Source organism: Streptomyces sp. NPDC012510, from assembly GCF_042955065.1.
In the GTDB taxonomy this organism is placed as follows: Bacteria; Actinomycetota; Actinomycetes; order Streptomycetales; family Streptomycetaceae; genus Streptomyces.
The window spans coordinates 112613-227955 of record NZ_JBIBEN010000008.1 but is presented as its reverse complement, the minus strand read 5'-3'; the positions used below and the strand labels follow the sequence as shown (position 1 = coordinate 227955).

Here is a 115343-nt window from a genome sequence, read left to right as displayed (position 1 = left end):
CGTGAGGAAACCCGGTACGCCGACGAGATCTTGCTCTCCCAGCTCTCCCGGGGCACCCAGCTCTGCGTGCACAGCTCCGGCCACATCGCGCTGGTCACTTTCCGGGGCACCGGCCCGGAGAACGACCCCAGTGACTACGTCACCGTGGACGTCACGATCTGGCGCAACGCGGAGGAGCCGGACAGCGACAACTGAGCCGTCTCACTCGGCCAGTTCCCAGACCAGCACCTCGACCGGCGCCGAGACGGCAACCAGATCCAGCGCCTTCTCCCCCTCGGCCCGCACAGAGTCCCCCGGCCCCAGCTCATGCGGCCCGACCCGCACCGCACCCCGCACGACGTGCAGATACGCCCGCGCCGCGTCCGGCACGGCCGTCCGCTCCCCCGCCGTCCCCAGCCGCCGCACATGCAGCATGGCGCCGGCTTCGGGGACGGCGTACGGGGTGGGGTCGGCGATGCCGCGGACGATGTCGTACGCGGGGTCGCCGCCCGGATCCCGCGGGGCCAGCCACATCTGGACGAAGGTCAGCGGCTCGGAGCCGTCGTTGCGCTCCACGTGCCGCACGCCGCCCGCCGAGCTCAGCCGCTGGACGTCACCGGGGCGGACGACCGTCTCGTGGCCGGTGGTGTCACGGTGGGTCAGCTCGCCCTCGACGACCCAGGTGACGATCTCGGTGTGACTGTGCGGATGCTCGTCGAAACCGGCGCCCGGCACCAGTCGCTCCTCGTTGCAGGCGATCACCGCGCCGAACCGCAGGTTGTCCGGGTCGTAGTGCGGCCCGAAGGAGAAGGCGTGCCGGGACTCGATGCCGACCGCGGGGTCACCGCCGGGATAGCGCGCGTCGGCGCGCCGTACGTCCATCACGCACCCAAGGTATCCCCGGCCCCCGCCCTCCGGCCCGCGCACCCTCCGGCGCGAGCCGGCGCAGCGATAAGGCAGTCTTGTCCCGTGCCCGAACCCGAAACCAGCAAATCCGAACCCGCACCGTACGTCCACGCGCACGCCGGGACGTTGAGGCGGCTGGAGAAGTCGTCCGGAAGCCTCGCCGCGCAGGCCATCGCGCGGATGGACGAGACGCTGCCCTGGTACCGGGCGATGCCGCCCGAGAACCGGTCGTGGATCGGATTGGTCGCCCAGGCCGGTATCGCCGCGTTCACAGAATGGTTCCGGCACCCGGACGCCCCGCAGGCCATCTCCACGGACGTCTTCGGGACCGCACCGCGTGAACTGACCCGGGCGATCACGCTCCGGCAGACCGTGGAGATGGTGCGCACGACCATCGAGGTCATGGAGTCCGCCATCGACGAGGTGGCCGCGCCCGGCGACGAGAGCGTGCTGCGCGAGGCGCTGCTCGTCTACGCGCGGGAGATCGCCTTCGCCACCGCGCAGGTCTACGCGCAGGCCGCCGAGGCACGCGGCGCCTGGGACGCCCGTCTGGAGTCCCTGGTCGTCAACGCGGTGCTCAGCGGCGAGGCCGACGAGGGGGCCGTGAGCAGGGCCGCCGCGCTCGGCTGGAACTCCCCCGAGCACGTCTGTGTGGTCCTCGGCACCGCCCCCGACGGCGACAGCGAGCTGACCGTGGAGGCCATCCGGCGCGCGGCCCGGCACGCCAAGCTCCAGGTACTCACGGGTGTGCTGGGCGACCGGCTGGTCGTGATCGCCGGTGGCAGCGACGACCCGTTGCAGGTGGCGAAGTCGCTGATCGGGCCGTATGCGGCGGGTCCGGTGGTGGCCGGACCGATCGTGCCCGACCTGCTGGCCGCGACCCGGTCCGCGCAGGCGGCGGCGGCCGGACTCAAGGCCTGCTCGGCGTGGCAGGACGCACCCCGGCCCGTTCTGGCGGACGATCTCCTTCCGGAGCGCGCGATCGCCGGAGACCCCAGCGCGCGTGAGCAACTGGTGGAGGAGATCTACAGACCGCTGGAGGAGGCCGGCTCAGCGCTCCTGGAGACACTCAGCGTCTATCTCGAACAAGCCTCAAGTCTGGAGGGCGCGGCGCGGATGCTGTTCGTCCACCCCAACACCGTGCGCTACCGGCTTCGACGTGTGACTGACGTCACCGGCTGGTCGCCCTCCGACGTACGCTCGGCCTTCACCTTGCGGATCGCGCTGATCCTGGGGCGTCTGGTGGATGGGGATCCGCAGCTCTAGTGTTTTGTCGGAGGGCTACAAAACCCCTCCGTGTTCTTCGTCCCTGTCCTCACGGGCGGCTGGAGCCGTCCCCAAGAGAGAGTGTGAGAGTGCTCGTACTCGTCGCTCCCGGCCAGGGCGCCCAGACGCCCGGCTTCCTGACTCCTTGGCTCGACCTCCCCGGTGCCGCCGACCGCCTCGGCGCGTGGTCGGACGCCATCGGGCTGGACCTCGCCCACTACGGCACCGAGGCCGACGCCGACGCGATCCGTGACACCGCCGTGGCCCAGCCGCTGCTCGTGGCGGCCGGACTGCTGTCCGCCGCCGCCCTGGGAGACGTCGTCCCCGGCGCGGTCGCCGGGCACAGTGTCGGCGAGATCACCGCCGCCGCGTTCGCCGGTGTCCTCGACGACACGGCCGCGCTGACCCTCGTCCGCAAGCGCGGCCTGGCCATGGCCGAGGCCGCCGCGATCACCGGGACCGGGATGTCCGCGCTGCTCGGCGGCGACCCCGAGGTGACGATCCCGCATCTGGAGAAGCTGGGGCTGACCCCGGCGAACGTGAACGGCGCGGGCCAGGTCGTCGCCGCCGGCACCCTGGAGCAGCTGGCCGCCCTGGACGCGGACAAGCCCGAGGGCGTACGGCGCGTCGTCGCCCTGAAGGTCGCCGGCGCCTTCCACACGCATCACATGGCTCCCGCCGTCGACAGCCTCGCCAAGGCCGCCGAGGAACTGGCACCCGGGGACCCGAAGCTCACCTACGTCTCGAACAAGGACGGGCAGGCCGTCGCCACCGGCGCCGAGGTGCTCTCCCGTCTGGTCGGTCAGGTCGCCAACCCGGTCCGCTGGGACCTGTGCATGGAGACCTTCAGGGAGCTGGGGGTGACCGGGCTCGTCGAGGTGTGCCCCGGCGGCACGCTCACCGGTCTCGCCAAGCGCGCGCTGCCGGGCGTGGCCACGGTGGCGCTCAAGACACCCGACGACCTCGACGCCGCTCGCGCGCTCATCGCCGAGCACCAGAACTAGGAGCCCGGGAGCTATGTCGAAGATCAGGCCGAGCAAGGGCGCCCCGTACGCACGCATCCTCGGCGTGGGCGGCTACCGTCCGGTTCGCGTGGTGCCCAACGACGTGATCCTGGAGAAGATCGACTCCTCCGACGAGTGGATCCGCTCCCGTTCCGGTATCGAGACCCGGCACTGGGCGAACGACGAGGAGACCGTCGCCGCCATGTCGATCGAGGCGTCCGGCAAGGCGATCGCCGACGCCGGGATCGCCGCCGAGCAGATCGGCGCCGTCGTCGTCTCGACCGTCTCGCACTTCAGCCAGACCCCGGCCGTCGCCACCGAGATCGCCGACAAGCTGGGCACCGCCAAGGCCGCCGCCTTCGACATCTCGGCCGGCTGCGCGGGCTTCGGCTACGGGCTGACCCTCGCCAAGGGCATGGTGGTCGAGGGCTCGGCGGAGTACGTCCTCGTCATCGGTGTCGAGCGGCTGTCCGACCTGACCGACCTGGAGGACCGGGCCACGGCCTTCCTCTTCGGTGACGGCGCCGGCGCGGTCGTCGTCGGGCCCTCCCAGGAGCCGCACATCGGCCCGACGGTGTGGGGCTCCGAGGGCGACAAGGCCGGAACGATCAAGCAGACGGTGCCGTGGAACGAGTTCCGGATCGGAGACGTCGACCAGCTCCCGCTGGACAGCGAGGGCAACGTCAAGTTCCCCGCGATCACGCAGGAGGGCCAGGCGGTGTTCCGCTGGGCCGTGTTCGAGATGGCGAAGGTCGCTCAGCAGGCGCTGGACGCGGCCGGGATCAGCTCGGACGACCTGGACGTCTTCATTCCCCACCAGGCCAACGAGCGGATCATCGACTCGATGGTGAAGACACTCAAGCTGCCGGAGCACGTCACGGTCGCGCGTGACGTGCGCACCACCGGCAACACCTCGGCCGCCTCGATCCCGCTCGCGATGGAGCGGCTCCTGGCGACCGGCGAGGCGAAGAGCGGCGACACCGCGCTCGTCATCGGCTTCGGGGCGGGTCTCGTGTACGCCGCGACGGTCGTTACCCTCCCCTAGGCACCCGCGTCGGATCTTGCGGTCCGGCGCGGGAACAGCACAACCTGCCGCTGACGCGGCGGGCCGCCAACCCTCTGGAAACTACGAAGGAGCGCCTGACATGGCCGCCACCCAGGAAGAGATCGTCGCCGGTCTCGCCGACATCGTGAACGAGATCGCCGGCATCCCGGTCGAGGACGTCCAGCTGGACAAGTCCTTCACCGACGACCTGGACGTCGACTCGCTGTCCATGGTCGAGGTCGTCGTCGCCGCCGAAGAGCGCTTCGACGTCAAGATCCCGGACGACGATGTCAAGAACCTCAAGACGGTCGGCGACGCGACCGACTACATCCTCAAGCACCAGGCCTGATCCGGCGGATCGGGCCCGGCCCGATCCCAGGACCAGTCCGTTGCCCCGCCACCCGGCGGTGGCGCCGCTGAATCCTCGTAAACGTTGGAGAACATTCCCGTGAGCTCGACCAATCGCACCGTGGTCGTCACCGGTATCGGCGCAACCACACCGCTGGGTGGCGACGCGACTTCCACCTGGGAGGGACTGGTCGCCGGCAAGTCCGGTGTCGGTCCCCTGGAACAGGAGTGGGCCGCCGACCAGGCGGTCCGCATCGCCGCGCAGATCGCCGTGGAACCCACCGAGGTCATCCCCCGGCCGCAGGCCCGCCGCCTCGACCGCTCGGCGCAGTTCGCGCTGATCGCGGCCAAGGAGGCGTGGGCGGACGCCGGTTACACGGAGACCTCCGCCGACGACGGCACCGTCGACGCGGACCGTGTCGGTGCGGTCATCGCCTCCGGCATCGGCGGTGTGACGACCCTGCTCGACCAGTACGACGTGCTGAAGGAGAAGGGCGTACGCCGTGTCTCCCCGCACACCGTGCCGATGCTGATGCCCAACGGGCCGTCGGCGAACGTCGGTCTGTACGTCGGCGCGCGCGCCGGTGTGCACACCCCGGTCTCCGCCTGCGCGTCGGGCGCCGAGGCCATCGGCTACGCCATCGAGATGATCCGTACCGGCCGCGCCGACGTCGTGATCGCCGGTGGCACCGAGGCCGCCATCCACCCGCTGCCGATCGCCGCGTTCGGCAACATGATGGCGATGTCCAAGAACAACGAGGACCCGCAGGGCGCGTCCCGTCCGTACGACACCGGCCGTGACGGCTTCGTCCTCGGCGAGGGTGCCGGTGTCGTCGTCCTGGAGTCGGCGGAGCACGCGGCGGCGCGGGGTGCCCGGGTCTACGCCGAGGCCGTGGGCCAGGGCATCTCCGCCGACGGCCACGACATCGTGCAGCCGGAGCCGGAGGGGCGGGGGATCGCCCACGCCCTGCAGAACCTGATGGACCGCACCGACCTGGACCCGGCGGAGATCGTGCACGTCAACGCGCACGGGACGTCGACGCCGGCCGGTGACATCGCGGAGCTGAAGGCGCTGCGGAAGGTGTTCGGTGACGACACCGACCACTTCGCGGTGTCCGCGACGAAGTCGATGACCGGGCATCTGCTCGGTGGGGCCGGCGGGGTGGAGACCGTGGCGACGGTGCTCGCGCTGTACCACCGGGTGGCTCCGCCGACGATCAATGTGAACGACCTCGATCCCGAGGCGGAGGCCAACGCGGACATCGTCCGCGGGGAGGCTCGCAAGCTGCCGGTCGAGGGCCGCATCGCCGCCCTCAACGACTCCTTCGGGTTCGGTGGGCACAACGTGGTGCTGGCGTTCCGGACGGTTTGATCTCTGCTGCCGTGAACGGCGAGTGGCCCGCACCCCGGGTTGGGGGCGGGCCACTCGCCGTTTGTCGTGCGTTGTCGGCCGGGTGCGGGTCGGCGGGGCTTCTCGCGCCCACGCGGCGGAGCCGCATATCGACACAGCCCCACGCCCCTGAAAGCCAGAACCCGCAGGCCCCGGCGCCTGGAAGGGCGCCGTCACACCACCTGGTGGAGCCAGCGGACCGGGGCGCCCTCCCCCGCGTAGCGGAAGGGTTCCAACTCGTCGTCCCAGGGCTTGCCCAGGAGCTTGGAGAGGTCGGCCTCCAGGTCGGTCTCGCCTCGTTGGCTGCGGAGCAGGGCCGCGCGGAGGCGGTCCTCGGGGATGAGGATGTCGCCGTGAATGCCGGTGACGGCGTGGAAGATGCCCAGTTCGGGGGTGCAGCTGTAGCGCTCGCCCTCGGCGGTGGCGCAGGGCTCGGCGGTGACCTCGAAGCGGAGGAGGTGCCAGCCCCTCAGCGCGGACGCGAGCTTGGAGGCGGTGCCGGCCTGGCCCTGCCAGGAGAACTCGGAGCGCCAGGTGCCCGGTGCGGCCGGCTGCCGGATCCAGTCGAGGTTCACGCGCGTCCCGAGAACCCCGGCTACGGCCCACTCGACGTGCGGGCACAGCGCACGCGGCGCGGAGTGCACGTACAGGACTCCACGTGTCGTCACCGGGGCCTCCACAGAGCAGCGCATCTTGTCATTTGATGGAACGGCAGTGGCAGAGCGGCCACGTGGCGAGGCTACCGTGCGGCGGGACGAGGGGTTGACGTACCGTCGGAGCCGGCGCCAGGAACAACTCGGGTTTCACCCGGTGGGACGCCTGTGCGGACCCAACAGTTGCAACCTCGGTCACATCGGCCCCCTGCATTCCTGATTCGGGAACCCTCGTGCGTTGTCATGGGTGGGAACTTGCACATGACGACCGACGAGGGGAACCGAGGGATGCGGAAGCGACGGCACCGTCCGAGGGCGGTGTTCGGCGGCGCCCTGGCGGCGGTCCTGCTGGCCGTGACCGGCTGTGACGCCACCGGGGGCGACTCCCCCGGCCCCGAGGGGACGGGGAAGCGGGCCGGGGCCTCCGCGTCGCCCTCCCCCACCCCCGCCTGGGACAGCACCCCCGAGTCGCTGGTCGCCGTCGGCGACTCCATCACGCGTGGCTTCGACGCGTGCAAGGTGCTGTCCGACTGCCCCGAGGTGTCCTGGGCGACCGGCGGTGACGCCTCGGTCGACAGTCTCGCCGTACGGCTGCTGGGCGCGTCCGGGGCGGCTCGGCACAGCTGGAACTACGCGGTGACGGGGGCCCGGATGGCCGATCTGCCGAGCCAGGTGGCGCGGGCGGTGAGCCGTAGGCCGGAGCTGGTCACGGTGATGATCGGCGCGAACGACGCGTGCCGGGCGACCACTGCGGCGATGACCCCGGTGGCCGACTTCCGCGCCGACTTCGAGGACGCGATGGAGACGCTGCGGGACACCCTGCCCAAGGCGCAGGTCTTCGTGGCGAGCGTGCCCGATCTGAAGCGGCTGTGGTCCGAGGGTCGTACGAGTCCCGTCGGCAAGCAGGTCTGGAAGCTGGGCATCTGCCCGTCCATGCTGGCCGACCCCGACCTCCTCACCGCGGCGGCCACCGAGCGTCGGGACACCGTGCAGGACCGGGTGAAGGCGTACAACGACGTCCTGCGCGAGGTGTGCGAGAAGGACCGCCACTGCCGTTACGACGGAGACGCCGTCTTCGACTACCGCTTCGGGCAGGCCCAGCTCAGCCAGTGGGACTGGTTCCACCCGAGTGTGAACGGGCAGGCACGGCTGGCGGAGATCGCCTACCGGATCATCAGCGCGAAGGAGTGGAAGGAGTCGTGACCTGGGGTTCTGCCGTGGCCTAGGGTTTCGCTCATGAGCGAACACTTCGGCGCACTTCCCGACGGCACGGCTGTTCATCGTTGGACGCTGGAGCGGGGCGGTACCCGGGTGCGGATCCTGACGTACGGCGGAATCGTGCAGTCGGTCGAGGTGCCCGACCGGGAGGGGCGGGCGGCGGACGTGGTGCTGGGGTTCGCGGACCTCGACGGGTACCTCCGGAATCCGGGGCCGTTCTTCGGGGCCCTCATCGGCCGGTACGCCAACCGGATCGCCAAGGGGCGGTTCACCCTCGACGGGCACGAGTACGAGCTGGAGTGCAACAACCCGCCGAACTCGCTGCACGGGGGCGCCTTCGGCTACGACAAACGGATGTGGGACGCGGAGGCCGTCGGCGGTGGGGCCGGCGTACGGCTGTCGCGGGTGAGTCCGGACGGGGAGGAGGGCTTCCCCGGGCGGCTGGAGGTCTCCGCGACATACACGCTGGAGGGGGACGGGAGCGCGCTGCGGATCGCGTACGAGGCGGTCACGGACGCGCCGACCGTCGTGAACCTCACGAACCACTCCTACTGGAACCTGGCGGGGGCGTCCTCCGGGAGTGCCGGTGGGCATGAGCTGCGGATCGACGCGTCGCGGGTGACGCCGGTGGACGCGGACCTGATCCCGACGGGTGAGCTGGCGGAGGTGGCGGGGACGCGGTTCGACTTCCGGGTGGCGCGGAAGGTGGGGAGTGGGTACGACCACAACTTCGTGCTGGACAAGGGGGTCACGGAGGGAGCCGAGGTGGTGGCCGAGCTGTGGGAGCCGGGGTCGGGGCGGGCGTTGAGCGTGGCGACCACCGAGCCGGGGATGCAGCTGTACACGGCGGATCATCTGGAGGGACCCTTCGGGCCCGGGGACGGCATCGCGTTGGAGACGCAGCGGTTTCCGGATACGCCCAACCGGCCGCGGTTTCCCAGTGCGGTGTTGCGGCCGGGCGGCGTGTACCGGTCGGAGACCGTTTATGGATTCGGGGTGCGTTAGACGTCGACCGCGGGCCCGGTGGCGGGTGGTCGCGCCCACGCGGCGGAGCCGCACATGTCACAGCCCCGCGCCCCCAACCCCTCACGGCAATGCACCTAGGCTTCGATCCTCGCCGTCACGCGGCGGTCCGCGATGGAGCGGCCGGCCTCCACCTCGTACGTACCGTGCTGGTACGTCCAGGCGTCGGTCGCCTCGTCCCAGATCTCGAAGGCCCGGCGCGGGAGTTCGATGACGGCTTCCACCGTCTCCCCGGGAGCCGCCTCCACCGTCGCGAAACCCGCCAGCCAGCGGGTCGGGCGGTTCTCGTCCGGGGTCGTGGGGGCCAGGTAGAGCTGGACGGTCTCGCGGCCCGGGCGGTCGCCCGAGTTGCGGACCCGTACCGTTGCCGTCCTGTCCCTGACCTGGAGGGACTCGTACGTCCAGTCGGTGTAGCCGAGGCCGTGGCCGAAGGCGTACGTGGGGGTCCCGGCGTGCTTGTCCCAGGCCCGGTAGCCGATGAAGACGTCCTCCTCGTAGGGGAGTCGGCCGTCGGTGGGGAGCACGCGGGTGACGGGTGCCTCGGAGAGGGAGCCCCATGTGGTGGGGAGGCGGCCGCCGGGCTCGTGGGTGCCGGTGAGGACGTCTGCCAGGGCGGCGCCGCCCTCCTGGCCGGGGAACCAGGTGAGGAGGACGGCGGCGACGTCGTCGCGCCAGGGCAGTTCGACCGGGGAGCCGGCGTTGACGACCACGATCGTGTCGGGGTTGGCGGCGGCCACGGCGCGGACCATGTCGTCCTGGTGGCCGGGGAGGCGGAGGTCCTCGCGGTCGAAGCCCTCGGACTCGACGCGTTCGGTGGTGGCGACCACGACGACGGCCGTGTCGGCGGCGCGGGCGGCCTCGACGGCCTCGGCGATCAGGTCGTCGGGGTCGCGCTGCGGTTCCTGGTGGCAGAGGGAGAAGGCGATGACCTTCAGGGGGACGCCTTCGGGGATCTCCACGACGTGGGTGAGCGAGACCTCGACCGGTTCGCCGGCGGTCAGTTCGACCTGGGCGCGGGGCACCGGGGCGCCGAAGAACGTGACGAAGGGGTCGTCCGTGTCGGTGCTCTGGACGTCGTCGAAGCGGGTCGTGCCGTCGACGGTGAGGGTGAAGGGGCCCAGGCCCTTGATGCCAAAGGTGTGCGTGCCGGTCTCGCGCGGGGTGAAGGTGCCGGTCAGCTCGACGGTGTGCAGGGTCGCGTGGGTGACGCCGTCGGGGAGGTCCGCGCCCATCCACTGGATCTGGCCGTTCGGCGCGGAGCCGGTGCCGAGGACCGTGCCGGTGGTGTCGCGGCAGACGGCCCGGAGGGTGAAGCCCCTGTCGGCGATCGCCAGTTCCTCGTTGGGGTCGGCGCCGACGGCGTAGGTCAGGGCGTCTTCGGGGAGGGCGGCGGTGAGGCCGTCGAGCGGAGAGACGATCCGGGACGGGAAGACGGTGGCGGAGCCGCCGCCGAGGACGCGGGCGTCGCGGGCCGCCGCGCCGATGAGGGCGACCTTGGCGCCCGGCTTCAGGGGCAGGGCGGGCTGACCGTTGCGTACCTCGTTGCGGACGAGGACGAAAGAGCGGCGGGCGATCTCGCGGGCCAGCGCCTCACCGTCGACGGGGGCGGGCGGCTCGGTGACGACGGGGTCGGCGCCGTCCAGGATGCCCACACGGGCGGCCAGGCGCAGGACCCGGCGGACCGCCTCGTCGACCCGGGTCTCCTCGACCTCGCCGGCGCGGACGGCGGCGGCCAGGGCCTCGCCGTAGACGGTGACCGGGCCGGGCATGGCGACGTCGAGGCCGCCGGTGAGGGCGGCGGTCGTGGAGCGGGCGGCCATCCAGTCGGAGACGTTGAAGCCGTCGAAGCCCCATTCGCCGCGCAGCACCTCGTTCACGAGGCGGTGGTGTTCGGTCATGGTGGTGCCGTTGACCGTGTTGTAGGCGGTCATGATGCCCCACGGGTGGGCGTTGGCGACGATCGCCTCGAAGGGAGCCAGGTAGAGCTCGCGCAGGGCGCGTTCGGAGACCAGGTTGTCCACCGTGAAGCGGTCGGTCTCGGCGTCGTTGGCGACGAAGTGCTTGACCGTGGTGCCGACTCCGCCGGACTGGACGCCGGCGACGTAGCTCGAGCCGATCTCGCCGGTCAGGTACGGGTCCTCGCTGTAGGCCTCGAAATGGCGGCCGCCGAGCGGGGAACGGTGCAGGTTGACGGTGGGGGCGAGGAGGACGTGGACACCTTTGCGGCGTGACTCCTGGGCCAGCGACACCCCTGCCCTGCGGGCGAGTTCGGGATCCCAGGTGGCGGCGAGGGCGGTCGGGGAGGGCAGCGCGACGGACGGGTCGTCGGCAGTCCAGCGCACGCCTCGTACGCCGATCGGGCCGTCGGACATGACGAGGGACTTCAGGCCGATCTCGGGGAGCGCGGGCAGCGTCCACATGTCCTGGCCGGAGAGCAGCCGCGCCTTGGCGTCGAGGTCGAGCTTGGCCAGGGCCGCCTCGACGGCCGCCTCGCGGGCCTCGTCGGCCGGGGTGGGGTGGGTGCCCGCCATGTGGTCCTCCTGTATTCGGGGCCGTGCGGTTCCTCCGTGAACCTTCCTCATCGTGCACCCGTTACCTGTGGAGCGGTAGGTTTCGTTATGTCGCCGTTATGTTCAGTCGGGGTGGATGTCGGCGGATGTCGTACGGTGGCGCCATGAACGCCAGGGCCAGGAGTGTGGAGCGGCGCGCGGAGATCGTCCGGGCCGCTCTGGAGGTGATCGCCGAGCGCGGTTACCGGGGGGCGAGCCTGGCGGCGGTCGCCGAGCGGGTCGGACTCACCCAGCAGGGGCTGCTGCACCACTTCCCGACGAAGGAGGCGCTGCTGGTCGCCGTGCTGGAGGAGCGCGACCAGTGGGACGCGGTGCCGGTCACCGAGTGGCGCGTCGATCTGCTCGCCTCGCTGGTGGAGTACAACGCGATGCGGCCCGGCATCATCCAGACCTTCTCGGCGCTGCTCGGTGAGAGCGTCACCGAGGGGCATCCGGCGGGCGGCTACTTCACCGAGCGCTACGGCCGGGTGCGCGCGTCCATGGCGGCGACCCTGCGCGCCGCGTACGGGGACCGACTGCCGGGCGGGCTCACGCCCGAGCGGGCGGCGCCGCTGCTGGTGGCCGTGATGGACGGGCTGCAGTACCAGTGGCTGCTGGATCCGGCGGCCGTGGACATGCCGGGCGCCTTCCGGGACTTCCTGACCCTGCTGGGCGAGGACGTGGACTGAGGGTCCCCCCATCGGGAGACACCGCGCGCCGCCGCCAGCACGAGGCGCTCGCCGGCGGGCTGCCCGTGCCGGGGGGCATGGCGTGCGTCCCTTCCGTCACGCGATACTGCCGCCGTCCGGTGCGAGACCCCACAGCACGACAGCGACGGAAGGGCCCGACTCCCTTGACTTCCTTACTGACTTATCGACCAGCGGCGTCCGTAGGAGGGCGGCTCGGCAGGCCCCGGATGCGGGCAGCGGTCGGACTGGTCGCCCTGCTGACGGGGCTCGGCGTCCCCGCCCCGGCCGCCGCCTCGACCCTCGACCCGGCGGCCACGGCGTCTTCGACGCCCGCCCCCACGGTCGAGGAGCAGCGGCTCGACCGGGCCGTCCCCCAGGAGATCCTGCGGCGCTCGGGATTCGCCACCGTGGCACCGGAGTTCGAGCGGGCGCTGGACGGGGCGCGGTCGTACGAGCAGGCCGAGCGGGTCGTCCTACGGCAGGGGGCGCGGCTGTGGGAGCGGGCGGTGGACCGGGCGCAGGGGCGGGGCCCGGAGGGCGGCGACCTGAGCCGGGACGACGACCGGCCGCTGTACTGGGCGCGGTTGGGGATGACGCGGGAGGTGCGGGAGTGGGAGCCGGGGTTCGAGCTGAGTGACCGTCGGAGGGCAGCTCTGCTCGGCCAGTTGGAGCGGTCGTCGCGTGGCCAGGACTCCCTTCGGTACCCCGGCCGCGGGAAGGGCGTGAAGCGGATCCTCGTCACCGGGTTCGATCCGTTCACGCTGGACCGGGACGTGCGGATCTCCAACCCGTCCGGGGCCACGGCACTCGCCCTGGACGGGACGGTGATCCGGACCGCCGACGGGCCGGCACGGGTCGAGACCGCAGTCTTCCCGGTCCGCTGGCAGGACTTCGCCGACGGCACGGTCGAGCGCACGCTGCGGCGGCGACTGCCCCACGTGGACCTCTTCGCGACCGTCAGCCAGGGCCGGGTGGGCCGGTTCGACATCGAGCGGACCAACGGGGCCTGGCGTGGCGGCTTCGCCGACAACGACAACGTCGGCCGCACCGGGACCATCCCGGTGACCGACCCGGCCACCCAGCCCCAGTGGACGTCCACGACCCTGCAGTACGCGGACGTCGCCGCCGCGAATACGGGCCGCTTCCCGGTGTACGACAACACCGGCGTGACCGAGATCCCGGCGGGCGGCACGACGGCGGTCGTACGACCGGACGGACCGACCCCGGGCTCGACGGCGCGGGCCGGAGGCGGCGGCGACTACCTCTCCAACGAGATCGCCTACCGGGCGACGCTCCTGCGTGACCGGCTGGGGCTCGGCGCCTCCCTGCCGGGCGGACATGTGCACACGCCGGTGCTGCAGTTCGGGCCGGGCAACACCGACCCGGCGACCGGGGCCGTGACCGACCCCGGCTTCGTACGGAACCGGCTGGACATCGTGGCCCAGGTGCGCGAGATCGTACGGGTGGCCGCCGAGGCCGCGTTCGTCGGGACCGGGCGCACAAGGGGCTGACGCCGGGGCCGGCCGGGACGGCGGCGACGCCCACGCCGACACCGGCGAGGCGGGCCGCCGATCAGTCGGAAGACCGTGAACCGGGGATCCGGTTCACGAACCGGCCCCGGGCTTGCGGAACATGGGGTTCGGGTGGCCGGCGTGGGGGCCCTGGTTCGGGTGGCCGGCGTGGGGGCCGTGGTTCGGGTCGTCCTCGCCGGCCGTCTCCTCGCCGCGCAGGTCGCGGGCCATCAGGGTGGCGCCCGCCACCGCTCCCGGCATCAGGAACACGGCGACAACCGGCACCAGGAAGGCGAGGGCCAGCGGGGTGCCGAAGCCCCAGATCAGCGTCTTACGGGAGCGCAGGAGGCGGAGGCGGTCGCGGAGTTCGACACCCCGGCGCTGGAGGGCCACCGCGGTCAGTTCCTCGGTGAGGAAGAAGCCGGTGACGAAGAAACCGATCACCGGGACGACCGTCTGGCCGAGGAACGGGACGAAGCCGAGCGCGAAGAGCAGCACGGCCCACATCAGCGCCCGTACGAGGACGCGAAGGCTGTCGCGGGCCGAGATCCACAGCTCCCGCGGCAACGGCAGGTCTGACTCCGGTGCGGTGCCGTCGGGTGAGACGTCCCGGTCGACCTTCTCCGAGAGGTTCTCGTAGAAGGGCTGGCCGATGAGGAGGGTCACGGCGGTGAAGGTGATGACCGCGAGGGCGAGGGCCAGGGCGAACAGTACGGCGGTGAGGAAGCCGCGGAAGAGGCCGGGCCAGGGGCTGGACCAGTCTTCCGCGAACGGGGTGGCCCAGGTGACGAAGTCCGGGCCCCAGAGGGCCAGGGCCACGAGTGCGGCTATGTAGAGGACGAGGGTGATCAGGCCGGGGATCAGGCCGAAGCCGTATTGCTTGCCGTGTCGGGCCACCCAGCGTTGGCCACGGACGAGGTACTGGAAACCCACCCCTAGATCGCGCATGGGGCGCACTTTACCCAGCGCGGTCGGCACTGTCCCCGGGGGCTTCGGTGGGAGCGAAGGCACCGCCCGGTGCGAAGGCCAGCTCCGCGAAGCGTTCTCCGATGTGGCGGTGGGTCTCGGCGTCCGGGTGGAGGTCGTCCGGGAGCGGGAGGGTGGTGGCCTCGGGCTCGCCGTAGAGGGCGAGGCCGTCCAGGTGGTGGAGGTGGGGATCGTCCTCGGCGCGTTGGGCGACGATGCGGGAGAGCTCGTCGCGGATGACACGGAGGGTCAGTTTGCCGGGGGTGGGGTCCTCCGGGTCGCCCATCGCCCGGAAGCGCAGGCGGCCTTCGGCGATCCCGGCGATGTCCGGGGCGCAGGGACCGGGGGTGTCCTCCTGGATGGGACAGAGGATCGGGGAGACGACCAGGAGAGGCGTGGTCGGATGGCCCTCGCGAATCGTGTCGAGGAAGCCGTGGACGGCCGGGGTGAAGGCACGCATCCGCATCACGTCGTGGTTGACCAGGTTGATACCGATCTTGACGCTGATCAGGTCGGCGGGGGTGTCACGCATGGCGCGGGCGGTGAAGGGGTCGAGGAGGGCGCTGCCGCCGAAGCCCAGGTTGATCAGTTCGACGCCGCCGAGGGAGGCGGCGACGGCGGGCCAGATCCCGGTGGGGCCGGCGGCGTCGGAGCCGTGGCTGATCGAGCTGCCGTGGTGCAGCCACACCCGACGGTTGCGGTCCTGGTCCGGCTCGACCGGGGCGTCCGTGCGCAGGGCGATGAGTTCGGTGGTCTCGTTGTGCGGGAGCCAGATCTCCACCGTCTTGAGGTCGCCGGGGAGGTCCGTGAAGGTGACGGTGCCGGGCGGGCCCGCGCGGTGCTCCGCCGTTCCGGCCACCATGTCGATGGTCACGGTGTTGCCGTTCGGCACGCTCGCCCGGTCCGTCAGGCGGCCGTCGACGACGAGGTCGTACAGGCCGTCGGGACGCGGCGGGGCGCCCACGTAGGTCCGCTTGGTGCGCAGGGTGTCGAGTTCGACGGCGGTGGCCCGGGTGCGGAAGACCAGCCGTACGCCGGAGGACTGCGACTCCACCACGGCGAGCTGCGGATCGGTGCACTGGGCGCGGGCACGGGCGGGCAGCCGGTGGGGCAGTACGCCGTGCTCGGTGTGCTCCAGCTCCAGGGCGCCGCGCACGAGGTCGGCGGTGAGGGGGGTGGTGATCCGGTCGTGGTTCCGCGCGGGCTTCTTCTGGGGCATGGCTCAACCTGACGATCGGTGGGGGTGGGTGACGGGCCGGTCGGCGTTCAGCGGGGTGGAGTGGTCGGCCAGTTGCGCAGCAGGGCGTCGAGGGCGTCGAGGATCCGCTCCCAGCTCTCCTGGGAGTCGGGGGCGCTGTGGCTGAAGCCACCCGCCGACTCCAGGTCGACGTAGCCGTGGAAGACGCTGCCCAGGAGGCGGACCGCGTGGGTCTGGTCCGGTTCGGTGAGGTCGTAGCCGCGCAGGATCGCCCTCGTCATCCGCGCGTGTCTGACACCGGCACTGGCGGCGGCCGTCCGCGGATCGAGTCTCATCCGGGCGGCGACCGCGCGGCCGGGGTGTTCCCGGGCGTAGTCGCGGTGCACGTTCGCCAGGGCCGTCAGCGCGTCCTTGCCGGCCCGGCCGGCGAGCGCGGTGGCGCCCCGGTCGGCCAGTTCCTCCAGGGCGAGCAGGGCGATCCGGGTCTTCAGGTCCTGGGAGTTGCGCACATGGGAGTACAGGCTCGCGACCTTGACGTCGAAGCGCCGGGCGACCTCCGAGACGGTCACCGCGTCGAAGCCGATCTCGTCGGCCAGCTCCGCGCCCGCCTGGGCCAGGCGTTCCGGGGTGAGCCCTACGCGTGCCATGACCGCCCTTCCGTTCGATGGTGTCGATTATGCGGGCCTGAATCCTCCAGGCACCCCCACTCATCTTTAGGCCTGGTGGGGATCGGGATCCTCAGGTCTGGTGGGGATCGGGATCCTCAGGTCTGGGGGAGATCGAGTCGGCTCGGCTCGTCCTCGGGATACGGCGTCCGCCTGCTCTCGTGGCTGAGGCGGCGGAAGAGGTCCCCCATCACCGTGGCCAGCGGGGCGTGGCCCGGGTGATCAGCGCCGCGGCGGTGCCGGGGATGTCCGTGGGGCGCTCGCCCCGGGCGTACGCGCGTATCCGGGTCGCGCGTTCCTCGCGCTTGTCCGGTCCGCAGTCGTACAGGTCGGCGACCAGCCAGCTCACCAGGTGGTTGAGGGCGTCGCAGCGGTCGTAGGGGCGGTGGCGGTCGAAGAACGCCTTCTCCCCCGGGGACAGGTCGAAGCGGGAGGAGAAGGAGAGGCCGTGGTCGGTGAAGTAGAGGCGCCGGCCGTCGGTCACGATGTTCTGGAAGTGGGCGTCGAAGTGCAGCGGGCCCCGAATCCGAAGGGGGAATTCCCACTGGTGGGGCGGGCGTTGCTGATGGTGTCCTGACCTCGTTCGGTCGATGCAGACGGGAGCGCGATGACGCAGCAGACACGGGAGACCACCGTCCACGGGACGGATACCCACGGGACGGATACCCACGGGACGGACGCACACCGCACGGACGCCCACGGCACCGCGGCCGTCGTCCACGGGACGGTGGCCGATGGCTTCCAGGCGGTGCGCGAGGCGTTCGCCGCGTTCGTGGCCGACGAACGGGCCGACTACGAGGGGCAGTTGACCGCGTACGCGCACGGGCGCCGGGTCGTCGATCTGTGGGCGTGTCCGCAGGCGGAGGGCCCGACCGGCGGGGACACGCTGCACGGCGTGTTCTCCTCCACCAAGGGCGCCGCCCATCTCGTCGTCGCGCTCCTCGTCCAGGACGGTGTGCTGGAGCTGGACCGCGCGGTCGCCCACTACTGGCCGGAGTTCGCAGCCGAGGGAAAGGGATCGGTGACCCTGCGGGAGCTGATCTCGCACCGGGCGGGACTCATCGGCACCGACGCCGGTTTCACCCTGGAGGAGCTGGCGGACGACCGCGTGATCGCCGAACGCCTCGCCGTCCAGCGCCCGTTCTGGCGTCCGGGCGCCGCCTTCGGCTACCACGCCCTCACCATCGGGGCACTCACCGGCGAGGTGGTCCGGCGGGCGACGGGCCGCACGATTCAGGAGGTGTACGAGGAGCGGGTGCGGGTCCCGTACGGCCTCGACTTCTTCCTGGGGCTGCCGGCCGAGCACGAGCCCCGCTTCCGCACCGTCCTGCCGATGACCCCGACGCCCGCGCAGCAGGCCGAGCTGGACGCCGTACCGCGTGGCCCGCACACGCTGACGTCGATCGCGTTCAACGAGCAGGTGCCCGAACCCGGCGAGCTGACGGACTTCCCCAACGCCCGGATCGTGCGCGCGAACGGGCAGTCGTCGGCGGGCGGGGTCGGTTCCGCGCGTGGCCTCGCCAGGATGTACGCGGCTGCCATCAGCGGGGTGGACGGTCGTCCGCCGCTCCTCAAGCCCGACACCATCGGCGAGTTCGGCCAGATCCACTCCCTCGGCCACGACCTCGTGGCCCGCGCCCCCAGGGCGTTCGGCCTCGGCTTCCAGGCCACCGCCGAGAACCTGTACCCCTTCCTCGGTGCCGGTACCTTCGGCCACAGCGGTGCCGGCGGCTCCCAGGCCTTCGCCGACCCCCGCGCCGGCCTGGCATACGGCTACACCCGCCGCCGCACGGCCTTTCCGGGCGGGGCGGCACCGGAGAACGAGGGGTTCGTGCGGGCGGTGCACAGCGCGGCACTGGCGCTCTGACGGCCACACCGCCGTCGCGTACGGCCACACCGCCGTGGCGTACGGCCACACCACCGTGGCATACGACCACACGGCCGTGGCATTCGGCCGCCCGCACACAGCGGAGTCCGCACCCCACGTCCAGGGGTGCGGACTCCGTCATGTGCAACGACCGTGAGCGGCTGTCCGTCACGGGGACGGACTCAGAGCTTGACGATCATCTTGCCCGTGTTGTCGCCGCGCAGGACGCCGAGGAAGGCCTCCAGGTTGTTCTCGATGCCCTCGACGACGGTCTCGCGGTACTTGAGGGCGCCCGAGGCGACCCAGGGGCCGACCTCCTGGACGAACTGGGGCTGGAGGTCGTAGTGGTCGCCGACGAGGAGGCCCTCGATACGGCCGCGGGTCTGGATGAGACGGGCCAGGTTCTTGGGGCCGGGGGCGGGCTCGGTGTTGTTGTAGACGGAGATCATGCCGCAGATGGCGATACGGCCGTGCACGTTGAGGGAGCCGATGGCGGCCTCCAGGTGGTCGCCGCCCACGTTGTCGAAGTAGACGTCGATCCCGTCGGGCGCGGCCTCGCGCAGCTGCTCGGCGACGGGGCCGTTCTTGTAGTTGAAGGCCGCGTCGAAGCCGTACTCCTCGACGAGGAGCTTGACCTTGTCGTCGGAACCGGCGGAGCCGATGACCCGCGAGGCGCCCTTGAGCTTTGCGATCTGGCCGACCTGGCCGCCGACGGCACCGGCGGCGCCGGAGACGAAGACGGAGTCGCCCTCCTTGAAGGAGGCGGTGCGCAGGAGGCCGGCGTAGGCGGTGAGGCCGGTCATACCGAGGACGCCGAGGTAGGTGGAGAGGGGCGCGGCGTCGGGGTCGACCTTGACGGCCTGCTTGGCGTCGAACGTGGCGTACTCGCGCCAGCCGCCGAAGTGCAGCACGTGGTCGCCGACGGCGATGCCCTCGGACCCGGAGGCGACGACCTCGCCGACGGCACCACCCTGCATGGCCTTGCCCAGCTCGAAGGGGGCGACGTACGACTTGGCGGCGCTCATGCGGCCACGCATGTACGGGTCCACGGAGAGGTACTTGTTCCGAACCAGGACCTCACCCGTGCCGGGCTGCCGGATCTCCGCCTCGACCAGGGCGAAGTCCTCGTCCTTGGGCCAGCCGACGGGGCGGCTGAGGAGGTGCCATTCACGGGTCGTGGCGGGGAGGGCGGGGGTGTCGGACATGGGGGCCTTCCTGCGTGTGCGGTGGTACGGGTGGTCGTGTACCGCGTTGCGGTCGGATACATACCAGGCGGTTACTTCATTACCTGAAACAACCATGCTCCTGAATATTTCATGCTGTCAAGTAACGAGGTAGCCTGGAGCGCATGGCCGCACAGAGGACGACCCCCCGCATCGACCCGCTGACCATGGAGGTCATCGAACTCATCGGCACGGTCGTGGCCCGCTACCACGAGGAGTACGAGGACGCCGCCGCCGAGCACACGCTCACCGGCTCCCAGGCCCGCCTCCTCGGTCTCCTGTCCCTCGAACCGCTTCCCATGCGTCGTCTCGCCCAGAAACTGCGGTGCGAGCCGTCGAACGTCACCGGGATCGTGGACCGGCTGGAGGCACGGGGGCTGGTCGAGCGGCGCCCCGACCCCAACGACCGCCGCGTGAAGCTGGCGGCGGCGACGGACGAGGGCCGCGAGGTGGCCCGCGGCCTGCGGGACTCCCTGGGCTTCGCCCGGGAGCCGTTGGCGGCGCTGAGCGCGGCCGAGCGGGAGTCGCTGCGGGATCTGCTGCGGCGGATGCTGGAGGCGTGACGGCCGGCCGGCCGAGAGCGGCGCAGGGCCGCGGCCGGCGAGAGACACGGCGCCGACGGCGGGAGGCTCGGCGCGACGCAGGGCTGGCCGGCGGGAAGCTCCGGCGCGACGCCGACCGGCGAGAGGAACGGTGCCGACCGGCGGGAGGCGCGGCGCAGGGCCGGCCGGCGAGAGGCTCGGTGCAGGGCCGGTGCCTACGCGCGCAACGGCCCTACGCGCACCACCACAGGAACTTCTCGCACGTCTCCGACGGTTCCGGCTTCGGGGTCGGGTCGTCGGCGGGCGGGTCGTCGGTGGGCTCGGGGGCCGGGTCGGTGGCGGCCGGGGGCGAAGGGGAGGCGCCGGGGCGGGTGCCGGAGGTGGCGGACTGGCCTTCGCGCTCCTTCTTGTCCTCCTCGTCCTTGCCCTCGTCCTTGTCCTTGTCCTTGTCGTCCTTCTCCGACTCGGAGGCGGACGGGGAGGCCGAGGGGGAGGCGGAGGTGGAGGTGGAGTCCTTCTCGTCGGAGGTTCCGCTCTCGCCGTCCCGCTCGTCCGCGCCGCCGTCGGGGGAGGCCGAGGAGCCGCCCGCGGGCGCGTCGTCCGCCGCGGTGGACGCGGGGCCCGAGCCGGGGGCCTCCATGCCCAGCTCCGCCAGGCTGAGCGCGCCGGCGGCCAGCAACAGGCCGGAGCCGATCAGCAGGACGCGCTTGCGGCGACGCCGGTGGCTGGCCGCCTTGCGGTCGCGGCGGCTGGAACGTGTCCCCCCGCCTCGCCCCTCACCGTGCCCCTCGCCGTGCCCCTCACGGGCGGCCCGGCGGCGCGACGCGCGGGGACCGAGGTCGGCCTCGGGCGCGGCCGTGGTCTCCTCGACGTCCTCCGGACGCGGATCGACGTCGTCCGCGTACGCGCGTAGCTCTTCGACGGGGGTGCCGCAGCCCGGGCAGGCGAGGGCGCCGTTGAGGTGCCGTCGGCACGGGTGGCAGTAGTCCATGACGCGGGAAGACTAAGTTCCGCACGGGGAGCGTTCCTAGAGGCTCCTGTGAAGGTTGTGTGCGGAACTTGCCTTTCCGGTTTGCCCAGTTGAGGTCAAGCCCGACCATTCGCCGCGATCCTCCGGTGACGGTACCCGCAATGCCGCGCGGTCCGTCGCACGGGGGGTGCGCGACGGACCGCGTGGGGTGGCAGGGACCGTGTCTCGGTCCGGGGGCGTACTCGTCGGGTCGGCTCGTCGGGTCAGCTCTTCTTACGTGCCGTCATGGCGCGCTGGATCAGGATGAACGCGCAGAGCAGCACACCGGTGGCGATCTTCGTCCACCAGGAGCTGAGCGTGCCCTCGAACTGGATGATGCTCTTGATCAGGCCCAGCACGAGGACGCCGAACAGGGTGCCCAGGACGTAACCGGAACCGCCCGTCAGCAGCGTGCCGCCGATGACGACCGCGGCGATCGCGTCAAGCTCCATTCCGACGGCGTGCAGCGGGTCGCCGGACTGGATGTACAGCATGAACAGCAGGCCGGCCAGGGCCGAGCAGAAGCCGCTCACCGTGTACACGGCGATCTTCGTGCCGCCCAGCGGAAGCCCCATCAGCAGCGCCGACTGCTCGTTGCCGCCAATGGCGTACACCCGGCGGCCGAAGCGCGTGTAGTGGAGCACGTAGAAGGCGACGGCGAGGACGACCAGGGCCACGATGGCGCCGATCGACAGGAAGCCGAATCCCAGTTGCGCCTGGGCCTGGGCCAGGCTGCTCACCGAGGAGTCGCTGATGGAGATGGACTCCTTGCTGATGACCAGGCACAGGCCCCGGAAGAGGAAGAGGCCCGCCAGGGTCACGATGAACGGCTGGATCTCGAAGTTGTGGATCACATAGCCCATCAGGAAGCCGCCGAACGCGCCCACCCCGAGGGCGAGCGGGATGACCAGCAACAGTGGCAGGCCCTGACGCTCCACCATCCAGGCCGTGAACATGGTGGTGAAACCGATCACCGAGCCCACGGACAGGTCGATGCCGCCGGACATGATGACGAAGGTGGCACCGACGGCGGCGACCAGCAGATAGCCGTTGTCGATGAACAGGTTGAGGAACACCTGCGGTTCGCCGAACCCGTAGTTCTGGTACCGGCTGAGACCCGTGATGTACATGGCCAGGAACAGGGCGGCCGTGACCAGGACCGGCAGCCGCCGGTCGCCGAGCAGGCGGGTGACCGCGGACGTCTGGGACACCGTACGGCCTTCCGGCACCGTGGGGGTCTTGGTGGTCGCGCTCATCGCGACACCTCCATCTTCGGGGCGGCGTCGGCGGCGGGAGTGGCCGGGGCCGGGGTGGCGGCCGGTCCGCGTCCCTTGGCGCCGAAGACCTTGGCCCGGAACTTCGGGGACTGCAGCAGGCAGACGACGATGACGACGACGGCCTTGAAGACCAGGTTGGTCTGCGTGGGCACGCCGATGGTGTAGATCGTGGTGGTCAGGGTCTGGATGACGAGGGCGCCGACCACCGTGCCGCCGATCGAGAACCGGCCGCCGAGCAGCGAGGTGCCGCCGATGACGACCGCGAGGATCGCGTCCAGCTCGATCCACAGACCGGCGTTGTTGCCGTCCGCGGCCGAGGTGTTGGAGCTGATCATCAGGCCCGCGATGCCCGCGCACAGGGCGCAGAACATATAGACCATGATCTTGATGCGGCGGGACCGGATGCCGACCAGCCGGCTGGCCTCGGCGTTCCCGCCGACGGACTCCACGAGCAGGCCGAGCGCCGTACGGCGGGTCAGGGCCACCGTGACGGCCACGACCGCGGCCACCACGAAGATGGAGAAGGGCAGGGTCAGCCAGTAGCCGCCGCCGATCAGGTTGTACGGCTCGCTGTTGATGGTGATGATCTGGCCGTCGGTGATCAGCTGGGCGACGCCGCGTCCGGCGACCATGATGATCAGGGTCGCGATGATCGGCTGGATGCCCATGCGGGCGACCAGGAAACCGTTCCACAGACCGCAGAGGACCGCCGCCACCAGACCGATGCCTATGGCCAGGAACACTCCGGACAGGGCGTTCTGGTCCGCCTGGTCACTGATGTACGAGCAGGTGAGGGCGCCGGTGATGGCGACCACCGCGCCGACGGAGAGGTCGATGCCGCCGGTGGCGATGACCAGGGTCATGCCGACCGCCACCAGGATCAGGGGCGAGCCGAACAGCACGATCGAGACGAGGCTGCCGTAGAGGTGGCCGTCCGTCATCTTGATCGCGAAGAAGTCGGGGGTGAAGGGGACGTTGACGAGCAGCAGGGCGATCAGGACCGCGACGGGCCAGAACAGGTGGTGGTGCGTCAGCGCTCGCCATCGGGAGGTCGTGGCTGTCGTGGCCGCGGATGGGGTGCTCACTGGTGTTCTCCGCTCGCGATGGTCTCCAGGATCTTGCTGGTGGTGATCTCCGGCCCGTTGGTGAGACGCGCGACCAGCTTGCGGTCGCGCAGCACACCGATGGTGTGGCTGAGGCGGAGGACCTCCTCCAGCTCGGCCGCGATGTAGAGCACGGCCATGCCGTCCTCGGAGAGGGACACCACGAGCTTCTGGATCTCGGCCTTGGCGCCGATGTCGATGCCGCGCGTGGGTTCGTCGAGGATCAGCAGCTGCGGCTGGGTGATCAGCCAGCGGGCGAGCAGCACCTTCTGCTGGTTGCCGCCGCTCAACTGGCCCACCCTGGCCTCGGGGTTGGCGGGGCGGATGTCCAGCGCCTTGATGTACTTGGCGACGAGTTCGTCGCGCTGGGCGGCCGGGATGGGCCGGGTCCAGCCACGGGCCGCCTGGAGGGCGAGGATGATGTTCTCCCGCACCGTCAGATCGGGGACGAGGCCCTCGGTCTTGCGGTTCTCCGAGCAGAACGCCACCCCGGCGCCGATGGCGTCGTTGGGGGCGCTCATCGAGACCTGCTTGCCGCCGATGGTGAGCTTGCCGCTGTCGGGCTGGTCGGCGCCGAAGAGCAGCCGGGCCAGTTCGGTGCGGCCCGAGCCGAGGAGTCCGGCGAGGCCGATCACCTCGCCCTTCTTGATCTCCAGGTCGAAGGGGGCGATGCCGCCGGTGCGGCCCAGGCCCTCGGCCTGCACCAAGGTCTCGCCGACGTCGGCGCGCAGCTGGTGCTCGTGCAGCTCCTCCAGCTGGTCCAGGGCCTTGCCGATCATCAGCTCGATCAGCCCGACCTGGTCGAGGTCGCTGACCATGTGCTCGCCGACCAGGGTGCCGTTGCGCAGCACGGTCATGCGGTCGCAGATCTCGTAGATCTGGTCGAGGAAGTGCGACACGAAGAGGATCGCGACGCCCTCGTCCCGCAGCCGCCGCATCAGGCGGAACAGTTCGAGCACCTCGTCGCGGTCGAGGCTGGACGTGGGCTCGTCCAGGACCAGCACCTTGGTGCCGGAGCCCGAGCCGTCACTGTCGCCGGTGCCCACCGACCGTACGATCGCGACCAGTTGCTGCACGGCCAGCGGGTACGAGGACAGGGGCGCGGTCACGTCGATGTCGAGGCCGAGCCGGTCGACCAGCTCCGCGGCCTCCTTGCGCATCCGCTTCCACTGGATGCGGCCCCCGCGCGTGGGCTCGCGTCCGATGAAGATGTTCTCCGCCACCGACAGGTTGGGGCAGAGGTTGACCTCCTGGTAGACGGTGCTGATGCCGGCCTGCTGCGCCTGCAGCGGGCTGTCGATGTGCACGGTCTTGCCGTCGAGGGTGACGGTGCCGCCGTCCAGGGAGTGAACCCCGGTCAGCACCTTGATCAGCGTGGACTTCCCCGCGCCGTTCTCGCCCATGAGGGCGTGGATCTCGCCGGGGAAGAGCCGGAAGTCGACGCCCGACAGAGCCCGTACCCCCGGAAACTCCTTGACTATGCCCGTCATCTCCAGGACGGGCCGCGGCTCTGCCATACCTCTCCCTAGTGAGGGGATCACCGGCTTTGCCGGTATGGAATTCATTCCGTATTAGCTTGATTACGCCCCGCAAGGGGTCGGTTCGGGCTGGACCGCAGCCTTTCGGCTGGAAGCCCCCACGTGGGGCGGAGTCACAGCAGCGCTCCTCTTGCACGAGCCGCTGCGGGCCCACAGGGCCCGGCCGACCGAGATTCGGTCGGCCGGAGGCCCTGCCGGTGGGTGCGGTCGGTCAGTACTTGCGGGTGGGGAGCGCGTCCTTGGCCTGGTCCTGCATGAAGTCGCTCTCCTCGGTCTTGATCCAGCGCTCGACCTTCTCGCCCGCGTGGACCTTCTTCACGACGTCCATCAGCTGGGGGCCGAGCAGCGGGTTGCACTCGACGATGGCGTTGATCTTGCCTTCGGACATCGCTATGAAGCCGTCCTTCACGCCGTCGACCGTGACGATCAGGATGTCCTTGCCGGGCTTCTTGCCGGCCGCCTCGATGGCCTGGATGGCGCCGAGGCCCATGTCGTCGTTGTGCGCGTAGAGGACGTTGATGTCCGGGTTGGACTGCAGGAAGGCCGCCATGACCTGCTTGCCGCCGGCGCGGGTGAAGTCACCGGTCTGGCTGACGACGATCTCCCAGTCGTCCTTGTGCTCGGCGTCCATGACCTCCTTGAAGCCCTTGGCACGCTCGATCGCGGGGGCGGCACCGGTGGTGCCCTCCAGCTGGGCGATCTTCACCTTGCCCTTGTGGCCGGCCTTCTCCAGGACCTTCTCCAGGATCTTGGCGGCGCGGCGGCCCTCGTCCGTGAAGTCGGAGCCGACCAGGGTGACGAAGAGGGACTCGTCGCTCTCGACGGAGCGGTCGGTCAGGACGACCGGGATCTTCGCGGCCTTGGCCTCCTTGAGGATGGCGTCCCAGCCGGTGACGACCACCGGGGAGAAGGCGATGACGTCCACCTTCTGCTGGATGTAGCTGCGGATCGCGGAGATCTGGTTCTCCTGCTTCTGCTGCGCGTCGGAGAACTGGAGCTTGTAGCCCGCCTCCTTGGCGGCCGACTTCACCGAGTCGGTGTTGGCGCTGCGCCAGCCGCTCTCGGAGCCGACCTGGGAGAAGCCGAGGGTGATCGTCTTGCTGCCGCCGGAGGAGGTACCGGTGGAGGTGCCGTCCTCCTTGGCGCAGGCCGCCAGGGTGCCCGCCGCCGCCACGCCGACCGCCGCGGTGAGGAAGTTTCTTCTGTTGAGCATGTTCTTCTCCTTTGAAGAGCCGGTCCGGGGATGGGCCCCTGGTACTCGGTTGTCACTCGATGGGACCGGCCGCGGTGCGTCCAGCCTGTCGATCATTGTTCGAGATGTCGGCCATATGGGTGTGCATGGGGGGAGCGTGCGTGGGGGGCGTCAGCCGGGCGGGGTGCCCGGTTGGGGGATGTACGGGAACGTACTGGCGCGGACGACCAGTTGGGGCTCGATCGCGACCGTGGAGGTGCCGGACGGAGCCCGCCCCTCGATGAGGTCCAGCAGCAGGGCGATGCTCCGCTGGCCCACCGTCGCGAAGTCCTGCCGGACGGTGGTGAGCGGTGGGGCGAAGAACTCCGACTCCGGGATGTCGTCGAAGCCCACCACCGCCACGTCCTGCGGAGTGCGCATGCCCGCCTCGCGCAGGGCCCGCAACACCCCCAGTGCCATCTGGTCGTTGGCGACGAAGACGGCGGTCAGGCCCCGGCCCACCCAGCCCGCCAGTTCCTGGCCGGCCCGGTAGCCCGACAGCGGACTCCAGTCCCCCCGAAGGGGCAGCGGCGGTTCGACGCCTGCCTCTTCGAGAGTCTCACGCCACCCTACGGTGCGGTCCAGCGCCTCCTGCCAGTCCTCGGGTCCGGCGAGGTGCCAGACCTTGCGGTGGCCGGCGGCGAGCAGATGGCCGGTGGCCAGCCGCGCGCCCAGGTGCTGGTCCACGTTCACGCTGGGGATCTCGGCGCCGGACCCGGTGCCGACGGCCACCACCGGGAAGGGGTGGCGGAGTTCGGCGAGGGCCCGCACGGCCGAGCGCTGCGGGGCGAGGGCGATCACTCCCTCCACCCCGCCCTCACTGAGGCGGTCCAGTGCCTCGGAGAGGGCCTCGACCGTCAGCTCACGCACACTGACCGTCGAGACGAGGTACCCCTGGGCGCGGGCCGCCTCCTCCAGCGCGAAGAGGGTACTGGCCGGGCCGTAGAGCGTGGTGTTGGAGGCGACCACGCCCAGGGTCCGGGTGCGCCTGGTGGCGAGGGCCCGTGCGGAGAAGTTGCGGCGGTAGCCCATCTCCTCGATCGCCCGCAGCACCTTGGCCCGGGTCGCGTCCCGCACATTGGGGTGATCACCCAGTACGCGGGAGACGGTCTGGTGGGACACACCGGCCTGGCGTGCCACGTCGGCCATGGTGGGCGGCCGCAACTGCGAGTGGGTCACGGCCGCACCTCCTTGGCGGTCGTCTGCCGATAAGACCTGTACTGCGGGCGGACGGATCCGCTCGGCCGGCTTCACGCCGGGGTTCCGGTACGCCCCAGGGCACCGGGCGGGAAGGCGAGTTCACGCGGTTCGGGCACGACGCTCGTACCTCCTTGGATGCCGTTGGGCGTCGAATGGTGACTGCGGAGGTCATTGTGAGCGCTAACAATTCATGGCGGTCAAGAGGGCTGCGCAAGGTCGGTCGTCACGGTTGAATAACGCGCCGGTGGCCGAGCGTCGCGGCGGCGGCCGGTTTCCGCGCGTCTCCCGGCCGGGAAGCGCTCCTTGGCCCGAACCCGCCGACGCGGACGGTCCCACGACCGTGAACCGGGGCGCCACAAGGGCGAATCCGCCCGCCAGGGCCGCGTTTCAGCAGTTCGGAGCGTTCGGGGCGTTCAAACCGGCCACGGCCCGCCCCATGCCACCATGGCCGGAAAAGATCGGTCGGAACCCACCTCCCGGAGGACCGTCCGACGCGCCGGAACAGGCCGGCACCCGCTGTGGACAGGACCAACATCGGAATCATCACGCGCACAACGAGCGCCGTTTTTCCGGATCCGAGGACGGGAGATTCCAGCCCATTTGCCACCATTCCGACCATCGACCCGAAACCGTTGGCCGTTCGACCCATTGACACCCCGACCGGGTCGTCCTTACTGTCGCGACCAGCATTTCGAACGCCTGACGAAATATCGAACGGCCAGACTCGAAGAGGACAGGGAGTACCGTGCGCATCACGGGAATCAGCACACACGTAGTAGGAACGCCGTGGCGGAACCTGACCTACGTGCAGGTGCACACCGACGAGGGACTCACCGGAGTCGGCGAGACCCGCATGCTGGGCCACACCGACGCACTGCTCGGCTATCTGCACGAGGCGAAGACCAACCACATTCTCGGCTCCGACCCCTTCGCTGTCGAGGATCTCGTCAAGCGGATGAAGTACGGCGACTACGGCCGGGCCGGCGAGATCGTGATGTCCGGCATCGCCGTCATCGAGATGGCCTGCTGGGACATCAAGGGCAAGGCCCTCGGCGTCCCCGTCTGGCAGCTGCTCGGCGGCAAGGTCACCGACAAGGTCAAGGCGTACGCCAACGGCTGGTACACCACCGAGCGCACGCCCGAGGCGTACCACAAGGCGGCGCGGGGCGTCATGGAGCGCGGGTACCGGGCTCTCAAGATCGACCCCTTCGGCACCGGCCACTTCGAGCTGGACCACCAGCAGAGCCTGTACGCCGTCTCGCTGATCGAGGCCGTACGCGACGCCATCGGGCCGGACGCCGAGCTGATGCTGGAGATGCACGGCCGGTTCTCGCCCTCCACCGCCGTCCGTCTCGCCAAGGACCTGGCGCCCTTCAAGCCCGCGTGGCTGGAGGAGCCGGTGCCGCCGGAGAACCTGAAGGCGCTGGAGAAGGTCGCCGCCAAGGTCGACATGCCGGTCGCCACCGGTGAGCGCATCCACGACCGCATCGAGTTCCGCGAGCTCTTCGAGAGCCAGGCCGTCGACATCATCCAGCCCGACGTCGGCCACATCGGCGGCATCTGGGAGACCCGCAAGCTCGCCGCCACCGCCGAGACCCACTACATGCTGGTCGCCCCGCACAACGTGGGCGGGCCGGTGCTGACCGCCGCCTCGCTGCAGGTCGGTTTCACCGCCCCCAACTTCAAGATCCTCGAGCACTTCAACGACTTCGCGGACGCGGACATCAAGAAGGTCATCAAGGGCGCGCCCCAGGTGAACCCCGAGGACGGCTGCTTCCACCTCTCCCACGAGCCCGGTCTCGGTGTCGAGTTGGACGTGGACGCGGCGGCGGAGTTCCCGCAGCAGCAGGCCCGCTTCGACCTGTGGGCCGAGGGCTGGGAGCAGCGCAAGCCCAAGGGCGCCCAGTGAGGGCCCGCCGCCCCGGCACCCGGGGGGACCAGTGAGCACCGCCGTGGTGATCGAGGCTCCGGGCGAGCACCGGCTGGTGCCGCACGAGCCTCGGCAGCCGGAGGCCGGCGAGGCCCTGGTCCGGGTGCACGCCTCGGGGATCTGCGGCAGCGACCGTGAGGTCTTCCAGGGCAACCGGCCCGAGGGGTACGTCCGTTACCCCCTCACCCCGGGCCACGAGTGGTCCGGGACGGTGACCGCGGTCGGGGACGGTGTTCCTTCAAGTCTCGTAGGTCGCAAGGTAGTTGGTGAGGGATTCCGCAACTGCCAGGTGTGCGACCGCTGCCACGCGGGCGAGACCACGCTGTGCACGGCGGGGTACGAGGAGACCGGCTTCACCCAGCCGGGCGCCATGGCCACCACGCTGACGCTCCCCGCCCGTCTGCTGCACGTTCTCCCGGACGACGCGGATCTGACGGCGGCGGCGCTGCTGGAGCCGGCCGCGTGCATCGCGGCCGCCGCGCTCAAGGCGAGGGCCGTTCCAGGTGAGCGGGTCGCGGTCGTGGGCACCGGGACGCTCGGCATGTTCGCCGTTCAGTTCTTGAAGGCGGCCTCACCGGCCGAGCTGCTCGTGGTGGGCACCCGTCCGGACCGGGCCGAGCTGTCCAAGCGGTTCGGCGCCACGGAGTTCCTGACCAAGGACCAGGAGCTCCCGGGCGACTTCGACGTCGTCATCGAGACCGCCGGTTCCGCGGACGCGGCGCGCACCGCCGCCGCCCTGCTGCGGCGCGGTGGCCGGCTGGTCCTCACGGGCATCCCGGCGCCGGGCGCGGACGGGCTCGACCCGACGGATCTCGTCGTACGCCAGCTGGAGGTGCACACGGTGTTCGGCGCGGCGCCGGACGCCTGGGCGCACACGGTGCGGGTCTTCGGAGCCGGGCTCCTCGATCCGCTGCCACTCGTCACGCACGAGCTTCCGCTGGAGGAGTTCCCGCAGGCCATCGAGCTGGTGGGGTCCGGCGACCCGACGGTCGGAAAGGTCCTGCTGCGGCCATGACACACCCCTAGCCGTACGCCGGTACGGGGTACCTGACGACTCCGTACCGGCGTACACCCACAATCTTGTCGTACCCAGAGCCGCGAACCTCGTCCGAAATTTCGAATGTGAAGGACAACCAGTGACCGACACCACCGCTTCGTCGCCGCGTCGGCCCGGCGAGCAGGCGCTTGCCGCGCTCGGCGTGGGCGCGCCCGCCCTCGATCCTGCCGACGCCTCCCCGCACACCTTCCCGGGCGGTGGCCGCTGGCGCACCGAGGTGCCCTCCGTCGAGGGGCCCGAGGCGCTCGCCGTGGTCCTCAAGGAGTCCTCTCGCCTCGATGTGCCGATCCACCGGATCAGCCAGGGCAGCGGCATCTGGATGCTCACCGACGCCGAGATCACCGAGATGGTGGAGGCGACGGCCGAGCGCGACATCGAGCTCTGCCTGTTCACCGGCCCGCGCGGCACCTGGGACATCGGCGGCTCCACCCGTACCGACTCCAAGGGCGGCGGCCTCAGGGCCCGGGGCCACGACGCGGTCGCCGGCTGTGTGGAGGACGCCGTCCGCGCGACCGAGCTGGGCGTGAAGTGCCTGCTCATCGCCGACGAGGGTGTGCTGTGGACGCTGCACCGGGCCCGTGTCGCCGGGATCCTGCCCGCCGACACGACCTTCAAGGTGTCGGCGCTGATCGGCCCGGTCAACCCGACCGCGTACGCCGTGTACGAGAACCTCGGCGGTGACTCGATCAACGTGCCGAGCGATCTCACCCTCGACCACCTCACCGAGATCCGCCGGGTCTCCGGCGCTCCCATGGACATGTACATCGAGGCCCCCGACGACCTCGGTGGCTATATCCGGATGTACGAGGTCGCCGAGCTGATCCGGCGCGGCGCGCCGCTCTACCTGAAGTTCGGCCTGTCCAAGACCCCTGGGATATACCCCTACGGGAACCACATGCGGGACCTCACCCTGTCCACCGCCAAGGAACGCGTGCGTCGCGGGCGGCTGGCTCTGGACCTGCTCGCACGACACGGGGCGGACGGCGACATGGCGCCGCTCGGCTCGCGACTGCCGGGTGAACTGAAGCGATTCGGAAATCCTGCATAACGAGTCGGACAACTGTCTTCACAGAACACGACGCAGTCACACAGAATCCCCCACATCTACTCTGGCTTCCTTCGGCTCATGAAGTGCCGTCCCGGCCAGAACGTTCAGATCTTCAAGACATCCAAGGATGATGATCATGCGCACTCGCCGAGCCGCACTCGCCGCCATAGCCTCCGCCGCCTCCCTCGCCCTCACCCTGACCGCCTGTGGCCAGAGCGGCCAGGGCGGCAGCGAGGAGAAGGGTGGCAGCACCGAGGGTGCCACCATCGGTATCGCGATGCCCACCAAGTCCTCCGAGCGCTGGATCGCCGACGGCAACAACGTCGTGACCAACCTCGAGAAGCTGGGCTACAAGACCAAGCTGGTCTACGGCGAGGACGACCCCGACCAGCAGGTCGGCCAGATCGAGAACCTGATCACCCAGGGTGTGAAGGCGCTCATCGTCGCGGCGATCGACAACAAGTCGATGAACAACGTACTCCAGCAGGCCGCCGACGCGAACATCCCGGTCATCTCCTACGACCGCCTGATCCTCGGCACGAAGAACGTCGACTACTACGCCTCCTTCGACAACGAGAAGGTCGGCGAGCTGCAGGGCGGCTACATCGTCGAGAAGCTCGGCCTGAAGGACGGCTCCAAGAAGGGCCCCTTCAACGTCGAGCTGTTCGCCGGCTCCAACGACGACAACAACACCCGCTACTTCTTCCAGGGCGCCATGAACGTCCTGCAGCCCTACATCGACAAGAAGCAGCTCGTCGTCAAGTCCGGCCAGACCGAGCTCAACCAGGTCACCACCCTGCGCTGGGACGGCGGCACCGCCCAGAAGCGCATGGACGACATCCTGACCTCGGCGTACAAGAGGGACCGCGTGGACGCCGTCCTCTCCCCGTACGACGGCATCTCCATCGGTATCCTGTCGGCGCTGAAGTCGGACGACTACGGCTCCAAGAGCAAGCCGCTGCCGATCGTCACCGGTCAGGACGCCGAGGTCGCCTCGGTGAAGTCGATCATCGCCGACGAGCAGTCGATGACCGTCTACAAGGACACCCGTGAGCTGGCCAAGGTCGCCTCGAACATGGTCGACGCGCTCCTGAAGGACAAGAAGCCCGAGGTCAACGACACCAAGACCTACGACAACGGCTCGAAGGTCGTCCCCGCCTACCTGCTGGAGCCGGTCAGCGTCGACAAGTCCAACTACAAGGAGACCGTCGTCGACTCCGGCTACATCAAGGAGAGCGACCTCAACTAGTCGACGGATCCCCTGACCGACCACTGATTGGAAGGCACGACCATGGCGGGACCCGTCCTGGAAATGCGCTCGATCGTCAAGACCTTTCCCGGCGTCAAAGCGCTGTCGGACGTCACACTGACCGTCCAACAGGGCGAGGTCCATGCCATCTGCGGTGAGAACGGCGCCGGCAAGTCGACCCTCATGAAGGTCCTCTCCGGCGTCCACCCGCACGGCAGCTACGAGGGCGACATCCTCTTCGAGGGTGAGCCCTGCGAGTTCAAGGACATCAGAGCCAGCGAGCAGCGCGGCATCGTCATCATCCACCAGGAGCTGGCGCTGTCGCCGTACCTCTCCCTCGCGGAGAACATCTTCCTCGGCAACGAGCACGCCAAGGGCGGGTTCATCGACTGGCGGGAAACCCTGCGGCACGCCACCGAGCTGCTGCGCCGGGTCGGGCTCTCCGACCACCCGGACACCCGCGTCGCCGACATCGGCGTGGGCAAGCAGCAGCTCGTCGAGATCGCCAAGGCGCTCTCGAAGAAGGTGAAGCTCCTCATCCTGGACGAGCCGACGGCCGCCCTGAACGACGAGGACAGCGGCAAGCTCCTGGATCTCATCCTTGAGCTGAAGAAGCAGGGCATCACCTCGATCATCATCTCCCACAAGCTGAACGAGATCCGCAAGGTCGCCGACTCGGTGACGATCATCCGCGACGGCCAGACCATCGAGACCCTCGATGTGAAGGCGGCGGAGACCACCGAGGACCGGATCATCAGCGGCATGGTCGGCCGCGACCTGGAGCACCGCTTCCCGGAGCGCACCCCGCACGAGCCCGAGCAGGGTGCCTCGCCCGCCCTGGAGATCCGCAACTGGACCGTGCACCACCCGATCGACCAGCAGCGCAAGGTCGTCGACAACGTGTCCATCCAGGTGCGCCGCGGCGAGATCGTCGGCATCGCGGGCCTCATGGGCGCGGGCCGCACCGAACTGGCGATGAGCGTCTTCGGCCGCACCTACGGCCGCTACAGCGGCGGCAGCGTCCTCAAGGACGGCAAGGAGATCCGTACGAGGACCGTCCCCGAGGCGGTCGACAACGGCATCGCCTACGTCACCGAGGACCGCAAGCACTACGGCCTCAACCTCATCGACACCATCAACCGGAACATCTCGCTCAGCGCACTGGGCAAGGTCGCCAAGGTCGGCGTGGTCGACGAGCACGAGGAGCGGCAGGTCGCCGAAGGCTTCCGCAAGTCCATGAACATCAAGGCGCCGACCGTCTTCGAGCCGGTCGGCAAGCTCTCCGGCGGCAACCAGCAGAAGGTCGTCCTCAGCAAGTGGATCTTCGCGGGTCCCGATGTGCTGATCCTGGACGAGCCGACGCGCGGTATCGACGTCGGTGCCAAGTACGAGATCTACACGGTCATCGACAAGCTGGCGGCCGAGGGCAAGGCGGTCGTCTTCATCTCCTCCGAGCTGCCGGAACTGCTCGGGATGTGCGACCGCATCTACACGATGGCCGCAGGGCGGCTGACAGGCGAGTTCCCGCGTGCCGAGGCCACACAGGAATCGCTGATGCGTCAGATGACGAAGGACAAAGAGGTAACCCGATGAGCACGGATGTGACCGCCAAGAGCCCGGCCCCCGCGCCGCCCGGCAAGAGCGGGACGGCGGGCGGCGGCCTGCTCCAACTGGTGGTGGACGGCATGCGCCGCAACATGCGGCAGTACGGCATGCTGATCGCCCTCGGCCTGATCGTGGCGCTGTTCGCCGTGTGGACCGACGGCGACCTGCTGCTGCCGCGCAACGTCTCCAACCTGGTGCTGCAGAACAGCTACATCCTGATCCTCGCGATCGGCATGATGCTGGTCATCATCGCGGGCCACATCGACCTGTCCGTCGGCTCGCTGACCGCGTTCATCGGCTCGATGGCCGCCGTCTTCATGGTCGACAACGACATAGCGTGGCCGCTGGCCGTGCTGCTGTGTCTGGCCGTGGGCGCCGCCGCGGGCGCCGCGCAGGGGTTCTTCATCGCGTATCTCGGCATACCGTCGTTCATCGTGACGCTGGCGGGCATGCTCGTCTTCCGCGGTCTCACCGAGATCTTCCTCAAGGGCCAGACGCTCGGCCCGTTCCCGGAGGGTCTGCAGAAGGTCGCCAACGGGTTCCTCCCCGAGGTCGGCCCGGAGACCAACTACCACAACCTGACGCTGCTGCTGGGCTTCGCCGTCATCGCGTTCGTGGTGATCCAGGAGTTCCGCGACCGGCGCCGGCAGCAGGAGTTCGCGCTCGACGTGCCGCCGATGAACCTGTTCGTCCTCAAGCTCGTCGCGATCTCCGCCGCCCTGCTCACCGTCACCATGCTGCTCGCCAGCTACAAGGGCGCCCCGATCGTCCTGCTGATCCTCGGCGTGCTGGTGGTGGGCTTCGGTTACGTGATGCGCAACGCCATCGTCGGCCGCCACATCTACGCCATCGGCGGCAACCTGCCGGCCGCCAAGCTGTCCGGTGTGAAGGACAAGAAGGTCACCTTCCTGATCTTCCTCAACATGGGCATGCTGGCCGCCCTGGCCGGTCTGGTCTTCGCCGCCCGCTTCAACGCGGCGTCCCCGAAGGCCGGTCTCAACTTCGAGCTGGAGGCGATCGCGGCGTCGTTCATCGGCGGCGCGTCGATGAGCGGCGGCGTCGGCACCGTCCTCGGCGCGATCATCGGTGGTCTCGTCCTCGGTGTCCTCAACAACGGTATGAACCTCGTCGGCATCGGCACCGACTGGCAGCAGGTCATCAAGGGCATGGTCCTGCTGGCGGCCGTCGGCTTCGACGTGTGGAACAAGCGCAAGGGCGGCAACTGACCGCACCGGAAGGGGGCCTCGCCGACGCGGCGGGGCCCCTTTTCCCATGTGTCCCATGCAACAGGAAAGAGGGGCGTGACCCGTGAAGGAACTCTTCGGCAAGCTCGCCGACGGGACGGAGATCCACCGCTGGTCGCTGGAGAACGGCGGCACCCGTCTGAAGGTCCTGTCGTACGGCGGGATCGTGCAGTCCCTGGAGATCCCGGACCGCGAGGGCCGCTACGCCAATGTCTCCCTGGGCTTCGACACCGTCGAGGACTACGTCGTCGGCTCGCCCTACTTCGGCGCCCTGATCGGCCGGTACGGCAACCGCATCGGCGCGGGCCGCTTCACCCTGGACGGCGAGACGTACGAACTCCCCGTCAACGACGGGGAGAACAGCCTGCACGGCGGGACGGACGGCTTCGACAAGGTCGTGTGGGACGTGGAGCCGTTCACCGACGGCACGGACGTGGGCCTGTACCTGAGCCGTACCAGCGTCGACGGTGAGATGGGTTATCCCGGCACGCTCGCCGTGAAGGTCACCTACACCCTCACCGAGCGGGGCGAGTGGCGTATCGACTACGAGGCCACCACCGACAAGGCCACCGTCGTCAACCTCACCAACCACGTCTACTGGAACCTCGCGGGCGAGGGCAGCGGCACGGTCACCGACCACGAACTGACGCTCGCCGCCTCCCGGTTCACCCCCGTCGACGCGGGCCTGATCCCCACCGGTGAGCCGGCCGAGGTCGCGGGCACCCCCTTCGACTTCCGCACGGCCAAGACGGTCGGCGCGGACCTCCGGGAGGCCGACCCGCAACTGCTGTACGCCAAGGGGTTCGACCACAACTGGGTGCTGGACAAGGGCAGGACGGCCGCCCCGGAGTGGGCCGCCACCCTCACGGACCCGGCGTCCGGCCGCACGATGAGGATCTCTACGACCGAGCCGGGGCTCCAGTTCTACTCCGGGAACTTCCTCGACGGCACACTCGTCGGACCCTCCGGGAAGATCTACCGGCAGGGGGACGCGCTGTGCCTGGAGACCCAGCACTTCCCGGACTCGCCGAACAAGCCGTCGTACCCGTCGACCCTGCTGCGACCTGGGCAGACGTACCGCTCGACGACGGTCCACTCCTTCGGATGACGGCCGTCCGACGGCCGTCTGATGACCGTCTGATGACCGCCTGATGACCGTCTGACGATCACCTGACGGTGATTTTTCACAGATGGTTCACAAGTTCCGACCAAATCCTCGGTGGTTGAACAGCGCCACCCGAGCCTTCGTATGTAGGGGCGGTCCGTGCTCCCCCGCTCGGGCCGCCCTAGTCGTCGGACCCGGCCGTCCCCAGCGGGTCCGCCCCCTACGGAGGTTCCATGGCCGACAACGTCACCTCGTTGTTCCGCAGCACTGCGGCGCACAGCCCCTCGATGGCGGCGCTGACACGTGAGGGCGGCGACGGGGTCGGGCCGGTGGACTTCTGTATCCCCTGCAACCCCTACTTCCCCACCCCCGCCATGTTCGACGACATGGCGAGCAAGCTGCGCGACATCATCACGTACTACCCGAGCAGCGCCGACACCATCACGGCGGAGCTGTGCAACCTGCTCCAACTGCCCCCGCAGTGCGTGGCGATGGGCAACGGCTCGACGGAACTCATCACCTGGATCGACCACTTGCTGGTCCGTGAGTCCCTCGCCGTCCCCGTCCCCACCTTCGGCCGCTGGACCGACCAGCCGATGGAAACCGGCAAGCGCGTCGACATGTACCCGCTCCAGGAGTCCAGCGGCTTCGCCCTGGACCTCGCGCAGTACGCCGAGTTCATCCGCGCCCGCGGCACCAGGGTCGCCGTCATCTGCAACCCCAACAACCCCGACGGCGGCTTCCTGCACCGGCACGCGCTGGTGCAGTTCATGGACGCGATGGCCGACCTGGACCTGATCGTCATCGACGAGTCGTTCCTGGAGTTCGCCGACGCCGAGTCCGAGCCGTCCACCGTCCAGGACGCGGTCATGCGGCCCAACGTGGTCGTGCTGCGCAGCCTCGGCAAGAACTTCGGCCTGCACGGCATCCGCTTCGGCTACTTGGTCGCCAACCCGGCGCTGGCCGGCAAGGTCCGCTCGATGCTGCCGAAGTGGAACCTCAACGCCTTCGCCGAGCACGTGGTGTTCATGCTGAAGAACCACGGCGCCGAGTACATGGAGAGCCTGCACCAGATCCGCCGGGACCGGCTGGACATGGCCCGCCAGCTCTCCGCTCTCCCCGGGCTGACGGTCTACCCGTCGCAGGGCAACTTCCTCTTCGTGCGCCTGCCCGTGGGCGCCGAGGGCACCGTGGTCCGCGACCGGCTCCTCACGGAGCACCGGATCCTGGTCCGCGAGTGCGGCAACAAGGTCGGCTCGTCCAGTCGCTTCCTGCGACTCGTGGTCCGGCCCCAGGTGGACGTGCGTCGCCTGGTGTCAGGCCTGGAGTCGGTTCTCTACGGGTCCAGGAGGGGAGCCGCCGTACCCGAGCTCGGCACCGGGACCAGCTACAGCTCGGGTACGGCGGCCGTGGACCGGCTGATGAGCGAGACCAACGGCACCGGGATGCAGAACCTCGCCGCGCAGGCCATGAGCATGCCCGCCCCGGCTCCCGCCTCCTCCATGCAGTTCGCGTCCCCGGTGCCGGCCCCGGCCCCCGCCCCGGCGCCCACGCCCGCCCCGGCCCCGATGCAGGTCCCGGCCCAGGTCCCGGCCCAGGTCCCGGCCCAGGCCCCGATGCAGGTCCCCACACCGGCCCCCATGCCGGTCCCCATGGCTCCGCCGACTCCGGTGCCGACGCCGGTCCCGACGCCGGCGCCGATGCCGGTTCCCACGCCGATGCCGATGTCACCGCAGGGGCCGATGCCCACGGCACCGGCCGCCTCCATGCCGGCCCCTGGCCTCCAGCCCGTCGCCCAGACCGGTATGCCCGGCCTCGCGGCCGCCGCCCAGGTACGCCGCTCCATGGGCGCGGCCCAGGGCCTGACCGCCGCCCAGGTACGCGGCCGCACCGAGCCGGAGCCGGTGGAGGAGCCCATGGGGTGGCCGGCGGCGGGGGGCGTGTACAACCAGGTGGGGTGACCCCGGACCGTGTGTCACAAGGCCCGGACGATCGTGACGGCGACGGCCGCGCCGGGGCTCGCGGCCGGGCTGTCCGGCCGCGGCGGGAGCACGGACGCGGAGTCGGGGACGGGGACGGATTGGCGATGGGGGACGGGTCGGCGATCGGGGACGGGTCGGCGTTCGAGGAGCTGGTGGCGCGCGCCGTCGCGTGTGGCGACCCGGAGCATCCCGTCTGGGAAGACGTCGCCAGGACGCTCGGTTGGCGCTCGGAAGACGACGAGACCTGGATCGCCGCCGTCGCACTGCGCTCCCACCCTGATCCCGTCCACCGGCTCCTCGCCTTCGACGTGCTGTTCTGGCACACGACGACCCGGTACGTGCCCGAGGACGGGAGCTGGGTGCCCTCGCCGTACGAGCAGCGGGCGTACGAGGTGTTCGCCGAGTGGGCCGGTACGGAGACGCATCCGCGCGTCCTGCCCAAGGTGCTCATCGGGCTCACGCAGTACAGCGAGCCGGCGAACGAGGCCGTGGGGCTGCGGTTCGCCAGGCATCCGGACCCCGAGGTGCGGGGCGTCGTGCCGGGGCTGCTGGACCGGTGGGAGCCGTTCTCCCCGGCGGCACGCGAGGCGCTGTGCGCGCTGTCGCGGGATCCGTCGGTCGAGGTCAGGCGTTCGGCGGTGGTCACGGTCGCCGAGCACCCGGACCCCCACCCCGACCTCGCCGCCGCCCTGGTCGAACGCTTCGGCGACGAGGACGAGAGCGTACGCGTCATGGCCGTCTTCGGACTGGCCGAGCGCGACGACCCGCGGTGCGTGGCCGGCCGGGAGCGGATGGCGCCCATCGCCGACCGGGAGCGGTACGGGTACGGGGTGCTGGACGCGGCGGACCGGTACGAGGCGCGCCGGGACGGCCGGGGCGACGGCTGGCGATGGCGGCGCGCCTGACGCCTGTCTCACAAGGGACTTGACGCTCATCCACTCTGCCGAGCTGACAGCCGGTCAACAGCTTTCGTTCCCAGGGTGCCGTCTCCATGACAGACACTCCAGTGCCCTCAGAGGCAGCAGAGACGACCGGGGCGAGCGCCGGGACGACCGGGGCGAGCGCCGGGACGACCGGGGCGAGCGGGACGACCGGGGCGAGCGGGGCGACCAAGGCGCGCCCGGTCGGCCGCAGAACCGTCCTGATCGCCACCGGTGCCACGGCCGCCGCCCTGGCCGTAGGTGCGGCCGCCACGCCCGGAGCCCCCGCAGCCCGGGTGGCCGGCACCTCCCTCTGCGACGACGGCGGCGCCGCCTCCGGTCTCCTCACGCTGACGGCTCTGGGCAGCTCACCGTCGGCCGGGTACGCCGGGTCGCTGACCGTGCGGGAGGGAGCCGGTGCCGTTCCGCGAGCCGCCGGGCGGTCCGGGCCGATCGGTGGACGCCATCCGATCAGCCGAAGACGGGCGAAACCGATCACGGATCGATCGAATTCAAAGGGTTCCGACCAGGCACGATGCCCTCTCGATCTCCTGGGTACTCATCGGGCGAGCACGGCTAGCGTGGGCCAGGTGCGGCAGTTCACCTTTGACGCCCAGCGCCCCGTGCCCGGATCCATCGACGCGTATCGAGAGGAGGCGGCCGTGATGTCGGGTGGGGAGAGGGACGGCGGAGCCGGTACGTCCGGTGGCCCTGGTGACGCGGGCCCCGGCACCGCCCGCGAAACGCCCTTGCTGAAACGCCACTTCACCGCAGAGAACCTCCCTCTGCTACGTGCCCTGGTCGAGGACGCGGCCGCAGCGGCGGGCCTCGGCGGCGTACGGCTGGGCGAGTTCACCCTCGCGGTCAGCGAGATCGCCGCGAACGCCGTCGAACACGCCGGCGGCCAAGGCCACCTGGAACTCCGCCGCCTCCCGCACGAACTGGAATGCCGCATCACCGACAACGGCCCCGGCTTCACCCCCACCATCCCCGAACTCCTCCCCGGCCTCACGGACGCCTGCCCCGGCCGCGGCCTCTGGCTGGCCCACCTGGTAACCGACCGCCTGACGGTCACGACGGACACGACGGGGGCGGGAACGGGGGCGGAGGTCACGCTGGCCGTGCGGCTGGGATGAGCGGCGGGGGCACCTCGCTCGCGGACACATCTGCCCCGACGCACGCGAAGAGAAGACGTGGCCTGGTCCTCGCCGGCAGTCGCTCTTCAGCAGCGTGCGGACGTTCGTCGCGGTGACGACTCCGACGACCCCCGAGCCCAGAACCCCTGGGCAGGGCGATCCACAACGGCAGAAGCGGCTCGGCCGACCGCGTGTGGGTCAGGTCGGTCGGCCGCTCCTCCCGCACCGGGACGATGGGGGCCGTCGACGGCTCGGATCACATCCGCGACGGTGCCGGCGGACGGGTCGCGTGCCAGTCTTCTGCACGGTCGCGATCACTTCCGCCTTCACCGGACCGCCGTCCTGCCGTACGGCCACTTCCAGAACCGCGCGTACGGCGTAGTCCGCCCGTGCCGAGATCCTCATGCCGACCTTGTCGGCCGCCCGGGCGCTCAGCCGAGCCGGATCACGTTCCATGACAGCGGTTCCAGGACCGCGCTCAGCACACCGTCCCGGAGCACCGTCCCCTCACCCGTGTGCGGAGTGACCCGCTCGGGCTCCTCCAGCGTGTTCCGTGCGTCCGGGTCCGCGTCGGCCAGCACACTGTGCTCCACGACCCGGCTCAACTCCAGGCCGTTCAGGGCCACTTCCAGCGGCAGCGCCGCGTCACGACCGCGGTTGACCGCGAACACGGTCACCGAGCCGTCCTCGGCGCGCACCGCGGTCGCGTGCAGCAGATCCGTCTCCCCGTACTTCTTCGTCTCGTACGTCGGCGAGTCCACCCGTACGTCGAGCACCTCCCCCCGCCCGTACTTCGAGGCCTGGGCGAACGGGAAGAAGGTCGTCTGCCGCCAGGCCGGACCGCCCGGCTCGGTCATGATCGGCGCGATGACGTTGACGAGCTGGGCGAGGCAGGCGACGGTGACCCGGTCGGCGTGGCGGAGCAGCGCGATGAGCAGGGAACCGAAGACGACCGCGTCCATGACGCTGTAGTGGTCCTCAAGGAGGCGAGGGGCCTCCGCCCAGTCCCGCGCGTCGGAGTTCTCGATGTCGTGCCACTCCGAGATGTACCAGACGTTCCACTCGTCGAAGGAGAGGTTGATCTTCTTCTTGGACTTGAGCCTCGCGCCCACGTGGTCGGCGGTGGCGACCACGTTCTCGATGAAGGACTCCATGTCGACGGCCGAGGCCAGGAAGGAGTCGACGTCGCCGTCCTCGGGCTGGTAGTAGGCGTGCAGGGAGATGTAGTCGACGAGGTCGTACGTCTCCTCCAGGACCGTCGCCTCCCAGGAGGCGAACGTCGGCATGGACTGGCTGGAGGAGCCGCAGGCCACGAGTTCGACACCCGGGTCGATCTGGCGCATGGCGCGGGCGGTCTCGGCGGCGATCCGGCCGTACTCCACCGCCGTCTTGTGGCCGGTCTGCCAGGGGCCGTCCATCTCGTTGCCGAGGCACCACAGCTTGATGCCGAAGGGGTCCTTGTCGCCGTGGGCGGCCCGGAGGTCGGAGAGGGCGGTGCCGGAGGGGTGGTTGGCGTACTCCTGGAGTTCGAGGGCTTCCGCAACGCCCCGTGTGCCGAGGTTGAGGGCCATCATCGGCTCGGCCTGGGGGCCGAGCTTCTTCAGGAAGGCGATGTACTCGGAGAGGCCGAAGCGGTTGGTCTCGGTGGAGCGCCAGGCGAGGTCGAGGCGGCGGGGGCGGCCCTCGACGGGGCCGACGGAGTCCTCCCACTTGTAGCCGGAGACGAAGTTGCCGCCGGGGTAGCGGATCGTGGTGACGCCCAACTCCCGCACCAGGTCCAGCACATCGGTGCGCAGACCCGCCTCGTCGGCCGCCGGGTGGCCCGGCTCGTAGACCCCGGTGTAGACGCAGCGTCCGAGGTGCTCGACGAAGGAGCCGAAGAGTCGAGGGTTGACCTCGCCGACCTTGAAAGCGGGGTCGAGGGTGAAGCGGGCGGTGCGGGTCATGTGGGCGGCCCTTCGGTGCTCGTTGTTCGGCATTACGGATGCTGCTCGTTGAGTCGAACGGGACGTTATGGTCGAAGAGGAAGAGAGTCAATGGGGGTTGCTGGGGGTTGTTGGGGATTACTGGGGGGTGATGGGGGTTGCTGGGGGGTGATGGGGGTTGCTGGGGGGGGTGGTGGGGGCGGAGAGCCGGGCGCCTCTTCGTCTGCCAGGTGCGCCGCCGGGCGGATGCGGGCTGGTGTGGGCTTGCGGCGCGGCTCCCCGCGGTGTCCGCGCCCCTGACGGGCCGCGCAGGTGGGCGCGTACCGGGTAACGCAACCATCGTTCGTCGAAATTCAACGATCGCCGGCTTCTCATGGTGTCGGCGCCTCGGGGACACGTAGGGTCGGCGCGTGCCCGCGCTGCCCGACGCCCTTGCCGAGACCCTGGCCCGACTCGACGCCGACGACAAGGAGGCCCGGCGATGAGCCGTGGCGAGGGCACGGGTGACGGCCGCGGCCGACGGGCCCCTCGGAGTGCCGGGATGGCGGGGCTGCGCCGTGCCGTCGGCAGGGTTCGGGCCGCGCTGCTGCCCTCCCGGTCCGCCGCCGAGATGCGGAAGCTGACCGCCGGGCTCAGCAAGGCGGTGCGGGCGAGGCTCGACGGGCCCGTCGAGGTACGGGAGTTGGGGGCGGCGCTGTGCGCGGAGATGAGCGCGCGGCGGGGCGGGCGGCCGGTGAAGCTGCGGTTCGAGCGGTTCCCGGACGGGATAGGGGTGACGGGGCTGTGGATGGAGTTCCCCGACTTCGACCTGGTGATCGTCGAGGAGCGGGCCGAGAGCGTGCAGCAACTGGTCATCCTCGGCCACGAGTTGTGGCACATGCACGCCGGACACTGTCATCACCTTCTGCCCAGCACGGACACCGCCGCACTCGCGCTGCCGGATGAGCGGGAAGAACGTGCGGCCGTGCCGCCGGGTGCCCCGGGAAGGCCCGCGGCCGTGCCGTCGGGGCTGCCGGGTGGTTCGTCGGGCGGGCTGCAGCCGTTCTCGCCGGAGCTCTCGGCCGTGCTCAGGCAGGGCGGGACACCCATCGCGGCACGCAACGGCTCGCACGAGTCGGACGAGCAGGAGGCCGAGGACTTCGGCCATCGGCTCGCCACCGCCTTCCGTTCCTGGGTGGTCACCGAACCGGGCGACGCGCCGGTCGATCCGGCGGACCCGGTCGGGCGGGCCATCCAGGTGTCCCTGGGCTATCGCAGGCACCGGAGATGAAGGGGACCGCCGTGGCCGCGACGACGACCGGGGCCCTCAGTCCCGCCGACTTCTTCGGCGGGCTGTACATCTCGTTCTGGATCCCCACGGCCGTACTGACCGCCGCCCTGGTGCTCAAACTGCCCAGCATCGTGAAGCTGTGGCGGGACCCGTTGCTGCGGGCGGTCGGTGGGCTGCTGCTGCTCGCCTGCAGTGTGTTCGTGTTCGCGGTGCCCTCGGTGATCGCGTGGACCAACCGGGTCGTGGGCGTGCCGAACGTGGCCGCGCCCTGGGTGTACTCCCTCGTCACCGCGTTCTCCGCGTCCTGTCTGCTGCTGATCGTCGCCTGGCGCAACGGCCCGGCCGACCGCTCCCCGACGACCCGCCGCACCATGCGGTGGGTCGTCACCGTCTACTCGGCGGTGATCGTCGGACTGTGGGTGCTGTTCGCACTGGCGGACGTCCCGCGCGAGCGGCTGCGCGACCTGGACACGTACTACGCCACCACGCCCTTCATGCGTGAGGAGATCCTGCTCTATCTCGTCGCGCACACGGCGGCCTGCGCGATCACCTACCAGCTGATCCGCAACTGGGTCCGCGCCGACGGCCTCGACCTGTGGCTGCGCGGCGGACTGCGCGCGCTGGGCATCGGCTGCGCGCTCAACCTGCTCTACGACGCCTCGAAGCTGACGGCGGTGGTCGCCCGCTGGGCGGGGCGCGACCTGGACTGGCTGAGCACCCATGTGGCGCCGCCGGTCGTCGCCGTGGCGGCCATCTTCATCGCGGTCGGCTTCATCCTGCCGCACGGCGGACAGTACCTGCACGACCGCTGGCGAGTGCGGGTGAGCCATCTGCGGCTGCGGCCCCTGTATCTGCTGACCAGGACCGTCGACGACTCCCGCGTGCCCTTCGAGCTGCGCGCCACGCCGGAGCTGCGCCTCACCCGCCGTGAGACGTTCATCCGCGACGCCCTGCTCCGGCTGACCCGCCACCTCGACGAGGAGCTGCGCCGCCGCGCGTACGATGCCGCGCTGGCCCTCGGCCACGAGCGCGGCCGAGCGAAGGCCCTGGCGGCCGCCGTGACCCTCCAGGAGGCGGTGGCCGCACGGAAGCGGTCGCCCTACAGCGGCCCGTCGGCGGCCTCGCTGACGGCCGGGCCCCTCGTCTTCCCGGGCCGGTCGGGCTTCCCCGATCCCGGGGACGACACGGGCTTCCCCGGCCGAGCGAACCACGCAGGCCTCCCGGGCCTCCCCGGTGGCAGGGGCCACACCGGCTTCCCCGAGTTCACGGTCAGCGCCGACCCCACCGATCTGCTCCAGGACATCGAGGCCGTCTCCCTGGTGCTTCGCCGCCCCACAGACATCGAGGCGGTGCGTGCGCTGGCGGCCGCCTCCCCGGCAGAGAGCGGTGTGTCCGCGCACGAGTGAACGTCCCGCCGCCCGGCCACCGCCCTGGCGGTCAGCCCTTGAACGCCGGCTGGGGCAGGCCCTTGCCCGCGCCCGGGACCACCAGCAGGGACCCCGAGAGGGGGTGGGGGGTCTCCGTACCGGTGCGGGCCGTGGTGATGTAGAGATCGGCGAGGTCGGGTCCGCCGAAGGCACAGGCCGTGGGCCGGGGGGTGGGAAGGGGAACGACTCGGTCCAGGTCGCCGGTCGGGGTGTAGCGGCGGACGGCGGCGCCCTCCCACAGGGCGACCCAGACACAACCCTCGGCGTCGACCGTGAGGCCGTCGGGGTAGCCGGCTCCGTCCTCGATCGTCACGAACGGGCGCCTGCCGACCGGCAGTTGTCCGGTCTCGCAGTCGAAGACGTCGATCCGGCGGGTCGGTGAGTCGATGTAGTACATCAACCGTCCGTCCGGGCTCCAGCCGGTGCCGTTGCTGACGGCGACGTCGTCGAGGACCGTCGCCGCGAACCCGTCGGCGGTGAAGTGGGCCAGGGTGCCGCCGCCCGGGGCCTCGTCGTAGCGCATGGTGCCGGCGAAGAGGGAACCGTCGGGGGCCACGGCGGCGTCGTTGGCGCGGCGGCCGGGGACCGGCTCGTGGTGCAGCCACCGGAAGCCCCCGTCGGGGTCGGTCAGCCCGACGCCGTCGCGGAGGTTCAGCACGAGGCCGCCGCCGGAGCGGGGCTTGGCCGCCCCGACGTGCTGCTCGGTGGCGAGAACCGTACGGCGCCCGGAGGCCGGGTCGTAGGTGTGGACGCGGGAGCCGAGGATGTCGATCCAGATCAGCCGCTGGGCGTCGGCGTCCCAGGTGGGGCCCTCACCGAGAGCCGCGTACTCGCGGACGGCCACTTCGTAGGTGCTCATGCCACGCTCCGGTAACCGAGACGCTCGGACAGTTCCGCGGCGCCCTTCGCAGCGAGCTGCTCCAGCTCGCCGCGGCGCTCGTCGCTCCAGCGGATCATGGGCACGGAGATGGAGAGCGCGGCGACGACCTTGCCCGTGCGGTCACGGACCGGGGCGGCGACGCAGGAGACGTCCGGATTGGACTCGCGGTTCTCCACGGCGAGACCTCGCTCACGGATCCGGGCCAGGGCCTCGCGCAGGTCGCCCGGGTCGGTGATGCTGTTGGGGGTCATCGCGACCAGGTCCGCGTCGTTCGGGACCCGGGCGGACAGCTCGGACTCGGGAAGGGAGGCGAGGAGCATCTTGCCGACGGAGGTGCAGTGCGCCGGGAGCCGGCGGCCCGCGGCGGAGACCATGCGGACGGCGTGCGTGGAGTCGACCTTGGCGATGTAGATGACGTCCGTGTACTCCAGGATCGCCACGTGCACCGTCTCGTCGCAGGTCTCGGCGACGGACCGGGCGACCTGCTGGCCCTCGGCGGCTAGGTCGAGCTGCTCGGCGTAGCGGCTGCCGAGCTGGTACGGGCGGACACCGAGGCGATAGCGTCCCGGCTGCCCCTGCACCTGGACGATGTAGCCCCGGGCGGCAAGGGTGGTGACCAACTCGTGCACCGTGGTGCGCGGCAGTTGGAGCCTGCGCACGATGTCGGGGGCGGACAGCGTGCCGTCCCCGTCCAGGAAGAGCTCCAATATGTCGAGCGCCCGGGTCACGGCAGGTACTAGGCGTCCCACGGCCGGCCCCCTCCCTCTGTGTGTCGCGATGAGTGTTCGAGATTTCAACAGCCGATCGGCATAACGAACACAGGCTAATCAACAGAATGTGAGCGGGCAATGGCCGGAGCCACCCGAGAGCGGCGAGATCCGGCTTCGAGCGGCCACGGGTTGCCCGCCGCGGGTCGCGCTCAGGCGGCGGGACACGGCCGCGCGGGGGAACACACCCTCGCGCCGGAACACCGGCGTGGCGATCGCGCGCACGGAAGATACGACCGCGCACCGGCGCACGCCCACACTCCGGAACACGCCCGCACGGCGATCGCGCTCACGGAAGAGTCGACCGCCCGCCGGAACACGACCGCGCGCCGGAACACGCCCGCGCGCCGGAACACGACCTCACGGCGATCGCGAACCCGGGAAGGCGCGACCGCGCCGCAGGTCGCGCGATCACCACGCGGAACTACGCGCCGGACCCGGCTCACGCCCCGAGAGGGGGCTGCGCCCCCGCGAGCGACCCACACGGCTCAGCGTCGGCCGCGCGGGTCCCCCAGCTCCCCCCGGAGGCGTTGCGCCCGCAGGACCAGTTCCAGTTCGAAGCGGCGGTCGGAGTCGTCGATCTCGTCGCCCCACAGTTCTCGGATCTGACGGAGACGGTAGCGCACAGTTTGCGGGTGCACACCCAGACGGGTGGCGATCTCGGGGGCGCCGCCGCGGGTCTCCAGCCAGGCGAGGAGGGTCTCGGCGAGGCGCCGTCCGTGGGTGGGGCCGCAGTGGGCCAGGGGGGCGAGGCAACGCAGGGCGAGGTCGTCGATCAGTTCCTCGGGCTGGAGGAGGACGAGGGCCTCGGTGTGCTCGGTGCAGTACAGCACCTCGCCGGTGGGAAGCAGCCGACGCTCCATGAGCCGTACGGCGGCCTCCGCCCAGCGCAGCGACTTCGCCGCGTCGGCGAGCGGAACCGGCGGCCCGATCGCGCCCGACCAGCCGGTCAGGGCCCGGTGGAGGAGTTCGGGCCGGCCGCCCGCGTCGGGCTCGGGGACGACCATGCGGGGCTGCTCGTACTCCATGTCGAGCAGGACGCCCTGGCCGACGGCGGGCGCCATGGCCTCACGGGCCGGGCGTAACAGGACCCCGACGGCGACCTTCTCCGGGAGGGCCCACCCGATCCGCGCGGCGCGTTCGGTGAGGGCGTCGGCCGGGTCGCCCCTGTGGTGCTCGGCCAGGAGGAGTTCCATCAGCCGGCGTTGCAGTCGCAGCCGTTCGCCCGCCTGCCGGGCGGCCGCCTCCGCGTAGCCGCGCACCGACTGGTCCACCAGACCGTCCAGATACTCGTATCCGGCGTCGACGAGTTCGTACATCGCGGGCGGCGGGATCTCCACCCGCTGACCGATCTCCGCGAAGCGGCGCCAGGCGAGGCGTACGCCCAGACGGTAGATCGCCTGGAGCGAGTCGAGGCTGCGGCCGTTGAGGCCCTCGCCGCGACCGAACTCCTGGAAGACACCGGGAGGAACGCGCGGGCGGCCCTCGGCGGTCTCCAGGTGCTGGACGAAGACCTCGATCGCGCGGCGGATGCCGATGAGGGCCATGGGCTCGCCGGAGTCGTCGAGGACGACGGGCAGGTGCGGGTACTCACGGCGGATCTCGCGCAGGATCTCCTCGGCGAGGGCGGGGGCCTCGGCCATGGCGATCGTGGCGAACTCGCGCACCTGGAGGCGCGGCACGTCGTGCCAGGCCGAGCGGACTGTGACGGTTCCCGGGCGCCCGGTCACCCGTCAGCGCTCCCGGCCGGCGTTCTCGTAGGTGATGAGCGGTGTGTTCGGCTGGTCCGGGGTCGCGTCGAGCAGCGCGACGATGCCGATCGCGGCTCCCACGGCGAGCGCGGCGGCGGCCACCATGGTCAGCGCGGCAGCGAGCGTTCTGGACATCGCAGGGTCAGCCTCTCCGTCGAAAGGTCGGCCCCACCCAGGGCACCCCGCACCTCGACGGGGCCTCCTGACGGCCCCGGCACCTCGTCCACCTCATCGGGACCTCTTGCCGGTCCCGTCGCCGGCGTCCCGTCCGGGGCGCCGACTGCGGCCCAGTGTCAGCGCAGCATTGACACTGCGTCAAGAGTCCGCCTACGGTTCCCGGCCCATACGTGTCGCGCACATTCCCCCCTTGGCGTCGCCGTTGCCGCACGCCTACCCGAGTCGCACCTCCCAACGCCCCTGGAGTGCCCGGATGCGCCGTAAAGCCTCACCGATCTCACTGGTCCTGCTGGGTCTCGGTACCTTCCTGCTGGCCCTCGCGCCCCTGCTCGCGTGGTACGTGGAGCCACGGGCGGCCGTGAACCCGATCGACATCGACACGACCGCCGTCTACACCGGCACGGGCAGCGTCTTCGACGTGGAGCAGGTGAAGACCGTGCCGGACCAGAAGATCACCGTGACCCAGCGGGTACGCGGCGATGTGGCCGAAAGCGAACGCAGCGGGGCCGCGGTGTGGGACGTGATCACTTCGGTCGACACCGACAAGTCGCTGCCGGCGGCCGACCCGCACGACGCGCTGGACTTCACCCCGCACCGCTGGGTCAGCGACCGGAAGACCAACCGGCCGGTGCACTGCTGCGACGAGAAGCCGTACATCGAGGGCGAGGCGTACCTGAAGTTCCCCTTCGACGTGCAGGAACGCTCCTACCGCTGGTGGGACAACACGCTCGGCGCGACGGTGACGCTCCACTACGAGGGCCGCAAGAAGGTCCGAGGCTACGAGGGGCTGCGCTTCACGGCTAAGGTCCCGGCCACGAAGACCGGCACCCGCCTCGTGCCCGGCGCCCTCGTCGACGAGCCGAACCGGCCCCAGGTGCTCGCCGAGGAGTGGTACGCCAACCACGGTCTGGAACTGGTCGTCGACCAGAGCACGGGACGGGTGCTCTACGCGCAGACGGGACCGCGCCGGACCCTGCGGGCACCCGGCGGCGACGAGGACGCGGCCGTACTTCTCGACAGCCGGAAGCTCGCCTTCACCACGGCGACGCAGAAGTTCGCGGTCGACCAGGCGGAGAAGGACAGCGGACTGCTGCGCCTGGTGGGGCGGACGGTGCCGATCGGTGGAGCTGTGCTCGGTTTCGTCCTCGCCGCGACGGGTGCCGGTTTGGTCGCACGCGGCAGGCGGCGCCCCGATACGCCCGAGTCGTCCCAGGCCCCGATCACGATGTGACAGGCCGTCAGCTCAACAAACCCCGGAAATTGTCACGCCGGTGAGTAGCAGCTTCGAACCACGGGGCGAAAACTGTCCACCCCACCTGAGCACAGCCCCACCCACACCTCGCCCACCGGCACCTCGCCCACTCACACCTACGACGAACGAATGATCGCCACGACCCACCCGGACCCCCCGCCGACCGGAACCTCCCCCACAGCGAACGTCCTTCCCCCGCTGAGTTCCGCACCCCGAGACGAGTTGGAGCACCCATGCCCCAGCACGTGCCGTTCTCGCTGGTCGAGGTGTTTCCGCGCCTCGCCCAGCACGCTTCGGCAGGCTCCCCACAGCCCCGCCGGATCGTCTTCCTCGCCCGCCGTGACCTCGGTAATCCGGCGGCGGGGGGCTCCGAGCTCCTCGTCGACCGGCTTGCCGAGGGCCTGACCGGACTGGGCCACCAGGTCACCCTGCTGTGCGGGGGCCCGGCGGCCTGTCGCGACTACCGGGTCGTGTCGGCGGGCGGCGATCTGAGCCACCATCTGCGCGCCAGATCGGCCTTCGCCCGACAGGTCGGCGACTGCGACCTCCTCGTCGAGGTCTGCAACGGCATGCCGTACCTCGCACCGCTCTGGCACCACGGTCCGACGATGTGCCTGGTCAACCATGTGCACACGGATCTGTGGCGGTTGCGGTTCGGCGGCCCGCTGGCGCCGGCCGCGCGGCTCGGCCGAAGACTCGAACACTGGGCGCTGACGGCCGCGCAGCGTCGCAACCTGGTGGTCGCGGTCTCCTCCTCCACGGCCACCGCGCTCCGTGCGATCGGTGTGGAGCGGGAGCGCATACGGGTCGTGCACAACGGTGTCGAGGAGCCGGGGCCGCGTACCGAGCGGTCGCCCGAGCCGCTGTTCGTGGCGGTGGGGCGGCTGGTCGAGTACAAGCGGATCGATCTGCTGCTGCGGCTGTGGGAACGGGTTCGCCCGGTGACCGGCGGGCGGCTCGTGATCGTCGGTGACGGGCCGGAGCGGTCGCGGTTGGAGGCGATGGCCGGGCCGGGTGTCGAGTTCGCCGGGCACGTCTCCGAGGCCGAGAAGCACCGGCTGCTGTGTGCGGCCTGGTTGCTGCTGCATCCGTCGGCCGTGGAGGGGTGGGGTCTGGTCGTCACGGAGGCCGCCGTGCGGGAGACGCCGTCGGTGGCCTTCGATGTGCCGGGGCTGCGGGATTCCGTCGTGGACGGGGAGACGGGTGTGCTGGCCCGGGGGGAGTCCTCCTTCGCCGCGGCGTGGTGTGCGCTGGCGTTGTCCACCGATCGGCGGGTGCTGATGGGGAAGGCGGCGCGGGAGCGGGCCGCGCACTATCGGTGGGGGCATACGGTCCGTCAGTTCCAGGCGGTGGCCGCGGAAGCGGTGCGGGGCTTCGAGCGGTGAGCGCCAAAGGGGGTGCCTCGTCCGTCCGTCGGCGGCTGCGGGTTGTCCGTGGCTGGTCGCGCCCACGCGGCGGAGCCGCAAGTGTCACAGCCTCGCGCCCCTATGGGGACCCCTCCTTCAAACGCTCCGTATCCCTCTTCCGGGCCTTCATGCGGGAGCAGGACGATCCCGAGTACTGCTATGCGTTGCTGGCCCGTGATGCCGTCGACCAGGTCGAGGCGTACGACGGGCCGGTCGACGGGCGGACGGTCCTCGATGTCGGTGGGGGGAGCGGGTACTTCACCGAGGAGTTCCGGCGGCGCGGGGCGCACGCCTATCTGTTCGAACCGGATCCGGCGGAACTGGGGTCCAAGCCGCCTGACGGGGCCGTCGTCGCCGACGGGTATCTGCTGCCCCTGGCCGACGGTGTCGCGGACGTCACCTTCACCTCCAACGTGCTGGAGCACGTGGCCGATCCGCCGACCTTCATCAGTGAGCTCGTACGGGTCACCCGGCCCGGCGGGCTGATCTACGTCTCGTTCACCAACTGGCTGTCCCCGTGGGGCGGTCACGAGTGGGCGCCCTGGCACTACCTGGGGGCGGAGCGGGCGCGGGCCCGCTATCGGCGCCGTACCGGGAAGGACGCCAAGCACACTCTCGGCGAGAACCTCTTCGCCGTGCACATCGGACGCACTCTGCGGCAGGTGCGCGGCCGGGACGACGTGACGGTCGTGTCGGCGCGCTCCCGCTACTGGCCGTTTCTCGCGGAGACCGTCGTCAAGGCGCCGGGTCTGCGTGAGTTCGCCACCTGGAACCTCCTCCTCATCCTCCGGCGGTGTCCACCATGACGAGCACGGTCCAGGCTCCACCTCCCGCGCCGGTACGGCCGGCTGGCACGACCGAGGGTCCCCCGGAGGGTCCTCGGTCGCGGCGCTGGCTGCTGGGGTTCTGGGCCGTGGTGTTCGTACTGCTGGTCGTCGCGCAGCCGGGGCGGCAGACCTTCGACACCAAGCTCGGGGTCACCACCGATCCCTGGCAGTTCGTGTCCGACCTCGGTCAGCTCTGGCACGACCGGGGCGGGTTCGGCGGGATCCAGGACCAGTACGTCGGTTATCTGTGGCCGATGCTGCCGTACTACGGGCTGACCGATCTGGTCGGGCTGCCGGTGTGGCTGGCGGAGCGGCTCTGGCTGTCACTGATCGTGTCGGTGGCCTTCTGGGGTGCGCTGCGGCTGGCGGAGCGGCTGGGCGTGGGAAGTTCCGCGTCACGGCTGGTGGCGGCCGTCGCGTACGCGCTGTGGCCGGTGTTCACCACCGTCGTCGGATCGACCTCGGCCGCCGCGCTGCCGGGGGCCTTCCTGCCGTGGGTGCTGCTGCCGCTGACGGACGAGCGGTACAGCGCGCGGGTGGCCGCCCTCCGGTCGGCGCTCGTCATCCCGTTCATGGGCGGGGTCAACGCGGCCGCCACCCTGGCGTCGTTGTTGCCCGTCGGGCTCTATCTGCTCACCCGGACACCGGGGCCACGACAGCGGCGGATGATCGCCTGGTGGGTGCCGGGGGTCGTCCTGGCGACCGCGTGGTGGGTGATCCCGCTGCTGCTGCTCGGTGTGCACGGGGAGAACTTCCTTCCCTACGTGGAGAGTTCGCAGACCACGACGGCGACCATGTCGGCCACCGAGTCGCTGCGGGGCGCGGGGAACTGGGTGGCCTACCTGAACTTCGGTGAGCCCTGGCTGCCGGCCGGGTGGTCCGTCGCCGCGTCCGTGCTCGTGATCCTGTCGTCGGCGCTGGCGGCGGGGCTGGGCCTCGCCGGGCTCGCGCGGCGGGACCTGCCCGAGCGGCGGTGGCTGGTGCTGACCGTGCTGGTGGTCGCGCTGATCACGCTCGCCGGGTACGGCGGGGCGCTCGGGGCGCCGTTCCACGGGGTGGTCCAGGACTGGCTGAACGCGGGCCTCGCGCCCTTCCGGAACATCTACAAGTTCCAGACGGGCCTGGCGCTCGCGCTCGTCCTCGGGCTCGCGCACCTGGTGGGCGTGGCCACGCAGGCGCGCGGGGCCCGCCAGGTGCGGGGGCGGCGGTTCGCGCCGCTGATCGCGGCCGTGCTCGTCGTCCCCGGGCTGCTGTGGCCGTACCTCAACGGGTCGGTGCTGCAACCCGGTTCGTTCCAGGAGCTGCCCAAGTACTGGCAGGCCACGGCGGACTGGCTGGAGAAGAACTCGCCGGACTCCCGAGCGCTGGTCGTGCCGGCCACCGCGCACGGCATCCACACCTGGGGCACGACGGTGGACCAGCCGCTCGACGTGCTCGCCGAGTCCCGCTGGGCGCAGCGCGACTACGTCCCCTTCGGCACCCCCGGCAACCGGCGCGCGATGGACGCCGTCGAGCAGGCGCTGCTGACGGGCGGCGAGGTCCCGGGCCTGGCCGACTACCTGAGCCGGGCGGGCCTGTACTACGTCGTCGTACGCAACGACCTGGACCCCGACCAGATCGGCTCCGTCCCGACCACGACCGTGAAGCGGACCCTGGAGCAGTCGGGGTACGAGCGGGTGAAGGGGCTCGGGCCGACGATGACCGGCGGGCGGATCGCCGAGGACACCCCGCTCCAGGTGGAGGGGCTGTACGCGCGGCAGCGGGCCGTGGAGATCTACCGGCCGGCCGAGGACGTGCCGCGTCCCGGCCAGGCGGGGCTGAAGGCGATCGCCGACACCGCCGTCGTCTCCGGTGGCCCCGAGTCGCTGCTGCCGCTGGCCGCCGATCCGCAGCTGCGCGAGAGGGCCACCGTGCTGACCGGCGACAACCACCCCGGCCTCGGCACCCCGGCCGTCCAGGTGGTCGGTGACGGGCTGCGCTACGCGGACACCCGCTTCGGACTGGTCAACGCCAACACGTCGTACACGTACACGGCGGACGAGCGGAACCCCGGCGGGAGCGTGCAGGACCCCGGGAGGAAGCCGAAGCAGATCCTGCCGGTGTCGGGGCTCGACCACCAGACGGTCGCCGAGCTGCGCGGCGCCAGGTCGGTGACGGCCTCGACGAGCGGGAACTGGCTGTTCCATCTGCCCCAGTACGACCCGGTGAACGCCTTCGACGGCGACCGGAGCACGGCCTGGGCGGAGGGCTCGGCCGGCTCGGCGGACGGGGAGTGGCTGCGGATCGACTTCGACGGCGGCCAGGACATCCCGGAGACGTTCGAGGTCACACCGTTGCCGCAGGACGGGGTGCGGTCGGCGCCGACGCGGATCAAGGTGGAGACCGAGCGAGGCTCGCGCTCCACGAACCTCCAGGCCGACGGCTCGACCCAGACGGTCAACGCCCGTCCCGGTGAGACGAGTTGGCTGAAGATCACGATCCTCGACTCGGCGGCGCGGCACAGTGGGCTCGTCGGCGCGGGCTTTGCCGAGGTCGACATCCCCGGCGTCAAGGTCACCCGGATGCTGCGGCTGCCGACGGACGCGAAGGAGTCCGACGCCTCCGCCGAGGTGGTCTCCCTTCAGCGGGCCGCCGACCCGACCGGCCTCTCCCCCACGGGCACCGAACCGGGCCTGCACCGCACCTTCGCCACCTCCACGGCGGGGACGTACGCGATGAAGGCGACGGCCGTCCCCGTGCCGGGCGAGGAACTCGACAAACTGCTGTACGAGGTCGCGCCCGAGCAGCAGACCCGGATGACGGCGACCGCCGACTCCACGGCCTCCCTCGGGGCCGGGATCTCGGCGCGCAACCTCACCGACGGTGACCTGACCACGGCGTGGATCGCGGGCGACGAGCCGACGATCCACCTGGACTGGGGCGACAAGTGGCCGGTCGGCTCGCTCGTGCTGGCCCCTGCGGGCGGGCTGTCGACCCGCCCGACGCAGGTCGAGATCAGCTCCCCCGACGGCGCGGTCATCGCCGGTGTCGACGAGAACGGCTGGGTCCGCTTCGAGCCGATCACCACCGACCAGCTCGACATCACCATCACCGAGACGGCCCCCATGACCGTCCACAACCCCGTCGCCGACGACGACCTGCAACTCCCGGTCGGCCTCACGGAGGCGTACGTCCCGGCCCTCGACCAGTACCGCACCCCGCAGCCGGCCCCCACCCGGGACTTCGAGCTCCCGTGCGGCAAGGGTCCGGCCGTCGAGGTGGACGGGACGCTGTACGAGACGAGTGCGCGGGGCACGGTGAGGGACCTGGTCGAGCGTCGGCCGGTCGATCTGACGCTCTGCCGGAACAACGGTGGCGACGCCGGGTTGGAACTCGGCGCGGACGACCGGCACACGTTCGAGTCCGAGGACTCGGGCGCCCTGGCCGTGACCACCGTGACCCTCACCCGCGGCACGGTCTCCGAGCCCGCGGCCACCGGCCGCGACCTGCGCGTACGGGACTGGCTCGGCGACCGTCGCGAGGTCACCGTCCAAGACGGCGCGGCCTCCTACCTGACGACGTACGAGAACTTCAACGACGGCTGGAAGGCCACACTGGGCGGGCGCGAGCTCACGCCCGTACGGCTCGACGGCTGGCAGCAGGGCTGGCGCGTCCCGGGCGGCGCGGGCGGCACGGTCAAGCTGTCGTACGAGCCGTCCACGACGTACGAGGCGGGCCTCATCGGCGCGGGCGTCGGGCTCGCGGCGCTCATCGGCCTGGCCCTCTGGCGTCGCCGGGAGCCCAGCCCCGACGGGCCGCAGCCCACGCCGCCGGGGCCGGGCCTCTGGCTGGGCACCGTCGCCCTCACCCTCGTCGGCGTCGTCATCGCGGGCTTCCTCGCCCTCCTCGTCCCGCTCCTGGCGCTCCTCGCCTGGAAACGGCACACCCTGCTCGTACCGATCGCCTTCCTCGCCCTGGCCGGCGCCGGCGTCGCCGCCGCCTTCGGGGCGGGCGAGCCGGTCGCTGCGGACGAGGGCGCGTTCGGGCCGGTTGCCCAACTCCTGGCACTGACAGGCATGTTCGCCGCGCTGGTGAGTGTGCGGAGGGATGTGGCGACCTCGCCCGACCGGCCGGGTTCGACGCGGCGGTTCGAGGTACCGCCGGGGGCGGAGGAACCGACGGAGCCGTTGCCGCAGCGGCGGCGGGTGGGCAAGAGGCTGAACGGGGGGCCGGGAGGGACCGGCTCGGGTAAGCCGGTGAGCCCTGAGGGCTCCGGTGACTCGGTCGCGAGTCCGACGATCTCCGCGCGTGGGCCCGGCTCGCCGCACGGGGGATCCGGCACCTCGCAGGGGGAGTCCGACACCCCGACCCGGCGGATCCCGTTCACCAAGCCGAAGTCCGGGGCGACGCCACCGCAGGACGAGGGCGGCACGGGAAGGGGTGGAACCTCATGACGGCACTGGACCACTCCGCCCGGGACGACGCCGCCCGGGGCCCCGTCCGCATCCCGTTCCCCGTCGTCGACGAGGTGTCGCGCCACTGTCTGCAGGAGGAGGAACCCGAGACCGTCCACATCGAGGTCCACCTCCCAGGCCGCCTCGACCCCGACCGTCTGCGCGCGGCCTTCACCGCCGCCCTGCGCCACCACCCCCGCATCCTGATGCGGGAGACCCCAAGGCGCTGGTACAGCCGCCGCTACGAGTGGGAGCTGACCCCGGAGCCGGAGACAGAGGTGGTGACCTTCCTGCCACCGGGGCCGCGTGCGCTCCGCGACGCACGCACCCGCGCGCTGATGGAGGCGCCCGCGCTCACCCTTTCCCCGCCGATCCGCCTGGAGGTGGTCGCGGGGGCGGGCCCGGCGGTGGGCAGCGAGGCGTGCGACGACGTGGGACACACGCCCCGTCCCGCTGCCCTGCCCTCGGGCCATCGCCCCGGGGCAGCACAGGGACCGAACACAGCCGACACGGCCGCGGGCAGCCGTCCCGCCGGGTCAGCACAGGCACCCGACACAGCCGACACGGTTGCGGGCGACTGCCCTGGGACGGCACAGGGACCGGCCACAGCCGACAAAGCCGCGCGCAGCCGTGCCACGGAGGCGAGGGGCGTCCCCGCGCTCGAGCGAAGCCGAGAGTGGGGGAGGGCGGGCGCAGCGGCACCTCGTACCGCCGAGCAGCGGAACCGAGCCCCGGCCGACACCACCGCCGGGCGCCAAGCAGGGAACGGCACCGTCCTCTTCCTCACCATCAACCACACCGCCCTCGACGGCCCCGCCTGCCTCCGCATACTCGCCACCGCCGCGGAGCTGTACGGCGGCCAGGACAACGCCCCCGCCGCCCCACCCGTCCGCCCCCTCCCGACCTCCACGTCCACCTCTACACCCACCTCCACTTCCGCCCCGCACGAACCGAACCCACCCGCCCCGGAGCCCCCCTCCCCCTGGGCCCGCCCCGCACGAGTCGCCCCCGGAACCCCCGAGCCCTCCCCCGGCAACGGAATGCTCGTCACCGAACTCCCCGTCCCCCGCCGCCCCAAGTCCGCCCCCTACACCGTGAACGACCAGCTCATGGTCACCACGGCCCTGATGCTCGCCCACTGGAACCGGGAACACGGCGCCCCTCCCCGCCCCCTGCGCATCACCATGCCCGTGGACGACCGCCCGAGGGACACGGACATGCCGATCGGCAACGGCACCCGCCTCGTCGAAGTTCCCTTCTCCCCAGCCGAGTTGAGCCAGTCCCACACCCCCCTGCCCATCCTCCTGCGCCGCACGGCGGATCGCACCCGCGCCCTGAAGTCCCTCCAGAGACCCCAACTCGGCCACGGCGCCTCCCTCTTGACCGCCCCGGTCGTCCCCGTCTCCTGGCGCGCCGCCGCCACCCGGGGCCTGCGCCGGGCGGCGGCACCCTGGACCTCGACCACCCTGCTCAGCAACATCGGCCGCGTCCCGTACGCGCTGGACTTCGGCGAGGAGGCCGGCCGCGCCCACGCCGTGTGGTTCTCCGCCCCCGCCCGTATGCCGCGCGGCCTCACCGTGACGACGGCCTCCACGGCGGGCCGCCTCCACCTGGCCCTGCGCTGGTCCCGCGCGCTGCTCAGCCACGGCGACGGCGCCCACCTCCGCGACCTCTTCGAGCACTACCTGCACACGACGGAAGAGGACACCCGGTGATGCCCACCACCACTCCCACCGACGCCTCGGCCCACGCCCCGGCGGCCGGACTCCGGGACTTCTACGAGAACCCGTCCGTCCCCGTCGCCTCCGGCACCCCCCGCAGCCTCGCCCAGGCCCGCATGCTGGCCGCCGCCCTGGGCCCGGCCGCCCGGGGCCCCCGGACGATCCTCGACATCGGCTGCGGCGACGGCACCGCCGCCGCCACCGCCGCGCCCCTCCTCACCGGCCACCGCCTGATCGGCGTCGACTGGTCCCAGGACGCCCTCAGACGAGCCCGCACCCGCGTCCCGTACGCGGTCCGCGGGGAACTGGCCGACGGCGGGCTGCCGTTCAGGTCGGAGTCCGCCGACGCCGTCCTGTTCAGCGAGGTCATCGAGCACCTGGTCGACCCGGACGCGGCCCTCGACGAGATCCGCCGCGTCCTGCGCCCCGGCGGCCATCTGATGCTGTCGACCCCCAACCTCGCCGCCTGGTACAACCGCGCCCTGCTCCTCGCGGGCGTCCAGCCGGTGTTCTCGGAGGTGAGCATGCGCGGCATCCACGGCCGTCCCGGCACGGAGGTCGTGGGCCATCTGCGGCTCTACACCGCCCGCGCACTACGGGAGTTCGTGGCCGCCTCCGGCTTCGAGGTCGTACGGCTGCGCGGGGCGCCCTTCCACGGCGTACCGCGTCCGCTGCGTCCGCTGGACCGGCTGGTCTGTGCGGCCCCCTCGGCCGCGTCGATCCTGCTGCTGCACGCACGCAGGCCGGCCGGCGCGACCGCTCGAACGAACAGCCGGACATAGGGGGCGACGATGTGGTGGGGAGTGGCCGCGGCCCTGCTGGCGAACGCGCTGTACAGCACCGGATTCGTCCTGGAGAAACGGGCGCTCACCGCGATGCCGCAGGTGACCGTCCGGGAGCCGGTGAGGCTGCTGCGGCTGGTCGTCGGCAGTCCGCTGTGGATCGCGGGCTCACTGTCACTCGCCGCCGGGTTCGCCGCCCAGTTGGCCGTGTACCGGACGCTGCCCATCGCCGCCGCGCAGGGCATCTTCGTCTCGGGACTCGTCCTGCTGGTGCTGCTCTCCGCCCGGCTGCTCGGCGAGGAGACCACGGGCCGGGAGCGGTTGGCCCTCGGGGCCATCCTCGCCGCGCTGCTGATGGTGGTGCTGTCGCTGGACGAGGGCTCCGACACCGTCAGCCGGGAGGCGCCGTACGCGCTGGTCCTGACGATCTGCCTGCCCGCGCTGGCGGCGGGGGTCGGGCTGTACCGGTCCGCCGAGCGGCGCGCCCGGCACCGGCACCGGCTGCCGACCACGGGCGTCGAGTACGGCGTGGCCGTGGGCCTGCTGTACGGCGTCAGCTCGCTCGCGATCAAGGGCGTGTCGAGCTATCTGACGACCAGCGGGCTCGGGGAGGCGGTGGTCGGTCTGCTGCGCTCCCCGTACCCCTATCTCCTGCTGTTCACCGGCGCGTTCGGTCTGGTGATGTCGCAGGCGGCGCTGCAGCGCTGCCGGGCCTCGTTGATCGTGCCGGTCTGTACGACGGTGACCTGTCTGTTCACGGCCGTGCTCGGCACGCTGTCGTTCGGGGAGTCGCTGCCCGACGATCCGCTGCGGCTGGCGCTGCGGCTGTCGGGCACGGTGCTGGCGGTCGCCGTCCTGCTGAGCATGCCCAAGCACGACAGCCCGCCGCCCGCACCCCGGGATTCCGCACCAGCCAAGGAGTTGACCCCTCCATGAAGCCCGACGACCCGTTGCTCCGGATCCTGGCGTGCCCACTGGACAAGGGGCCGCTGCACCTGGTGGTCCACGAGGAGGAGGAAGAGGAGCGACCGGACACCCACCATCCGTCCGTGTCGCTCTACAACCCGCGGCTGCACCGCCGTTACCCGATCGTCGACGGCATTCCGCAGCTGCTGCCCTCCTCGGGCGAGCAGGTGACGGAGGACGAGCACCAGGACCTTCTCGCACTCCTCGAGGGGATGAGCTCATGACCACGCTCGCCGCCCGGCTCGCGCCCGTCCTCCCGGACCGGCTGGTCGCCGCGGCCGCCCGACTCGTCTACCCCCGCTTCGAACCGGAGCTGGCCCGGCTCGACGAGCTGTGCCCGCCTCAGTGCCGCACGGCCGTGGACGTCGGCGGCTGGTACGGCCCCTGGACGCGGCGGCTGTCGCGACGCGCCGAGCACGTGGTGACCGTCGAACCGGTGCCCCGGCTGGCCCGGCTGCTCACCTCGACGGCCCCCGCCAACGTCCGGGTCGTCCAGGCCGCCGCCTCGGACCGTCCGGGCACGGCCCGGCTCTGGCTGCCGCCGGGCGACGACGGCGGGCGAGGAGTGTCCTCCCTGGTCCGCCGGGACATCCACGCCCGCGCGCTCGACGTCCGCTGCGTCACCCTCGACGGGCTCGGCCTCACCGACGTCGACTTCGTCAAGATCGACGTGGACGGCAACGAGCTGGCCGTCCTGCGGGGCGCGTCCGGCCTCCTGGCCCGCGACCGCCCGGCCCTCTTCGTCGAACTGGAGTCTCGTATCCAGCCGATCGCCCCGGTCGTCGACCTCCTCACCGGCCTCGGCTACGCCGGCTGGGTCCTCCCCGCCGGGACCTGGCACCCCCTCCGCCCGGCCGCCCTGGAGGCCCACCAGGCCCGTACCTCGCACGTGGCCTCCCACGGGCTGCTCCGGCGTGTCCTGCCGTTCGCCGGGCCCCGGTACGTCAACTCGGTGCTCTTCCTGCCGGACGGGCGCCGCCCGGGTGAGCCGGCCGGCCGCCGCGGGCCCGCCTCCGGCGCCGTACGCGACCATGGACCGCATGCCCTCCGCGAAGCGCCCCGGCCCTGACAAGCCCTCCGGCCCCTTCACCCCGCTCGACTTCCAGCTCGTCCTGCTGCGCCGTATGGCCGACCACAATCCGGAGCTCGTCGACGACGCCCGGCGTGAACTGGGGGTCTCGCTCGCCGAGATGCGCGAGGCGAACCGCCGGTGGCAGGCGATGGTGCGGTCGCCGAGGGCGCGGGGCCCGGCCTCCCGGTACCGGTCGGTCCTCGGCGCGCCCGAGGCCGTGACCCCGCGCCGCATCGGGGACCTGGAGTGCGAGGCGTGGCTGTGGCCGGTGCCGTTGTGGGCGGACCTGCGGTTCGAGGTGCTGCTCGCACCGAACGGGGCGGTGTGGAACGAGTGGCTCGTGCGGGCGCGTGGGGCCGTCGGCCCCGCTCTCCGCACGGTGGAGGACCTGACGCCGTGGTCCTGCACGGTCGACGAGGTGGCCCGGGCGTTCGCCCCGGCGCGACCGTTGGAGGGAACGGCGCCCACGCGGTGGAGGTTGGCGTTCGTGGCGCCCGACAGAGAGGGGACCCGGCGGGAGTGTGTCGCCGAGTTCACGTGGGGTCTGCTGCAGAGGATCGCCTAGCCGCGTCCCCGAAAGGCCCACATGCGGTCGTACGACGTCAAATCACGGCCACAGTCGGTCAGTTGTTTTTCCCGATCGATCCCAAAAGCCCCTCAAGGGGAAGATTGGCGATCACCGGGCCGCTGGTGGCGTGGAGGGGCCTACTGTCCGTGCAGAGTTTTGATTCTGACGGGAAGGCGCCCCCATGACGACCCAGCACCCCGGGGAGCGAACCGTGCCGGTCGAGCGGCTGCGGCTGGGGGACCACGCGTGCATGGGTCCGACGGATGTGGCCGGGGGCGGAGGCCGGGACGGGGGCGGGGAGTCTCCGTGGAAGGTGTTCACCGCTTACACCCGGACCAGTCTGGCGCGCGGGGAGAAGGTCCTGCTGGTCATGGACCCGGACGACCTGACCGACGACGAGGTCGTCGCGCTGCTGGACCGGGGCAGCGGGCAGGTCGTGGCCGCGCGGGCAGGCGGACAGTTGTCCCTCAAACGCAACACGGAGATCTACGCGCCCGACGGCCGCTTCCTGGAGCAGCGCACGATCGACACGTACGCCGCCGAGGTCGACCGTGCCTGCGACGAGGGCTGGTCGGGACTACGGATCGCCGCGGACATGAGCTGGGCGCCCCGGATCAACCTCGGCCACGACCGGCTGCTGGACTACGAGGCGTCGGTGGCGCCGCTGTTCGCGGACCCGCTGTTCACCGCGATCTGCTGGTACGACCGGCAGCGGTTCGACGACGACTTCACGGCCCGCGTCGGCAAGGTCCACCCGCTGCTGGTCATGGAACAACTGGACTCGCTGGAGGTCACCGAGCCCCCGGACGGCGGCCGGATCTCCGGTACCGCCGAGCTGAGCACACGGACGGAGTTCGTCGAGGCGCTGCGCGAGGCGCTGGAACGCCGTGACGACTCCGGGCCCAGCGATTTCGTCCTCGACCTGCGCGACCTGTGCTTCATGGAGGCCCACTGCGCCTGGCAGTTGATCAGCCTCGCTTCGTCGCTGCAGGCCGGCAGCAAGGTCACCGTGCGCTGCGGCGAGTTGCTGGGGCTGGTGCTGGAGCAGCTGGGCGCCGGTGAGGTGCCCCAACTGGTGGTCAGTGTGGAGGGGGACGAGGAGAAGGGCGCCGGGTGAGCGAGGCCCTGCTGTGGCGGATGGAGTTCGGCGGTGCCGAACTCCCTCTGGCGCCGTGCCCCGGGCCGGCCCCGGCGGCCCCGCCGACATCGGCACCCACCGTGTCCCGGCCCGCCCCGGCGGGCTCCCCGACATCGGCGGCCCCGGCCCCCGCTACGACCCCGACCGCGCGCTGAACCAGGCCGCCACCTGACTGCGGTTGTGGAAGCCCAGCTTGACGAGGATGCGTTCGACATGGCCCTCGGCGGTGCGGCGGGCGATGACAAGATGGTCGGCGATCTGCTTGTTGGTGCGGCCCTGGGCGACGAGGGCCGCGACCTGGAGTTCACGCCGGGTGAGCGGGACCGCGTCGGCGACGGGCTCGGGGGCCCGCACCGAGGCCGGGTCGGCCGGGGCCCCGAGCGACAGGGAGCCCTCCCGCGCGCCGGGCGGCGAGCCCTGGTGCGCGACGGAGGCCTCCCCCGTACGCTCACCGGAAGCCGAACCCTCCCGCCACCCACCGGAAGCGGACCCTTCGGGCCACCCACCGGAAGCCGGGCCCTCCTGCCACCCGGCGGATACCGTGCTCTCCCGCCGCCCAGCGGCCTCCGCACCCTCCCGCCGTCCACCTGACACCGCGCTCTCCCGCCGCGCGGAGCCCTCGCCCCGCTCGTCGAGGGCGTAGGCCACCGCCTGCTCCGCCGTCAGGCAGCCGCCGCGGCGATGGGCCAGGGCGTAGGCGCGGTCGCCGAGGGCGCGGCGGGCGTGGTGTTCGGCGGCGGGGGGACGGCCCGGCTGGAGGAACTCCATGGGGTTGCCGCCGATATCGTGCCAGATCCGGTCGACGGCGCCCCGCAGCACACCGGCCCGCTCGGCGTTGCCCGCCAGGGCCTCGGCGGCGGCGAGCAGGTCGAGGGTGCGGGCGAGGCTCTGGTGCTGCCGCACGGTGTACGGCAGCCGCAGACAGGCACGGGCGTGGTCGGCGGCCCGGTCGTACCGCCCGGTCGACCAGTGCGCGAGGGCGAGCGTGCGCAGCGCCCAGGAGCGGGCCCACTGTTCACCGTGGGCCTCGCAGAGGGCTACGGCCTCGGCGCACAGCGGGATCGCCTCCGCCGCACGGCCCCGGCTGACGAGGGTGCAGGCCAGTTCGACGCGGGTGAGGACGATGAAGGCGGTGCAGGCACGCGCACGGCCGGGGCCGAGGGCCCCGGCCGGTACGGGCGGGGGCGCGGGCACCGGAAGTTCCTCGTCGGCGACGGCCGCGATGTGCACCGGGTCGAGCCCGGCGAGCACGGCGGCGGAGCGGCTGTGGACCAGCGAGGTCAGGGCGCCCGCCCACATGGCCCGGGTGAGTGCCTCGTCGGGCCGGGCCCCGGCTCGCAGCGCGCCGTCCATCCAGTGCCGGCCCTCGCCCCAGATGCCGCCCGCGACCCAGTGGAACCACAGGCCGGCGGCCAGCCGCAGCCCGTGCTGGGCCTCCCCGGGGGTGGTGAGGCAGAAGTCCAGCGCGGCCCGGAAGTTGTCCTGGTCGATGCGGAGCCGTTCGGTGATCTCCACCTGGTCGGGACCGAACCAGGCCTGCTCGTACTCGGCACCCAGCCGCGCGAAGTGGTCCCGGTGGCGCCGCCGGGTCTCGGTCGCCTCGCCCAGGTCGTGCAGCTTCTCCAGCCCGTAGTCGCGCAGGGAGACCAGCAGCCGGTAGCGCACCTGGCCCGCGCGTTCCTCCCGGACGAGCACCGACTTGTCGACGAGCCCGGCGACGGCGTCCAGGACGTCACGCGCGTCGACGCCGTGCCCTGTGCAGACGGCCTCGGCGGCGGCCAGGTCGAAGCCGCCGACGAACACCGACAGCCACGCCCACACCAACTGTTCCTGCGGGGTGCACAGTTCATGACTCCAGTCGACGGCGGAGCGCAGGGTGCGGTGGCGGGGCGCGGAGGTGGGGCTGCCGCCGGTGAGGAGCTGATAGCGGTCGTCGAGGCGTTCGACGAGTTGGTCCACGCCGAGCGCCCGCACCCGTACCGCCGCCAGCTCGATGGCGAGCGGCAGTCCGTCGAGGCGGCGGCAGAGCCGGGCCACGGCCTGCTGGTTGCCCTCGCCGACGGTGAAGCCGGGGACCACGGCCGCCGCCCGGTCGGCGAACAGCCGGAGCGCGGGGAAGGACTCGACCGCCGACGGGCTCAGCTCCTCCGGCGCGGGCGCGGGCAGCGGCGGCACCTCGAAGAGATGCTCCCCGGCCAACCCGAGCCGGTGCCGGCTGGTGGCGAGGATCCGTACGCCCTCGGTGGCCGCCAGCACGGTCCCCGCGAGCACCGCGCAACTGCGCAGCAGGTGTTCGCAGTTGTCGAGGACGATCAATAAGCGCCGTTCGCGCAGGTGGTCCACGAGGATCTCCAGCGGGGGCCGCCCGGTCTCGTTGCGGACCCCGAGCGCGTCGTTCACGGCGTGCGGGACGAACGCCTCGTCGCGCAGCGCGGCCAGCGGTACGAGCCACACGCCGTCCGGGAAGGCCCGTGAGACCTGTCCCGCCACATGTGCGGCGAGCCGGGTCTTGCCCACCCCGCCGGGTCCCGTCAGCGTCAGCAGCCTGCCCACCGACAACAACCGTCTGACATCCGCCGCCTCGTCCCGTCGCCCCACGAAGCTCGTCAGCTCCGCCGGGAAACCGGAAGTGCGTCGCGACTCCGATCCGCCCACGATGCTGGTCACGCCCTCAGTTGTGGTTCCCGTACGCGCTGTTGTAACCCCGAAGGGTAGGCAGCGGGCACGGGCGGGACGCGCGCTTCGTGGAATTGCCGCCTCATCGAGTGAGGCGGGCTCGTGATCGGGGGGCGGCGGGCTCGCGGAGTCAGCCGTCGGCCGCTGCAGCTGCCGCCGCCTCCAGGATCGCCTCGACCACGCGGGGCAGCGAATCCGGGTGCAGCCAGAGGAAGAGGTTGGGCTCGACCAGCTCCAGCTCCATCACCCACGGCTGCCCGTCGTCCCCGGTGACGAGGTCGACGCGCGCGTACAGCGGCTCGGGCCGCCCCGGTACGAGGTCGGGTACGGCGCACAACGCCCGCCCGGCCACGGCGAGTTCGGCCTCGCTCGGGGTCCAGCGCTCCAGGTTCGGGTGGGCGACCTTGTCCGCGTCGTACGCCGTGCCGGGCGACAGCACCGCCCCCTTGCGGCTGGCGTGCAGCAGCCGGCCCCCGAAGAACTGCAGGGCCCGCTCCCCGGCGGTGTCGATGCTCCTCACGAACGGCTGCACCATCGCGGTGAGCCCCTCGGCGTGCATCCGCTCGACATGCCGTACGGCGGTCTCCCGCTGCTCGGGGGCGTACCGGGCGGCGAACCGGGCGCCCGCGCCGGAGGTCGGCTTCACGACGTACTCGTGCGCCGTCGGCAGCTCCACGGGGTCGCCCGGCGCGAGATAGTCCGTCGGCACGACGGGCACCCCGGCCCGCGCGAGATCCCCGATGTACCGCTTGTCGGTGTTCCAGCGGACGATCTCGACCGGGTTGGCGAGCCGGGTGGCCTCGCCGGTCTTCTCAGCCCAGGCCACGAACTCGGCCGCGCGCCAGCTGTAGTCCCAGGTGGACCGGATGACGACGAGGTCGTATCCGGCCCAGTCGGCGGCCGGGTCGTCCCAGTGCACGGCCGCCGCGTCGGCCCCGGCCTCCGTCAGCGCCCCCACCAGCACCGGAAGATCCCGGTCGGCGACGGCCTCCGGACCGGGGTCGTAGGTGGCGACGGCGACACGGGGAGCGGCTGTGCGGGCCACGGAGGCTCCGTTCTCGTACGGGGCGGCTGGGGGGCGAGGACTCTCCGGCGCAGGCTAACAACCACGGGTGCCGGAACGGGACCGGGGGCTCCACGGGGGGGCGCTCCGGTCCGGGAGTGGCAGCGCCCGGCCCGGCTCAGGGGACGGCCGGTCCGGCTCAAGGCACGGCCGGTCCGCTCAGGGCACGGCCGGCCGGTCAGGTTCCGTCCGCGACGGTCTTGGACGTCGACGGGCAGCCCGTGGACAGTAGCGGTACATCGAACAGCGACGACCCAGGAGTACACCACGTGACCCCTCTCTTCCCGGCCCTCACCGGCGAAGCCCCCGCCGAACGACCCGCCCTCCGGTTCGGCGACCGTTCCCTGACCTACGCGGAACTCGCCGCGGTGACCGGCGCGCTCGCCTCCCGGCTCCGCGACGTGGGCCGCGTGGCCGTCTGGGCGACACCCACGCTGGAGACGGCGGTGGGCGTCGTGGCCGCGCTACGGGCCGGCGTCCCGGCCGTACCGCTCAACCCGAAGTCCGGAGAGAGCGAGCTGGGGCACATCCTGAAGGACAGCGCTCCCGCACTGATCCTCACGGCACCCGGCAGCGAACTCCCCGCCGGCCTGAGCCGGTTGCCACGCGTGGACATCGACGTACACGAGCCGCCGACTCCGCACGAGACGGTGGACGAACCCTCCCCCGCCGCGCCCGCCCTCATCGTCTACACCTCCGGCACCACCGGCCCGCCCAAGGGCGCCGTCATCCCGCGCCGCGCCATCGCGACCACCCTGGACGCCCTGGCCGACGCCTGGCGGTGGACCTCCGACGACGTACTGGTCCACGCCCTGCCCCTCTTCCACGTACACGGTCTGATCCTGGGCATCCTGGGCCCGCTGCGCCGCGGCGGCTCGGTCCGGCACCTCGGCAGGTTCGACACGACCGCGGTCGCCCGGGAGCTGTCGGCCGGCGCGACCATGCTGTTCGGCGTCCCGACGATGTATCACCGCATCGCGGAGGCCCTGCCCGTCGACCCGGAGCTGGCGAAAGCGCTCGGCCGCGCCCGCCTCCTCGTCTCCGGCTCGGCCGCGCTGCCGGTGCACGACCACGAACGGATCACGGCGGCGACCGGCTGCCGGGTGATCGAGCGGTACGGCATGACGGAGACCCTCATGAACACCAGCGTCCGCGCCGACGGCGAGCCCCGCGCCGGCACGGTCGGAGTCCCGCTGCCGGGTGTGGAGTTGCGGCTGGTCGAGGACGACGGCACCCCCCTCACCGCGTACGACGGGGAGTCGGTCGGTGAGATCCAGGTACGCGGCCGCAACCTCTTCACCGAGTACCTCAACCGCCCCGACGCCACCGCCGCCGCGTTCACCGCCGACGGCTGGTTCCGCACCGGCGACATGGCGGTCCGCGACCCCGACGGCTATGTACGCATCGTCGGCCGCAAGGCCACCGACCTCATCAAGAGCGGCGGTTACAAGATCGGCGCGGGCGAGATCGAGAACGCCCTCCTCGAACACCCCGGGGTCAGGGAGGCCGCGGTCACGGGAGAGCCGGACCCCGACCTGGGCGAACGCGTCGTCGCCTGGATCGTCCCGGCGGACCCCCAATCGCCGCCCTCCGACTCCGAGTTGGCCACCCATGTCGCGACCCGCCTGGCCCCGCACAAGCGTCCCCGCACCGTCCACCACCTCCTCGCGCTCCCCCGCAACGACATGGGCAAGATCATGAAGCGGGCGCTGACGCCGTACGAGTGAACACCCCCTAAATCCGCATACCACCCCTGAGGCGTCCGCCGGCCCTCCTGGCCGCCCGCGGGGACCGCCTGTCGCGGACAACCACCCGTCCGGACGCACCCCCACCCGGCCCACCCCAACAGGCATCCCGCCCCCGGACCCCCGCACGATGCAAGGGAACCAGGGAACCGCCGACCGGCGGCGGTCCGCAGGCCCGTGCTCTCGGGAGGACCCGCAAATGACCGCGATGACCGCCAGTCTGGAACAGGTGCGCCGCTGCCACTTCGGCGTCGACCTGGGGGCCGCGCGTACCAGGGTGTTCGTCAAGGGCGCGGGTCTGGTGGTCGACCAGCCGAGCGTGGCCGCCGTCAACACCCGGACGGGCGCGCTGATCGCGGTCGGGGAGTTCGCGGAGAGGATGATGGGCCGTACGCCCGACTACATCCGGGTCGTGCGGCCCGTCTCCGGCGGCACGGTGGTCGACATCGAGATGGCCCAGCGCATGCTGCGCCAGCTCCTGGGCGACAAGGTCCGCCGCACCCTGCGCCGCAAGCCCGTCCTGCGCGCCGCCGCCTGCACCCCGCACGACGCCGATCCGCTCGCCCAGCGCGCCACGATCGAGACACTGGTGGGACTCGGGGCCCGGCGGGTGGAACTGGTCGACAATCTCATCGCGGCGGCGGTCGGCTGCGGCCTGCCCGTCGAACGGCCCGAGGCCACCATGATCATGGTGTGCGGGGCGGCGGCCACGCAGTTGGCCGTCCTCTCCCTCGGCTCGGTCGTCAACGCCGTACGCATCCCAGTGGGCGGGGAGGCCATCGACCACGCGATCGTGCAGCACCTGCGTCTGCGCCATGAACTGACCCTTCCCAGCCAGTCCGTACGACCGCTGCAGCTCGCCCTCTCCGGCAACGGCCTCACCCCGCACGGCCCGGAATCCACGGAGATCCACGGCCTGGACGTGGCGACCGGCCTGGCCCGCTCGGTCCAGGTCGACACCGCGGCCGTCCGCGACGCCATCCAGAGGCCCCTCACCGCCGTCGTCGACGGCATCGGCAAGGTACTCCGCGACTGCCCGCCCGATCTGGTGGCCGACCTGGCCGACCGCGGCATCATGATGGTCGGCGGCAGCGCCCTCCTCCCCGGCTTCGATCAGATGCTCCGGCATGCCACGGGCATGCCCGTGGGCATCGCCGAACGCCCCGACGTCTGTGCCGCCCTCGGCGTCGGCGCGATGCTGGAGGGCCGCATCGAGCCCATCACCCTGCACCCGGCGGTCGACCCTGCGGAGGACCCGGCGGAGGACTGACGGACCGCCCGGAAGCGCCCGGCGGGCGCCTCCGCTCCTGTCTCCTCCTACGGACATTCCTCCCGAGCCTTCGGCGACCATGCCTACGAGCGGCAGCACCCGAAGCACGACCGGGGCACGCGGGGGCGGCCGACACCACGACACCCACCCGGCGGTCGCCCCCGTGAGCCCGTGGCGCCCCACCGAACGCCCATACGTGTCGTTCTCGTCGAAGTCCCGCGCCGTTAGGGTTACTTGGAGGAACACGGCCACGGAGGTGAGCGCACGGATGCCAGGGCCCGTGACCCGGATCGGTATCACCGGACACCGGGAGATCCCGGAGGCCGCCTTCTCCGCCGTCCGCGCGGGCATCCGGGCGGAGCTGCGCGACCGCCCCGCCCCCAGCACCCGGGTCCTCAGCAGCCTCGCCGCCGGGGCCGACCAGCTCTTCGCGGAGATCGCCCTGGAGAGCGGCATCCCGCTCACCGCCGTGATCCCCGGCATGGACTACGAGAACCACCTCGGCGGCGACGAGGTCCGGGCCGCCTACCGCCGACTCCTCAAATGCTGCGCCGCACGCGTCGAACTCCCTCAGGAACGCACCCACGACGAGGCGTACCACGCCGCCGGCCGCTACATCGTCGACCACGCCGACCGCATGATCGCCGTCTGGGACGGCGCCCCGGCCCGAGGCCTCGGCGGCACCGCCGACATCGTCGACTACGCCCATCTGACGGGTGTCCCGGTGACGGTGCTGTGGAGCCCGGGAGTACGCCGCGCCTGATCCCACTCACCCCCACCGGCTCACCCACCCCGCCCGTGTCACCCACCCGGCTCTGCCACCCCTCAGGATCCGAACCGTACGAGCCAGTCCGTGTGCTGCGGCGAGACCAGCCGCTCCGCCTCCGCGACGGCGTCCGCCCATCCGTCCTCGTTGACGGTGGTGCTCATGGCGACACGCAGGGTGTCCAGGTCCTGTTCGACGAGCGAGTGGGCGTACGTCAGCGGCCGGTGACGCCGTACCTCCTGCCAGGCCACGCCCGCGGCGGCCGCGGCGCTCAGCACACCGGTCGGGTCCCAACGCCCGCCGATCACCCCGAGCGCCCGGAGCACGGCGGCGAGGAGCGCCATCAGCGTCAGCATGGTCGTCACACCCGACCACCGTACGGAGGCGCGGTGGGCCTGCCCGGCCTTGTTGCCGTACCAGGAGAGCTGTTCCAGGACCCGGTCGCGGAGGTAGTAGTCGCGCCGTGCGGCGAACGCCTTGGCGCGCACCGTCCGCATCATCGGCGTGATCTGCCCGAGTCCCAGTTCGGTGACGCTCTCCCTGGGGTCCTCCCATCCCACCTTCCGCAGCTCGCTGAGCCGTTCCTCCAGCCTTTCCGCGAACAGCGCCTCGGGGTTGACGAGCCGTGAGTGGAACGGGCCGCCGTGCACCATGAACTGCCAGGCCAGCGACTTGACCACCTCGGCCGCGGCCCGATGCGCCTGCCACTGCGCCCGAGCACGGCGGCGGGAGGCGTACAGGCCGATCCCCACCGTCAGTGCGTACATCACGGCCGCGACCGCCGACAGCGCCCGGCTCCCGACCCGTTCGGCCACCGAGGCGGTCGTGGTGGCGAGCAGCAGGACGAGCAGTTGCCTCCGGACGACACGGAACGACTCACCCTGATGGGTCAGCGCCTTCTCGTCACTGACACGGAACAGCGGCGGCAGATCTCGATCACTCACCGTGGTGCTGGGGCCGGGCGTCGCAGCCATGCACACCTCGTACGGATGCCGGGGTCAACGGGACGGTCATGCTCTCGTCAATCTTGAATTTCCGCCAGGCCGCATGGGGAGAACGACGCCGGAGCGGCGCCGAAACCGGCACTCCAGACCAGGCACCCTTTACCGTGGGAGGCGTGCGTGGTATAGGGCGTGCATGATAGAAACATGCCCTGTCGTGTCGTCCGAACCTCAATGACCAGGCCCTTGCCACGGGATCTCGTCGGCCAGGGAGCGATGACGCAAGTTGGTCTCCTGAGGAGGACGAGAAACCCATGAACGTTCCGGGCACGAAGCCGATCCGCCGACCGGCCGCGACTCGACCGGCTCCCCAGCGGACGGCCCCACTCGCGATGATCGACACACGTGAGCTCCGCTTCCAGCGGACCACGGGTCGAGTGACCGAGGTTCGCGAGTCGCGCCCCGCCGGTGCGGGCGAGTTCAACTCGTCCATCTAGAGCCCCAGCATCACACCGAGGCCCCAACCTCCTTGATCAACAAGGGGGTTGGGGCCTCATGGCGTCTCCACGGGGCGGCTCCTGCGCGTACACTCCGGAAAAGTGACGGACTCCCGCGGCCAGCGATCGATCCAGCAGTTGGTCCTCAAGGTGCACAGCCGCTGTGACCTGGCATGCGACCACTGTTATGTGTACGAGCACGCCGATCAGAGCTGGCGTGCGCGGCCTGTCGTCATCGCCGAGGAAACGCTGGGCCAGGTGGCCCTCAGACTCGCCGAATACGCGGCGAACAGTGAGCTGGAATCCGTCGCCGTGATTCTGCACGGTGGAGAACCTCTTCTCGCCGGACCGGCGCGACTGAGAAAAATCTGCTCGGAACTCACCCGTGTACTGTCACCGGTCACGACATTGGACCTCCGCATTCACACGAATGGCGTACAACTGAACAAGCGGCATTTGGACGTCTTCCGGGAATTCGGCGTGAAGGTCGGAATCTCTCTCGACGGTGACCGTGCCGCGAACGACCGCCATCGACTGGACCGCCGGGGCCGCAGCAGCCACGACCGGGTACTGCGAGCGGTCGGGCTGCTCCGCCTCCCCGAGTACCGGCACCTCTTCCAGGGCCTGCTGTGCACGGTGGACGTGGCCAACGACCCGGTCGCGGTGCATGACGCCCTGACCGCCCTCGAGCCGCCCCGGATCGACTACCTGCTGCCGCATTCGACCTGGGACAGCCCCCCGCCGGGACATGGCCGGGGAACCCCCTATGCCGACTGGCTGCTCAAGATCTTCGACCGCTGGGAGGAACAGGGACGGCCCATGCCGGTCAGGACGTTCGACTCGGTGCTCAGCACGCTGCGCGGCGGCCCCAGCCTCACCGAGGCCCTGGGACTCGCTCCGTCCGACCTCGCGGTGATCGAGACCGACGGCAGCTTCGAGCAGGCCGACTCGCTCAAGACGGCGTACGAGGGCGCCCCCGCCACCGGTTACGACGTCTTCCGCCACGGTTTCGCGGAGTTCGCCCAGCATCCGGGCGTCCGGGCCCGTCAGTCGGGCATCGCGGGGGTCAGCGAGACCTGCCGTCGCTGCCCGGTCGTGCGGTCCTGCGGCGGCGGCCTCTACGCCCACCGGTACAGCGCCGAGAAGGGCTTCGACAACCCCTCGGTCTTCTGCGCCGACCTGCGCGGCCTGGTGGAGGGAATCGCCGAGCGGATCACCGACCGCACACTGCACCCCGCGGTCACCGGCACCGACGAACTGGGGCGCGCCCAGGTGGCGTTGGACCGCATGCTGCTGGCCCGGGTGAACGACACCCTGGCGGGCCACCCCGACTGGGACGCGGCCTGGCGGGTACTGCTCCGTCTGGACTCCGAGAGAGACACCGCCGCCCGCCTCGACGCCGTCCTGACCCATCCGTATCTGCGTGCCCTGCTGCTCCGCTGTCTGGAAGGTCCCGCCGACCTCCCCCAGTTGATGGCGACGGTCGTGGCCGCCGCGGTTCTGACGGAGACGGACACCACGCTCGGCTGGCAGCAGCCGGGCCGGGACCTCCACCTCCCGGCCTTCGGCACCCTGGGGCTCTCGGCTCCCGGCCGGGTCGAGTGCGCCGTCACGGAGAACGGTCTCCACGTCACCGGCACACGGCGGGACGGCGGCCGACTCGACGTCGAATGGCGGCCCTTGTGGACGGCCGCGATGACCGACGGTACCCCGCTGCTGGTCGACGACGCCGATCCGTATCGCGCCTGCTACCCGGTGCCGGTCGCTGCTCCGCTGAGCCCCGGCGATCTGGCGCTCTTCGGCGAACGGCTGCGCGCCGCGCTGGAAGCACCGGGCCGGCCACCCGGCTCCGCCGCGTATCTCGGCACCACGATCACCCCCCTCGCGGCGGGCACCGGGTCGCACCTGTCCCCGAACGCACCGGGCGCGCTGGGTGTGGCCGTCGACTTCGAGCCCGAGGACCTGGTCCACGCGCTCCCGCTGCTGGGACGGCGGTCCCGGCTCACCGCCCTGCGCCAGATCACGGACCTCAACGTGCCCGGCACCGGCGCAGGACGGCTGCTCGACGAGGCGAGCGAGGCCCTGGGCCGGGCAGCCGTGTCCGCGGACCGGGCCACCGTCGCCGAGGAGCTGCGCAGCGCCGAACGCGCCCTGGACCGTCTCGGCGCACTTCCGGGTGCGGAGCTGACCGAGACCGGCGCCCACCTGGCTGAGGAACTACGAACGGAATGGGTAACACTCCATGGCTGACGCCACTCGACCCACGGACCTTCCGGCCCGGCTCCCGGACGTTCTCGCCGAGTCGGGTGTCCGCCCCGGCGGCGTCCTGATGGTGCACTCCTCCCTCAGTGGCACCGGCCTCACCCCCACCGCCGTACGCGACGCGCTGCTGGACGCCCTCGGCCCCGAGGGCACGCTCGTCGTTCCTGCCTTCACCCCGGAGAACTCCGACACCTCCCGCGAGTACCACACGTTCACCGAGGGCATGACCGAGCGGGAGAAGGGCGAGTTCAGGGCGGCGATGCCGCCGTTCGAGAAGGACGCCACGCCCTGTTTGACGATGGGCGCGCTCGCCGAGTGCGTACGGACCACGCCGGGAGCGGTGCGCAGCGCCCACCCGCAGACCTCGTTCGCCGGACTCGGTCCCCGCGCGGCGGAGCTGCTCGCCGGCCACGACCCGCACTGCCACCTCGGCGAACGGTCCCCGCTGGCCACGCTGTACGCGGCCGACGCCCGGATACTCCTGCTCCGCGTGGGCTTCGAGGTGTGCACGGCCTTCCACCTCGCCGAGTACCGGACGATCCCGAAACCGCCGACGCGGACGTACCGCTGTGTGCTGGAGGAGAAGGGCAACTGGATCGAGTACGAGGATCTCGCCCTGTTCGACGGTGACTTCGGGGAGATCGGGGCACAGGTGCCGCGTGAGCTTCTCAGGGAGCGGGAATGGGCGGGAAGGCCGGTGTTTCTCCTCGGTATACGCGATGCCGTCGACACCGCTCAGCGGCTGATGTCCGGATATCGCGGAGGATTGACGTGAAACAAGCCACCCCGTACCCGGAACGGTCGGGCACATTGTTGGCTCCGGCCAGATGACTCTCCGGCGGGGGCACGTGGGCGTCGACAGGCGGGGGGCATGTGAACAGTTACGCACGGGGGCGGGTCGAGACGGACAAGCGGCCCTACTTCTTCCTGAGTTACGCCCACACGCCGTCGTCGGGGATCGGCGGCGACCCCGACCACTGGGTGCACACGCTGTTCAAGGACCTGTGGACCGACATCCTCGCCCACACGGCCTTCGAGGGTTCCGAAGTCGGCTTCATGGACCGGGAGATGCGCTCCGGCGAAGGCTGGCAGGAACGGCTCAGCCAGAATCTCGCGCACTGCCGGGTGTTCGTCCCGCTGTACTCTCCGCGCTATTTCAGCAGTGAGAACTGCGGCCGCGAATGGTTCGCCTTCACCGACCGCATACGTCAGGCCCGGGACAGCGGCTCCGGGGACATTCCGGCGATCGTCCCCGTGCTGTGGACCCGGGTCGACATCGACCGGCTCCCCGAGTCCGCCCGGAGCATCCAGCTCGAACGGCCCGCCTACGGGGAGCGCTATCTGACCCAGGGGATCTACGGACTGATCAAGCTGAAGCGCCTGCGGGACGAGTACGACGAGACCGTGCTCATGCTCGCCCAGCGGATCGTGCAGGTCGCCGAGGAGACCCCCCTGCCCTCCAGTGACCCCCGGCCGTGGGAGACCACGCCGAGCGCCTTCCGGCCGCCCGGCGACGGTCCGCGCCGTATCCACCTCAGTGTGGCCGCGCCCACCCGGCACGACGTCCCGGACATCCGGGGCGCCACGCGACCGTACGGCGAGAACGCCCTGCAGTGGAACCCGTACCCCGACGAGTCCACGCGTCCGCTGCCGGTACTGGCCGAGGAGATGATCAAGTCGCTGGACTACCGGATCACCGTGTCCGACTTCGACGACTCGGACCCGGTGACCGGAGACCTCACCACGGGCGGTGCCGACTCCGACATCGGCGCCGACGCCGACGCCGACGCCGACAAGTCCACGTCCGGGCATCCCGCGCTGCTGCTGGTGGACTGCTGGGCGGTCCTCGACGAGGAACGACGGCGTCGGCTCAAGGCGTTGGACGCGACGGCCCGGCCCTGGGTCGCCGCGATGGTCCCCTGGAACCGTGCCGACGGGCCCTGCCAGGGCGAGGAGGGACGGCAGGTCAAGGCGAAGCTGGAGCGCACGCTCCCCCTGATCCTGGAGCGCGGCCGCCGCACTGACTGCCGGATCGCGGTGAACGGCGTACCGACACTGAAGGCGTTCACCGATGTGCTGCCGGCCGTGGTGGCGCACCTGACCCGGCAGTACCTCAAGCACGCCGAGGCACATCCGCCCGAGGGCCCGCAGTACGAACAGCCCCGCCTGACGGGCCCCACGTACCCGCAGACACCCGACGCGGGTGCCGACCATCGAGGAGAAGCATGACGGCCCCGCACAGCGGACGGATCATCACCTTCTACTCGTACAAGGGCGGTACGGGCCGGACGATGGCCCTCGCGAACGCCGCCTGGATACTCGCCGCCAACGGCAGGCGGGTCCTGGCCGTCGACTGGGATCTGGAGGCCCCCGGTCTGCACCGCTTCTTCGAGCCGTTCCTCGACCCCAACGCGCTCGCCGCGACGTCCGGGGTGCTCGACATCATCACCGAGTACTCGTGGGCGGCGACCACGGGCGGTCCCCGCACAGGGCCCTGGCACCGGGACTACGCGCATGTGGAGGAGCACGCCGTCTCCCTCGAACCCGAGCGGTTCGGGCTGTCCTTCCCTGAGGGCGGCTCGCTCGACTTCCTGTCCGCGGGGCGGCAGAACCGGGAGTACTCGGCGACCGTGTCGTCGTTCGAGTGGGACAACTTCTACGAGCGGCTGGGAGGCGGCCTGTTCCTGGACGCGCTGCGCGACGACATGAAGGCGTCGTACGACTACATCTTCATCGACAGCCGGACGGGCCTGTCCGACAACGCGGACATCTGCACCATCCAGATGCCCGACGTCCTCGTCGACTGCTTCACACTCAGCGGCCAGGCTCTGGACGGCGCGGCCGCCGTCGCCCGCAGCGTGGAGGGCGGCTACCGCAAGCGGCGGATACGGGTGCTGCCGGTGCCCATGCGCATCGACGAGGGCGAGAAGGAGAAGGTCGACGCGGGGCGGGCGCTGGCCCGGGCCAAGTTCGACGGACTTCCCAAGCGGGCCGACGGAGCCGCGCTGAGTCCCGAGGAACTGGACGCGTACTGGGGCAAGATCGAGATCCCGTACCGCCCGTACTACGCGTACGAGGAGACCCTCGCCACCGTCGGCGACAAGAGCGGCAACGCGAACTCGCTGCTGTCCGCCTTCGAACGCCTCACGTCGGTGCTCTCCGACGGCGAGGTCACCCAACTGCCACCCGTGCCGGAACAGGTTCGGCTCCGCTGCCTGGAGGCGTTCACCCGGCAGCCGCCGCAGAGCCAGACGGCGGAGGTCCTGGTGGTGCACGCGGCGGAGGACCGTATGTGGGCGGAGTGGGTCGAGGGGGTACTCAAGCGGTCCGGCTGCCGCGTCACCCTGCACGACGTGGCCGGCGGACCACCGGATCCCCCCGCCCCGGACACGCGTGTCCTGCTCCTGCTGTCGCAGGCCTTCGACAAGTCCCGTCACGCGGACGCGGTCCGCCAGGTCCTCACCGCGGGCGGCCGGAACGCCCTGTCGGCCGGGCCGGCCGTGGCCCGGGTCGAAGAGGTCCGGCCGACCGGCGCCTACACCGATGTGGTGGATCTGCACCGGCTCGGCGAAGCGGACGGCGCCGACGGACTGCACGAGGTGTTGCGCCTGCGGGCCGAGCCCGTGACCACCGGTGCGTCGGACCCCCGCTTCCCGGGCCGGGCGCCCGACATCTGGGACGGCCCCCAGCGCAACACCACCTTCACCGGCCGCAGCGTGATCCTCGATCAGCTGCGCGAACAGCTCCGCAGCGGTATCTCCGTCGTACTGCCCCGCCCCCAGGCGCTCTTCGGGCTCGGTGGCGTCGGCAAGACACAGGTGGCACTGGAGTACGTGCACCGCTTCATGGCCGACTACGACCTGGTGTGGTGGATCTCCGCCGAGCACACCGACAACGTCGTGGCCTCGCTCGCCGAGCTCGGCTCCCGGATCGGCGCCCCCGGCGGTGACGACATGGCCCTGGCCTGCCAGGAGGCCGTACGCATGCTGGGCCGCGGGGTACCGACCAAGCGCTGGCTGCTGGTCTTCGACAACGCCGACAACCCCGAGGAACTCACCCGCTACTTCCCGACGGGCGGCGGCGGGCACATCCTCGTCACCTCCCGGAACCAGGCGTGGGCGACCCAGGGCGCCTCCCTGGCCGTCGACGTGTTCCTCCGCCAGGAGAGCGTGGAGCACCTTTCGCTACGGGCGCCCGGCCTGAGCCCCGAGGAGGCCGACCGGGTCGCGGAGGCGGTGGGCGATCTCCCGCTCGCCGTGGAGCAGGCGGCGGCCTGGCTCGCCGAGACGGCCACACCGGTCGAGGAGTACCTCGGCGAACTCGCCGAACAGACCACCCACGTCCTCGACCTCAACCAGCCCGCGGACTACCCGACCACGGTGGCCGCGACCTGGAACATCTCGATCGCCCGGCTGCGGGAACGGTCTCCCGCCTCGGTACGGCTGCTGCAGCTCTGCGCGTTCATGGCACCCGAGCCGATCTCCACCCGTCTGCTCAACGGCAAGGAGATGCGCGACGAACTGCGCAAGGTGGACCCCGCCTTCCAGGAGACCCTGATGGTGGGCCGGGCCGTCAGCGAGATCGCCCGTCTCGCACTCGCCAAGGTCGACCAGGTCACCTACAGCGTCCAGATCCACCGGCTGGTGCAGGCCGTCATCCGCTCCCAGCTCACCGAGGAGGAACAGCGCCAGGCCCGGCACGTCGTCCACACCGTTCTCGCCGGCGCCCGACCCGACGACGACGAACCCACCGACAACCCCGGCGACTGGCCCCGTTTCGAGGTGATCTGGCCTCATCTGCGCGCCTCGGACGTCCGCAACTGCTCGGAGACCGAACCGCGCCGTCTGCTCATCGACCGCGTCCGGTACATGTGGAAGCGCGGCGACTTCCCCGGCGCGCAGCGCCTGGCCGACGATCTGCTGGTGCATTGGAAGCCCATGCTGGGCGAGGACCACCGGCAGTACCTGTATCTGCGCTGTCAGCTCGCCAACGTGCTGCGCTCACAGGGGCGTTACGTGGAGGCGGAGGAGATCGACCGGGACCTGCTGGACCGTCAGCGCCGTGTTCTGGGGCCCTCGGACGCGCACACGTACATCACCACGTCGTCCCTCGCCAGCGACTACGCGGCCCTGGGCGAGTACGGCAAGGCGGAGAAGCTCGCCCGCGAGGCACGCGAGGGGTTCAGCCGCACGTTCTACCCGTCGCACCCCCGCACACTCAGCGCGGCGAACAACCTGGCGCTGGCACTGCGCATGGTCGGCCGCTACGACGACGCCCGGGACATCGACCACGACACCTACAACCGCCGCAGGGACGTGCTGGGGCCCGATCACCCCTACACCCTCTCGTCGGCCTCCAGCCTCGGCCGGGACCTGCGCGAGGTCGGCCACTACACCGACTCGGTGAAGCTGCTGGAGCAGGCGTACGAGGCCCACAAGCGCGTGCTCGGCAAGAAGTTCCCCGGCACCCTCAGCTGCGCCAAGTCGCTGGCCGTGTCACTGCGCCGGGCGGGAGAGTTCAAGGACGCGCACCGCCTCACACAGGCCACCCGTGACCAGTACCACGCCCAGTACGACGCCCACACACCCGACTCGCTCGCGTGCGACCTGAACCTGGCGGCCGACCTGTACGCCGCCGACCGGCGGGAGGAGGCCCGGCGGATCGCGCTGGAGGCGCTGGCGGAGTACCGGAAGGTGCCGGGCGAGGAACACCCCTACACCCAGGCCGCGCTCAACAACCTGGGGATCTACCACTGGGCCTGCGGGGACGCGGAGGAGGCGGAGTCGGTGTTCCTGCGGGTGACGCTCCGCATGGCCGAGGTGCTGGGCGGCCAGCATCCGCACACGCTCTTCTCCCGCGCCAACTACGCGAACGTCCTGGCCGAGCAGGGGCGCCCGGCGGAGGCCTGGGTTCTGGAGGAGCCCGCTCGCGACGCCCTCCGGGAGGTTCTGGGCGAACACCACCCGGAGGCCCTGGCGGTGGTGGCCAACTCCGCGCTGACGCTCCGCTCGCTGGGCCGGGTGGCGGAGGCGGACCGTCTCCGCGAGGAGGTGGTCTCCGAACTCACCAAACAGAGGAGGCAGTTGGGCGAGGGAAGCGGCGTCGCCCACCTGGTGGCCCAGGGCCGGCGGGTGTACCGGGATTTGGAGCCGCTGGCGGTGTGACGGTCGCCCCTTCACCGGGGCCGGGCCGCGGCGCCCTCCCGGGCGGATTCAGACGGGCGGTGTCAGGGGCAGCGGCGTACCTCTCAGCAGCCAGCTCAGGACCCCCGGGAGGGCGCGCAGCGAGGCGAAGTGGGCGGCGGCGGGTTCGAGGACGGCGGTGGCGCGCGGGATGCGCTCGGCCAGCCAGGAGGAGTGGGCGGCCGGGGAGAAGACGTCCTTCGCGCCGTACCAGAACAGCACCGGCACGCGGATCTCACCGGGCTCGAACCCCCAGGGAGAGGTCAGCGCGAGCGCGTCGTCGATCCATCCGTACGGCGAGGTCCGCACCGCCTCCTGGTAGTTCCGCAGCAGCATCGAGCGGATGCCGTTGTCGGAGACGATCAGCCGGTCCTCGTCGGTCAGGTCGTCACGCAGTTGCTCCAGCAGCCGCGCGGGGTCGGAGCGGATCGCCGCGGAGCGCGGGATCAGCCGGGCCGTGAAGCCCTGGGGATCGGTGAGCGCGCAACTGAACTCGCGGACGTTGGAAGGGGCCATCCCCGCGTACCAGTCGAGCCCGGCGGCGTCCCGGGGAGCGAGGGTCACCAGGGCGGCCGCCCGGGTCACCCGGTGGGGCAGCAGCGCGGCACAGGCCAGCGCGTGCGGCGCGCCACCGGACCGGCCCACCACCGCGAAACGGTCGATGCCCAGCGCGTCGGCGACGACGGTCACGTCCCCCACGGCGTCGACGATCCGGCGGCCAGGTCTGCGGTCGGACCCCCCGTACCCCGGCCGGTCGTAACTGATGAGCCGTGTCCCGCGCTGGTAGAGGAACATCGGCCGCGGCCGGGGGCCGACCCGGCTGCCCGGCATCCCGTGGAACAGGAAGACCGGCCGCCCACACGGATCCCCCGAGCAGTCGACCCGTAACAGCCGCCCGTCGGGCGCCCGGACATGGGCCGGCGCCCGCGCCAGGTCATGCACAGCGCTCCCCCTCCCTCGGCCCATACGGACCGGGACCACGCTGCCCGAACATTTCCCTGCCGCCCAGACCACGAAACGGACGGACGGTCGCCCTACGGCGCCCGGGCCATGGCCCGGGCGCAGGCGGCCTCATGGGGAGCGCCCGCCCGGACGTAGGCCTCGGCCGACCGGGTCCAGTAGGCACGGGCGGTGGCGGGATCGTCCACCGTCCGGTGCTGCGACGCCAGGTTGCGAAGGATATGAGCGGTCATCAGCAGCATGCCGGACCTTTCGCACAGATCCAGTGCGATCTCGCTCGCCTCGGCCTCCTCCTGTTCTCTCCCCAACCGTCCGAGGGGTTCGGCGAGATTGGTCCACGCCCATCCTTCCTTCCCAAGGTCCCCCGTGACCTGCTGGAAGATGTCCCGGGCACGGGCGTGCGCCTGCACAGCGCCTCGGGCGCGTCCGCTGCGGGACAAGGTGGTGCCCAGGTTGTTCCAGGCCGCGCCCGCGCCGTTCCAGTCGCCGGCGGTCTGGAAGAGGAAGACGGCGGTCGAGTGCGCACTGATCGCCTCCTCGACACGCAACGCTTCTCCGAACAGGAAGCCGAGGGCGTTCCACGCCACGGCCTCGCGCACGCAGTCACCGCTCGCCCGGTGCGCGGCGATCGCCTGGACGCGGGTACCGATGGCTTCGTTCACCCAGCCCGGCCGATAGGAATGCGCCGCGGTCGTACCGTCTTCGGGTTTCCGTTCGGGGGCCTGAGGACCCGACTCCCGCCGCCAGTCGAGGTAGTGCCACAGTTGGTCGGCGAGAGCAGCGGCCAGGTGACCGCAGCCGTCATGGCCGGTCCACTCCAGGGCCGCCACCAGGTTCTCCTGTTCCATGACCAGCCAGGCGAGAGCGCTGTCACGGTCCTCGAACCCCTCCCGGGGGGACGGCACGACATCCCACAGCCAGTCCGTCGCCGCCGCCGTCCGGGTGCAGTAGAACCGCAACACCCGTACACGCGCCGCGTCGCCCTCCGCACGCAGGTCGGGTTGGTCGGCGGCGACGGTCGCCGCGTACTCCCTCACGAGGTCATGCAGCCGCCAGCGCTCGGGGCCGGCCCGCTCCACCAAGTGGGCCCGCAGCAGTGCGGAGAGGACCGCTGAGGGCGCCGTGTCGTCCAGGAGAGCGGCGACGGCCGCCGTGGCGGAGCGTGCGGTGGGGGCCAGGGCCAGCAGCCGGAGGGCACGGGCCTGGTCGTCGGGCAGCCGCCGGTACGACAGGTCGAAGCTGGCCAGGACGCTGCGTTCACCGTCCTCCAGGAGCTTCAACCGCTGCCGGGATGTGTCGAGTTGCGCGACCAGGTCGTCGACGGACAGCTCCGGGTCGCCCGCCAGCAGCGCGGCCACGATCCGCAGGGCCAGCGGCAGATGGCCGCAGAGGCCGGCCAGGTCCGCGGCTCGCGCGCGGTCGTCGGTGATCCGGGTGTCCGAGGGGTCGGCGATGCGCAGCGCCCGGTCCAGCAGGTCGTGGGCGTCGGCACCGGTGAGTTCGTCCAGCCTCAGCAGCCGGGCGTCCAGTTGGGGAAGGCGTGAGCGGGCGGTGACCAGTACGCGGTGTCCTGAGCCCCCGGGCAGCAGGGGCCGGACCTGGTCCGCCGAGGAGGCGTTGTCGGCGAGGATCAGCGCCGGTCCGTGGGTGCCCTCCCGCTCGGCGAGTGTGGTCCGGTAGAGCGCCGCACGGTCGTCCCCCCGCTCGGGTATGTGTTCCTGGGGCACTCCGAGGGCGACGAGCAGCGACTCCAGGGCCGACTCCGGGGTGCCCGGGACCTCGTCGTAGCCGCGAAGGTCCACGAAGAAGAGCCCGCCGGGGTACCAGCCCCGGTCCCGTGCCGCGTGTCCGGCCACCACCGCCAGGGCGGTCTTGCCGATGCCGCCGAGGCCGGACACTGCGGTCACGAGGACGGGCAGTTCTCCGGCCCGGGACGGATCGAGTGCCTCCCGCAGTTGTTCCAACTCCCGTGTCCGTCCCGCGAATCCGGTGGTGCGCGGCGGCAACGAGTCGTGGGCGGTCGGTGGGGCCTTGGCACCCACGTTGACCTGTACACCGACGACCTCGCGCAGGAACATGCCGCTGAAGTCCACGTGGTCGTGGGCGTACCAGACGGTGCCGCTGCCCGGGACGTGCCGGTCCATGGCCTCGGCCACCCGTTCCGCGAGTTCGGGATCAGCGGCCAGCGAGCGTGCCAGTTCCTCGGCCCAGGTGCGCAGCCGCCCGCGCGCACCGGGATCCAGCACGGCGCGGGCCACGTCGGCGGGAGCGGTGGCCTCCACCATGTCGCCGAGTCCGCCGGGCAGTTCCCGCATCGCCGTCCGCCCGGGTTCTCCGCCCGCACCCTCACGCAGGGCCCTGAGCAACGCCGTCAGAGCCGTGATCCGGTCCTCGTCCACACCCGTCCCCCGTCGGCCTGGCGTACCGTGAACGTATGTCTCGCGTCGAGCCCACGGTGGCGGTTCTGACCGCCCTCCCCGTCGAGTACAAGGCGGTGAAGGCCCTTCTCACGAACATCGAAGAAGTACCGCACGAGGACGGAACATATGCCGATGTGGGGCGGATTCCCGGGCTCCCCTGGCGGATCGCGCTCGTCCGTACGGGCAGGGGAGTCCTCAACGCGTCGACCGGCACCATGCGGGTCAACGACTGGTTCCGTCCGCAGGCGGCGTTCTACGTGGGAATCGCGGGTCGCCTGGACAAGAACCTGGAGGTCGGCACCGTCGTGGTGGCGTCCAAGGTGTACGCGATCCACGGTGGCAAGCTCCAGGACGGCCGTTTCGATGTGCGCCCCGAGTCGTGGCCGGTCTCCTACCGACTGGAGCAGGCCGCGGGCAAAGCTCTGGAGGACACCGCCGAGTTCAAGCCCATCGCCGTGGGTGACGTGGTGCTCGACGACGACCGGGCCGATCTCGTGAGCTTCCTCCAGCACCACTACGGGGACGCCGTGGCCATCGAGATGGAGGGCACGGGGTTCGCCCACGCCGCGCACGTGAGCGACCGGCTGAACGCCATGATCATCCGGGGGATCAGTGACAAGGCGGACGGCACCAAGGGAGACACCGACAAGAAGGGCTCCCAGACACTCGCCGCCGAGCGAGCGGCCGAAGCGTTCGTGGCGGTCCTCCACAAGCTCAGGCCGGTCGACGCCCCCACCACGGCACCCGGCTCCCACGACGGCGGGTCGGACGGCGCGAGGTACGGCGGGGATCACATCAGCTATCGGGGCACTTTCCACGCGCCGGTCACGGGCAAAGTCGTCAACCAATACCCCCGGGACGGCGACCAGCGGTTGCGGTAGCGGTAGCGGTAGCGGTAGCGGTAGCCGGAGGGTGTGCGCGGCTCACGTCCCGGGCGCACCACGGCGACGCATGCCTTGACTTCACCATCCCTTCACGTCAGATTCGATGCTCCGCACCACGTCCGGGACGCGGGGGACCCAATCGCCTCCCGGGGGAACAGCACGGCCACCCGTCCCTTCGCGAGGCTGGAGCGTCCGGCATGTCCAAGAGCGCGGATCCTGAGAGACGTACGGCGACGGACGCGGGTCCCTCGCGGCGGCGGGTGCTCGGCACGGCCGCGGGTGCGGGTGCCGCACTGGCGGTGACCGGTGGGCCGGTGGGGACGGCCTCGGCAGCCGCCCCACCCGTGCTCGGCACCTACGACGTCGTCGTCATCGGCTCCGGGGCCGCCGGGATGACCGCCGCGCTCACGGCGGCGAAGCAGGGCCTCAGTTGCGTCGTCGTGGAGAAGGCGCCGACGTTCGGGGGGTCGGCGGCGCGTTCGGGGGCGGGGATCTGGCTGCCGAACAACACCGTGATCAAGTCGGCGGGGGTACCGGACACGCCTGCCAAGGCGGCCACCTACCTCGCGGCTGTCGTCGGGGACGAGGTGCCCGCCGACCGGCAGAAGGCGTTCCTCGACCACGGGCCCGCCATGCTGTCGTTCGTCATGGCCAACAGCCCGCTGCGGTTCCGGTTCATGGAGGGGTACAGCGACTACTATCCCGAGCTGCCGGGCGGGCTGCCGGGCGGGCGGTCCATCGAGCCGGACCAGTTCGACGGGAACCTGCTGGGCGATGAGCTGGCTCGGCTGAATCCCCCCTATCTGTCCGTGCCGGCCGGGATGGTCGTCTTCAGCGCCGACTACAAGTGGCTGGCGCTGACCGCCGTGAGTGCGAAGGGGCTGGCCGTCGCCACGGAGTGTCTCGCCCGGGGGACGCGGGCCGCGCTGCTGGGGCAGAAGCCGCTCACCATGGGGCAGGCGCTGGCGGGCGGGCTGCGGGCCGGGCTGCTCGGCGCCGGTGTGCCGGTGTGGCTCGACACCCCGCTGACGGACCTGTACTTGGAGAACGGGGCCGTGACGGGCGCGGTCGTCACCAGGAACGGCACCCCCGGGCTGGTCCGCGCTCGCCGGGGTGTCATCGTCGGCTCCGGCGGCTTCGAGCACAACGCGGCCATGCGGGAGCGGTATCAGGAGCAGCCCGTGGGCACGGGGTGGACGGTGGGGGCGAAGGAGAACACCGGGGACGGGATACGGGCGGGCCAGCGGGCCGGTGCGGATGTCGCGCTCATGGACGACGCCTGGTGGGGGCCTGCCGTCGCCACGCCGGGCCAGGCCTGGTTCTGTCTCGCCGAACGTACGCTGCCCGGTGGGCTGATGGTCAACGGGGCAGGGGCTCGGTTCGTCAACGAGGCGGGGCCCTACAGCGATGTCGTCCACACGATGTACGAGAAGGACACGGCGTCCGCCTCGCACATCCCGGCGTGGCTGATCGTCGACCAGAACTACCGCAACCGGTACCTCTTCAAGGACATCGCGCCCACTTTCCCGTTCCCCGACGAGTGGTACGACGCCGGGGCCGTCCACAAGGCGTGGACGCTGGACGCGCTCGCCGCCGCCATCGGTGTCCCGGCCGCCGCCCTCCGCTCCACCGTCGACCGTTTCAACTCCCTCGCCCGGCAGGGGGACGACACCGACTTCGGGCGCGGCGACAGCGCGTACGACCACTACTACACGGACCCGTCCGTGCAGCCCGACTCCTGTCTGGCGCCGCTGTGGCTGCCGCCCTACTACGCCCTGCGCATCGTGCCGGGCGATCTCGGCACCAAGGGCGGCCTGCTCACCGACGCCCGCGCCCGCGTACTGCGGCCGGACGGCTCCGTGATCCCCGGGCTGTACGCGGCGGGCAACGCCAGTGCCGCCGTCATGGGCCGCAGTTACGCGGGGGCCGGGTCGACGATCGGGCCGGCGATGACCTTCGGCTACGTGGCCGCGCTGGACATCGCGGGGAAGCTGTAGGGGGCTTCGGTCACCCCTCCAGCCGCAGGTCGATCCACGGGATCGTGTCGCCGTCCAGCCGGTAGCGCTCGATTTCGACGAAGCCGTGGGCGAGCGCGAACCGCAGTCCGTCCTCGTTCGATTCCAGCACGCACGTCTCGATCACCAGGGCGCCCAGCTCCCGCGCCCGCCGCAGTGCCCGCTCGTACAACTGCTCGCCGTACCCCAGCCGCCGGTGTCCGGCGAGGACGCGGGCGATGACCGTGGCCGTCGCCGAGTCCCCCTCCGGCGGGCGGACCGTGGAGTTGCCGACGAGGACGCCGTCGACGTGGGCGAGTTCGAGGTGGTTGCGTACGGCGCGCTCGCGGACGTCGTCGAGGGTGAGGTGGTGCGTGGGGATGATCGTGTTGTGGACGTACCGCCAAGCTTCGAGTTCCGCGTCGCCCGCGGCGCCGTCCAGGCGCTTGATGTCGAGGTCGGTCACGGCGTCAGCCTAGAAGGGAGAGCCGGCCCGGACATCCGGGTTTCGCGGCGAACGTTCTCCTCAGTCGTCCACCAGCGCGTACGCCCGTACCGGGAACGTGCCCATGCCCTCGACGGCCGGTGGTGCGGCGTGGAAGCGAAAGCCCTGGTCGGGCACTTGCTCCAGGCCTCGCAGGTGTTCCACGACGGGGATGCCGGCGGCGAGCAGGCCGGTGTGGGCGGGGCGGGTGCCGTCGTCGGTGTCGTCGATGTTGAGGGTGTCCATGCCCACGAGGACGGCGCCTCGCTCGACGAGCCAGGCGACGGCGTCGGCAGTGAGGTAGGGGTGGCCGTGTCCGTACCGGTCCGTGCCCCAGTGCCGGTCCCAGCCGGTGTGGATCAGCACGGCCCGGCCCGTCACCTCGTACGGCAGCAGCGCCTCCCGGTCCACGGCCCGGCGTCCGGTGTCCTGGACTCGGACGACGACGCCATCCAGGTCGGTCAGCCTGTCGAGCGGCAGTTCGGCGAGGTCGTGGCCGCCGTCGAAGCGGTGATGAGGGCTGTCGACGTAGGTGCCGGTGTTGGACACCATCGAGATCCGGCCCATCGCGAACTCGGTGCCGGGCGCGTAGATCTCCCGTGAGGCCTCCCGGGTGAGGTGCTCACCGATCTCCGGCCCGGGGAGCCCGGGGTAGGTGATCATCCCGTGCCGGATGGAGTGGCTGAGGTCGACGATCCGGCGTGGCTTGCTGTTCATGCCCCGATTCTCCCTGTAGTGCCACTTCACCACAAACAAGAGTTACTGAAGCAGTACCGCAGTGCGGCTAATGGAACGGGACCGTTTCTAGAGACTGAGCGGACTCGACGGCGAACCGGAGCCGCCCTCCACCGCCCACCACCGAAGCCCGCCTACGGAAGGCACCTGCGCATCAGTCGCGTGGCCACCGCCCCGTATCCCACCCCGAGCACCAGGGAGATCAGCAGGACCAGCGGCGGAGGGGTGTCCGGGAGGTAGGGGTAGACCTGGAAGTGCGTCAGGTAGATGTACAGGGAGCTGCCCGCCAGGACGCCCGCCAGCCGGTTGACCGGGGCGATGCTGGGCAGGACCGGGATCCACAGCAGCAGGATCAGACCGCCGATGACGAGCGATGTCCGCAGGGACTGACCGGCGGGGAACAGCCCAGGCACGGTGGCCACCACGACCGCGGTGAGCAGCAACCGCTGCCCGGCCGTGCGCGCCCGTGCGGCCGCCCAGCCGAGGGCGAAGAGGAAGAAGACGACCGTGGGGCTGAGGTGGTAGCGGATGTGGGCGAGGTGCCACGGGTCGTACCGCCCGACCAGTCCCAGTCCCACCAGAGCCAGTGCGAAGCCGAACGGACTGCGCCGCTCCGCCCGGTCGAGCAGCGGGACGGCCAGCAGTGTCGCCAGCCCGACGAGGAAGTAGACCAGCGCCTCGACGAACCAGTACCGCCACTCCGGGTGGGAGTTGTCCTGTGCGAAGAGGCTGTTGGCCAGCACGATGTTGGCCAGGTCGTACTCGCGGGTCAGCAGCACCGCCAAGGTGATCCACACCATGCTGGGCAGGGCGATGCGCGCGATGCTGCGCCACAGCCTCCGCAGGCGGTCCCGGCGGTCGTGCGCGGAGAGCTGGAACCGGGCGAAGTTGAAGCCGGCCACGCCGAGGAGCACATGCGCACCACCCTGGACGGTGAAGACGGGGATGTGCGAGCCCACGATGAGGACGATCCCGATGGCCCGCAGGGCGATGCCGGTCTCCAGGCCGCGCCGGAGGCCGTGCCGCGGCCCCCGTCCCACGGGCGTCTGTCGAGGGCCGCGCCGCTCGGCGGCACGGCCGCTCAGCTCCCTGATCGGTGTGGTGTGCCAGTCGGCGGGCAACACACCCAGGGCCTGCTCCAGTCGCAGTGACATCTCGACGTAGGAGAGCGAGTCGCCGCCCAGGCTCACGAAGCTGCAGTCCGCGCCGACGTCTGCGCGGTCGAGGATCAGGGCGTACAGGGCGCGGAGGTCGTCGGTCGTGTCACCGTGTCCGGGCTGCTGCGCCACCTGCTCGCGCGCCAGCCGTCGCACGGTCGCGTAGTCGGGCTTTCCCGAGGCCAGCCGCGGCAGTTCGGGCACCGTCCGCACCCGTATCGCGCGGGGTGGCAGGCCGCAGGCCTCGGCCACCAGACGCCGGACGCCAGTCGCGTCGACGCCGTCGGTTTCCAGTGTGAGTACGGCCAGGACGTCGTCGTCGCCCGCGCAGCAGGCGCGTACGCCGTGTCGCTCCAGGATCGCCTCCACGCGCTGCGGGTCTATGCGCAGACCCACGATCTTGGCGAACCGGCCGTGGCGACCCACGATCTCGTACAGGCCGTCGGGGGCGCGCCTGGCGATGTCTCCGGTGCGCAGTTCCTCGACGGTGCGGCCCCGGGCGAGGTCGGCCGGGCTCTCGGCATAGCCGAGCATGACGTTCGGGCCCGAGTAGACCAGTTCGCCGGTGTCGGGTTCGTCGAGGCCGTCCACGGGCCTGAGCCGGAAGGAACCGCCGGGGATCGGCACGCCGACGGCCTGCGGGCGCTCGGCGGTGCGCGCGGGGGGCAGGTAGGCCATGCGGGCGGTCGCCTCGGTCTGCCCGTACATCACGAACAGGTCCCAGCCCGCGCGGCGGCCCGTCTCGGCGTAGCGGGCGACGCGTTCGGGCGCGAGCCGGCCGCCGGCCTGGGTGACGTAGCGCAGGTGGGGCAGCTCCATCTGTGCGAAGCCGACCCGGTCGAGCAGGTCGAAGGTGTACGGCACACCGGCGAGGGTCGTGCCACGGGCGGCGCGGAACAGGTCCCAGAAGCAGGCGTCGGTGACCGAGAGACCGGTGAGGATCAGTGCGGCCCCGCGCAGCAGATGGCTGTTGATGACCGACAGGCCGTAGCAGTAGTGCATGGGCAGCGTCGTCGCGGCGCGGTCGCCGTCCTTGATGTTCAGACAGGTGGCGATGGACGCGGCGTTGGCCTGGAGGTTCTCGTGCGAGAGCCGGACCAGCTTGGGCGATCCGGTCGAACCGGAGGTGCTGAGGAGCAGCGCGAGTTCCGGGTGCAGGGTGTGGACGGTGCCTCTGTGCCGCTCGTCGAAGTGCCAGCGTGTGGCGTCCCCGTCGGGGCCGGGGCGTACGACCACGTCGGGGTCGTAGGCGGCGACGAGTGAGTCCAGGGCGGTGTCGTTGTCCCCGGGGACCAGCAGCAGTGGGTGGCCGGCGGAGAGGGCGGCGAGGTAGACGACGAGGGCGTCCACCCGGTTGGCTCCGGTGAGCAGGACCAGGCGGCGGGTGGTGCCGAGGCGGGCGGCGGTCTCCGTCACACGTGCGGCGAGTTCGCCGTACGACAGCTCGCCGTCCGCGGTGATGAGGGCGACGCGTTCGCCGTGCGCGGCGAGGTCGCGGGCGAACTCCACCACCCGTGGCCGCACGGGCGGTTCACCGTGCGGCCCCACGAACGGGTGCCCGTGCGGCTTCACGGACGGGTTGCTGTGCGCCCCCACGGACGGCTTCGGGAACGTGGTCGGAGCGGCATTCGCGCCCGGTACGACCGACAGTGCCGAGGCGGGACGCCCGGCAGGAGCGGTGGAGGGGACCGGGAGCGGCGTGGTCGAGGGGACCGGGAGCGGCTCGGGCGGGGATATCACGGGCGCGCAACCTTTCTGCGGCAGCGTCCGCAAATGGCACAGATCCCTTGACGCTTAGGCAAGGTTTACCTTATTCATAGCATGTTCACAGTTGGCTGAAAAGCATCACTCCGCCGCTCGCCCATCCCGACGTGACCAGTACGTACGGGCGAGCCACGCAGGAAGGCACCCTCATGCGACGCCCCCCGGCTGACCGGATCACCGCGCTCCTCGCGGCCGGTCTGCTCCTCCCCGCCCTCGCCGCATGCGGCTCCGCCGACGACAAGGGCGGCACGGCGAAGGGCGGCGACTCCGCCCTCGTCATCTACTCCGGGCGCAACGAGAAGCTGGTCAAGCCGATCCTCGACAAGCTGGAGAAGGCCGTCGGCAGCGAGGTCGAGGTGCGCTACGGCGACAGCGCCGAACTGGCGGCGCAGATACTGGAGGAGGGCGACCGCACCAAGGCCGGTCTGTTCTTCTCCCAGGACGCCGGGGCCCTGGGCGCCCTGTCCAAGGAGGGCATGCTGGCGAAGCTGCCGTCCTCCAGCCTCGACGAGGTGGACGAGGCCTACCGCGGCTCGGACGGCGACTGGGTGGGACTGTCGGGACGTGTTCGCGTCATCGCCTACAACCCGGACGAGGTCACCGAGGACGAGGTCCCGGACAGCGTCCACGACGTGGTGAAGCCCGAGTGGAAGGACAAGGTCGGTTTCGCGCCCACCAACGCCTCCTTCCAGGCGTTCGTGACCGGTATGCGCGTCCTGGAGGGCGACGACGCCACCCGCGAGTGGCTGGAGGCCCTGAAGGCCAACGGTGCCAAGACCTACGCCCACAACCTGGCCACCCTGGACGCCGTCGAGGCCGGCGAGGTCTCCCTCGGCCTGGTCAACCACTACTACTGGTACGAGCGGGTCGCGGAGAAGGGCGAGGAGAAGGTCGGTGCCAAGCTGCACTTCCTGCCCGGCAAGGACCCCGGCGCGCTCATCAACGTGGCCGGCGTCGGCATCCTCAAGGACAGCGGCCAGACGGAGACGGCACAGAAGGCCGTCGACTTCCTGCTGTCGAAGGAGGCGCAGACCTACTTCGCCGACACCACGAAGGAGTACCCGCTGGCCGCGGGGGTGACCAGCGAGGTCGAGGGCCTGCCGCCGTTCGACTCCCTCCAGGCCCCCGACATCGACCTCGGCCGACTGGAGTCGCTGCAGGAGACGTTGGCCATGCTCCAGGACATCGGGCTGGTCTGACCGACCGTGCGCGCATCCCATCCCCCGTCGCGCCCGGACGGTGCCTCAGGCTCCGCCGGGCGTGAGCGAGCCGACACGGCCGGGCACGAGCGAGCCGACACGGCCGGCGGTGAAGGCGCCGCCACGGCCCACCGCGTCCGTAGCGGCACGGCCCACCGCGTCCGCGTGTTCGGTCGGCCCTCCTCCGGTCGCAGAACTCCGCTGGTCCTGCTCGTCCCCGCCTGCGTCGCCGCCCTGTTCGCCCTGCTGCCCCTCGGCTACCTCGCCGTCCGCGCCCTCGAACGCGGCCCCGGCTACGCCTGGGACGTCGTGGCCGACGAACGCACCCTCCGACTCCTGGGCCGCAGCCTCGGCCTGACGGTGGTCGTCGTGGTGGCCTGCCTGGTGCTGGGCATCTCCCTGGCCTGGCTGACGGTGCGCACCGCGCTGCCCTGGGCACGGGCCTGGTCGGTGCTGGTCACCCTGCCGCTCGCCGTGCCCAGCTATGTCGCCGCGTTCGTCTGGCTCGCCGCCGCTCCAGGGACCGCGGGGTTCACCGGGGCCGCGCTCGCGCTCACCCTGGTGAGCTTCCCGTACGTCCACCTGCCGGTCACCGCCGCGCTGCGCGGCATCGACCCGGCGCAGGAGGAGGCCGCACGCTCCCTCGGCCACGCACCCCTCGGCACGTTCCTGCGGGTCACGCTCCCGCAACTCCGTCCGGCGGCCGCCGGCGGTGCGCTGCTCGTGGCGTTGTACGTGCTCTCCGACTTCGGCGCGGTCTCGCTGATGCGGTACGACACGTTCACCCGCGCCATCCACACCTCCTACCGCGCCTCCTTCGACCGCACCCCGGCCGCCGCGCTCAGCGTCGTGCTGGTGGTGATGACGGTGGCGCTGGTCGCGGCGGAGACCCGCACCCGGGGCCGGGCGGGCCATGCCCGGACCGGCGGCGGTACCGCGCGCCCGGCCGTCCCGATGCCGCTGGGGCGCCTGCGGATCCCCGCCCTCGCCTGGTGCGCGGCGGTGGTGGCGGTGGCCGTGGCGTTCCCTCTCGGCACCCTCGGCTACTGGCTGTCCGTCGGCACGTCCGCGACCTGGGACCTCGACGACCTCGCCCAGGCCGCCTGGACCACGCTCGGCGTAGCCGCGGCCGGAGCCGCGCTGACCACGCTGCTGGCGCTGCCCGTCGGCGTGATCGCCGCACGCCACCGGGGGCGCGGCGCCCGGCTGTTGGAGCAGGCCGCCTACGCCGGGCACGCGCTGCCCGGCATCACCGTGGCGCTCTCCCTGGTCTTCTTCGCGGTGCGCTACGCCTATCCGCTCTATCAGCGACTCCCCCTGCTGGTCTGCGCCTACGCCGTGCTCTTCCTGCCGGTCGCGGTGGCGTCCACCCGCGCGGCGGTCCTCCAGGCGCCGACCGTCCTGGAGGACGTGGCCCGCTCCCTGGGCCGCTCGCCCCTGCGGGTGCTGCGCGAGGTGACCGTGCCGCTGGCCGCACCGGGGGTGGCGGCCGGCGCCGCCCTCACCTTCGTGGTCTGCATGAAGGAACTGCCCGCCACCCTGCTGCTGCGCCCCACCGGCATGGACACCCTGGCCACCCGGCTGTGGACCGAGACCGGCGCAGGGTCATTCGCCGCCGCCGCGCCCTACGCCGCCGCACTCGTCCTGCTCGCCGCCATCCCCTCCTACCTCCTGGGCAGGCACCGCACTTGACTTCCTCCCCCGCCCAAAGACGGGGGGTTCCAGCGGTCGCCCGCTGGGGTTCCTGCTTCACCGACGACCGCCCCGTCCGGGAGGACTCCCGTTGAGGTCGAGCTGAGGAACCAGCGGTCGATCACGACAAGTACCCCTCCCTGCACCACAGGAGCCTCGTTTCCTCCCAGGCCTGAAGGCCGGGGTATCCACGAAGGAGTCCGGATGAACGATCCCGAGCGCCGCAACGACCTGCGTGTGGAGCGACTGGCCAAGTCCTACGGCCCCGGAGCGCCGGTCCTGCGAGGGCTGGACCTGACCGTGCCGGGCGGCGCCCTGGCCGCCGTGCTCGGGCCCTCCGGCTGCGGCAAGACCACCCTGCTGCGCATCGTCGCCGGATTCCTGCGCGCCGACGCCGGCACGGTCACCCTCGGCGGACGCACCCTGACCGGCCCCGGCGTCCACCTCCCACCGGAGCGCCGCCGCGTCGGCATCGTGCCCCAGGAGGGCGCACTCTTCCCGCACCTGAGCGTGGCCCGCAACGTCGCCTTCGGCCTGGCCGGGCCCGACCGGGGCGAACGCCGCCGCAGGACCGACGAGATGCTCGACCTCGTCGGGCTGGCCGGACACGGCGACCGCATGCCGCACGAACTCTCCGGAGGACAGCAGCAGCGCATCGCCCTGGCCAGGGCGCTCGCCCCACGGCCCGACCTCGTGCTGCTCGACGAACCGTTCAACGCCCTCGACAGCGCCCTGCGCGCCGGCGTCCGGGCGGATGTCCGGGCCGCGTTGCGGGCCACCGGTGCCACGGCCCTGCTGGTCACCCACGACCAGCAGGAGGCCCTGTCCACCGCCGACCTCGTGGCGGTCGTACGGCAGGGCCGCGTCGCCCAGTGCGACACCCCGCAGGAGCTGTACCGGAGCCCCGCCGATCCCTGGGTCGCCGGTTTCGTAGGTGACGCCGTGCTGCTCCCCGGTACGGTGCGCGGCGACAGCGCCACGGCCACCACGGCGCTGGGCACCGTGAAGCTGGCCCCACGACCGCACGGGTGGCGCACCGGCACGGTGGTCCTGCGGCCCGAGCAACTCCGGCTCACCGACCCGGACTCGGATGCGGATGCGGATGCGGCGGAGGCCGTGCGGGGCACGGTCACGGACGTGTGCTTCTACGGGCACGACGCCAAGGTGACCGTCGCCGTGCCGGGCCTCGACGAACCGGTCGAGGTTCGTCTCGCGGGCCCGGTCCGGGTGGGTCCCGGCCAGGAGACCGGCGTCCTCGTGACCGGCGAGGCCACGCTCCACCCCTGAGCGCGTCACGAACCTATGACCGCCGAACGCCGGCCGGATCATCGACCGGGGAGAGTGAACCAGGTCACACTCCGCAGCAGAGTAGGCTGCCTGTTCAAGTTTTCAATCAACTAGTGATCGCGGGGCATCTGGGGTGGGCATGGACAGCTCTCGTGCCTGGCGGCGTCCCACGCTCGGCGCTGTGGCCGCGCGGGCGGGGGTGTCCACGGCCACGGTGTCGAACGCGCTCAACGGCACCGGACGACTGTCCGAGGCGACCAGACAGCGCGTACTGGCCGCGGCACGCGAAGTCGGTTGCGCCCCGGCCAGCACGGCACGGGCCATGGCCCGCGGCGGCACCGGTGTGCTCGGCCTGACGATGACGACGTACGGCGACCTTCCCGTCCCGTACACGGAGATCCCGTACTACGCGCAGCTCGCCCTGGGCGCGATGGCGGCGGCGCACGAGCGCGGCTACATGCTCATGGTGATGCCGAGTTCGCTGTCACCGTGGATGTGGCTCAACACTCCGATGGACGGCGTCATCCACGTCGCACCGCGAGCCGACGACCCGGTGCGTGCCCTCCTGCGGGAGCGGGGCATCCCCATGGTCAGCGATGGCCGGCCGCTCCAGCCGCGCTGGGGCGACGCATGGGTGGACTCCGACTACGAGGCGGGCGTTCGCCTCATGCTCGACCACCTGTCGGAGGCCGGCGCCCGACGGATCGGGCTCTCCCAGCCGCTGTACGACGACGCGTACCCGCGGTCGGTCGGACGCGCCTACGCGTCCTGGTGCGCCGAACGCGACATGCCCGTCCTCGTCGAGGAGTACACCTCGCTGCCCGACTACCTCACGGCCGAACGGATCGCGGTCAGCCGGCTGCTCGACCGTGATCCGCGACCGGACGCCGTCATCGGCGTCTACTCCGACTCCGGTCACAACATCCTCGCCGCCGCCCGGCAGCACGGGCTCCGGGTGCCGCGGGACCTGCTGGTGGCGTGTGTCAGCGAGGACCCGGACTACGCGACGACGGCCCCGCCCGTCACCACGGTGAGCCTCTGCCCGGACCGGGTGAGCGACGAGGCGGTCGACCTGCTGATCGCTCTCATCAACTCCCGCGGCGGCGTGGACCGGCACAGGCGCGTGCAGCCGGTGCTGATCCCTCGCCGGTCCACGCGGCGCGCGGTGCGGCGGGACAGCGGCACACCGTAGTCGCCGCCGTCCGTCGCCCGCACCGCAGCCGCCGGCCGTGCCGACGCCACGGCCGTGCCGACGGCTGGACGGTGCGTTCTCGCCGCCCCGGCGGTGGCGCCGGGACGGCGGTGGTCAGGCCAGGCCGAACCGCTCGGCGTGCACCTGCCGTTGGGGAACCCCCAGCTCGCGCAGGGCGCCGAGCACGGCCGAGGTCATCGTGGGCGGACCGCAGACGTACACGTCGCGTTCGGCGATGTCGGGGACCAGGGCACGGAGACCGTCCGGCTCGAACGGCGGTGTCCCCTCTCCCCTGCGGCCCGTCAGCAGGTGCAGTTGCCCGCCCCGGTCCGCGACCAGGGCGCGTACCTCGTCGACCAGCACGGCGTCGTGCTCACTGCGGACCCGGTAGAGCACGACGACGTCGCCGCCCTGCTCCTCCTCCAGCAGGGATCGAACCGGCGTGATGCCCACTCCACCGGCGATCAGCAGGGCGCCGGGCCGCGTCCGGTGCAACGAGGTGAACGCCCCGTACGGTCCCTCGACGAACGCGCGGCTACCGACGGGGAGGCCGCGCAGGCCCGCACTGGTGCTGCCGGCCGCCTTGGCGGTCAGGCGCAGTGTCCGGCCGTCGGGTGCCGCCGACAGCGAGAACGGATTGGCCAGCCACCAGTGGTTGTGGCCGGGGAACCGCCAGATGCAGAACTGGCCGGCCCGGGCCGGCAGCCTGTCGAGGTGGCGGCCGGTGACGTGCACCGACACCACGTCGTCCGACTCCGGCACCACCGCCACGACCTCGAACCGGTGGTAGGCGTTGCGCCACAGGGGCATCAGGATCCGGCCCGTGACCAGGGCACCGAACGCGAACAGCCACAGGACCCACCAGTAGGCCATCGCGAACGCGGACGAGCTGAAGGTCGTGGTCTCCTGCAACTGGTGGGAGAACGCCAGCCCCAACGCCAGGTACAGCAGCAGGTGCAGGCCGTGCCAGGTCTCGTAGCGCAGTCGCCGCCTCACCTGTCGGGCGGAGACCGCGGCGACCACGACGACGATCGCCGCGGCCAGCATGCCGAGCAGGGAGGCCGGCACTCCGGCCAGTGCGAAGAACGTCTTCGTCATCGACGTGCTGGAGAGCTTGGCGTAGCCCAGCACCACCAGCACGGCGTGGGTGAGCAGGGTCCACAGCAGGGTGAAGCCGACCCACCGGTGCCACACCGTCAGCCGGTCCATGCCGATACGGCGGTCGAGCCACGGCAGCCGGGCCACCAACAGCAGTTGGAACAGCATCAGCACGGCGGCGTGCAGGCCGAAGAACTTGGCGACCGTGAGCACCCCGTTCTTGCCGGTCCCGGCGGTGAGGAACAGGCCCTCGACCACCACCAAGTTGACGATGACAAACGTCCACAGCGCCCACCGCGCCGCAACGACCGGAGGTATGGGGGTGCCCTGCCGCACCCGTGTACTTGTCGCCTCCACCGCTTCCCCTCAATGTCCATGTGACGCACCGACGTCCGGCACCCGCGAGATCGCGAGGACTCTTCGTCCATGCCGACGGCCATCGCCCACGCACGTACGCCGCCATGGCCATTGGTGAACACAGTGCCCGTCCAGCACGCCCGGTGGCCACTCCACGCAGCGGCCGTACGCGGCCCTGGCCGCCGACCGGCACCGGCCACCGCGAGCCGTCCGCCATCGCAGGACCGCCCTCCCGGCGACCGTCGTTGCCGTGCCGACGCCGGGAAGGCTGAGTGATTAAGGCCTTAACCACAAGCCTTTGCGACCTCGTCGCCGGCCGGCACGACGGTCGGCGCAACCACGTCGTACTCCGGGTGCGCGACCTTGGATGGGCCGGCGATCGGCGGGACCGCCGGGAGCGGTGCGGGAGCCGGGCGAGAATCGGCCGTGCCGAGAGAGCTCGGGCCGCGGCCTCCGCCAGGATGCCGCCCGGCCGCGCCGGCCCGCCGGTCGCCTGCGGGAACCACGGGATGAGTTCGCGTCACACGTGTCTGGTTCGGCCACCTGGCGGGTGCCTGCGTGGCGAGATCCGGGGTACGACGGACGGACACCAGGTTTCCTCTACCTATCGCCGACCGCACCCTTGAGCGGAATAGATCCAATGTATACCTCGGACCCGATCGGCGAGCAGCCCGTGACCCTGCCTCAAGGCTCCCGTTGAGCGCGGTTTTTACGGATGGTATCGCCGGGCCTCTAGACACGACCACCGTCGCGATCCTATAAATCCATCCGATGTCTCCTCTCGGGGCGCCAGTACGACACCAGGCCGCCTCTCTGCTCCTGACACCTTTGCCCCTGCCTCTCCCTGACCTACGGAGCCGCCCCATGTCCTCAGCCCGCCTCAGCAGACGTTCACTGATGAAGGCCGCCGCTCTCGGCGGAGGAATGGCGGTCGTCGGCCTGCCGCAGGCCCTGTGGCCCGCCACCGCCGAGGCGTACACCGTCCCCTCGAAGATGGACTGGTGGTACCAGGCCCGGTTTGGCATGTACATTCCCGCGGTCTCCGCCGGCGGGCGCCCGCCCGAACCGGCGGGCGCCCGCAACGGGAGGGATGCCGGGCCGCACCGCTCCCCGTCGATGCGGCTCGTCATGCGCGGCTACAAGACGGGCCTGGTCCGGCCCGGTTCACCACCGGTGTAGGGCGGTACCGCGATCGCCGTACGCCGGGGACGCAGCGCGCCTGGGGTGCGGAACAGGTGCCACAGAGCCGAGCTGTCCACCAGGTACGTGATCACTCGAGGGCCTCGCGTCGCGCACGCTTCTCCGCGTCACGCGCCGCTGCGGCCTTCTCGGACTCACCACGCGAACCTCGCGCGGCCGCTTCTCCGCACCCTCAAGCCGAGACGTTTCCACCAGGACCATTACCGCCGCTCCCCGCCGTCGCCCGAAAGGCATAAAGGCGCCCCCGCCCTGCGCCGCCACCGGGATACCTTGTGACGGACGTCACACACCCTCCCCGTGTGCCCGATTCGCCCGTATGCCGACCTTTCACCCCCTCTCGCAGAACGGGCAGAGCAGTAAATCCACGGGCAACCCACCCTGCTCTTCCCTTGCGTGAATTTGAGGATTCCCTGAGGATGACACCAGGATTTTTCGCGCAATGCCCTTGCTTGGGCTGCCACGCATGATTAATTTCCTCTTCACCGGCGCAGCCACTCGAGGGGTAGCGCCAGTCAGAGAAAACGGGGAAAAAATGAATACGACCAGACGGGCCCCACGCACAGCAAGTACAACAGCAGCTCCTCCAAGTCCACTCTGTCGATCTCGGTAACAAGGAGCACCACTCGCTCGTCGACCTGGAAGGCCGAGGCCGGCGGCAGCGTGAGCTGGGGCATCGGCCAGGTCGAGGCCAAGACCGGCTACGAGGTGACGAAGAGCGTCACCAAGGGAGTCAAGGTGACCAACAAGATGGTCGTCGACTCCAAGAAGCGCGGGTACACGCGCCCCATGGTCGAGTACCGCAAGTTCAACATCGAGAAGTGGCGTGAGGGCGGTGACTGCAAGCAGTACCACGTCGGGAGCATGGGTAAATTGACCGGCATCACTTCCTCGATGCACTGGGCGGAATGCCAGACCAAGAGCACGAATGGCTGCATGCCCAAGCCCTGATTATCCCAAGGCGTCGAAGTCTGAATTATTCCGGATGCATAAGGGCCGGAATTAATGCCGGGCAAGCGGTAGCATCTCTTGCCGCTCGCCCGGCATAACCTTCAGCAAAACTGAAGAGCAGCGGGGGACATCCGCGAGTCAGCCGGAGTAGTCATCCTGGCCTCGATCTTTCTTGACGGTCTGCCGACGGAGTCGGCAGACCGTTTCGCGTTCAGGGCACGGTGCCCCGCCCGCTGCGAACGTGTCGATCAGCCGGGACACTGTCTGCTGTCCCCCAATCCCGCTGGGCCAGGCCGGTGGCCCGCAGGGCTTCGCGGTGCGGGCCACCTGGCGAGCGGACCGCGATCAGGCCCAGGGGCTGACCGCCGTGAAGGAACTGTCGGCGCGGAAGGTGGCGTTGTCCTGGAAGGGGTCGATGCGCAGCTCGTAGTTGTAGTGGCGGAGGTAGCGGCCGGGGTAGTTGTACGACTCCAGGCTGACCGAGCCGGTGGTCGAACCCGGTCGGGCGCAGTAGGTGGCGTCCTTGTTGAAGAGCGCAGTGCCGTTGCTCGCGTCGAAGCGGACCCCGAGGTCCTTGTGGCGCAGGTAGCGGCCGGACGCGTCACGGAACGAGTAGCAACTGCCGTCGGCCAGGCCGGGGACGACGGTGAAGGTGGCACTCTGCTTGACCGCCGTGGTGCTGGAGGACGTCACCGGGTCGAGGTAGCCGAGGCTGTCGGACCGCACGACTGCGTAGCGGCCGGGGAAGTTGACCGACCGGAGCGAGCGGGCGGTGTTCACCGGCAGGGCGGTGCCGCCGGTGACCGGGTCGATGCTGCTCAGAGTGGGGACGACCTTCTTGATCAGGCCGTCGGCGTCGAACTCCATCTTGTCGATGGTGGTTTCGCGGTGGGTGCCGTCGCCGCCGGGGATGGCGAAGCGGTGGTAGGCGATGTACCAGTCGTCGGTGCCCGGCGCCTGCACCACGGAGTGGTGGCCGGGGCCCTTGATGCCGAGGGAGAGGTCCTTCTCCAGGATCACGCCGCGCTTGGTCCAGGGACCGGTGGGCGAGGAGCCGGTGGCGTAGGCAACCCGGTAGTTCTCGTCACGTGTGTCGTTCTCCGACCACATGAAGTAGTAGGTGCCCTTGCGCTTGACGACGAAGGAGCCCTCGCGGTAGCCGCTGGGGGTGATGTTGGCGACCTTGGAGGCGTCGAAGGAGACCATGTCGTCGTTCAGGGGGACGACGTACGCCTGGCCGTTGCCCCAGTAGAGGTACGACCGGCCGTCGTCGTCGGTGAAGACCGCCGGGTCGATCATCTGGCCCGAGTAGGCGCCGCGGGCGATCAGCGGCTTGCCCAGGGGGTCCGTGAACCGGCCGGTGGGCGAGTCGGAGACCGCGACACCGATGTTCCCGTCGGCGGAGTAGTAGAAGTAGTACTTCCCGTTCTTCGCGGTCATCGCCGGCGCCCAGGCCCGGCTGTTGGTCCAGCTGATGTCGGGACCGAGGTCCAGGATGACGCCGTGGTCCGTCCAGTGGACCAGGTCCTTGGAGGAGTACGCCTTGAACTGCGTACCGCTCCAGTTCGCGAACCCGTCGGTGGTCGGGTAGATGTAGTACGTGTCGCCGAAGCGGACGATGTTCGGGTCGGCGGTGAGCCCCGGAAGGACCGGACTCTTCATCTCCAGCGCCTCGACCGTCCAGGTGCGCTTGGCACCGTCGGAGCCGGTCACCTCGTACGTCACCGGTTCGGTGAAGTCGCGCGGGGCGCCGGAGGCCGGGCTGATGGAAGCGCCCTGGACAAGGGTGAACTGCGGGGCGAGCGCGGTGATATCCGTGCCCTCCTTCACCGGCAGCGTGATTTTGCTGTTGGCGTCGTCGATGATGGCGTCGGTCTTCAGCGCGGGGTGGGTGGCCTGGGCGATGGCCGTGGTGTTCCCGCTGAGTTCGAAGACCTCGTCGGGCGCCAGCGCGCGGTTGTAGACCCGGAAGTCGCGCATCTTGCCCTTGAAGAGCTTGTCGGCGCTGAAGAGCGACTTGCCGATGGAGTTGGCCGTGGTGATGCCCGACCCGATGGAACCGGGGGTGACGGTGACCGACGTGTTGCGGGCCACCTCCACGCCGTCCTGGTAGAGGACGCCCGTGGTGCCGGTCTGGGTGTAGGTGACGTGCTTCCAGACCGAGCGCGGCAGCGCCGCGGAGGTCCGGGTGTTCTGCTCGGTGGAGAAGCTCCCGGACGCGATGGCGGTCCGGAACGAGTTGCCGGTGGTGAAGAGGTAGCCGTTGCCCGCGCCGTTGCTGGTGTTGCCGAAGCCGTAGAGGAAGTACGGCGTGGCCTGGGTGGCGTCGATCCGCACGTCCATCGAGACGGTGATCGAGTTCATGCCGCTCATGATGTTGTCCGGCACCTTGATGTAGGTGTCGGAGCCGTTGAACGTCAGCCCTTCCCCGGAACCCGACCAGCCCGCGGCGCCGTTGACGGTTCCGTTGCGGCCGTTGCCCGAGGCGTCCACCGCCACGGTGCCCGAGGTGGCGTCGAGTTTGTACCAGAGGGCCAGACCGTCGGTGATCTCCGCCGCCTGGGCTGGGGCCGCCGGGCCGGCAACGCCGACCAGAAGTGAGACGGCGGCGGCCACGGCTGCCAGAGCGGCGGGCCGGAATCTCCGGCGTCCCTGAGGTTTCACGCTGTGCATGGGTTCACATCCCGTGATGAAGACATGCCTGAGGAGGGGGCACCGAGACCTCGGCCGAGGTGCTGACGTGCCGCCCGTATGACATCGCGCTGCGTGAGTTTGGAGTGAACTGCGAGTCAACGTCAACACTTACGAACAATGCCCGATAGGTCGAACAACTACCTTCAGGGCAAGGCCGTTCAGCGTCAGGTCCAGGGCGCCACGGGGACGAAGGAGCGGCTGGCCCGGTACGAGGCCGTGTTCTCCGAACGGTCGAGCCACAGCTGGAGGTTGTTCCGGTGGCGGAGGTAGCGGCCTGGGTAGTTGTACGACTCCAGGGAGACCGAACCGGCCGTGGAACCGGAACGGGGGCAGAAGGTGGCGTCCTTCCGGAAGATGGCGGATCGGTCGTCGGGGTCCAGCCGGATACGGAAGGCGTAGTGCCGCAGGTACCTGCCCGTGGCGTCCCTGAGTGAGTAGCAGCGAGGGTCAGCCAGGCCGGGGACGAAGGTGAAGACGGCCGCCTGCCGGGTGGCCTCGGAACTGGTGGCGCCGACCGGGGCCAGGATGCCGAGTCGGCCGGACTGACTCACGTAGCCACCGGGGTTGTCGACCGACCGCAGGGCATGCTGCCCCGAAACCCGCGCCTCAGCCGTCGTCGCCGGGGCTGCCGTCGGCGTCGATTCCGGCGTCGGTGTCGGTGAGGCGGACGCTTTCGGGGACGGCGGCACGGACGAGGCGGCGGGCGACAGCGGGGCCGCGACGGCGGGCCGCCGGGCCGTCTCGTGTGATCCCGTGGCGGTGTACCAGGCCGCTGCGGCAACTGCGAGCGTGAGGGCACCTGCGGCTGCCGTAGCCGCGGGCTTGGCCGCCAGCCTCCCGATCGTCCGCGCCGTACGGCTCGCGCCGCTCGCCGTACGCGTGCCCGAGCACGCGCCAGGGCCCGAGCCCGAGCCCGCACTTGCGCTTCCGCTGGCGCTTCCGCTTCCGCTTGCGCCGACGGTCGCCCCGGCCGATTCCGCCCCCAGCGCCCTGGCCAGTACCAGGCCGGTCAGGCCGACCGGCACCGGCACCAGCGCGAGGCCGGCCAGCAGCCCCTCCGCCGGTATCAGGTCGGACGAGCTCAGCAGGCATTGCGGACAGTCGCGGACATGGCGTGCCAGCCGCTTGCGCCACAGCGCGGACGGCCGCCCGTCCCACGAGGCGAGCACGACGGCCAGGACCGGACAGCGCGGCGAGGCCGTCACGGCTCGTACGACGGTGCGCGCCGTCTCCAGCCGCTCCTTGACCCGCTGGATTCGGACCGCCGCGTGCTGCGGTGTGAGGCCGCAGGCCGCCGAGAGCTCGCCGCGGGTCAGTTCACCGGCGCTCTCCATCCACCACAGCGCGAGTACCTCGCGTTCCTCGTCCTCCAGCCAGCGGGTCGCCTCCACCGCTTCCCGCCGCTGGCCCGACAGCGCAAGCCGAAGAACCGCCAGGTCGGAGAAGTCGGCCTGCGGGTCCGCTTCGTGGGCGTTCTCCTCCAGGGGTTCCGCATCGAGCCAGGTGCGCCCTCTGCGCCACCGGTCACGGATCTGTCGCACAGTGATGGCGACGAGCCAGGACCGGAACCGATCCGGTTTCTCCAGTCCGGGCAACCCGTCCAGGACCCGCACCATCGTCTCCTGGACCACGTCGTCGACGTCGCTGTGCCCGTCCAGCGCCCGCCCGACGATGTTGTAGACCAGCGGCAGACAGTCCCGTACCAGCTGGTCCGAGGCCTGCCGGTCCCCGGCCCGCGCCGCCATGACGACGGCGACGTCCGGCCGTTCCTGCCTGTTCTGCGAGCGCACCCGCCCCACCCGTCCCGTCGCCGTGCCGATGTGTCGAGGGCGACAGTGTGCCAGGAGCGACTCCCGAGGACGGGCGTCGGGTCGCCGCTCAGGTACCGCCCCCTGTGGTCCGTTCAGGATTTTCCGTTATGCGTGACGTGCTGGTGCGTCTCCTGATGCGTAGGCCCCCGTCCCGAGTACAGAAGGAGGCAACACTGCTTCTGCTGTCTTCACCCCTCTTGACACCCGCTTTTACCCCCCTCTAACTTTTGGCCGAATTCACGAACGATGTCCGTAATATCGAACAACGCGTTGTTCGTCGGACTCTTTTGGCTCGCTCCGCGACGTGAAACAAGGATGCCTCTGTCATGAGCGTTGCTCCCCCCTCCTCCGACGTGGGACCGATCGTCCGCCGGGCATTCGCCAGGACGGAGGCGCTCGCCGTCCTCGCCCGCGGGGGCGGCCGGGACGGGGGCGTCCACTCCCGTCGCGCAGGCAGCCACCACCACGCTCCCGAACCCACTCACCGGTTCGCCGCTGCCCCAGGCATCAACCCGGCCCCCCTGCCCCTTCGGCACGACCAGCGGTTCGTGTGGCTCGAGAGCGACGGCTGCCACCGGCTCAGGGCCCACCCCCCAGCGGCACGTGCGCCGACGACGTCGGCGCATTGACCACGGACCTGGCCCTGCCGGACAACGCACCTGCGGCACAGTCACCGACCCCGCATGGTCACGCGCCCGGCGCCCCGCTTCGACCCCCGTCCCGGCACCCGTAGGAAGACAGGGCACGCACATGCCAAGACTGCTCACCCGGCTCGCGGCGATACTCGTCGCCGTCGGCCTCTTCTTCACCTCGCAATCCCTGGCCGCACCTCAGCAGGCGGCCGCCGCCGACCCCGGCTACCTGATGACGCACTTCATCGGGGAAGGCTCGAACGGCCAGCAGATCTACTTCTCGTACAGCACGGACGGCCTGAACTGGACCGAGCTCAACGGCGGCGGAATAGCCCTTCGCTCCACGGTCGGCACGAAGGGGGTGCGCGACCCCGCACTGGTGAGATCCCCCGACGGCAGCAAGTACTGGATCATCGCGACCGACCTGTGCATCAGCTGCGGGCAGAACTGGGAGGCCGCCGTGTACAACGGCAGCCACAACCTGGTGGTGTGGGAATCCACGGACCTGATCAACTGGTCGGAGCCCTGGCTGCTCAACGTCGCCGGCGCGATCCCCGACGCACGCAACGCCTGGGCGCCGGAAGCGTACTTCGACCCGGCCACCAACAACTACGTCCTGTACTGGGCGACGAACAAGCCCGTCAACGGTGTGAAGAAGCACCGCATCTACTACGCCCACACCAGCGACTTCCGCTCCATCACCACCCCGCAGATCTACATCGAGCGCCCCGGCACCGAGGAGATCATCGACAGCCAGATCGTCGAGATGCCGGCCGGCGTCGGCAACTACCGCTACGTCCGCGCCTCCCGCGACAGCCAGATCACCCTCGAAGGCAGCAACTCGATCCTCGGCACCTGGACCCCCCTCGGCAACCTCTCCGGCACCGGCCTCACCGGTGTCGAAGGCCCGATGTGGATGAAGTTCCGCGACCGCAACGAGTGGGCGCTCTACCTCGACCAGTACGCCTCCGGACGCGGCTACATGCCAGTCACCACGACCAACCCCTCCGCCGTCGGCACCTACCAGCTCCCGGCGTCCGGCAGCTACAACATGGGCGTCACCAAGAAGCGCCACGGCTCGATCCTGAACCTCACGGCCGCTGAGGAATCCCGCGTGCTCGCCCGCTGGACCGACATCCCGGCCAAGCGGCTCCAGTCGTTCAACTTCCAGGACCGCTACGTGCGGCACGCCGGCTTCGACGTGCGCATCGACCAGAACATCACCGGCCCCGACGCCCAGTTCCGGCTGCGGCCCGGCCTGGCGGGCACCGGCACCGTCTCCTTCGAGTCGGTGAACTACCGCGGATACTTCCTGCGCCACGCCAACAACGACTTCCAGCTGGTCCGCAACGACGGCACCGCCCAGTTCGCCGCGGACGCCACCTTCCGCCAGGTCCCCGGCCTCGCCGACTCCACCTGGTCCTCCTTCCAGTCCTACAACCACCCCGACCGCTACATCCGCCACTACGCCTACTACCTGAAGCTCGACCCGATCACCACGGCGACAGGACGCGCCGACGCCACCTTCCGCGTGACGAACTGACACGACACCGACAGGGACGCCGGCGCCTCCAGGAGAGCGCCGGCGTCCCCTTTCCCTGCCTCCCCATGCTGACGGAGGCGGTCGTCGGCGTCTGCTCACGAGCCTCGCCCGCCCCCGTTACGTTTTCCGCGGTCCTGCAAGAGGGCCGCTGGCCTCCGGGCCCGGCATGACTGTGTCCCCCTGCCGAACTGATGACCTGGGGGGTGGTGTCACCGGGCCCGGCATCGGCACGGCCGCCGGCCGCCACTCCCGCCCGATCAACCCGAACACCCACGAGTCGGAGACCTCGCCGTTCACGACGCAGTCCTCCCGCAACGTCCCTTCACGCATGAATCCGATCTTCTCCAGGACCCGGGCGGATGCCACGTTGCGCGTATCGGTCTCGGCCTGGACTCGATTCAGGTCCAGTGTGTCGAATGCCCACTGCAGCAAGGCGTGCGCGGCCTCCGTCGCGTAGCCGTGTCCCCACATCGCTTCGTCGAGGACGTAGCCCAACGACGCGCTGCGGTAGTCCGGGTTCCATCCGGTCAGACCGCACCAGCCGACGAAGGCCCCGTCAGAAGCGCGGTCGATGGCCACCCGGGCCCCGGTGCCTTCGTCCGCCATCTTCCGGCACATGTTGATGAAGCGTTCGGCGCGGGTCCGTTCGTTCCACGGCGGGGAGTCCCAGTAGCGCATCACGTAGGTGCTGCTGTGCAGGGCGAAGAGCAGGTCCGCGTCGGCGTCGGTGAAGGGGCGCAGTCGCAGGCGAGCGGTGTGCAGTATGGGGGTGGCCAGAGTCATGCGCACCATCTTGTGTCCGCATGGGGCGGGCAGAACACCGAATATCCGATCCCGGTCCGATCCTCACGACCAAGGCTCCGCCTACCAGCAGATCGTGCACGGCGCGACTACTCGGCCTGCCCACCTACTCCCCAGACATGAACGTCACCCACAGCCGCCTCGCCCGCCAAGGCTTCCTCACCAACCCGGACCAGGCCACTGCCAGAAAACGGACTTACCGACCTCTCAGGGTCGCGTACGACCCAGCGCGAGGGCATGCGCTCCAGCACCGTGCGCGTGGGCAGAGCGAGCCGGGTGCCGGGTGGGGTGACGATGTGCAGTTCGCGCCTGGTTTCGAGCGCGGTGCGCACAACGTCGGTCAGCCATGTCGTGGCGGCCACGAGCGGGCGGTCGTGAAGAACGACGGCGGCCTTGTCCGTGAGCACGTCGATGCCGGTGAAGTCAGCCACCACGTCACCGGTTGCGGGGATGGCCACGACTGCAGTGTGAGCGGCCTCGCGTGGCCATGTCGCCGGCCCGAGGCGGCAGGTTCTCGCCCACGCGTGCATCCGCTTCGGGCGCGCGGCCTCCCACGCCGACAGGCTCACCATCGTCTTGCCGGACGCTCGGTGCTCGGTCGGCAGCGGCAGGCTCGCGTGGCACCGGCGTCGTCAAAGGGGTCCCGGTTCAGCGACCGCCGACAGCTATCCCCGCGTGAGGGGGCAATTGGGCACTCACCCAGGGGATCGACCCCGAGTGGGAGCTGTCCCCGCGCACGTGGGGACAGCTCGAAAGTTCCTGCCGCCGGAGATCAGGCTCGTGCGTCTCGCTGCTGAACTTCCTTGAGGACTCCGGCCACCGTCGCGAAGTCATTGTCCACGTGGAGGACGGTGTGCCCATGGTGTACAGCTGTCGCACACACCAACAGGTCGATCGCTCCCGCCGCCCGATGCTGGCCCCTCTGGGTCAGTTTGTACTGGGCGGTGTCGACCCAGCGCCAGGCGTTCTTCGGAACCGGAGAGAGCAGACAGAGCGCGTCCAGTTCCTCGGCCAGCTCATCTCGGTGAGACGGGCTGGTCGCCGAGTAGAGGAATTCGGCACGTGTCAGCTCGCAGACGTGGAACACCCCGGCGGCGATGTGTCCTCCCAGGGGCGCAGCGCACCTGGGGTACGGAACAGATGCCACAGAGCCGAGGTGCCCACCAGATACGTGATCACTCGAAGGCCTCGCGCCGCGCACGCTTCTCGGCTTCATGCGCCGCTGCGGCCTGCTCGAACTCGCCGCGCTCACCTCGCGCGGCCAGCTTCTCCGCGGCCTCCAGCCTCTTGATCCGCGCCACGTAGTCCCGAAGGGCCGCGTTGACAGTCTCCTTCTTCGTCGTGGCACCCATGAGCCGCATGGCCTCGGCCAGCGCCTCGTCGTCGAGATCAATCTGCGTGACGGACACCGGACACCTCCAACATCCACAATGTATGCATCACCGATACATCGCCAACATTGAATACGGCCACCGACGCGACAGACCGCTCAAGGGAGGTGCGCAGGATGCCGAGGCGTCTCCATTTGGACTGCTTCCCGACGCAGGACGGATCAGTGGGGCCTGCTGCACCCCGACACGAATCACCCCCATGGACCCTATGACCGACTTGACCGCAATCGGCGTCCCGCATCTGTCCTGCAGATCATGAAAACACGTATCGAGACGCTCTACGACCGTCCCTCAACTCGCGACCCAGCTCGCACAGTCGCTGGTCAGATCGATTCTCCTCGCGTAGCGAGTGGTGGGGCGGGTGGGACTCGAACCCACGGCCGACGGATTATGAGTCCGCTGCTCTAACCGGCTGAGCTACCGCCCCGTACGGCGTGTCGCGTACATGTGTGCGCGCCGTCTGCCGCAGCATAGCCGCTCATACGATCTCCTGCTTCGGATGGTCGGCCTTCGCATGCGCTTCTTGACCTTGAGGACCTCGACGCGCCCCGCCCGGTTCCCCCGGACATGAAAAAGGACCCCTACGGGGTCCTCGTTCAGGCTGCTCCCCCGACTGGACTCGAACCAGTAACCTGCCGGTTAACAGCCGGCTGCTCTGCCAATTGAGCTACGGAGGACCGAGCTCCCCCGACTGGACTCGAACCAGTAACCTGCCGGTTAACAGCCGGCTGCTCTGCCAATTGAGCTACGGAGGAATGCCTCGTTGCATCGAACGTACCTACCTGGGTAGTCGCCAGGGGGCGTGCGCTCGCTGCGACACATACATTAGCGCAAGCAGGGGGGTGCTCCGCCAATCGGTATCCCCCGCGCCCGCAGCCCGCACAGGGGCGACGCAAGGGACCGACGCAGACGCAAGGGAAGGGTGGCCGCCATGCGCTATCGACTCACGTTCTTTGCCGGACTGGCCCTCGGTTACGTGCTCGGCACGAAAGCCGGACGCGAGCGCTACGAGCAGTTGAGGAAGTCCGCCCGGCAGGTCGCGCAGAACCCCGCCGTGCGCAACACCGCGGAGTCGGCGGCCCAGCAGGGTCGCGTCTTCGCCGGCAAGGCGTACCACGTGGTCAGCGACAAGGTCGGGGACCGGGTACCCGACGCGGTCGCCGCGCGCGTCCGCTCGCTGCGTGACCGCAACACCAACGGCTCCGCCGCGGACGACTGGGGTACCAGCAATACCTAGGGGGCGCATTGCCTCGGACGGACCAGCACGCGGCGCTCCCACCCCTTCCCGTGCGGCAGAATTTCTGCCATGGGGATAGTCGCCGGGCTGGACAGTTCGCCCGATTTTACGCGCATTGTCGTCTGTGACTCGGACACAGGGGCCGTGCTCAGGCAGGGGTATGCCCCGCACCCGCTGGAGCCGACGGAGAGCGGAGGGCGTCCGGCGGACGTCGATCCGCAGGCGTGGCTGCTGTCCCTGGGCGAGGCGGCCGGCGGCGGGTTGCTGGAGGGGGTGCAGGCGATCGGTGTGTCCTCCCAGCAGAACGGGCTGATCGCGCTGGACGCCCAGGGCAACACCGTGCGCCCGGCGATGGTCGGCGCCGACCGGCGGACCCAGGTCGCGGCGGCCGACCTCGTCGACGCGCTCGGGGGGCGCGGGGCGTGGGCGGAGGCCGTCGGCTGTGTGCCGGGGGCCGCGCAACCGGTGACCAAGCTGCGCTGGATGAGCCGTACGGAACCGGATGCCGCGATGCGGACGGCCGTACTGCTGCAGGCGCACGACTGGCTGGTCTGGCAGTTGCTCGGGCGGCCGGTGCGGCGGACCACCGACCGGGGCGGAGCCTCCGGGACCGGGTACTGGAACGCGGCGACCGGGCAGTACCGGACCGATCTCGTCGAGATGGCGCTCGGGCACCAGGTCATGCTCCCCGAGGTGCTTGGACCCTCGGACGCGGCCGGTACGACGCCGGAGGGGCTCCTTATCTCCGCCGGCACCGGCGACACCATGGCCGCCGCGTTCGGCCTCGGCATCGGCCTCGGTGACGCGGTGGTGTCGCTGGGGGCCAGCGGGTCCGTGATGGCCGTGCACACGGAGGCGCTCGTCGACTCCTCGGGGATGATCACCTCGCTGGCCGACGCCACGGGGATGCATCTGCCGGTCGTCACCACGCTGAACGCCGTACGGACGCTGCGCGGGGCCACCGAGATGCTGGGGGTGGCCGATCTGGAGGCGCTGTCCGACCTGGCGATGAAGTCGACGCCGGGGTCGCACGGGCTGGTGATGCTGCCCTACCTGGAGGGTGAGCGGACCCCGAATCTGCCGCACACGGCGGGCACGCTGGCCGGGCTGCGGCGGGAGTCGATGAAGCCGGAGCACTTCGCGCGGGCCGCGTTCGAGGGCATGCTCTGCGGGCTCGCGGACGCGCTGGACGTGCTGCGGGGGCGGGGCGTCGACGTCCGGCGGATCTTCCTGCTGGGTGCGGCGGCGGAGCTGCCGGCCGTGCAGGCGGCGGCGCCGGCGTTGTTCGGGGTGCCGGTGGTGGTGCCGCAGCCGGCGGACTACGCGGCGGTGGGCGCGGCCCGGCAGGCCGCGTGGGCGCTCGGAGTCTCACAGGGGGCGCTCGATCCTCGTACGCCACCGATGTGGCCGGGGGCGGCGGCGCAGGTACTGGAGCCGGGTGACGAGTTGGCCGTGGGACAGGCGGTGCGGCAGCAGTACGTGGCGGTGCGGGAGCAGACGCATCCTGGGGCGTTTCGGGCGTGAGCCGCCGAGCGGGGCGGCTGGGCGTTGAGGGATCGAGGGCCGCCCCAGTCGCAAAGACTGCGCACGCAACCTTCAACACTGGGTTAATTCGGTTGAGGTAACGCGGGTGGAGTGTTCGACGATGGGGGGTGGTGCGTCCCCGACCCGGTCCCCCACTCCGACTCCCACTCCCACTCCGAGAGATCTCGCGTGCTCATACGTTTGCTGAGAAGTCATCTACGTCCGTACCTGACACCGATCGCGTTGTTGGTGCTGCTGCAGCTCGTGCAGACGTGCGCCACGCTCTACCTGCCCACCCTGAACGCGGACATCATCGACGAGGGCGTGGTGAAGGGGGACACGGGTCACATCCTGTCCTTCGGCGCGCTGATGATCGGTATCTCGCTGGTGCAGGTCGTCTGCAACATCGGGGCCGTGTACTACGGCGCCCGCACGGCTGCGGCGGTCGGCCGGGACATCCGGGCGGCCGTGTTCGACCGGGTGCAGTCGTTCTCGTCGCGTGAGGTCGGTCACTTCGGCGCGCCGTCACTGATCACCCGGACCACGAACGATGTGCAGCAGGTCCAGATGCTGGTGCTGATGACGTTCACGCTGGTGGTGTCGGCGCCGATCATGTGTGTCGGCGGGATCGTGCTGGCGCTCGGGCTCGACGTCCCGCTGTCGGGGGTGCTCCTCGCCGTCGTACCGGTGCTCGGGATCTCCGTCAGCCTGATCGTGCGCCGGCTGCGCCCGCTGTTCCGCTCGATGCAGGAGCGGCTCGACATCGTGAACCGGGTGCTGCGGGAGCAGATCACCGGCAACCGGGTCATCCGGGCCTTCGTCCGGGACGACTATGAGAAGGAGCGGTTCCGGAAGGCGAACGTCGCACTCACGGACGTGTCGCTGGGGACGGGGCGGATGCTCGCGCTGATGTTCCCGATCGTGATGACCGTCATCAATCTGTCGTCGATCGCGGTGGTGTGGTTCGGCGCCCATCGGATCGACAGCGGCGGGATGGAGATCGGCGCGCTCACCGCGTTCCTCGCCTATCTGATGCAGATCGTCATGGCCGTGATGATGGCCACCTTCATGTTCATGATGATGCCGCGCGCGGAGGTGTGCGCCGAGCGCATCCAGGAGGTGCTCGACACCGGGTCGAGCGTGGTGCCGCCGGTCGAGCCGGTGCGGGAGTTGCGGCGGCACGGGTTCCTGGAGGTACGGGGTGCGGGCTTCCGCTATCCGGGTGCCGAGGAACCGGTGCTGAGGTCGATCGAGGTCGTGGCGCGGCCCGGCGAGACGACCGCCGTCATCGGGTCGACCGGCAGCGGGAAGTCGACGCTGCTGGGGCTGGTGCCCCGGCTGTTCGACGTCACCGAGGGCGAGGTGCTGGTGGACGGCGTCGACGTACGGACACTCGATCCGAAGGTGCTGGCCAAGGCGGTGAGTCTGGTGCCGCAGAAACCGTATCTGTTCTCGGGGACGGTGGCGACGAACCTGCGGTACGGCAATCCGGACGCCACGGACGAGGAGTTGTGGCACGCGTTGGAGGTGGCGCAGGCCAAGGAGTTCGTCGAGCGGCTCGAAGGCGGGCTGAACGCGTCCATCGCCCAGGGCGGGACGAATGTCTCGGGTGGGCAGCGCCAGCGGCTCGCGATCGCGCGGACGCTGGTGCAGCGGCCGGAGATCTATCTCTTCGACGACTCCTTCTCCGCGCTCGACTACGCGACCGACGCCGCCCTGCGCGCGGCGCTGTCGCGGGAGACCGCCGACGCGACCGTGGTGATCGTGGCCCAGCGGGTGGCGACCATCCGGGACGCCGACCGGATCGTCGTCCTCGACGAGGGCCGGGTCGTCGGCACCGGCCGCCACCACGAGCTGATGGCCGACAACGAGACCTACCGGGAGATCGTCCTCTCCCAGCTCACGGAAGCGGAGGCAGCCTGATGGCCGGGCCGTTGGCACGGATGGCGGGGTCCGGAGGCGGTCCCGATCAGCACTCCATGGACTTCAAGGGGTCCGGGAAACGGCTGCTCGGGCAGTTCAGGCCCGAGCGGTTCACGATGTACGCGATGGTCGTGTGCGCGCTGCTCAGCGTCGGGTTGTCGGTGCTGGGGCCGTGGATCCTCGGCAAAGCGACCGACCTGGTGTTCGCGGGCGTCGTCGGACGGGAGATGCCGGCGGGGGCCACGAAGGCCGAGGTCCTGGAGTCCATGCGGGAGCGCGGGGACGGCGGAGTCGCCGACATGCTCGCGGGCACGGACTTCACGCCGGGCAAGGGCATCGATTTCGACGCCGTCCTCACGGTTCTGCTGGTTGCCCTCGGCATCTTCCTGCTGGCGGGACTGCTGATGGCGGCAGCCACGCGGTTGTCCAACCGGGCCATCAACCGGACCGTCTACCACATGCGCGAGGAGCTCCAGGCGAAGCTGTCGCGGCTGCCGTTGTCGTACTTCGACCAGCGGCAGCGCGGTGAGGTGCTGAGCCGGGCGACCAACGACATCGACAACATCGGCCAGACGCTGCAGCAGTCGATGGGCCAGCTCGTCAACTCGCTGCTCACCATCATCGGTGTGCTGGTGATGATGTTCTGGGTGTCACCGCTGCTGGCGCTGGTCGCGCTGGTGACCGTACCGCTGTCGTTCGTAGTGGCCACGCGGGTGGGCAAGCGGTCGCAGCCGCACTTCGTGGCGCAGTGGCGGACCACCGGGAAGCTCAACGCGCACATCGAGGAGATGTACACCGGACACACGCTGGTGAAGGTGTTCGGGCGGCAGGAGGAGTCGGCGAAGCAGTTCGCCGAGGAGAACGAGCGGCTGTACCAGGCCGGGTTCAGGGCCCAGTTCAACAGCGGGATCATGCAGCCGCTGATGTTCTTCGTGTCGAACATCAACTATGTGCTGGTGGCCGTGGTGGGTGGGCTGCGGGTCGCGTCCGGTGCGCTGTCCATCGGTGATGTGCAGGCTTTCATCCAGTACTCGCGGCAGTTCTCCATGCCGCTGACGCAGGTGGCGTCGATGGCGAACCTGGTGCAGTCGGGGGTCGCCTCGGCCGAGCGGATCTTCGAGCTGCTGGACGCCGAGGAGCAGGCGGCCGACGCGGTGCCCGGGGTGCGGCCGGAGGAGCTGCGGGGGCGGGTGGCGCTGGAAGGGGTGTCCTTCCGGTACGAGGCCGACAAGCCGCTGATCGAGGATCTGTCGCTGGTCGTCGAGCCGGGGCACACGGTGGCGATCGTGGGGCCGACGGGGGCGGGGAAGACCACGCTGGTGAACCTGCTGATGCGGTTCTACGAGGTCACCGGTGGGCGTATCACCCTGGACGGGGTCGACATCGCCTCCATGTCCCGGGACGAACTCCGGGACGGGATAGGGATGGTGCTTCAGGACACCTGGTTGTTCGGGGGGACCATCGCGGAGAACATCGCGTACGGGGCGTCGGCCACGCGGAAGGTCACCCGGGGGGAGATCGAGGAGGCGGCTCGTGCGGCGCACGCGGACCGGTTCGTCCGGACGCTGCCCGACGGGTACGACACGGTGATCGACGACGAGGGGAGCGGGGTGAGCGCGGGTGAGAAGCAGCTCATCACGATCGCTCGGGCGTTCCTGTCGGATCCGGTGATCCTGGTGCTGGACGAGGCGACGAGTTCGGTGGACACACGGACCGAGGTGTTGATCCAGAAGGCCATGGCGAAGCTGGCGCACGGGCGGACGTCGTTCGTGATCGCGCATCGGCTGTCCACGGTTCGGGATGCGGACACGATTCTGGTGATGGAGAACGGGGCGATCGTGGAGCAGGGGGCGCACGAGGAGTTGTTGGCGGCGGAGGGGGCTTATGCGCGGTTGTACCAGGCGCAGTTCGCCGAGGCCGTGGCTGAGGTGGACTGACGTTTCTCGCCGACTGACGTTTCTCGCCCCCGCCGCCCC

General features: G+C 70.9%; 88 protein-coding genes, 3 tRNA genes and 4 pseudogenes (1 of these 95 cut by a window edge). 57 read left to right on the top strand and 38 right to left on the bottom strand.

Annotated features, from left to right (window positions below):
• Window positions 1-195 carry the 3' portion of a protein kinase gene (locus ACFY9I_RS17585; protein WP_391002475.1) on the top strand. Its footprint begins 1596 nt before the window's first position, so only the last 195 of its 1791 coding nucleotides appear in the window; its start codon lies off the left edge, out of view; its stop codon occupies window positions 193-195.
• Window positions 196-201: 6 nt separating this feature from the next.
• Here ACFY9I_RS17585 and ACFY9I_RS17580 read toward each other — a convergent pair whose 3' ends face one another.
• Window positions 202-861: a pirin family protein gene (locus ACFY9I_RS17580; protein ID WP_391002717.1), complete on the bottom strand. Its 660-nt coding sequence runs from the start codon at window positions 859-861 to the stop codon at window positions 202-204.
• Window positions 862-948: 87 nt separating this feature from the next.
• On the opposite strand from ACFY9I_RS17580, the gene fasR reads away from it, so the two are divergent.
• The 5 genes from fasR (at window position 949) to ACFY9I_RS17555 (ending at window position 5920) form a co-directional block, all read left to right on the top strand.
• Window positions 949-2151, top strand: a complete 1203-nt coding sequence (gene fasR / locus ACFY9I_RS17575) for a fatty acid biosynthesis transcriptional regulator FasR (protein WP_391002474.1) — start codon at window positions 949-951, stop codon at window positions 2149-2151.
• Window positions 2152-2240: 89 nt separating this feature from the next.
• Window positions 2241-3155 (top strand): acyltransferase domain-containing protein, encoded by a 915-nt coding sequence (locus ACFY9I_RS17570; protein ID WP_391002472.1) that lies wholly within the window; start codon window positions 2241-2243, stop codon window positions 3153-3155.
• Window positions 3156-3168: 13 nt separating this feature from the next.
• Complete coding sequence (locus ACFY9I_RS17565) at window positions 3169-4200, top strand: beta-ketoacyl-ACP synthase 3 (protein ID WP_391002470.1); 1032 nt, start codon at window positions 3169-3171, stop codon at window positions 4198-4200.
• Between the two features lie 100 nt (window positions 4201-4300).
• Window positions 4301-4549: an acyl carrier protein gene (locus tag ACFY9I_RS17560; protein WP_007381745.1), complete on the top strand. Its 249-nt coding sequence runs from the start codon at window positions 4301-4303 to the stop codon at window positions 4547-4549.
• 99 nt (window positions 4550-4648) lie between these two features.
• Complete coding sequence (locus ACFY9I_RS17555; RefSeq protein ID WP_391002468.1) at window positions 4649-5920, top strand: beta-ketoacyl-ACP synthase II; 1272 nt, start codon at window positions 4649-4651, stop codon at window positions 5918-5920.
• Window positions 5921-6111: 191 nt separating this feature from the next.
• Here the strand turns inward: ACFY9I_RS17555 and ACFY9I_RS17550 are convergent, their stop codons facing one another.
• Window positions 6112-6606 (bottom strand): DUF3145 family protein, encoded by a 495-nt coding sequence (locus tag ACFY9I_RS17550; protein ID WP_391002466.1) that lies wholly within the window; start codon window positions 6604-6606, stop codon window positions 6112-6114.
• A gap of 273 nt (window positions 6607-6879) precedes the next feature.
• On the opposite strand from ACFY9I_RS17550, the gene ACFY9I_RS17545 reads away from it, so the two are divergent.
• Window positions 6880-7794, top strand: coding sequence for an SGNH/GDSL hydrolase family protein (locus ACFY9I_RS17545; protein WP_391002715.1), 915 nt, complete (start codon window positions 6880-6882; stop codon window positions 7792-7794).
• 33 nt (window positions 7795-7827) lie between these two features.
• Window positions 7828-8814 (top strand): galactose-1-epimerase, encoded by a 987-nt coding sequence (locus ACFY9I_RS17540; RefSeq protein WP_391002464.1) that lies wholly within the window; start codon window positions 7828-7830, stop codon window positions 8812-8814.
• 95 nt (window positions 8815-8909) lie between these two features.
• Here ACFY9I_RS17540 and ACFY9I_RS17535 read toward each other — a convergent pair whose 3' ends face one another.
• Window positions 8910-11363, bottom strand: coding sequence for a glycoside hydrolase family 3 C-terminal domain-containing protein (locus ACFY9I_RS17535; RefSeq protein WP_391002462.1), 2454 nt, complete (start codon window positions 11361-11363; stop codon window positions 8910-8912).
• Window positions 11364-11488: 125 nt separating this feature from the next.
• Between ACFY9I_RS17535 and ACFY9I_RS17530 the strand changes: the two genes are divergently transcribed.
• Together ACFY9I_RS17530 and ACFY9I_RS17525 are read left to right on the top strand one after the other, a co-directional pair.
• Window positions 11489-12070, top strand: a complete 582-nt coding sequence (locus ACFY9I_RS17530; RefSeq protein WP_391002460.1) for a TetR family transcriptional regulator — start codon at window positions 11489-11491, stop codon at window positions 12068-12070.
• A 227-nt stretch (window positions 12071-12297) separates the two neighbouring features.
• Window positions 12298-13581: a pyroglutamyl peptidase gene (locus tag ACFY9I_RS17525; protein WP_391002458.1), complete on the top strand. Its 1284-nt coding sequence runs from the start codon at window positions 12298-12300 to the stop codon at window positions 13579-13581.
• A gap of 93 nt (window positions 13582-13674) precedes the next feature.
• On the opposite strand, the gene ACFY9I_RS17520 is transcribed toward ACFY9I_RS17525, so the two are convergent.
• The 4 genes from ACFY9I_RS17520 to ACFY9I_RS17505 all read right to left on the bottom strand — a co-directional run bounded on the left by ACFY9I_RS17520 (window position 13675) and on the right by ACFY9I_RS17505 (window position 16894).
• Window positions 13675-14529 carry an EI24 domain-containing protein gene (locus ACFY9I_RS17520; RefSeq protein ID WP_391002456.1) on the bottom strand — a complete coding sequence of 285 codons (855 nt, stop codon included), beginning with the start codon at window positions 14527-14529 and terminating at the stop codon, window positions 13675-13677.
• A 10-nt stretch (window positions 14530-14539) separates the two neighbouring features.
• Complete coding sequence (locus tag ACFY9I_RS17515; RefSeq protein WP_391002454.1) at window positions 14540-15766, bottom strand: GDSL-type esterase/lipase family protein; 1227 nt, start codon at window positions 15764-15766, stop codon at window positions 14540-14542.
• Between the two features lie 47 nt (window positions 15767-15813).
• Window positions 15814-16392 carry a WHG domain-containing protein gene (locus tag ACFY9I_RS17510; RefSeq protein ID WP_391002452.1) on the bottom strand — a complete coding sequence of 193 codons (579 nt, stop codon included), beginning with the start codon at window positions 16390-16392 and terminating at the stop codon, window positions 15814-15816.
• Between the two features lie 208 nt (window positions 16393-16600).
• Window positions 16601-16894: a hypothetical protein gene (locus tag ACFY9I_RS17505; protein ID WP_391002451.1), complete on the bottom strand. Its 294-nt coding sequence runs from the start codon at window positions 16892-16894 to the stop codon at window positions 16601-16603.
• 123 nt (window positions 16895-17017) lie between these two features.
• Between ACFY9I_RS17505 and ACFY9I_RS17500 the strand changes: the two genes are divergently transcribed.
• Complete coding sequence (locus ACFY9I_RS17500; protein ID WP_391002449.1) at window positions 17018-18277, top strand: serine hydrolase; 1260 nt, start codon at window positions 17018-17020, stop codon at window positions 18275-18277.
• Window positions 18278-18459: 182 nt separating this feature from the next.
• Here the strand turns inward: ACFY9I_RS17500 and ACFY9I_RS17495 are convergent, their stop codons facing one another.
• Window positions 18460-19482: a zinc-binding dehydrogenase gene (locus tag ACFY9I_RS17495; RefSeq protein WP_391002447.1), complete on the bottom strand. Its 1023-nt coding sequence runs from the start codon at window positions 19480-19482 to the stop codon at window positions 18460-18462.
• 143 nt (window positions 19483-19625) lie between these two features.
• On the opposite strand from ACFY9I_RS17495, the gene ACFY9I_RS17490 reads away from it, so the two are divergent.
• On the top strand, window positions 19626-20063 hold the full coding sequence (locus ACFY9I_RS17490; protein WP_391002445.1) for a MarR family transcriptional regulator: 438 nt from the start codon (window positions 19626-19628) through the stop codon (window positions 20061-20063).
• A 211-nt stretch (window positions 20064-20274) separates the two neighbouring features.
• On the opposite strand, the gene ACFY9I_RS17485 is transcribed toward ACFY9I_RS17490, so the two are convergent.
• The 6 genes from ACFY9I_RS17485 to ACFY9I_RS17460 form a co-directional block, all read right to left on the bottom strand.
• Window positions 20275-21033, bottom strand: a complete 759-nt coding sequence (locus ACFY9I_RS17485; protein ID WP_391002443.1) for a hypothetical protein — start codon at window positions 21031-21033, stop codon at window positions 20275-20277.
• A 242-nt stretch (window positions 21034-21275) separates the two neighbouring features.
• The gene (yjfF, locus tag ACFY9I_RS17480; protein ID WP_391002441.1) at window positions 21276-22307 is read right to left on the bottom strand and encodes a galactofuranose ABC transporter, permease protein YjfF; all 1032 of its coding nucleotides are present in this window, start codon (window positions 22305-22307) and stop codon (window positions 21276-21278) included.
• Window positions 22304-23413 carry an ABC transporter permease gene (locus tag ACFY9I_RS17475; RefSeq protein WP_391002439.1) on the bottom strand — a complete coding sequence of 370 codons (1110 nt, stop codon included), beginning with the start codon at window positions 23411-23413 and terminating at the stop codon, window positions 22304-22306. Before ACFY9I_RS17475 ends, yjfF begins: the two co-directional genes overlap by 4 nt.
• Window positions 23410-24948 carry an ATP-binding cassette domain-containing protein gene (locus ACFY9I_RS17470; RefSeq protein ID WP_391002437.1) on the bottom strand — a complete coding sequence of 513 codons (1539 nt, stop codon included), beginning with the start codon at window positions 24946-24948 and terminating at the stop codon, window positions 23410-23412. Before ACFY9I_RS17470 ends, ACFY9I_RS17475 begins: the two co-directional genes overlap by 4 nt.
• Before the next feature lie 232 nt (window positions 24949-25180).
• Window positions 25181-26182: a substrate-binding domain-containing protein gene (locus tag ACFY9I_RS17465; RefSeq protein ID WP_391002435.1), complete on the bottom strand. Its 1002-nt coding sequence runs from the start codon at window positions 26180-26182 to the stop codon at window positions 25181-25183.
• Between the two features lie 150 nt (window positions 26183-26332).
• Window positions 26333-27379, bottom strand: a complete 1047-nt coding sequence (locus ACFY9I_RS17460; protein WP_391002433.1) for a substrate-binding domain-containing protein — start codon at window positions 27377-27379, stop codon at window positions 26333-26335.
• Window positions 27380-28145: 766 nt separating this feature from the next.
• On the opposite strand from ACFY9I_RS17460, the gene ACFY9I_RS17455 reads away from it, so the two are divergent.
• The 10 genes from ACFY9I_RS17455 to ACFY9I_RS17410 all read left to right on the top strand — a co-directional run bounded on the left by ACFY9I_RS17455 (window position 28146) and on the right by ACFY9I_RS17410 (window position 40676).
• Window positions 28146-29309, top strand: coding sequence for an enolase C-terminal domain-like protein (locus tag ACFY9I_RS17455; RefSeq protein WP_391002431.1), 1164 nt, complete (start codon window positions 28146-28148; stop codon window positions 29307-29309).
• A gap of 31 nt (window positions 29310-29340) precedes the next feature.
• A complete protein-coding gene (locus tag ACFY9I_RS17450; protein ID WP_391002429.1) occupies window positions 29341-30345 on the top strand; it encodes an alcohol dehydrogenase catalytic domain-containing protein in 1005 nt (334 codons plus the stop codon).
• A gap of 121 nt (window positions 30346-30466) precedes the next feature.
• Complete coding sequence (locus tag ACFY9I_RS17445; protein ID WP_391002427.1) at window positions 30467-31435, top strand: hypothetical protein; 969 nt, start codon at window positions 30467-30469, stop codon at window positions 31433-31435.
• A gap of 136 nt (window positions 31436-31571) precedes the next feature.
• Window positions 31572-32684, top strand: coding sequence for a multiple monosaccharide ABC transporter substrate-binding protein (gene chvE, locus ACFY9I_RS17440; protein ID WP_391002425.1), 1113 nt, complete (start codon window positions 31572-31574; stop codon window positions 32682-32684).
• A gap of 42 nt (window positions 32685-32726) precedes the next feature.
• Complete coding sequence (gene mmsA, locus ACFY9I_RS17435) at window positions 32727-34277, top strand: multiple monosaccharide ABC transporter ATP-binding protein (protein WP_391002424.1); 1551 nt, start codon at window positions 32727-32729, stop codon at window positions 34275-34277.
• On the top strand, window positions 34274-35515 hold the full coding sequence (gene mmsB, locus ACFY9I_RS17430; protein WP_391002423.1) for a multiple monosaccharide ABC transporter permease: 1242 nt from the start codon (window positions 34274-34276) through the stop codon (window positions 35513-35515). Before mmsA ends, mmsB begins: the two co-directional genes overlap by 4 nt.
• Window positions 35516-35597: 82 nt before the next feature.
• A complete protein-coding gene (locus ACFY9I_RS17425) occupies window positions 35598-36641 on the top strand; it encodes a galactose-1-epimerase (RefSeq protein ID WP_391002422.1) in 1044 nt (347 codons plus the stop codon).
• 230 nt (window positions 36642-36871) lie between these two features.
• Window positions 36872-38599, top strand: a complete 1728-nt coding sequence (locus ACFY9I_RS17420; RefSeq protein ID WP_391002421.1) for an aminotransferase class I/II-fold pyridoxal phosphate-dependent enzyme — start codon at window positions 36872-36874, stop codon at window positions 38597-38599.
• Between the two features lie 125 nt (window positions 38600-38724).
• Window positions 38725-39525, top strand: coding sequence for a hypothetical protein (locus ACFY9I_RS17415; protein ID WP_391002420.1), 801 nt, complete (start codon window positions 38725-38727; stop codon window positions 39523-39525).
• Between the two features lie 680 nt (window positions 39526-40205).
• Window positions 40206-40676 carry an ATP-binding protein gene (locus tag ACFY9I_RS17410; protein ID WP_391002713.1) on the top strand — a complete coding sequence of 157 codons (471 nt, stop codon included), beginning with the start codon at window positions 40206-40208 and terminating at the stop codon, window positions 40674-40676.
• 151 nt (window positions 40677-40827) lie between these two features.
• Here the strand turns inward: ACFY9I_RS17410 and ACFY9I_RS17405 are convergent.
• A pseudogene (locus tag ACFY9I_RS17405) lies at window positions 40828-41081 on the bottom strand (transcriptional regulator); the annotation flags it as partial.
• 26 nt (window positions 41082-41107) lie between these two features.
• On the bottom strand, window positions 41108-42622 hold the full coding sequence (locus tag ACFY9I_RS17400) for an alpha-L-arabinofuranosidase C-terminal domain-containing protein (protein ID WP_391002418.1): 1515 nt from the start codon (window positions 42620-42622) through the stop codon (window positions 41108-41110).
• Between the two features lie 460 nt (window positions 42623-43082).
• Between ACFY9I_RS17400 and ACFY9I_RS17395 the strand changes: the two genes are divergently transcribed.
• Entirely contained in the window at window positions 43083-43871 is a 789-nt protein-coding gene (locus tag ACFY9I_RS17395; protein ID WP_391002416.1) for a toxin-antitoxin system, toxin component, read from the top strand.
• Complete coding sequence (locus ACFY9I_RS17390; protein ID WP_391002414.1) at window positions 43868-45277, top strand: MAB_1171c family putative transporter; 1410 nt, start codon at window positions 43868-43870, stop codon at window positions 45275-45277. The genes ACFY9I_RS17395 and ACFY9I_RS17390 overlap by 4 nt, the downstream gene beginning before the upstream one ends.
• 31 nt (window positions 45278-45308) lie before the next feature.
• On the opposite strand, the gene ACFY9I_RS17385 is transcribed toward ACFY9I_RS17390, so the two are convergent.
• The 4 genes from ACFY9I_RS17385 to ACFY9I_RS17370 form a co-directional block, all read right to left on the bottom strand.
• Window positions 45309-46157 carry an SMP-30/gluconolactonase/LRE family protein gene (locus ACFY9I_RS17385; protein WP_391002412.1) on the bottom strand — a complete coding sequence of 283 codons (849 nt, stop codon included), beginning with the start codon at window positions 46155-46157 and terminating at the stop codon, window positions 45309-45311.
• Window positions 46154-46927, bottom strand: coding sequence for an IclR family transcriptional regulator C-terminal domain-containing protein (locus ACFY9I_RS17380; protein WP_391002410.1), 774 nt, complete (start codon window positions 46925-46927; stop codon window positions 46154-46156). Before ACFY9I_RS17380 ends, ACFY9I_RS17385 begins: the two co-directional genes overlap by 4 nt.
• A gap of 506 nt (window positions 46928-47433) precedes the next feature.
• Window positions 47434-48675: a helix-turn-helix domain-containing protein gene (locus ACFY9I_RS17375; protein ID WP_391002408.1), complete on the bottom strand. Its 1242-nt coding sequence runs from the start codon at window positions 48673-48675 to the stop codon at window positions 47434-47436.
• Window positions 48676-48678: 3 nt separating this feature from the next.
• Complete coding sequence (locus ACFY9I_RS17370; protein ID WP_391002406.1) at window positions 48679-48831, bottom strand: hypothetical protein; 153 nt, start codon at window positions 48829-48831, stop codon at window positions 48679-48681.
• 295 nt (window positions 48832-49126) lie between these two features.
• Between ACFY9I_RS17370 and ACFY9I_RS17365 the strand changes: the two genes are divergently transcribed.
• From ACFY9I_RS17365 to ACFY9I_RS17310, 12 genes are all read left to right on the top strand, one after another.
• Window positions 49127-50104, top strand: coding sequence for a porin PorA family protein (locus ACFY9I_RS17365; RefSeq protein ID WP_391002404.1), 978 nt, complete (start codon window positions 49127-49129; stop codon window positions 50102-50104).
• A gap of 254 nt (window positions 50105-50358) precedes the next feature.
• Window positions 50359-51510, top strand: coding sequence for a glycosyltransferase (locus tag ACFY9I_RS17360; protein ID WP_391002402.1), 1152 nt, complete (start codon window positions 50359-50361; stop codon window positions 51508-51510).
• A 149-nt stretch (window positions 51511-51659) separates the two neighbouring features.
• Complete coding sequence (locus ACFY9I_RS17355; protein WP_391002400.1) at window positions 51660-52337, top strand: methyltransferase domain-containing protein; 678 nt, start codon at window positions 51660-51662, stop codon at window positions 52335-52337.
• Window positions 52334-56791 carry an alpha-(1->3)-arabinofuranosyltransferase family protein gene (locus ACFY9I_RS17350; RefSeq protein ID WP_391002712.1) on the top strand — a complete coding sequence of 1486 codons (4458 nt, stop codon included), beginning with the start codon at window positions 52334-52336 and terminating at the stop codon, window positions 56789-56791. Before ACFY9I_RS17355 ends, ACFY9I_RS17350 begins: the two co-directional genes overlap by 4 nt.
• Window positions 56788-58506, top strand: coding sequence for a condensation protein (locus tag ACFY9I_RS17345; RefSeq protein WP_391002398.1), 1719 nt, complete (start codon window positions 56788-56790; stop codon window positions 58504-58506). Before ACFY9I_RS17350 ends, ACFY9I_RS17345 begins: the two co-directional genes overlap by 4 nt.
• Complete coding sequence (locus tag ACFY9I_RS17340) at window positions 58506-59294, top strand: methyltransferase domain-containing protein (RefSeq protein WP_391002396.1); 789 nt, start codon at window positions 58506-58508, stop codon at window positions 59292-59294. Before ACFY9I_RS17345 ends, ACFY9I_RS17340 begins: the two co-directional genes overlap by 1 nt.
• 21 nt (window positions 59295-59315) lie before the next feature.
• Entirely contained in the window at window positions 59316-60230 is a 915-nt protein-coding gene (locus ACFY9I_RS17335) for a hypothetical protein (protein ID WP_391002710.1), read from the top strand.
• Window positions 60227-60484 carry a Trm112 family protein gene (locus tag ACFY9I_RS17330; RefSeq protein ID WP_391002394.1) on the top strand — a complete coding sequence of 86 codons (258 nt, stop codon included), beginning with the start codon at window positions 60227-60229 and terminating at the stop codon, window positions 60482-60484. Before ACFY9I_RS17335 ends, ACFY9I_RS17330 begins: the two co-directional genes overlap by 4 nt.
• Complete coding sequence (locus tag ACFY9I_RS17325) at window positions 60481-61329, top strand: FkbM family methyltransferase (RefSeq protein WP_391002392.1); 849 nt, start codon at window positions 60481-60483, stop codon at window positions 61327-61329. Before ACFY9I_RS17330 ends, ACFY9I_RS17325 begins: the two co-directional genes overlap by 4 nt.
• Window positions 61292-61897, top strand: coding sequence for a hypothetical protein (locus tag ACFY9I_RS17320; protein ID WP_391002390.1), 606 nt, complete (start codon window positions 61292-61294; stop codon window positions 61895-61897). Before ACFY9I_RS17325 ends, ACFY9I_RS17320 begins: the two co-directional genes overlap by 38 nt.
• Before the next feature lie 184 nt (window positions 61898-62081).
• The gene (locus ACFY9I_RS17315; RefSeq protein ID WP_391002388.1) at window positions 62082-63017 is read left to right on the top strand and encodes an MEDS domain-containing protein; all 936 of its coding nucleotides are present in this window, start codon (window positions 62082-62084) and stop codon (window positions 63015-63017) included.
• Between the two features lie 55 nt (window positions 63018-63072).
• Entirely contained in the window at window positions 63073-63210 is a 138-nt protein-coding gene (locus ACFY9I_RS17310; RefSeq protein WP_391002386.1) for a hypothetical protein, read from the top strand.
• Here the strand turns inward: ACFY9I_RS17310 and ACFY9I_RS17305 are convergent.
• Both ACFY9I_RS17305 and ACFY9I_RS17300 read right to left on the bottom strand, forming a co-directional pair.
• On the bottom strand, window positions 63171-65705 hold the full coding sequence (locus ACFY9I_RS17305) for a LuxR C-terminal-related transcriptional regulator (protein WP_391002384.1): 2535 nt from the start codon (window positions 65703-65705) through the stop codon (window positions 63171-63173). The genes ACFY9I_RS17310 and ACFY9I_RS17305 overlap by 40 nt on opposite strands.
• Window positions 65706-65844: 139 nt before the next feature.
• Window positions 65845-66759: a RimK family alpha-L-glutamate ligase gene (locus ACFY9I_RS17300; RefSeq protein WP_391002382.1), complete on the bottom strand. Its 915-nt coding sequence runs from the start codon at window positions 66757-66759 to the stop codon at window positions 65845-65847.
• A gap of 287 nt (window positions 66760-67046) precedes the next feature.
• Here ACFY9I_RS17300 and ACFY9I_RS17295 point away from each other — a divergent pair, with 287 nt between their 5' ends.
• The 3 genes from ACFY9I_RS17295 (at window position 67047) to ACFY9I_RS17285 (ending at window position 70555) form a co-directional block, all read left to right on the top strand.
• Window positions 67047-68504, top strand: a complete 1458-nt coding sequence (locus tag ACFY9I_RS17295; RefSeq protein ID WP_391002380.1) for an AMP-binding protein — start codon at window positions 67047-67049, stop codon at window positions 68502-68504.
• Window positions 68505-68730: 226 nt separating this feature from the next.
• Entirely contained in the window at window positions 68731-69792 is a 1062-nt protein-coding gene (locus ACFY9I_RS17290) for a rod shape-determining protein (RefSeq protein WP_391002708.1), read from the top strand.
• Between the two features lie 268 nt (window positions 69793-70060).
• A complete protein-coding gene (locus ACFY9I_RS17285) occupies window positions 70061-70555 on the top strand; it encodes a hypothetical protein (RefSeq protein WP_391002378.1) in 495 nt (164 codons plus the stop codon).
• 62 nt (window positions 70556-70617) lie between these two features.
• Here ACFY9I_RS17285 and ACFY9I_RS17280 read toward each other — a convergent pair whose 3' ends face one another.
• Entirely contained in the window at window positions 70618-71532 is a 915-nt protein-coding gene (locus tag ACFY9I_RS17280) for a DUF4231 domain-containing protein (protein ID WP_391002377.1), read from the bottom strand.
• Window positions 71533-72098: 566 nt separating this feature from the next.
• Here ACFY9I_RS17280 and fxsBH point away from each other — a divergent pair.
• From fxsBH to fxsT, 4 genes are all read left to right on the top strand, one after another.
• Complete coding sequence (gene fxsBH, locus ACFY9I_RS17275; RefSeq protein WP_391002375.1) at window positions 72099-74246, top strand: radical SAM/SPASM protein FxsBH, inactivated beta-hydroxylase extension form; 2148 nt, start codon at window positions 72099-72101, stop codon at window positions 74244-74246.
• The gene (locus ACFY9I_RS17270) at window positions 74239-75033 is read left to right on the top strand and encodes an AAC(3) family N-acetyltransferase (RefSeq protein ID WP_391002373.1); all 795 of its coding nucleotides are present in this window, start codon (window positions 74239-74241) and stop codon (window positions 75031-75033) included. The genes fxsBH and ACFY9I_RS17270 overlap by 8 nt, the downstream gene beginning before the upstream one ends.
• A 98-nt stretch (window positions 75034-75131) precedes the next feature.
• Window positions 75132-76487 carry a TIR-like protein FxsC gene (locus ACFY9I_RS17265; RefSeq protein ID WP_391002371.1) on the top strand — a complete coding sequence of 452 codons (1356 nt, stop codon included), beginning with the start codon at window positions 75132-75134 and terminating at the stop codon, window positions 76485-76487.
• Window positions 76484-80422: an FxSxx-COOH system tetratricopeptide repeat protein gene (fxsT, locus tag ACFY9I_RS17260; protein ID WP_391002369.1), complete on the top strand. Its 3939-nt coding sequence runs from the start codon at window positions 76484-76486 to the stop codon at window positions 80420-80422. Before ACFY9I_RS17265 ends, fxsT begins: the two co-directional genes overlap by 4 nt.
• A gap of 48 nt (window positions 80423-80470) precedes the next feature.
• Here fxsT and ACFY9I_RS17255 read toward each other — a convergent pair whose 3' ends face one another.
• The gene (locus ACFY9I_RS17255; RefSeq protein ID WP_391002367.1) at window positions 80471-81382 is read right to left on the bottom strand and encodes an alpha/beta fold hydrolase; all 912 of its coding nucleotides are present in this window, start codon (window positions 81380-81382) and stop codon (window positions 80471-80473) included.
• A 92-nt stretch (window positions 81383-81474) separates the two neighbouring features.
• Window positions 81475-83799, bottom strand: coding sequence for a regulator (locus tag ACFY9I_RS17250; protein WP_391002365.1), 2325 nt, complete (start codon window positions 83797-83799; stop codon window positions 81475-81477).
• A 35-nt stretch (window positions 83800-83834) separates the two neighbouring features.
• On the opposite strand from ACFY9I_RS17250, the gene ACFY9I_RS17245 reads away from it, so the two are divergent.
• Window positions 83835-84701, top strand: a complete 867-nt coding sequence (locus tag ACFY9I_RS17245; RefSeq protein WP_391002363.1) for a nucleosidase — start codon at window positions 83835-83837, stop codon at window positions 84699-84701.
• A gap of 200 nt (window positions 84702-84901) precedes the next feature.
• A complete protein-coding gene (gene kstD, locus ACFY9I_RS17240; RefSeq protein WP_391002361.1) occupies window positions 84902-86701 on the top strand; it encodes a 3-oxosteroid 1-dehydrogenase in 1800 nt (599 codons plus the stop codon).
• 10 nt (window positions 86702-86711) lie between these two features.
• Here kstD and ACFY9I_RS17235 read toward each other — a convergent pair whose 3' ends face one another.
• The 3 genes from ACFY9I_RS17235 to ACFY9I_RS17225 all read right to left on the bottom strand — a co-directional run bounded on the left by ACFY9I_RS17235 (window position 86712) and on the right by ACFY9I_RS17225 (window position 90646).
• Window positions 86712-87164, bottom strand: coding sequence for a GNAT family N-acetyltransferase (locus ACFY9I_RS17235; RefSeq protein ID WP_391002359.1), 453 nt, complete (start codon window positions 87162-87164; stop codon window positions 86712-86714).
• 60 nt (window positions 87165-87224) lie between these two features.
• Complete coding sequence (locus ACFY9I_RS17230) at window positions 87225-87899, bottom strand: cyclase family protein (RefSeq protein WP_391002357.1); 675 nt, start codon at window positions 87897-87899, stop codon at window positions 87225-87227.
• A 152-nt stretch (window positions 87900-88051) separates the two neighbouring features.
• Complete coding sequence (locus ACFY9I_RS17225; protein WP_391002355.1) at window positions 88052-90646, bottom strand: AMP-binding protein; 2595 nt, start codon at window positions 90644-90646, stop codon at window positions 88052-88054.
• 341 nt (window positions 90647-90987) lie between these two features.
• Between ACFY9I_RS17225 and ACFY9I_RS17220 the strand changes: the two genes are divergently transcribed.
• The 4 genes from ACFY9I_RS17220 to ACFY9I_RS17205 all read left to right on the top strand — a co-directional run bounded on the left by ACFY9I_RS17220 (window position 90988) and on the right by ACFY9I_RS17205 (window position 96208).
• On the top strand, window positions 90988-92037 hold the full coding sequence (locus tag ACFY9I_RS17220; protein WP_391002353.1) for an extracellular solute-binding protein: 1050 nt from the start codon (window positions 90988-90990) through the stop codon (window positions 92035-92037).
• Between the two features lie 165 nt (window positions 92038-92202).
• The gene (locus ACFY9I_RS17215) at window positions 92203-93729 is read left to right on the top strand and encodes an ABC transporter permease subunit (protein ID WP_391002351.1); all 1527 of its coding nucleotides are present in this window, start codon (window positions 92203-92205) and stop codon (window positions 93727-93729) included.
• Window positions 93730-93933: 204 nt separating this feature from the next.
• Window positions 93934-95016, top strand: a complete 1083-nt coding sequence (locus ACFY9I_RS17210; protein ID WP_391002349.1) for an ATP-binding cassette domain-containing protein — start codon at window positions 93934-93936, stop codon at window positions 95014-95016.
• Between the two features lie 139 nt (window positions 95017-95155).
• The gene (locus ACFY9I_RS17205) at window positions 95156-96208 is read left to right on the top strand and encodes a substrate-binding domain-containing protein (protein ID WP_391002347.1); all 1053 of its coding nucleotides are present in this window, start codon (window positions 95156-95158) and stop codon (window positions 96206-96208) included.
• Window positions 96209-96322: 114 nt separating this feature from the next.
• On the opposite strand, the gene ACFY9I_RS17200 is transcribed toward ACFY9I_RS17205, so the two are convergent.
• Window positions 96323-97663, bottom strand: coding sequence for a ferric reductase-like transmembrane domain-containing protein (locus ACFY9I_RS17200; protein WP_391002345.1), 1341 nt, complete (start codon window positions 97661-97663; stop codon window positions 96323-96325).
• Window positions 97664-98527: 864 nt separating this feature from the next.
• Here ACFY9I_RS17200 and ACFY9I_RS17195 point away from each other — a divergent pair.
• Window positions 98528-98695: pseudogene (locus ACFY9I_RS17195) on the top strand (twin-arginine translocation signal domain-containing protein); the annotation flags it as partial.
• Between the two features lie 828 nt (window positions 98696-99523).
• Window positions 99524-99811 carry a hypothetical protein gene (locus ACFY9I_RS17190; protein ID WP_391002343.1) on the top strand — a complete coding sequence of 96 codons (288 nt, stop codon included), beginning with the start codon at window positions 99524-99526 and terminating at the stop codon, window positions 99809-99811.
• 345 nt (window positions 99812-100156) lie between these two features.
• Here the strand turns inward: ACFY9I_RS17190 and ACFY9I_RS17185 are convergent, their stop codons facing one another.
• Window positions 100157-102475, bottom strand: coding sequence for a family 43 glycosylhydrolase (locus ACFY9I_RS17185; protein ID WP_391002706.1), 2319 nt, complete (start codon window positions 102473-102475; stop codon window positions 100157-100159).
• A 194-nt stretch (window positions 102476-102669) separates the two neighbouring features.
• A complete protein-coding gene (locus ACFY9I_RS17180; protein WP_391002341.1) occupies window positions 102670-104295 on the bottom strand; it encodes a sigma-70 family RNA polymerase sigma factor in 1626 nt (541 codons plus the stop codon).
• A 347-nt stretch (window positions 104296-104642) separates the two neighbouring features.
• Here ACFY9I_RS17180 and ACFY9I_RS17175 point away from each other — a divergent pair, with 347 nt between their 5' ends.
• Both ACFY9I_RS17175 and ACFY9I_RS17170 read left to right on the top strand, forming a co-directional pair.
• The gene (locus ACFY9I_RS17175) at window positions 104643-104945 is read left to right on the top strand and encodes a hypothetical protein (RefSeq protein WP_391002339.1); all 303 of its coding nucleotides are present in this window, start codon (window positions 104643-104645) and stop codon (window positions 104943-104945) included.
• A 121-nt stretch (window positions 104946-105066) separates the two neighbouring features.
• Window positions 105067-106491, top strand: a complete 1425-nt coding sequence (locus tag ACFY9I_RS17170) for an AbfB domain-containing protein (RefSeq protein ID WP_391002337.1) — start codon at window positions 105067-105069, stop codon at window positions 106489-106491.
• 222 nt (window positions 106492-106713) lie between these two features.
• Here the strand turns inward: ACFY9I_RS17170 and ACFY9I_RS17165 are convergent.
• From ACFY9I_RS17165 to ACFY9I_RS17135, 7 genes and pseudogenes are all read right to left on the bottom strand, one after another.
• Window positions 106714-107274, bottom strand: a pseudogene (locus ACFY9I_RS17165) (GNAT family N-acetyltransferase); the annotation flags it as partial.
• Between the two features lie 107 nt (window positions 107275-107381).
• On the bottom strand, window positions 107382-107750 hold the full coding sequence (locus tag ACFY9I_RS17160; RefSeq protein ID WP_391002336.1) for a DUF6177 family protein: 369 nt from the start codon (window positions 107748-107750) through the stop codon (window positions 107382-107384).
• 314 nt (window positions 107751-108064) lie between these two features.
• Window positions 108065-108471 (bottom strand): annotated as a pseudogene (locus ACFY9I_RS17155) (PIN domain nuclease).
• On the bottom strand, window positions 108468-108701 hold the full coding sequence (locus tag ACFY9I_RS17150; RefSeq protein WP_031111806.1) for a type II toxin-antitoxin system VapB family antitoxin: 234 nt from the start codon (window positions 108699-108701) through the stop codon (window positions 108468-108470). Before ACFY9I_RS17150 ends, ACFY9I_RS17155 begins: the two are co-directional and overlap by 4 nt.
• Window positions 108702-109033: 332 nt before the next feature.
• Window positions 109034-109110, bottom strand: a tRNA-Ile gene (locus ACFY9I_RS17145).
• A gap of 177 nt (window positions 109111-109287) precedes the next feature.
• Window positions 109288-109360, bottom strand: a tRNA-Asn gene (locus ACFY9I_RS17140).
• Window positions 109361-109365: 5 nt separating this feature from the next.
• Window positions 109366-109438, bottom strand: a tRNA-Asn gene (locus ACFY9I_RS17135).
• Between the two features lie 176 nt (window positions 109439-109614).
• Between ACFY9I_RS17135 and ACFY9I_RS17130 the strand changes: the two genes are divergently transcribed.
• The 4 genes from ACFY9I_RS17130 to ACFY9I_RS17115 all read left to right on the top strand — a co-directional run bounded on the left by ACFY9I_RS17130 (window position 109615) and on the right by ACFY9I_RS17115 (window position 115304).
• A complete protein-coding gene (locus ACFY9I_RS17130) occupies window positions 109615-109920 on the top strand; it encodes a YtxH domain-containing protein (protein ID WP_391002333.1) in 306 nt (101 codons plus the stop codon).
• A 69-nt stretch (window positions 109921-109989) separates the two neighbouring features.
• Window positions 109990-111444 (top strand): FGGY family carbohydrate kinase, encoded by a 1455-nt coding sequence (locus tag ACFY9I_RS17125; protein ID WP_391002331.1) that lies wholly within the window; start codon window positions 109990-109992, stop codon window positions 111442-111444.
• Between the two features lie 189 nt (window positions 111445-111633).
• Window positions 111634-113367, top strand: coding sequence for an ABC transporter transmembrane domain-containing protein (locus ACFY9I_RS17120; RefSeq protein WP_391002329.1), 1734 nt, complete (start codon window positions 111634-111636; stop codon window positions 113365-113367).
• Entirely contained in the window at window positions 113367-115304 is a 1938-nt protein-coding gene (locus ACFY9I_RS17115; protein ID WP_391002327.1) for an ABC transporter transmembrane domain-containing protein, read from the top strand. Before ACFY9I_RS17120 ends, ACFY9I_RS17115 begins: the two co-directional genes overlap by 1 nt.
• Window positions 115305-115343: the final 39 nt, after the last annotated feature.

Coding starts and splice junctions, on each gene's coding strand:
- ACFY9I_RS17465 (WP_391002435.1), bottom strand. CDS start 26,182: ATGCTCAACAGAAGAAACTTCCTCACCGCGGCGGTCGGCGTGGCGGCG.
- ACFY9I_RS17320 (WP_391002390.1), top strand. CDS start 61,292: ATGGACCGCATGCCCTCCGCGAAGCGCCCCGGCCCTGACAAGCCCTCC.
- ACFY9I_RS17580 (WP_391002717.1), bottom strand. CDS start 861: ATGGACGTACGGCGCGCCGACGCGCGCTATCCCGGCGGTGACCCCGCG.
- ACFY9I_RS17170 (WP_391002337.1), top strand. CDS start 105,067: ATGCCAAGACTGCTCACCCGGCTCGCGGCGATACTCGTCGCCGTCGGC.
- ACFY9I_RS17510 (WP_391002452.1), bottom strand. CDS start 16,392: ATGGCACGCGTAGGGCTCACCCCGGAACGCCTGGCCCAGGCGGGCGCG.
- ACFY9I_RS17365 (WP_391002404.1), top strand. CDS start 49,127: ATGCGCCGTAAAGCCTCACCGATCTCACTGGTCCTGCTGGGTCTCGGT.
- ACFY9I_RS17560 (WP_007381745.1), top strand. CDS start 4,301: ATGGCCGCCACCCAGGAAGAGATCGTCGCCGGTCTCGCCGACATCGTG.
- chvE (WP_391002425.1), top strand. CDS start 31,572: ATGCGCACTCGCCGAGCCGCACTCGCCGCCATAGCCTCCGCCGCCTCC.
- ACFY9I_RS17280 (WP_391002377.1), bottom strand. CDS start 71,532: ATGGCTGCGACGCCCGGCCCCAGCACCACGGTGAGTGATCGAGATCTG.
- ACFY9I_RS17545 (WP_391002715.1), top strand. CDS start 6,880: ATGCGGAAGCGACGGCACCGTCCGAGGGCGGTGTTCGGCGGCGCCCTG.
- ACFY9I_RS17530 (WP_391002460.1), top strand. CDS start 11,489: ATGTCGTACGGTGGCGCCATGAACGCCAGGGCCAGGAGTGTGGAGCGG.
- ACFY9I_RS17130 (WP_391002333.1), top strand. CDS start 109,615: ATGCGCTATCGACTCACGTTCTTTGCCGGACTGGCCCTCGGTTACGTG.
- ACFY9I_RS17500 (WP_391002449.1), top strand. CDS start 17,018: ATGACGCAGCAGACACGGGAGACCACCGTCCACGGGACGGATACCCAC.
- ACFY9I_RS17340 (WP_391002396.1), top strand. CDS start 58,506: ATGCCCACCACCACTCCCACCGACGCCTCGGCCCACGCCCCGGCGGCC.
- ACFY9I_RS17245 (WP_391002363.1), top strand. CDS start 83,835: ATGTCTCGCGTCGAGCCCACGGTGGCGGTTCTGACCGCCCTCCCCGTC.
- ACFY9I_RS17290 (WP_391002708.1), top strand. CDS start 68,731: ATGACCGCCAGTCTGGAACAGGTGCGCCGCTGCCACTTCGGCGTCGAC.
- ACFY9I_RS17115 (WP_391002327.1), top strand. CDS start 113,367: ATGGCCGGGCCGTTGGCACGGATGGCGGGGTCCGGAGGCGGTCCCGAT.
- ACFY9I_RS17330 (WP_391002394.1), top strand. CDS start 60,227: ATGAAGCCCGACGACCCGTTGCTCCGGATCCTGGCGTGCCCACTGGAC.
- ACFY9I_RS17565 (WP_391002470.1), top strand. CDS start 3,169: ATGTCGAAGATCAGGCCGAGCAAGGGCGCCCCGTACGCACGCATCCTC.
- kstD (WP_391002361.1), top strand. CDS start 84,902: ATGTCCAAGAGCGCGGATCCTGAGAGACGTACGGCGACGGACGCGGGT.
- ACFY9I_RS17485 (WP_391002443.1), bottom strand. CDS start 21,033: ATGGACTACTGCCACCCGTGCCGACGGCACCTCAACGGCGCCCTCGCC.
- ACFY9I_RS17210 (WP_391002349.1), top strand. CDS start 93,934: ATGAACGATCCCGAGCGCCGCAACGACCTGCGTGTGGAGCGACTGGCC.
- ACFY9I_RS17325 (WP_391002392.1), top strand. CDS start 60,481: ATGACCACGCTCGCCGCCCGGCTCGCGCCCGTCCTCCCGGACCGGCTG.
- ACFY9I_RS17345 (WP_391002398.1), top strand. CDS start 56,788: ATGACGGCACTGGACCACTCCGCCCGGGACGACGCCGCCCGGGGCCCC.
- fxsT (WP_391002369.1), top strand. CDS start 76,484: ATGACGGCCCCGCACAGCGGACGGATCATCACCTTCTACTCGTACAAG.
- ACFY9I_RS17525 (WP_391002458.1), top strand. CDS start 12,298: ATGCGGGCAGCGGTCGGACTGGTCGCCCTGCTGACGGGGCTCGGCGTC.
- ACFY9I_RS17520 (WP_391002456.1), bottom strand. CDS start 14,529: ATGCGCGATCTAGGGGTGGGTTTCCAGTACCTCGTCCGTGGCCAACGC.
- ACFY9I_RS17205 (WP_391002347.1), top strand. CDS start 95,156: ATGGACAGCTCTCGTGCCTGGCGGCGTCCCACGCTCGGCGCTGTGGCC.
- ACFY9I_RS17350 (WP_391002712.1), top strand. CDS start 52,334: ATGACGAGCACGGTCCAGGCTCCACCTCCCGCGCCGGTACGGCCGGCT.
- ACFY9I_RS17420 (WP_391002421.1), top strand. CDS start 36,872: ATGGCCGACAACGTCACCTCGTTGTTCCGCAGCACTGCGGCGCACAGC.
- ACFY9I_RS17385 (WP_391002412.1), bottom strand. CDS start 46,157: ATGAGCACCTACGAAGTGGCCGTCCGCGAGTACGCGGCTCTCGGTGAG.
- ACFY9I_RS17220 (WP_391002353.1), top strand. CDS start 90,988: ATGCGACGCCCCCCGGCTGACCGGATCACCGCGCTCCTCGCGGCCGGT.
- ACFY9I_RS17410 (WP_391002713.1), top strand. CDS start 40,206: ATGTCGGGTGGGGAGAGGGACGGCGGAGCCGGTACGTCCGGTGGCCCT.
- ACFY9I_RS17535 (WP_391002462.1), bottom strand. CDS start 11,363: ATGGCGGGCACCCACCCCACCCCGGCCGACGAGGCCCGCGAGGCGGCC.
- ACFY9I_RS17230 (WP_391002357.1), bottom strand. CDS start 87,899: ATGAACAGCAAGCCACGCCGGATCGTCGACCTCAGCCACTCCATCCGG.
- ACFY9I_RS17360 (WP_391002402.1), top strand. CDS start 50,359: ATGCCCCAGCACGTGCCGTTCTCGCTGGTCGAGGTGTTTCCGCGCCTC.
- ACFY9I_RS17355 (WP_391002400.1), top strand. CDS start 51,660: ATGCGGGAGCAGGACGATCCCGAGTACTGCTATGCGTTGCTGGCCCGT.
- ACFY9I_RS17540 (WP_391002464.1), top strand. CDS start 7,828: ATGAGCGAACACTTCGGCGCACTTCCCGACGGCACGGCTGTTCATCGT.
- ACFY9I_RS17315 (WP_391002388.1), top strand. CDS start 62,082: ATGACGACCCAGCACCCCGGGGAGCGAACCGTGCCGGTCGAGCGGCTG.
- ACFY9I_RS17395 (WP_391002416.1), top strand. CDS start 43,083: ATGAGCCGTGGCGAGGGCACGGGTGACGGCCGCGGCCGACGGGCCCCT.
- ACFY9I_RS17490 (WP_391002445.1), top strand. CDS start 19,626: ATGGCCGCACAGAGGACGACCCCCCGCATCGACCCGCTGACCATGGAG.
- yjfF (WP_391002441.1), bottom strand. CDS start 22,307: ATGAGCGCGACCACCAAGACCCCCACGGTGCCGGAAGGCCGTACGGTG.
- ACFY9I_RS17270 (WP_391002373.1), top strand. CDS start 74,239: ATGGCTGACGCCACTCGACCCACGGACCTTCCGGCCCGGCTCCCGGAC.
- ACFY9I_RS17495 (WP_391002447.1), bottom strand. CDS start 19,482: ATGTCCGACACCCCCGCCCTCCCCGCCACGACCCGTGAATGGCACCTC.
- ACFY9I_RS17515 (WP_391002454.1), bottom strand. CDS start 15,766: ATGCCCCAGAAGAAGCCCGCGCGGAACCACGACCGGATCACCACCCCC.
- mmsB (WP_391002423.1), top strand. CDS start 34,274: ATGAGCACGGATGTGACCGCCAAGAGCCCGGCCCCCGCGCCGCCCGGC.
- ACFY9I_RS17470 (WP_391002437.1), bottom strand. CDS start 24,948: ATGGCAGAGCCGCGGCCCGTCCTGGAGATGACGGGCATAGTCAAGGAG.
- mmsA (WP_391002424.1), top strand. CDS start 32,727: ATGGCGGGACCCGTCCTGGAAATGCGCTCGATCGTCAAGACCTTTCCC.
- ACFY9I_RS17390 (WP_391002414.1), top strand. CDS start 43,868: ATGAAGGGGACCGCCGTGGCCGCGACGACGACCGGGGCCCTCAGTCCC.
- ACFY9I_RS17285 (WP_391002378.1), top strand. CDS start 70,061: ATGCCAGGGCCCGTGACCCGGATCGGTATCACCGGACACCGGGAGATC.
- ACFY9I_RS17125 (WP_391002331.1), top strand. CDS start 109,990: ATGGGGATAGTCGCCGGGCTGGACAGTTCGCCCGATTTTACGCGCATT.
- ACFY9I_RS17400 (WP_391002418.1), bottom strand. CDS start 42,622: ATGACCCGCACCGCCCGCTTCACCCTCGACCCCGCTTTCAAGGTCGGC.
- ACFY9I_RS17370 (WP_391002406.1), bottom strand. CDS start 48,831: ATGTCCAGAACGCTCGCTGCCGCGCTGACCATGGTGGCCGCCGCCGCG.
- ACFY9I_RS17415 (WP_391002420.1), top strand. CDS start 38,725: ATGGGGGACGGGTCGGCGATCGGGGACGGGTCGGCGTTCGAGGAGCTG.
- ACFY9I_RS17175 (WP_391002339.1), top strand. CDS start 104,643: ATGAGCGTTGCTCCCCCCTCCTCCGACGTGGGACCGATCGTCCGCCGG.